Source organism: Pseudoclavibacter sp. RFBA6 (genome assembly GCF_002931575.1).
Classification (GTDB): Bacteria; Actinomycetota; Actinomycetes; order Actinomycetales; family Microbacteriaceae; genus Pseudoclavibacter; species Pseudoclavibacter terrae.
This window is the reverse complement of sequence record NZ_PSUA01000012.1, coordinates 57,672-172,237: the sequence shown is the minus strand read 5'-3', so window position 1 is coordinate 172,237 and position 114,566 is coordinate 57,672. Positions and strand designations below refer to the sequence as shown.

The 114,566-nt window shown below is 67.4% G+C and carries 102 protein-coding genes, 4 tRNA genes and 1 other RNA gene (1 of these 107 only partly in view); 59 read left to right on the top strand and 48 right to left on the bottom strand.

Going from position 1 to position 114,566, the window contains the following annotated elements:
• The 4 genes in view from C5C17_RS10725 to C5C17_RS10710 are tightly spaced (at most 47 nt apart) and all read right to left on the bottom strand, a layout consistent with a single transcriptional unit that may run on beyond the window.
• Nucleotides 1-456, bottom strand: partial view of a zinc-binding dehydrogenase gene (locus C5C17_RS10725; protein WP_104253373.1) — the start only. 522 nt of this gene lie to the left of the window's left edge; only the first 456 of its 978 coding nucleotides appear in the window; the start codon lies at nt 454-456; its stop codon lies beyond the left edge, outside the window.
• Between the two features lie 2 nt (nt 457-458).
• Entirely contained in the window at nt 459-881 is a 423-nt protein-coding gene (locus C5C17_RS10720) for an organic hydroperoxide resistance protein (RefSeq protein ID WP_104253372.1), read from the bottom strand.
• A gap of 2 nt (nt 882-883) precedes the next feature.
• Nucleotides 884-1,342, bottom strand: a complete 459-nt coding sequence (locus C5C17_RS10715) for a MarR family winged helix-turn-helix transcriptional regulator (protein WP_181028553.1) — start codon at nt 1,340-1,342, stop codon at nt 884-886.
• 47 nt (nt 1,343-1,389) lie between these two features.
• Nucleotides 1,390-2,052, bottom strand: coding sequence for a hypothetical protein (locus C5C17_RS10710; RefSeq protein WP_104253371.1), 663 nt, complete (start codon nt 2,050-2,052; stop codon nt 1,390-1,392).
• Nucleotides 2,053-2,167: 115 nt separating this feature from the next.
• Between C5C17_RS10710 and C5C17_RS18370 the strand changes: the two genes are divergently transcribed.
• Nucleotides 2,168-2,617: a hypothetical protein gene (locus tag C5C17_RS18370; RefSeq protein WP_146079141.1), complete on the top strand. Its 450-nt coding sequence runs from the start codon at nt 2,168-2,170 to the stop codon at nt 2,615-2,617.
• A gap of 65 nt (nt 2,618-2,682) precedes the next feature.
• Here C5C17_RS18370 and C5C17_RS10700 read toward each other — a convergent pair whose 3' ends face one another.
• Nucleotides 2,683-3,324: a Pr6Pr family membrane protein gene (locus C5C17_RS10700; protein WP_104253369.1), complete on the bottom strand. Its 642-nt coding sequence runs from the start codon at nt 3,322-3,324 to the stop codon at nt 2,683-2,685.
• Nucleotides 3,325-3,388: 64 nt separating this feature from the next.
• On the opposite strand from C5C17_RS10700, the gene C5C17_RS10695 reads away from it, so the two are divergent.
• Entirely contained in the window at nt 3,389-4,414 is a 1,026-nt protein-coding gene (locus C5C17_RS10695) for a sensor histidine kinase (protein ID WP_104253368.1), read from the top strand.
• Between the two features lie 36 nt (nt 4,415-4,450).
• Here C5C17_RS10695 and C5C17_RS10690 read toward each other — a convergent pair whose 3' ends face one another.
• The 4 genes from C5C17_RS10690 to C5C17_RS10675 form a co-directional block, all read right to left on the bottom strand.
• On the bottom strand, nt 4,451-5,344 hold the full coding sequence (locus C5C17_RS10690) for an SDR family oxidoreductase (protein WP_104253367.1): 894 nt from the start codon (nt 5,342-5,344) through the stop codon (nt 4,451-4,453).
• 72 nt (nt 5,345-5,416) lie between these two features.
• Nucleotides 5,417-6,217 (bottom strand): SDR family NAD(P)-dependent oxidoreductase, encoded by an 801-nt coding sequence (locus C5C17_RS10685; protein ID WP_104253366.1) that lies wholly within the window; start codon nt 6,215-6,217, stop codon nt 5,417-5,419.
• A gap of 63 nt (nt 6,218-6,280) precedes the next feature.
• Nucleotides 6,281-7,171 carry an SMP-30/gluconolactonase/LRE family protein gene (locus C5C17_RS10680; RefSeq protein WP_104253365.1) on the bottom strand — a complete coding sequence of 297 codons (891 nt, stop codon included), beginning with the start codon at nt 7,169-7,171 and terminating at the stop codon, nt 6,281-6,283.
• On the bottom strand, nt 7,161-8,966 hold the full coding sequence (locus C5C17_RS10675) for a glycoside hydrolase family 15 protein (RefSeq protein WP_104253364.1): 1,806 nt from the start codon (nt 8,964-8,966) through the stop codon (nt 7,161-7,163). Before C5C17_RS10675 ends, C5C17_RS10680 begins: the two co-directional genes overlap by 11 nt.
• 208 nt (nt 8,967-9,174) lie before the next feature.
• Here C5C17_RS10675 and C5C17_RS10670 point away from each other — a divergent pair, with 208 nt between their 5' ends.
• From C5C17_RS10670 to C5C17_RS10645, 6 genes are read left to right on the top strand one after another with little or no spacing between them, the layout of a single operon-like run.
• A complete protein-coding gene (locus C5C17_RS10670; RefSeq protein WP_104253363.1) occupies nt 9,175-10,245 on the top strand; it encodes an acyl-CoA/acyl-ACP dehydrogenase in 1,071 nt (356 codons plus the stop codon).
• Nucleotides 10,242-11,756 (top strand): bifunctional PIG-L family deacetylase/class I SAM-dependent methyltransferase, encoded by a 1,515-nt coding sequence (locus tag C5C17_RS10665; protein WP_104253362.1) that lies wholly within the window; start codon nt 10,242-10,244, stop codon nt 11,754-11,756. Before C5C17_RS10670 ends, C5C17_RS10665 begins: the two co-directional genes overlap by 4 nt.
• Nucleotides 11,753-12,583: a glycosyltransferase family 2 protein gene (locus tag C5C17_RS10660; RefSeq protein ID WP_181028552.1), complete on the top strand. Its 831-nt coding sequence runs from the start codon at nt 11,753-11,755 to the stop codon at nt 12,581-12,583. The genes C5C17_RS10665 and C5C17_RS10660 overlap by 4 nt, the downstream gene beginning before the upstream one ends.
• A complete protein-coding gene (locus C5C17_RS10655) occupies nt 12,580-13,104 on the top strand; it encodes a hypothetical protein (RefSeq protein WP_104253360.1) in 525 nt (174 codons plus the stop codon). Before C5C17_RS10660 ends, C5C17_RS10655 begins: the two co-directional genes overlap by 4 nt.
• Nucleotides 13,101-14,528 (top strand): NAD(P)/FAD-dependent oxidoreductase, encoded by a 1,428-nt coding sequence (locus C5C17_RS10650; RefSeq protein ID WP_104253359.1) that lies wholly within the window; start codon nt 13,101-13,103, stop codon nt 14,526-14,528. Before C5C17_RS10655 ends, C5C17_RS10650 begins: the two co-directional genes overlap by 4 nt.
• Nucleotides 14,529-14,557: 29 nt before the next feature.
• On the top strand, nt 14,558-15,484 hold the full coding sequence (locus C5C17_RS10645) for an aldose 1-epimerase family protein (RefSeq protein ID WP_146079140.1): 927 nt from the start codon (nt 14,558-14,560) through the stop codon (nt 15,482-15,484).
• A 51-nt stretch (nt 15,485-15,535) separates the two neighbouring features.
• Here C5C17_RS10645 and C5C17_RS10640 read toward each other — a convergent pair whose 3' ends face one another.
• Nucleotides 15,536-16,582, bottom strand: coding sequence for a LacI family DNA-binding transcriptional regulator (locus tag C5C17_RS10640; protein ID WP_104253357.1), 1,047 nt, complete (start codon nt 16,580-16,582; stop codon nt 15,536-15,538).
• Nucleotides 16,583-16,698: 116 nt separating this feature from the next.
• Here C5C17_RS10640 and C5C17_RS10635 point away from each other — a divergent pair, with 116 nt between their 5' ends.
• From C5C17_RS10635 to C5C17_RS10625, 3 genes are all read left to right on the top strand, one after another.
• On the top strand, nt 16,699-17,523 hold the full coding sequence (locus C5C17_RS10635) for a Nif3-like dinuclear metal center hexameric protein (protein ID WP_104253356.1): 825 nt from the start codon (nt 16,699-16,701) through the stop codon (nt 17,521-17,523).
• 102 nt (nt 17,524-17,625) lie between these two features.
• Nucleotides 17,626-18,360, top strand: coding sequence for a zinc ribbon domain-containing protein (locus C5C17_RS10630; RefSeq protein ID WP_104253355.1), 735 nt, complete (start codon nt 17,626-17,628; stop codon nt 18,358-18,360).
• Nucleotides 18,361-18,509: 149 nt separating this feature from the next.
• A complete protein-coding gene (locus C5C17_RS10625; protein WP_104253354.1) occupies nt 18,510-19,661 on the top strand; it encodes an ABC transporter ATP-binding protein in 1,152 nt (383 codons plus the stop codon).
• Nucleotides 19,662-19,905: 244 nt separating this feature from the next.
• On the opposite strand, the gene C5C17_RS10620 is transcribed toward C5C17_RS10625, so the two are convergent.
• The 3 genes from C5C17_RS10620 to C5C17_RS10610 form a co-directional block, all read right to left on the bottom strand.
• Nucleotides 19,906-20,868, bottom strand: coding sequence for a carbohydrate ABC transporter permease (locus C5C17_RS10620; RefSeq protein WP_104253353.1), 963 nt, complete (start codon nt 20,866-20,868; stop codon nt 19,906-19,908).
• Nucleotides 20,865-21,995 carry a carbohydrate ABC transporter permease gene (locus tag C5C17_RS10615; protein ID WP_104253352.1) on the bottom strand — a complete coding sequence of 377 codons (1,131 nt, stop codon included), beginning with the start codon at nt 21,993-21,995 and terminating at the stop codon, nt 20,865-20,867. Before C5C17_RS10615 ends, C5C17_RS10620 begins: the two co-directional genes overlap by 4 nt.
• Before the next feature lie 107 nt (nt 21,996-22,102).
• Nucleotides 22,103-23,419 carry an ABC transporter substrate-binding protein gene (locus C5C17_RS10610; protein ID WP_104253351.1) on the bottom strand — a complete coding sequence of 439 codons (1,317 nt, stop codon included), beginning with the start codon at nt 23,417-23,419 and terminating at the stop codon, nt 22,103-22,105.
• A gap of 327 nt (nt 23,420-23,746) precedes the next feature.
• Between C5C17_RS10610 and rnpB the strand changes: the two genes are divergently transcribed.
• Nucleotides 23,747-24,135, top strand: an RNA gene (gene rnpB / locus C5C17_RS10605) — RNase P RNA component class A.
• A gap of 65 nt (nt 24,136-24,200) precedes the next feature.
• On the opposite strand, the gene ppgK is transcribed toward rnpB, so the two are convergent.
• Both ppgK and map read right to left on the bottom strand, forming a co-directional pair.
• Nucleotides 24,201-24,983, bottom strand: a complete 783-nt coding sequence (ppgK, locus tag C5C17_RS10600) for a polyphosphate--glucose phosphotransferase (protein WP_104253848.1) — start codon at nt 24,981-24,983, stop codon at nt 24,201-24,203.
• A 52-nt stretch (nt 24,984-25,035) separates the two neighbouring features.
• Nucleotides 25,036-25,908: a type I methionyl aminopeptidase gene (gene map / locus C5C17_RS10595; protein ID WP_104253350.1), complete on the bottom strand. Its 873-nt coding sequence runs from the start codon at nt 25,906-25,908 to the stop codon at nt 25,036-25,038.
• A 12-nt stretch (nt 25,909-25,920) separates the two neighbouring features.
• Here map and C5C17_RS10590 point away from each other — a divergent pair, with 12 nt between their 5' ends.
• The gene (locus C5C17_RS10590) at nt 25,921-26,109 is read left to right on the top strand and encodes a hypothetical protein (protein WP_104253349.1); all 189 of its coding nucleotides are present in this window, start codon (nt 25,921-25,923) and stop codon (nt 26,107-26,109) included.
• Between the two features lie 29 nt (nt 26,110-26,138).
• On the opposite strand, the gene panB is transcribed toward C5C17_RS10590, so the two are convergent.
• Nucleotides 26,139-26,966 (bottom strand): 3-methyl-2-oxobutanoate hydroxymethyltransferase, encoded by an 828-nt coding sequence (gene panB / locus C5C17_RS10585; RefSeq protein ID WP_258066166.1) that lies wholly within the window; start codon nt 26,964-26,966, stop codon nt 26,139-26,141.
• 75 nt (nt 26,967-27,041) lie between these two features.
• Between panB and C5C17_RS10580 the strand changes: the two genes are divergently transcribed.
• Both C5C17_RS10580 and C5C17_RS10575 read left to right on the top strand, forming a co-directional pair.
• A complete protein-coding gene (locus C5C17_RS10580; RefSeq protein ID WP_104253347.1) occupies nt 27,042-28,379 on the top strand; it encodes a glutamine synthetase family protein in 1,338 nt (445 codons plus the stop codon).
• A 3-nt stretch (nt 28,380-28,382) separates the two neighbouring features.
• The gene (locus C5C17_RS10575; protein ID WP_104253346.1) at nt 28,383-31,400 is read left to right on the top strand and encodes a bifunctional [glutamine synthetase] adenylyltransferase/[glutamine synthetase]-adenylyl-L-tyrosine phosphorylase; all 3,018 of its coding nucleotides are present in this window, start codon (nt 28,383-28,385) and stop codon (nt 31,398-31,400) included.
• Nucleotides 31,401-31,450: 50 nt separating this feature from the next.
• Here the strand turns inward: C5C17_RS10575 and C5C17_RS10570 are convergent, their stop codons facing one another.
• Entirely contained in the window at nt 31,451-31,777 is a 327-nt protein-coding gene (locus tag C5C17_RS10570; RefSeq protein WP_104253345.1) for a hypothetical protein, read from the bottom strand.
• A gap of 126 nt (nt 31,778-31,903) precedes the next feature.
• The gene (glnA, locus tag C5C17_RS10565) at nt 31,904-33,328 is read right to left on the bottom strand and encodes a type I glutamate--ammonia ligase (RefSeq protein ID WP_104253344.1); all 1,425 of its coding nucleotides are present in this window, start codon (nt 33,326-33,328) and stop codon (nt 31,904-31,906) included.
• 168 nt (nt 33,329-33,496) lie between these two features.
• Between glnA and C5C17_RS10560 the strand changes: the two genes are divergently transcribed.
• Nucleotides 33,497-33,922, top strand: coding sequence for an RDD family protein (locus C5C17_RS10560; RefSeq protein WP_104253343.1), 426 nt, complete (start codon nt 33,497-33,499; stop codon nt 33,920-33,922).
• Between the two features lie 36 nt (nt 33,923-33,958).
• Here C5C17_RS10560 and C5C17_RS10555 read toward each other — a convergent pair whose 3' ends face one another.
• The gene (locus tag C5C17_RS10555) at nt 33,959-34,678 is read right to left on the bottom strand and encodes a DUF4191 domain-containing protein (RefSeq protein ID WP_104253342.1); all 720 of its coding nucleotides are present in this window, start codon (nt 34,676-34,678) and stop codon (nt 33,959-33,961) included.
• 116 nt (nt 34,679-34,794) lie between these two features.
• Between C5C17_RS10555 and C5C17_RS10550 the strand changes: the two genes are divergently transcribed.
• Entirely contained in the window at nt 34,795-36,468 is a 1,674-nt protein-coding gene (locus C5C17_RS10550; protein WP_104253341.1) for a hypothetical protein, read from the top strand.
• 17 nt (nt 36,469-36,485) lie between these two features.
• Here the strand turns inward: C5C17_RS10550 and sucB are convergent, their stop codons facing one another.
• The 3 genes from sucB to C5C17_RS10535 all read right to left on the bottom strand — a co-directional run bounded on the left by sucB (nt 36,486) and on the right by C5C17_RS10535 (nt 40,952).
• Entirely contained in the window at nt 36,486-37,961 is a 1,476-nt protein-coding gene (gene sucB / locus C5C17_RS10545; RefSeq protein ID WP_104253340.1) for a 2-oxoglutarate dehydrogenase, E2 component, dihydrolipoamide succinyltransferase, read from the bottom strand.
• A 32-nt stretch (nt 37,962-37,993) separates the two neighbouring features.
• Nucleotides 37,994-39,394, bottom strand: a complete 1,401-nt coding sequence (gene lpdA / locus C5C17_RS10540) for a dihydrolipoyl dehydrogenase (RefSeq protein WP_167516528.1) — start codon at nt 39,392-39,394, stop codon at nt 37,994-37,996.
• Between the two features lie 91 nt (nt 39,395-39,485).
• Entirely contained in the window at nt 39,486-40,952 is a 1,467-nt protein-coding gene (locus C5C17_RS10535) for a leucyl aminopeptidase (protein WP_104253338.1), read from the bottom strand.
• Between the two features lie 102 nt (nt 40,953-41,054).
• Here C5C17_RS10535 and C5C17_RS10530 point away from each other — a divergent pair, with 102 nt between their 5' ends.
• From C5C17_RS10530 to C5C17_RS10520, 3 genes are all read left to right on the top strand, one after another.
• Nucleotides 41,055-41,969, top strand: coding sequence for a proteasome assembly chaperone family protein (locus C5C17_RS10530; protein WP_104253337.1), 915 nt, complete (start codon nt 41,055-41,057; stop codon nt 41,967-41,969).
• Between the two features lie 120 nt (nt 41,970-42,089).
• A complete protein-coding gene (locus C5C17_RS10525; RefSeq protein WP_104253336.1) occupies nt 42,090-43,406 on the top strand; it encodes a nitrate/nitrite transporter in 1,317 nt (438 codons plus the stop codon).
• Between the two features lie 131 nt (nt 43,407-43,537).
• Complete coding sequence (locus C5C17_RS10520) at nt 43,538-44,947, top strand: RNA polymerase sigma factor (RefSeq protein WP_104253335.1); 1,410 nt, start codon at nt 43,538-43,540, stop codon at nt 44,945-44,947.
• Between the two features lie 112 nt (nt 44,948-45,059).
• Here the strand turns inward: C5C17_RS10520 and C5C17_RS10515 are convergent, their stop codons facing one another.
• The gene (locus C5C17_RS10515) at nt 45,060-45,299 is read right to left on the bottom strand and encodes a hypothetical protein (protein WP_104253334.1); all 240 of its coding nucleotides are present in this window, start codon (nt 45,297-45,299) and stop codon (nt 45,060-45,062) included.
• Between the two features lie 226 nt (nt 45,300-45,525).
• Here C5C17_RS10515 and C5C17_RS10510 point away from each other — a divergent pair, with 226 nt between their 5' ends.
• Complete coding sequence (locus C5C17_RS10510; RefSeq protein WP_244296105.1) at nt 45,526-46,809, top strand: Mur ligase family protein; 1,284 nt, start codon at nt 45,526-45,528, stop codon at nt 46,807-46,809.
• Nucleotides 46,806-47,564, top strand: coding sequence for a type 1 glutamine amidotransferase (locus C5C17_RS10505; protein ID WP_104253333.1), 759 nt, complete (start codon nt 46,806-46,808; stop codon nt 47,562-47,564). The genes C5C17_RS10510 and C5C17_RS10505 overlap by 4 nt, the downstream gene beginning before the upstream one ends.
• A 48-nt stretch (nt 47,565-47,612) precedes the next feature.
• On the opposite strand, the gene C5C17_RS10500 is transcribed toward C5C17_RS10505, so the two are convergent.
• The gene (locus C5C17_RS10500) at nt 47,613-48,665 is read right to left on the bottom strand and encodes an alanine racemase (RefSeq protein ID WP_104253332.1); all 1,053 of its coding nucleotides are present in this window, start codon (nt 48,663-48,665) and stop codon (nt 47,613-47,615) included.
• Nucleotides 48,662-49,342 carry an alanine racemase C-terminal domain-containing protein gene (locus tag C5C17_RS10495; protein WP_181028551.1) on the bottom strand — a complete coding sequence of 227 codons (681 nt, stop codon included), beginning with the start codon at nt 49,340-49,342 and terminating at the stop codon, nt 48,662-48,664. Before C5C17_RS10495 ends, C5C17_RS10500 begins: the two co-directional genes overlap by 4 nt.
• Before the next feature lie 221 nt (nt 49,343-49,563).
• Between C5C17_RS10495 and C5C17_RS10490 the strand changes: the two genes are divergently transcribed.
• Complete coding sequence (locus C5C17_RS10490) at nt 49,564-51,663, top strand: type IIA DNA topoisomerase subunit B (protein ID WP_104253331.1); 2,100 nt, start codon at nt 49,564-49,566, stop codon at nt 51,661-51,663.
• Nucleotides 51,664-51,740: 77 nt separating this feature from the next.
• Here C5C17_RS10490 and C5C17_RS10485 read toward each other — a convergent pair whose 3' ends face one another.
• Nucleotides 51,741-54,287, bottom strand: coding sequence for a DNA topoisomerase (ATP-hydrolyzing) subunit A (locus tag C5C17_RS10485; RefSeq protein ID WP_104253330.1), 2,547 nt, complete (start codon nt 54,285-54,287; stop codon nt 51,741-51,743).
• A gap of 53 nt (nt 54,288-54,340) precedes the next feature.
• Here C5C17_RS10485 and C5C17_RS10480 point away from each other — a divergent pair, with 53 nt between their 5' ends.
• Nucleotides 54,341-55,489, top strand: a complete 1,149-nt coding sequence (locus C5C17_RS10480; protein ID WP_104253329.1) for an alkaline phosphatase family protein — start codon at nt 54,341-54,343, stop codon at nt 55,487-55,489.
• A gap of 27 nt (nt 55,490-55,516) precedes the next feature.
• On the opposite strand, the gene sepH is transcribed toward C5C17_RS10480, so the two are convergent.
• On the bottom strand, nt 55,517-56,623 hold the full coding sequence (gene sepH / locus C5C17_RS10475; protein WP_181028550.1) for a septation protein SepH: 1,107 nt from the start codon (nt 56,621-56,623) through the stop codon (nt 55,517-55,519).
• 214 nt (nt 56,624-56,837) lie between these two features.
• Between sepH and C5C17_RS10470 the strand changes: the two genes are divergently transcribed.
• Entirely contained in the window at nt 56,838-57,134 is a 297-nt protein-coding gene (locus tag C5C17_RS10470; RefSeq protein ID WP_104253327.1) for a DUF4193 domain-containing protein, read from the top strand.
• Between the two features lie 98 nt (nt 57,135-57,232).
• Here C5C17_RS10470 and C5C17_RS10465 read toward each other — a convergent pair whose 3' ends face one another.
• On the bottom strand, nt 57,233-57,697 hold the full coding sequence (locus C5C17_RS10465; protein WP_104253326.1) for a DUF3093 domain-containing protein: 465 nt from the start codon (nt 57,695-57,697) through the stop codon (nt 57,233-57,235).
• 87 nt (nt 57,698-57,784) lie between these two features.
• Here C5C17_RS10465 and dut point away from each other — a divergent pair, with 87 nt between their 5' ends.
• The 5 genes from dut (at nt 57,785) to C5C17_RS10440 (ending at nt 63,970) form a co-directional block, all read left to right on the top strand.
• The gene (dut, locus tag C5C17_RS10460) at nt 57,785-58,234 is read left to right on the top strand and encodes a dUTP diphosphatase (protein ID WP_104253845.1); all 450 of its coding nucleotides are present in this window, start codon (nt 57,785-57,787) and stop codon (nt 58,232-58,234) included.
• Nucleotides 58,221-58,976 (top strand): DUF3710 domain-containing protein, encoded by a 756-nt coding sequence (locus tag C5C17_RS10455; protein WP_104253325.1) that lies wholly within the window; start codon nt 58,221-58,223, stop codon nt 58,974-58,976. Before dut ends, C5C17_RS10455 begins: the two co-directional genes overlap by 14 nt.
• Nucleotides 58,973-59,722: a DUF3159 domain-containing protein gene (locus C5C17_RS10450; protein ID WP_104253324.1), complete on the top strand. Its 750-nt coding sequence runs from the start codon at nt 58,973-58,975 to the stop codon at nt 59,720-59,722. The genes C5C17_RS10455 and C5C17_RS10450 overlap by 4 nt, the downstream gene beginning before the upstream one ends.
• A gap of 119 nt (nt 59,723-59,841) precedes the next feature.
• Complete coding sequence (acnA, locus tag C5C17_RS10445; protein WP_104253323.1) at nt 59,842-62,658, top strand: aconitate hydratase AcnA; 2,817 nt, start codon at nt 59,842-59,844, stop codon at nt 62,656-62,658.
• Between the two features lie 160 nt (nt 62,659-62,818).
• Nucleotides 62,819-63,970 carry a glycerol dehydrogenase gene (locus C5C17_RS10440; RefSeq protein WP_104253322.1) on the top strand — a complete coding sequence of 384 codons (1,152 nt, stop codon included), beginning with the start codon at nt 62,819-62,821 and terminating at the stop codon, nt 63,968-63,970.
• 69 nt (nt 63,971-64,039) lie between these two features.
• Here the strand turns inward: C5C17_RS10440 and C5C17_RS10435 are convergent, their stop codons facing one another.
• The 4 genes from C5C17_RS10435 to C5C17_RS10420 form a co-directional block, all read right to left on the bottom strand.
• Complete coding sequence (locus C5C17_RS10435; RefSeq protein WP_104253321.1) at nt 64,040-66,181, bottom strand: 3-hydroxyacyl-CoA dehydrogenase NAD-binding domain-containing protein; 2,142 nt, start codon at nt 66,179-66,181, stop codon at nt 64,040-64,042.
• A 5-nt stretch (nt 66,182-66,186) separates the two neighbouring features.
• Nucleotides 66,187-67,413 carry an acetyl-CoA C-acyltransferase gene (locus C5C17_RS10430; protein ID WP_258066163.1) on the bottom strand — a complete coding sequence of 409 codons (1,227 nt, stop codon included), beginning with the start codon at nt 67,411-67,413 and terminating at the stop codon, nt 66,187-66,189.
• Nucleotides 67,414-67,488: 75 nt separating this feature from the next.
• A complete protein-coding gene (locus tag C5C17_RS10425) occupies nt 67,489-68,715 on the bottom strand; it encodes an HRDC domain-containing protein (RefSeq protein ID WP_104253319.1) in 1,227 nt (408 codons plus the stop codon).
• A complete protein-coding gene (locus C5C17_RS10420) occupies nt 68,705-69,310 on the bottom strand; it encodes a DUF3000 domain-containing protein (protein WP_104253318.1) in 606 nt (201 codons plus the stop codon). Before C5C17_RS10420 ends, C5C17_RS10425 begins: the two co-directional genes overlap by 11 nt.
• A 104-nt stretch (nt 69,311-69,414) precedes the next feature.
• Between C5C17_RS10420 and C5C17_RS10415 the strand changes: the two genes are divergently transcribed.
• Nucleotides 69,415-70,596, top strand: a complete 1,182-nt coding sequence (locus tag C5C17_RS10415) for a S9 family peptidase (RefSeq protein WP_146079139.1) — start codon at nt 69,415-69,417, stop codon at nt 70,594-70,596.
• A gap of 15 nt (nt 70,597-70,611) precedes the next feature.
• On the opposite strand, the gene C5C17_RS10410 is transcribed toward C5C17_RS10415, so the two are convergent.
• Complete coding sequence (locus tag C5C17_RS10410) at nt 70,612-71,055, bottom strand: SufE family protein (protein WP_104253316.1); 444 nt, start codon at nt 71,053-71,055, stop codon at nt 70,612-70,614.
• 107 nt (nt 71,056-71,162) lie between these two features.
• On the opposite strand from C5C17_RS10410, the gene zapE reads away from it, so the two are divergent.
• The 4 genes from zapE (at nt 71,163) to C5C17_RS10390 (ending at nt 75,234) form a co-directional block, all read left to right on the top strand.
• Complete coding sequence (zapE, locus tag C5C17_RS10405) at nt 71,163-72,209, top strand: cell division protein ZapE (RefSeq protein WP_374953909.1); 1,047 nt, start codon at nt 71,163-71,165, stop codon at nt 72,207-72,209.
• Nucleotides 72,210-72,400: 191 nt separating this feature from the next.
• The gene (locus C5C17_RS10400) at nt 72,401-73,633 is read left to right on the top strand and encodes an ammonium transporter (protein WP_104253315.1); all 1,233 of its coding nucleotides are present in this window, start codon (nt 72,401-72,403) and stop codon (nt 73,631-73,633) included.
• Nucleotides 73,634-73,742: 109 nt separating this feature from the next.
• Nucleotides 73,743-74,243: a DUF456 domain-containing protein gene (locus C5C17_RS10395; protein ID WP_104253314.1), complete on the top strand. Its 501-nt coding sequence runs from the start codon at nt 73,743-73,745 to the stop codon at nt 74,241-74,243.
• A 112-nt stretch (nt 74,244-74,355) separates the two neighbouring features.
• Complete coding sequence (locus C5C17_RS10390) at nt 74,356-75,234, top strand: hypothetical protein (protein ID WP_104253313.1); 879 nt, start codon at nt 74,356-74,358, stop codon at nt 75,232-75,234.
• Between the two features lie 106 nt (nt 75,235-75,340).
• On the opposite strand, the gene C5C17_RS10385 is transcribed toward C5C17_RS10390, so the two are convergent.
• Complete coding sequence (locus C5C17_RS10385; protein ID WP_181028548.1) at nt 75,341-78,175, bottom strand: ExeM/NucH family extracellular endonuclease; 2,835 nt, start codon at nt 78,173-78,175, stop codon at nt 75,341-75,343.
• Between the two features lie 106 nt (nt 78,176-78,281).
• A complete protein-coding gene (locus tag C5C17_RS10380) occupies nt 78,282-79,325 on the bottom strand; it encodes a Ku protein (protein WP_104253311.1) in 1,044 nt (347 codons plus the stop codon).
• Between the two features lie 93 nt (nt 79,326-79,418).
• Here C5C17_RS10380 and C5C17_RS10375 point away from each other — a divergent pair, with 93 nt between their 5' ends.
• Entirely contained in the window at nt 79,419-81,815 is a 2,397-nt protein-coding gene (locus C5C17_RS10375; RefSeq protein ID WP_104253843.1) for an ATP-dependent DNA ligase, read from the top strand.
• Between the two features lie 81 nt (nt 81,816-81,896).
• Here the strand turns inward: C5C17_RS10375 and C5C17_RS10370 are convergent, their stop codons facing one another.
• Nucleotides 81,897-82,100 carry a hypothetical protein gene (locus C5C17_RS10370; RefSeq protein WP_146079138.1) on the bottom strand — a complete coding sequence of 68 codons (204 nt, stop codon included), beginning with the start codon at nt 82,098-82,100 and terminating at the stop codon, nt 81,897-81,899.
• A 206-nt stretch (nt 82,101-82,306) separates the two neighbouring features.
• Here C5C17_RS10370 and C5C17_RS10365 point away from each other — a divergent pair, with 206 nt between their 5' ends.
• On the top strand, nt 82,307-82,801 hold the full coding sequence (locus C5C17_RS10365) for a hypothetical protein (protein ID WP_104253309.1): 495 nt from the start codon (nt 82,307-82,309) through the stop codon (nt 82,799-82,801).
• A gap of 83 nt (nt 82,802-82,884) precedes the next feature.
• Nucleotides 82,885-83,103, top strand: a complete 219-nt coding sequence (locus C5C17_RS10360) for a DUF3263 domain-containing protein (protein WP_104253308.1) — start codon at nt 82,885-82,887, stop codon at nt 83,101-83,103.
• An 18-nt stretch (nt 83,104-83,121) separates the two neighbouring features.
• Here C5C17_RS10360 and C5C17_RS10355 read toward each other — a convergent pair whose 3' ends face one another.
• From C5C17_RS10355 to C5C17_RS10345, 3 genes are all read right to left on the bottom strand, one after another.
• Nucleotides 83,122-84,012 carry a DUF5996 family protein gene (locus tag C5C17_RS10355; RefSeq protein WP_104253307.1) on the bottom strand — a complete coding sequence of 297 codons (891 nt, stop codon included), beginning with the start codon at nt 84,010-84,012 and terminating at the stop codon, nt 83,122-83,124.
• Between the two features lie 108 nt (nt 84,013-84,120).
• Nucleotides 84,121-84,429 (bottom strand): hypothetical protein, encoded by a 309-nt coding sequence (locus C5C17_RS10350; RefSeq protein ID WP_104253306.1) that lies wholly within the window; start codon nt 84,427-84,429, stop codon nt 84,121-84,123.
• Nucleotides 84,430-84,521: 92 nt separating this feature from the next.
• Nucleotides 84,522-84,857, bottom strand: coding sequence for an ATP-dependent DNA ligase (locus C5C17_RS10345; RefSeq protein WP_146079137.1), 336 nt, complete (start codon nt 84,855-84,857; stop codon nt 84,522-84,524).
• 273 nt (nt 84,858-85,130) lie between these two features.
• Between C5C17_RS10345 and C5C17_RS10340 the strand changes: the two genes are divergently transcribed.
• Nucleotides 85,131-86,597: an amino acid permease gene (locus tag C5C17_RS10340; protein ID WP_104253304.1), complete on the top strand. Its 1,467-nt coding sequence runs from the start codon at nt 85,131-85,133 to the stop codon at nt 86,595-86,597.
• An 82-nt stretch (nt 86,598-86,679) separates the two neighbouring features.
• Nucleotides 86,680-86,955 (top strand): hypothetical protein, encoded by a 276-nt coding sequence (locus tag C5C17_RS10335; protein WP_104253303.1) that lies wholly within the window; start codon nt 86,680-86,682, stop codon nt 86,953-86,955.
• A gap of 20 nt (nt 86,956-86,975) precedes the next feature.
• Here C5C17_RS10335 and C5C17_RS10330 read toward each other — a convergent pair whose 3' ends face one another.
• The 3 genes from C5C17_RS10330 to C5C17_RS10320 form a co-directional block, all read right to left on the bottom strand.
• Nucleotides 86,976-88,379, bottom strand: coding sequence for a hypothetical protein (locus C5C17_RS10330; RefSeq protein ID WP_104253302.1), 1,404 nt, complete (start codon nt 88,377-88,379; stop codon nt 86,976-86,978).
• 46 nt (nt 88,380-88,425) lie between these two features.
• Nucleotides 88,426-88,971 (bottom strand): hypothetical protein, encoded by a 546-nt coding sequence (locus tag C5C17_RS10325; RefSeq protein ID WP_258066161.1) that lies wholly within the window; start codon nt 88,969-88,971, stop codon nt 88,426-88,428.
• 137 nt (nt 88,972-89,108) lie between these two features.
• Nucleotides 89,109-90,335 carry a hypothetical protein gene (locus tag C5C17_RS10320; protein WP_146079136.1) on the bottom strand — a complete coding sequence of 409 codons (1,227 nt, stop codon included), beginning with the start codon at nt 90,333-90,335 and terminating at the stop codon, nt 89,109-89,111.
• A 152-nt stretch (nt 90,336-90,487) separates the two neighbouring features.
• Here C5C17_RS10320 and C5C17_RS10315 point away from each other — a divergent pair, with 152 nt between their 5' ends.
• Together C5C17_RS10315 and C5C17_RS18365 are read left to right on the top strand one after the other, a co-directional pair.
• A complete protein-coding gene (locus C5C17_RS10315) occupies nt 90,488-91,018 on the top strand; it encodes a hypothetical protein (protein ID WP_146079135.1) in 531 nt (176 codons plus the stop codon).
• 1,322 nt (nt 91,019-92,340) lie between these two features.
• Nucleotides 92,341-93,357, top strand: a complete 1,017-nt coding sequence (locus tag C5C17_RS18365; RefSeq protein WP_146079134.1) for an AraC family transcriptional regulator — start codon at nt 92,341-92,343, stop codon at nt 93,355-93,357.
• Between the two features lie 1,596 nt (nt 93,358-94,953).
• Here the strand turns inward: C5C17_RS18365 and C5C17_RS10300 are convergent.
• Nucleotides 94,954-95,026 (bottom strand) — tRNA-Val (locus tag C5C17_RS10300).
• A gap of 330 nt (nt 95,027-95,356) precedes the next feature.
• On the opposite strand from C5C17_RS10300, the gene C5C17_RS10295 reads away from it, so the two are divergent.
• From C5C17_RS10295 to C5C17_RS10280, 4 genes are all read left to right on the top strand, one after another.
• Nucleotides 95,357-95,428: transfer RNA gene (locus C5C17_RS10295), tRNA-Gly, on the top strand.
• A 64-nt stretch (nt 95,429-95,492) separates the two neighbouring features.
• Nucleotides 95,493-95,563 (top strand) — tRNA-Cys (locus tag C5C17_RS10290).
• 6 nt (nt 95,564-95,569) lie between these two features.
• Nucleotides 95,570-95,644, top strand: a tRNA-Val gene (locus C5C17_RS10285).
• Between the two features lie 77 nt (nt 95,645-95,721).
• Nucleotides 95,722-96,627 carry a hypothetical protein gene (locus C5C17_RS10280; protein ID WP_146079133.1) on the top strand — a complete coding sequence of 302 codons (906 nt, stop codon included), beginning with the start codon at nt 95,722-95,724 and terminating at the stop codon, nt 96,625-96,627.
• Nucleotides 96,628-96,640: 13 nt separating this feature from the next.
• Here the strand turns inward: C5C17_RS10280 and C5C17_RS10275 are convergent, their stop codons facing one another.
• The 5 genes from C5C17_RS10275 to C5C17_RS10255 form a co-directional block, all read right to left on the bottom strand.
• The gene (locus C5C17_RS10275) at nt 96,641-97,231 is read right to left on the bottom strand and encodes an SMI1/KNR4 family protein (RefSeq protein WP_219820502.1); all 591 of its coding nucleotides are present in this window, start codon (nt 97,229-97,231) and stop codon (nt 96,641-96,643) included.
• Nucleotides 97,232-97,292: 61 nt separating this feature from the next.
• Entirely contained in the window at nt 97,293-97,922 is a 630-nt protein-coding gene (locus C5C17_RS10270) for an NUDIX hydrolase (RefSeq protein ID WP_146079132.1), read from the bottom strand.
• Entirely contained in the window at nt 97,919-99,400 is a 1,482-nt protein-coding gene (locus C5C17_RS10265; protein ID WP_258066160.1) for a nicotinate phosphoribosyltransferase, read from the bottom strand. Before C5C17_RS10265 ends, C5C17_RS10270 begins: the two co-directional genes overlap by 4 nt.
• Nucleotides 99,401-99,445: 45 nt before the next feature.
• The gene (locus C5C17_RS10260) at nt 99,446-100,288 is read right to left on the bottom strand and encodes a ribose-phosphate pyrophosphokinase (protein WP_104253293.1); all 843 of its coding nucleotides are present in this window, start codon (nt 100,286-100,288) and stop codon (nt 99,446-99,448) included.
• Between the two features lie 121 nt (nt 100,289-100,409).
• Nucleotides 100,410-101,420 carry an acyl-CoA desaturase gene (locus C5C17_RS10255; protein ID WP_258066159.1) on the bottom strand — a complete coding sequence of 337 codons (1,011 nt, stop codon included), beginning with the start codon at nt 101,418-101,420 and terminating at the stop codon, nt 100,410-100,412.
• Nucleotides 101,421-101,806: 386 nt separating this feature from the next.
• Between C5C17_RS10255 and C5C17_RS10250 the strand changes: the two genes are divergently transcribed.
• From C5C17_RS10250 to secF, 13 genes are all read left to right on the top strand, one after another.
• Entirely contained in the window at nt 101,807-102,166 is a 360-nt protein-coding gene (locus C5C17_RS10250) for a hypothetical protein (RefSeq protein ID WP_104253292.1), read from the top strand.
• A 197-nt stretch (nt 102,167-102,363) separates the two neighbouring features.
• A complete protein-coding gene (thrS, locus tag C5C17_RS10245) occupies nt 102,364-104,286 on the top strand; it encodes a threonine--tRNA ligase (protein ID WP_104253840.1) in 1,923 nt (640 codons plus the stop codon).
• Nucleotides 104,283-104,855: an HIT domain-containing protein gene (locus C5C17_RS10240; RefSeq protein WP_104253291.1), complete on the top strand. Its 573-nt coding sequence runs from the start codon at nt 104,283-104,285 to the stop codon at nt 104,853-104,855. The genes thrS and C5C17_RS10240 overlap by 4 nt, the downstream gene beginning before the upstream one ends.
• Before the next feature lie 119 nt (nt 104,856-104,974).
• A complete protein-coding gene (pdxS, locus tag C5C17_RS10235; protein WP_104253290.1) occupies nt 104,975-105,892 on the top strand; it encodes a pyridoxal 5'-phosphate synthase lyase subunit PdxS in 918 nt (305 codons plus the stop codon).
• Between the two features lie 7 nt (nt 105,893-105,899).
• Nucleotides 105,900-106,496: a pyridoxal 5'-phosphate synthase glutaminase subunit PdxT gene (pdxT, locus tag C5C17_RS10230; RefSeq protein ID WP_104253289.1), complete on the top strand. Its 597-nt coding sequence runs from the start codon at nt 105,900-105,902 to the stop codon at nt 106,494-106,496.
• Nucleotides 106,497-106,541: 45 nt separating this feature from the next.
• Complete coding sequence (locus C5C17_RS10225) at nt 106,542-107,846, top strand: M18 family aminopeptidase (protein WP_104253288.1); 1,305 nt, start codon at nt 106,542-106,544, stop codon at nt 107,844-107,846.
• A gap of 168 nt (nt 107,847-108,014) precedes the next feature.
• Nucleotides 108,015-108,779, top strand: coding sequence for a YebC/PmpR family DNA-binding transcriptional regulator (locus C5C17_RS10220; protein ID WP_104253287.1), 765 nt, complete (start codon nt 108,015-108,017; stop codon nt 108,777-108,779).
• Between the two features lie 5 nt (nt 108,780-108,784).
• Nucleotides 108,785-109,414, top strand: a complete 630-nt coding sequence (gene ruvC, locus C5C17_RS10215) for a crossover junction endodeoxyribonuclease RuvC (RefSeq protein WP_104253286.1) — start codon at nt 108,785-108,787, stop codon at nt 109,412-109,414.
• A gap of 4 nt (nt 109,415-109,418) precedes the next feature.
• Nucleotides 109,419-110,042: a Holliday junction branch migration protein RuvA gene (gene ruvA / locus C5C17_RS10210; protein WP_104253285.1), complete on the top strand. Its 624-nt coding sequence runs from the start codon at nt 109,419-109,421 to the stop codon at nt 110,040-110,042.
• Nucleotides 110,039-111,073, top strand: a complete 1,035-nt coding sequence (gene ruvB / locus C5C17_RS10205; RefSeq protein ID WP_104253284.1) for a Holliday junction branch migration DNA helicase RuvB — start codon at nt 110,039-110,041, stop codon at nt 111,071-111,073. Before ruvA ends, ruvB begins: the two co-directional genes overlap by 4 nt.
• 125 nt (nt 111,074-111,198) lie before the next feature.
• Nucleotides 111,199-111,606, top strand: coding sequence for a preprotein translocase subunit YajC (yajC, locus tag C5C17_RS10200; protein ID WP_104253283.1), 408 nt, complete (start codon nt 111,199-111,201; stop codon nt 111,604-111,606).
• A gap of 58 nt (nt 111,607-111,664) precedes the next feature.
• Nucleotides 111,665-113,428, top strand: a complete 1,764-nt coding sequence (secD, locus tag C5C17_RS10195; protein ID WP_258066158.1) for a protein translocase subunit SecD — start codon at nt 111,665-111,667, stop codon at nt 113,426-113,428.
• The gene (gene secF / locus C5C17_RS10190) at nt 113,428-114,498 is read left to right on the top strand and encodes a protein translocase subunit SecF (RefSeq protein ID WP_104253282.1); all 1,071 of its coding nucleotides are present in this window, start codon (nt 113,428-113,430) and stop codon (nt 114,496-114,498) included. The genes secD and secF overlap by 1 nt, the downstream gene beginning before the upstream one ends.
• Nucleotides 114,499-114,566: the final 68 nt, after the last annotated feature.

The window sequence follows — 114,566 nt, the reverse complement described above, 5'->3', positions numbered from 1 at the left end:
GACCGCGCCGTTCGCCGCGTTCTGCACAAGCCAGTCGCCGGATTCGAGGCCAAGGGACTCGAGCAGGCTGATGGCGCTGAACGGCATCGCGACGAGCTGCGCGGCCGATTCGTCCGGCACGCTGTCCGGGACGGGGATGAGGCCAGCGGCGGGGGTGGTCACGTACTCAGCCCAGGCGCCGAAGGATCCGCCGGTCGCGACCCGCTGGCCGACGCTCAGGCCATCGACGCCGGAGCCGAGTGCATCCACGACTCCGACCGCCTCCGTGCCGGCCCGTGCGGGCAGCTCGGGCTTGAAACCGTAGGTGCCGCGCACGGTCCAGAGGTCGTGGTTGTGGATGGGGGAGAGCAGGATGCGCAGGCGCACCTCGCCGGGGCCGGGCTGGGGGAGTTCCTGCTCTTCGACCGTCAGGACGTCCTGCGGCTCGCCGAAGGTGGGGTGGGTTATCGTTCGCATGTTCAGTCCTCCGAGACCGTGATGGTGACGTCGATGTTGCCGCGGGTGGCGTTCGAGTAGGGGCAGACCTGGTGCGCCGCGTCCGCGAGCGCCTGGGCCTCGTCGTGTCCGAGGTTGGGGATGACGACCTCGAGCAGGACGGCGAGCTGGAACCCGCCCTCGCCGTTCGGCCCGATCTGCACGCGACCGCCGACGCTCGAGTCGCCGAGGTCGAGCTTCTTGCCTCGCGCGACGGCGTTCAGGGCGGAGTGGAAGCAGGCGGCGTAGCCGGCGGCGAACAGCTGCTCGGGGTTCGAGCCGGCACCCGACCCGCCCATCTCCTTGGGTACGGCCATCGTGAGGTCGACGGTGCCGTCGCTCGAGACGACGCGACCGTCTCGGCCCTGGCCGGTCGAGAGAGCTTCCGCGGTGTAGAGCACGTCCACAGCTAGTCCTTCTTTCCTTGTGCGTCCGCCTGAGCGGCGGTGGCTTGCATGGTCTCCGTCAGGTGCTGGAGGGTGCGCAGCAGCGCGGCGCCTGATTCCTCGCTCCCGAGACCGGTCCCCGCGGCGATGCGGGATGGGATGTGCGAGAGCTCGGAGCGGAGTGCGACGCCTCGCTCGGTCAGGTCGACGTCGACGACCCGCTCGTCACCCGAGCGGCGCTCGCGCGAGATCAGGCCGGCTTCGGCCATGCGCTTGAGCAGTGGCGACAGCGTGCCCGAGTCGAGCTGGAGCACCTCGCCGAGCGTCTTCACCGACTGCTGGCCGTCATTCCAGAGCACGACGAGCACGAGGTACTGCGGGTACGTGAGGCCGAGCGGCTCCAGGAGCTTGCGGTAGGCCTGCGATGTCGCCCTGCTCGCCGCGTACAGCGAGAAGCAGATCATGTCGTCGGTAACGGGCATGCGTCAAGCATTGCACACAATTCAATTGTGCACAACCAAAGTGTCGATCAGTCATCGCCGTCGAACAGCCCACCGTCGAGCACCCAGTTGTACCGGAGGCGCAGCGCGCGTTCGGTGCTCGCCACCAGGCTCGCGACGACGAGGGAGATGTTGAGCCAAGACGGCAGATGGATCGGCGAGGAGAAGGTGCCGAACCGATCCGAGATCGGCGGGATGCTCGTCAGCTGCTCTGCGATCTGCGGCACGCCGAGCACGAGCGCGACGACGAGGATGCTCACAGACGCGATGCCGATGAAGCGACTCAGCCCGGGCCGGTCCCGCTGCAGTCGCGCTCTGCGCCCCTCCGCGGAGCCAGGGTCGGGCGCGAGCTGCTGCTCGCGTCCCTCCGCCGAGACGAAGTGGCAGCGTTTGAGCCCGTAGCCGCTGGTGACGACCTCGATCGTGCCTCCTGGGGCCTGGAACACGGCGGGGAGCTTCGACTGCGCCACATGGCGCCCATCCCGGTAGAGGCCCGCCACGACCTCGCCGTCGGAGTCTCCCCAGAGCTTCACGTCCACCGACCAGAGGTGCTGCACGCCGTCGCCTTCGACGAGCCGGAGGTGGAACAGGGCACGTGAGAAGGGCTGCCACCACCGATACCGCCTGAGCTCGTGGCCATCGCCGGCCGTCACCCTCCGGGCGGCCCGTTTGCGCTTCCAGTCCGAGAACATCGCGGTCACGGTAGCAACCGGCCCTGCATGGCTCCCGGACACCGTGACCGGAATGTAGCCGTTCGGGCCCTTGCGGCCGGATAGATTGAAGTCTTCCCGACCCGGAGGATCGCCCGTGACTCGCCCGTCGCCCAAGAAGCGCTCCCGCGCCGGAAGAGACAGCGCCAAGCGCGCGCCGACGACTGCTGGTCCAGGCCGGAAGCGGGTCGCGCCCCGTTCGGGTTCCGCGACCTCGAGGCCACGCCCGCCTCGACGTGCGAGCACGCCGCCGGCCAGGGGCGGCCGCACCAGCGCGAGCAGATCGGCGCGGTCAGCCGTCGCGAGGCGAGCGCCCGTCTGGTGGATGCAGGCGAAGCCCGTCACCTCCTCGCTGCGCTACCCGCGGCTCGCCGCGCTCGCATTCCTGCTCGCGGTCACGCTCGTGACGCTCGCTGCGACCTTCGGCATTCTCTGGCTCTTCGTGCCGGACGTCGCTTCGCGCACCGTCGAGCGGGCTGTCGAGCTGGCCTTCGGCCTTGCCGAGGACGTGCGGTCCGCCGTCTTGTGGCTCAGATCGGCGATATAGCGCCGCCGGCGATCGGCCGGACTGCCGCGCCTCGCGCTCGCTCGGGAGGACCGCGGTGCCCGCACTCAGCCGCGCACGTACCCGCGGAAGCGGCTCGCCCACCAGACGAGCACGGCCGCCACAAGAAGAGCACCGAGCAGGCCCGCGACGTGCAGGAACAGGGAAGCCGGCCCGTGCTCCGGCAGCAGGAACCCGTATGGCACCCAGCCGTCCGTCGCCCCTCGGAGCAGCACCACGAGCATCCAGAGCAGCGGGTAGGGGAGCACGACCCAGAGCCGATTCCAGGGGAGTCGAGGACGGTCGCCGACGAGCAGCCAGTCGAGCACGATGTAGGCCGGGAATACGACGTGCAGGATGGCGCTCACCCACGGAGGCGCAGAACCGGTCCCAGGCACGAGCGTGTTGTAGATGACGCCCACGATGATCATGCAGCTCGTTGCGACGCCGCGGAGAACCGCGAGCCATGCGGGAGCGTCGCGCCCGAGCATGGCGAGCACTCCCGCAGCGATGAGGAGTCCGCTCGCGATGAGGCTCGTCTGATTCGTGAAGTAGCCGAAGAAATCAAACGGATTGCTGTCGCCGACACCGATGCGGCCGACGTAGGTGGAGGCGAGCATCGAGATGACGGCGAGACCGACGCCGATCCGCATCACGCCCACGACTCGCCGTGCCGTCGTGGACGCCTGGTGCTCCGCCGTGCCCGTCATCTGCGTCAGCCTAGGGCCGCGAGGCTGGCACGGGACTGCGACCCGCGCTCGTAGGATCTGTTGCGTGACCGACGAATTCCCCCTTCGCGAACGCTCTGCCACCGACGCCGACGTGGCGGAGCCCGACCTCGCCGACGCCATCGACGAGGTCCTCGAGGCCGCGATGACGTTGCTCTCGGAACGCGGCGATGCGGCGGTCGAAGATGGAGACCTCGATCCCGTCTTCCGCGCCCACGTCGTGGAGATCCTCACCGAGGCTTGGACCAGGCTCGCTGGACTCCGCGATTTCGGGTACCTGCAAGCCCCCGCATCGCTGGACCTCGGCCTCATGCAGGCGACGGCCGACGTGCTGCTCGCCCAGGGCCTGCACCCTGCCCAGCCTCTCGTATCAGCGAACGTCCTCTTCGAGGTCGCCCTTCCCGCCTTCGCTTCCCGGATGCCCGTGCCGACGGTGACGGTTGCCCAGGTACTGCACTCGAGCGTGTTCGGCAGGTTCGTCCCGGGTGCGCTCGCCTACGCCGAGACGCTCCGTGGGCAGCTCTCCGGAGTTGAGCGCGTCGCAGAGCTCCGCCTCGCTCGGCAGCTTCGGGAGTCGATCCTGCCCGAGCTGGCCGGTGACCGTCCCGCTCGAGCAGCGGCACTCGTCGACGCGCTGAGCTGGGACCTCGAGCACCCGGTACCGCAGGACTTCCCGGATTCGCTGCTCGAGTACGCGGGCCACGAGCTGCCGGTCCTGGCGCCCGTGCAGGTCACGGAGATCGGCACCAGGGGGCGAGTCGCCGCGCCTGCAGCGGAGGAACTGCATGCCATCGCGGTCGAGGCGATCAGGAACGCGAGGCGTCACGCGGGGGCGAGTCGGATCGACGTCGTGCTGATCTGGCGGCCCTCGACGCTGGTCCTCACGGTCACGGACGACGGGCACGGTGCCCCCGCGCCCTTGGAAGAGCTCGGGGCGCGAACCCACGGCATCGCCTCCATGCGGCGGCGGGCGGCGCTTATCCATACGCGCATCCGCTTCGAGACGGACGAGACGGGCACGACCGTGACGCTCACGTGCCCGACGGATGCAAGCGAGGACGCCCGCGCCTGAGGCGCGGGCGTCCGACGTCGACGAATCAGTCGAGCGCTACGGCGTGGGCATGCCGCCGTTCACGTTCAGCGTCTCTCCGAGCACGTAGCTCGACTCGGGTGATGCCAGGAAGACATACGCGGGCGCGAGCTCTGCTGGCTGCCCCATGCGCCCGAGCGGCGTGTCCTCGCCGAACTGCTCGACCTTCTCCGGCGGCTGGCCGTCCGTGACCTGGAGGGGCGTCCAGATCGGGCCGGGCGCGACCGCGTTGACGCGGATGCCCTTCGGCGCGAGCTGCTGCGCGAGCCCCTTCGTGAACGCGTTGATCGTCGCCTTCGTCGATGCGTAGTCGACGAGGATCGGAGCTGGCGAGTACGCCTGGATCGAAGTGGTGTTGATGATCGTCGACCCCGGCGGCAGGTGCGGGATCGCGGCCTTCGAGATCTCGAACATCGCGTAGACGTTGACCTTGAACGTCTCGTCGAACTGCTCGCTCGTGAGCGTCGTCAGGTCCTCGTTGTAGATCTGCTTGCCAGCGTTGTTGACGAGGATGTCGAGTCCGCCGAGCTTCGCGACGGCAGCATCCGCGAGGCCCTTCACGTACTTCTCGTCGGTCAGGTCACCCGGCAGCTGCACGACGTTGACGCCGGCGTCCTGCGCGATTGCCGTGATGCGGTCCGCATCCTCCTGCTCGTCGGGCAGGTAGGCGAGAGCGACGTCGGCGCCTTCGCGTGCGAATGCGATGACCGTTGCAGCCCCGATGCCGGAGTCGCCACCTGTGACGAGGGCGCGGCGCCCCTTGAGTCGGCCGGACCCCTCGTAGGTGCTCTCACCGAGGTCAGCGGTGTCGCGGAGCTTCGCGTCGAGGCCCGGTTCCGTCTGGTCGTCGCTGTTCGGCTCGATCTCGCTGTAGAGCTTGGTCGGGTCGGTGAAGGTGTACTGATTTGCCATGTTCGACTCCTGTTCGTTCGTTTGATCGTTCGTGCGGTGGGGGAAAGAAGGTCTGCGTGAAGTGGACGACGCTCAGATGGTGGCGACCGAGCCGGCGTCAACCCGGTAGTTCGAGCCGTTCACGAAGGAGGCTCGGTCCGAGCAGAGGAAAGTGATGACGGAGGCGACCTCATGCGCCTCGCCGCGGCGGCCGAGCTCCATGTACGGGCGCTCCTCGTCGAGGAACGACTCGATGGCCTCGTCGAAGCTGGTGCCGAGCTCGTTCGAGCGCTTCTCCATCATCGCGTCGGTCATGGGCGTCGAGATGAAGGCTGGGGAGACGGCGTTCACCAGGAGCCCCTCGGAGGCGTAGCTGCGGGACAGGCCCTTCGAGAGCGCGAGGATGCCCGCCTTGGCCGCGCAGTAGGGCAGCTCGTCGTCGTACGGCTGGACCGCATCCTCGGAAGCGAGGAAGACGATGCGCCCCCAGCCACCCTTGCGGAGCGATGGGAGGAACTGGCGGACGAGGCGGACCGGCCCCAGCAGGTCGATCTCGACGGTCTTGGTCCAGCCCTCGTCGTCGATCTCGTGGAAGAGTCCCTGCGCGCCGGTGATGCCGGCCGACTGGACGAGGATGTCGATGTCTCCGACGTGCTCCTGCACGAAGCCGTGGAGTTCCGCGAGATCGTCGAGCTTGGTGATGTCGGCGGCGTGCGAGTAGAGGCGCCCCTCTGGCGCGTCCAGTTTCGCCGCGGCCTCCGCCAGCGACTCCCCGTCTCGGTCGCTCAGGACGACGGTCGCCCCTTCTTCGAGGAGCTGCTTTGCCGTCTCCCAGCCGATGCCCGAGTCGCCGCCTGTGATGAGTGCCTTCTTGCCGGTGATGCCGAGATCCATGTCTGTCTCTTTCGTGTCGATCGTTCGGTGATGGTGTGCTGGCGGCCAGAGGACTGGCCGGGGTCAGCGAGACTGGCTTGTGGCTCCGAAGGCGTGGGCCGCTCGGCCGCGCCCGGTGTCTTCGAACGCGAAGATCGAACCGCTGAGCGGTGCGTCGGTGAGGCCCTCCTCCGTCAGGTTCTCGCGCGCCGTGCCGACGAAGAGCGTCGACAGGTCTTCGCCGCCGAATGCGACGGAGGTCACGTTCGGGGCGGGAACGCTCAGATCCCCGAGTGGGTGCCCGTCCGAGCTCCAGTGCGCAACGCACCCGGCCCCGTAGATGCCGTTCCAGAACGATCCGTCGACCGCGCGCGCCAGACCATCCGAGTTCCGACCGCGGATGAACGGCTCGAGCTCGCCGAGGTCCTCGGGGCCGGGGCCGTACGCCGCGCGGTAGATGGTCTGCGTGGAGGTGTCGGTCACGTAGACGGTGTCGCCGGAGTCGCTCCACTCGAGGCCGTTGGTCGTGTGGAACCCGCCGAGCAGCATCCGCACCGTGCCGTCGGCATCGAACGTGTAGAGCGCGCCATCCGGGTCCGTCGACGTGGTGTTCATGGAGCCGACGACGAATCGTCCGAACGGGTCGACCTTGCCTTCGTTGAAGCGGATGCCACCGTGCGAGTGCTCGACAGAGGCGAGGGTCTTCGTCAGGCGCCCGTCGGCGTCGAGCTCGACGATGCGGTCTCGGAGCGAGGCGACGAACCCGTCACCCTGTGCTGGCTGGATCGCGCTGACCGGCGCGGGAAGCTCGACGACGCGGTCGTCGCTGCCGTCGCGTGCCCCGTCGAGTCGACCTCGATGGAAGGTCCCTGCGGTGATGTCCACCCAGGCCAGCTCGTCGGTGCGCGCATCCCACCAGATGCTCTCGACGAGCACGGAGCGCAGCTCGCGGAAGATGCTCGGTTCACTGGTCATCGTGGGCCTCCTTCGGTGCCAGGTCCTTGATCATGAGGGCGGCGTTGATGAGCGCCAGGTGGCTGAGCCCCTGGGGGAGGTTGCCCCAGAACGCCCCGTCGCCTGCGGCGACCATCTCGGCGAGGAGACCGACATCGTTGGTCTGCGTCACGAGCGCTCCCATTGCCGCGACCGCCTCGTCGTGCCTGCCGACGCAAGCGAGTGCGGAGACGCGCCAGAATGCGCAGGCCACGAACGTGTGCTCCTCGTCGGCGACACCGGAGTAGCGGTAGAGCAGGTGGCCAGCACCGAGTTCCCTCGTCAGCGCGTCAATCGTCGATGACATGCGCTGGCCACGGTCGAACCCGCTCGGCGCGTGCAGCAGGACGGAGGCGTCCAGGCGGTCCGACCCCGGGTGCATGACGTAGCTCGCGAGGTCCTCGGACCAGCAGTGCGCGTCGGTCCAGTCGTGAATACGGTCGCGTTCCGCTCGCCAGCGAGCGACGTCGCCGTTGATGTGCGCGTCATCCGCCAGCGCGATCGCGTCGGTCAGCGCCTGCCAGCACCCCATCTTCGAGGACGTGTAATGCTGCTCGTCCTCGAGCTCCCACATCCCCGCGTCGCGGCTCCGCCACTCGTCGCACACCTTGTCGGCGACCTTGGCGAGCAGGCGCGCTGTCTCGACGTCCAGCAAGTTGCCGTCGTCGACGTAGGTGCGGCTGATGGCGATGAGGTCGCCGTAGATGCCCAGCTGGAGTTGACCCTGCGCGGGGTTGCCGGTGACGACAGGGCCGATGCCGCGCCAGCCAGGTACGTCGTACTCGACGACACCGGCGCAGGTCGAACCGCCGAGGGAGTACATCACGAGGACGTCCGGCCCCAGTTCGCGGATGGTCCGGAGCAGCCAGGAGATCGCCGCGTGCGTCTCCTCCCGGAGTCCGAACCAGGTCAGGGAGTGAGCCGTGTAGGCGAGGTCGCGGATCCAGGCGAAGCGGTAGTCCCAGTTCTTGCCGCCAGCCGGGTTCTCGGGCAGGGAGGTCGTGGCGGCCGCGGCGATGGCGCCCGTCGGGCTGTGGATGAGGAGCTTCAGGGCGAGAGCGCTGCGCTGGACCTGCTCGGACCACGGACCCTCGTAGGAGAACTCGTCCGACCAGGTCAGCCAGCTGTCGATGGTCCGGTCGATGCCCTCATCGACCTTCGCGGGATCCGGCACACGGAGCGGTTCACCCTCCGTCGCTGTCAGGACGAGGAGGTGCCGTGAGCCCGCGGTGGTGGCGAAATGGCCGTGGAGTTCGGCGGGGTCAGCGCTGGTCGGGTCGGAGGAGGCCGGACCGTGGTCCGAGCCGACGACGGCCATCGACAGCTGACCGCAGCGGATGATGGTGTGCTCGCCGACCCGGTCGAGCCACGGGGATCTGGTCCCGAGCATGGTTCCGGGCGAGATCCGCCAGGTGAACTCGACGGCCCCCTCGAGCCCGTCCACGCGGCGCGCGAACTCGGCCCAGGGGAGGCGTCCGGCGACACCCGTGACCATGGCGTCCGTGACACGTGCGACGCCGCTGGCGGTTGTGAAGGTCGTCTCCAGCACGTTCGTCTTCTCGACGTAGCTGCGTGAGGACTCGTAGGCTTCGCGAGGGACGAGCTCGACGGATCCGCCGGTCTCCTCGTCGAGGATGCGTGCGAAGACGGGGACGGAGTCGAGGTTCGGGAGGGGCAGCCAGTCGACCCGACCGTTCGGGGCGACGAGGGCGACGGTGCGGCCGTCGCCGAGGGCGGCATAGTCGCGGAGGGGGAGTCCGGGGGGAGTCTTCGTCATGAGGCTGACGACGCTACGGGACGTCGCGGCCGACTCCGTGGGAATTTCCTCCGCGTGCCTGGGCGTCTGTCGGTCCTCGTGAGCGCGCGCGGTTAGTGGGTTGCTGGACCGGTGTCAACCCTCCCGGTGACTCACGGTCGACGTGCGTAGCGTGCCACGTTCGGGCCATGTGTCGGCTCCGCGCGATGGACTTCGGGAAGGAGAGCACGTGTCTGAGAGCTTCCAGGGCCTCGATGTCGAACCTGGATTCTGGGGTGGTTCGTCCGCGCTCCTGGCGGTGGCTGGCTCGTGCAATGGGGATGCGGCGCCGCTCATCGACGCCTTGCGCGCTTCGCCCCCGCCGCCCGTTCCCGGCGACGGCAGGACGCGGTCGCTGTTCGGCTTGCTCGCCAGCTTCGGGGCGCTCGATCTGACCGCCGCCCGAGCCATCGAGCCGCATTTCGATGCCGCGGCCATCATGGCCCAGTCCGGTTCTGCCGTCGACCCCGGGACCAGCTGGGGTGTCTTCGCCTCGGCGTCGCCTGTCGAGGTCCATTGGGAACAGGAGTCGGCGGAGAGCGTCGACAGCACGCCGCGTCGCGCGACCCTCTCAGGTACGAAGCGGTGGTGCTCGCTTGCCGCGAGCCTCGACCGCGCGCTCGTGACGGCGTCGGACGAGCATGGCGAGTGGATGTTCGTGCTCGACCTCGACCAGGACGCCGTCATTCCTCATGAAGGGGGCGCGCCCCTCACCGGCCTCAGGGGTGTGCCGAGCGGGGCGGTGGAACTCGATGCCGCGTCGGCGTGGACCATCGGCGGCGGCGCTGGCTGGTACACCTCGCGTCCGGGTTTCGCCTGGGGTGGCATCGGTGTGGCCGCTGTCTGGTTCGGTGCCGCGGTAGCGCTCGGTCGGGCGCTCCAGAGCTCGGCGCGGTCTCGTGAGCCGGACCAGCTTGGGTACGCCTGGCTGGGGGAAGCTGACCGCCTGCTGCACGGCATCCGCGTGCAGCTGGAGGACGCCGCCGACCGCATCGACGATGGGACGGCGGACTGGGGGCTGGCGCAGCGGGTGCGCGGGAACACGGCGAGCGGATGCACACGGCTCCTCGCGCTCTGCGGGGAGGCGCTCGGACCGGCGCCCCTCGCCTTCCACCCCGTCCACGCCAGGCGCGTCGCGGACCTAACCATGTACCTCCGGCAGCACCACGGCGCGCGCGATGACGCGGCCCGCGGGCGGTCTCTCTCCGAACTTCTGTTCGCAGAACGCGACGGGACATCTTCCGGGGGAGGAGCCTCGTGATCGGCGCCGCGCAGCCATCGTTCACGCACCTGCAGTGGGGTACTCCCGAGGCCGCCTGGCTGGAGGCCGGCGTCACCAGTCTGCCGCAGCTCGACGCTGAGCTGTTCCCGCAGGAGGGCGCAGCGGAGACGTTGCTGCTGGTCGGCGCGGCGCATCCCGACGACGAGTCCCTCGGCGCCGCAGGGCTCGTCGTCTCCGCACTCGCCGTGGGCGCCGACGTGAGCGTGCTGTTGTGCACCAGGGGCGAGGCATCCCATCCGGAGTCGCCGAGCGTCTGCAATGAGAGGCTTGGCGAACTCAGACGCGCTGAGTTCGGGGCAGCTCTTCGCGAGCTGCACGAGGGCGCGGCGATGATCGCCCGCCTGGCGGGACGGTCAGTCGGTCGACTCGATCTCGCCGAACTCAGACTGCCCGATGGGCAGCTGTCGGGCGCCGTGGACGAGATCGCAGCGGCCGCAGGATCGACGCTGCGCCACGCCTCGCAGCAACGGCTGATCGTCGCTGCCCCCTACCGGCGCGACGGGCACGCCGACCACGACGCCGTCGGTGAGGCGCTGGCCCGGGCCGCACTGGACGCCGATGCGGTGCTGCTGGAGTTCCCGATCTGGTTCTGGCACTGGGCTGACCCGGAGACGGATGCGGAGTGGCGCCACTGGCGGAGCCTCCCGCTCGCCCCGGAGACCGCTCAGGCGAAAGACCGCGCTATCCTCGCCCACGCGTCACAGGTGCGTCCCCTCTCCGACGCGGCAGGGGACGAGCCGGTGCTGAGTCAAGCGCACCTGCAGCACTTCCGGCGTGACCTCGAGGTCTTCCGGGTGACGGCTCCCGCCACCCGAGACTCCGGTTCCGCGCGCTTGGCCTTCGACGAAGTCCACGTCGATGCCGACGACCCGTGGGAGCTCCGTTCGAGCTGGTACGAGCTGCGCAAGCTCGACCTGCTGCTCGCGATGCTGCCGGCCGATCGCTACGAGCAGGGCCTCGAGATCGGCTGCTCGATCGGGGAGAGCACGGCGAAGCTCGCGGGCCGGTGCTCCCGACTCCTGGCCGCGGATGCGAGCCCTGAGGCGTTGAAGCTCGCCGGGGAGAGACTCACGGGCACCGAACACGTCGATCTGGTCCTCGCGACCCTCCCACGTGACTGGGCCGCGCTCGACGTGGCGGATGGGCAGCTGGACCTCGTGGTGCTCTCCGAGACGGGCTACTACCTCGCCGAGGACGAACTGTGCGAGCTCATCGCGAGATCGCGGCGGGCGCTGGCCCCAGCGGGAGTGCTCGTGCTGTGCCATTGGCGTGGTCCCATCGTCGGCTGGCCGCTCGACGGAGATCGCGTGCACTCGCTGACCGCCCGTCTCGGCATGCGCCGCCTGGCCTCCTACTCGCAGGAGGAGACGCTGATCGACATCTACGAGAACGGGGACGACGCTGGGAATTCCTGCTTCGCCAGCCCGTCCATGACTGCGACGGCGGCTTGGGATGTCGACAGCGACCTACCCCAGGAACAGCAGTCGTGAGCTCCACGTCGCGACCACGAGGCGTCCGCGAGGAAGCCCGCATCCGCGACGTGCGCATCGTCGTCCCGGCACGCGACGAAGAGCGCACACTCGAGACCTGTCTCGCTGCGCTCACCACAGCGATGGACGCCCTCGGCAGGGCTCAGCGAGACTTCCAGGTGCGGGCTCAGGTTGTTCTGGTCCTCGACTCCTGCAGCGACTCGAGTCTCGAAATCGCGAAGCGCGCCGCGAACCGCGATCCCCGCATCCACCTGATCGAACGCGCCCACGGTTCCGTGGGCCGCGCGAGACGCGACGGTGTCCGTACCGCACTCACCCTGTCGACAGCCCACTCGGGAGACACCCCACTCGAACTCCACACTGTCTGGATCGCCTCGACGGATGCGGACTCGGTCGTCCCGAGGGACTGGCTGGTCGGGCAGCTCGAGTTCGCCGACGACGGAGCCGACCTGCTGCTCGGCACGGTGCTCCTCGCGCACAGTGGCGACTCTCGGAACACGGAGCTCGAGACCAGATGGCTCGAGGAGTACGTCCTCGAAGAGGGGCACCCGCACATCCACGCCGCGAACCTCGGCGTCCGAGCCTCCACCTACCTGCAGGCCGGCGAGTACCCCCCACTGCGCGAGCACGAGGACGTCGAGCTCGCCTCGGCGGTCTCGCGCCTCGGCGGCGTCGTCCGCTCGAGCGCCAGGCATCCGGTCGTGACCTCTGCACGCACGACCGGACGCACCCCAGGAGGGTTCGCGGCATTCCTCAGCCGTCTTTGCGGTGAGGAACAGACACCACGAGAGAATCAAGACACGACGATCGTCAGGAGCATCCGATGACATCACCACGAGGATTCGACCACGAGGTCTACGCGGGCTACCTCAACGCGCACCTCCTTGCCTCCGAGGCTGGCCTCAAAGCCTTCAAGTCCGCCACTGCCACCTGGGCGGGCACGCCCCACGAGAAGACCATGCGCGTACTCGTGGCACACATCGCCGCAGACCGGCGCGACCTCAAGACGCTGATCGAAGGGCTCGGCTACCAGGAGTCCTTCCTCAAGCTGTGGCTCACCAACGGCGCACGTCTCGCGGGTACCTTCAACCCCGTGAACCTCCTCCGCCTGCGCCGTCGACCGAGCACCCAGCTCGAACTGGACATGCTCACCGGCATGGTCCGCGCCAAGCTGTCCATGTGGGAGGCGCTCATCGCGATGCAGCCCAGAGACCCGCGACTTGTGCGCTCCGGACTCGAAGAGCTCCTGGCGCGTTCGCAGGCGCAGATCGACCTCCTCCAGAGCATCAGCCAAGACTCCGTGGAGGAGCGCTTCCTCGAGCAGGACAAGGCGGACTCCAGGCCATGAATCGCCGCGCGATCGTCGTCGGCGCGGGTCCGAACGGTCTCACCGCAGCGGCACTGCTCGCCAAGCGCGGTGTCGACGTCACCATCTACGAGCGCGATGCGAGCGTCGGCGGTGCTGCGAGGTCTGCCGAGCTCTTCGGGGAGGGCTACCTCAGCGATCTCGGCGCGGCAGCTCACCCCTTCGGCATCGCGAGCCCCATCTTCCGTGAGCTCGATCTCGAAGGGAACGGCCTCACGTGGGTGCAGCCGGACATCCCCATGGCCCATCCGCTGCCCGGTGGCAGGGCCGCGATGCTGCACCGCGACATCGAGCAGACCGTGCACGAGCTCGGCGTCGACGGGCCTGCCTGGCGACTCCTGCACGAGCACTTCTCGCACCGTCCCTTCGGGACCGTAGAGAACGCCATGGGCCCACTGCTGCGGATCCCCCCGCATCCGGTCGACATGGCCCGCCTCGGACTGCTGGGCGCGCTGCCCGCCGCGACGCTCGCCGGTCTGCTCTTCAAGAGCGGAGCCGCCAAGGCGCTTTTCGCCGGGTCGTCGGCGCATCCGACCCTGCCGCTGACTCGGCCTCTCACGGCGGCGTTCGGAATCGCCTTCGGGGCCCTCGCGCACAGTACCGGCTGGCCCGTCGCGCGCGGCGGATCTGCGAGCATCACGGACGCACTTGCCCGAGTCCTGCTCGCCCACGGCGGCCGCATCGAGACCAGTGCCGAGGTCACGGATCTTCGAGACCTCCCAGAGGCCGACGCGGTGCTGCTCGATCTCACTCCGAAGCAGATCCTGAGCGTGGCCCCCGGACAGCTGGAGGGGCGCTACGCAGCTCATCTCGCCAACTGGAAGTACGGCGTCGGCGTGCACAAGATCGACTACCTCCTCGATGGCGCTGTGCCGTGGGCGGATCCGCGCGTCGCGAGTGCAGGCACCGTCCACGTCGGTGGGCGGATGGAGGAGATCGTCGCTGCCGAGCGGGCGGTCAATCGCGGACGCATGCCCGACCGCCCATTCGTGATGGTGACGCAGCAGTCGAACGCCGATCCGAGCCGAACTCGCGACGGCAAGCAGGTCCTGTGGGCCTACGCCCATGTGCCGAACGGAGGCGCACAAGGCGCGCGGGCCGCCCTCGAGGCGCAGATCGAGCGCTTCGCACCTGGATTCGCCGACGTCATCCTCGAGCGCCGCGAGTGGTCGCCGACCGCCCTCGAGGCGTGGAACCCGAACCTCGTGGGTGGCGATATCGGGGGAGGGACGCTCGCTGGCACGCAGCAGCTCTTCCGGCCGGCGCCGTCCCTGCACCCGTACCGGGCCGGACGCAGAGGACTCTACGTCTGCTCCTCGTCCACCCCGCCTGGGGGAGGAGTGCACGGGATGCCGGGGATGCACGCCGCGCGGGCCGTCCTGCGCGATTGGTCGCGCGGCCGGTGACCGTGGGCTCCGAGCGCTACGGTGGAGGCATGCACCCACCCGTCACCGGCGTTCAGCACCAGCTCGAGAATGCGCGTGTCCGCGTGGCGGTCGGCACCGTCGCGGCAGTGCTTCGCTCCCTCGAAGTCGACGGCGTGCAGCTGGTCGAGGACTTCGCCGACGACGTCCTTCCACCGTTCGGGGCCGGCATCACCCTCTTCCCATGGCCGAACCGGGTCCGCGACGGAAGATGGAGCTTCGGCGGCAAGACTCAGCAGCTCGACATCACCGAGCCGAGCAAGGGCAACGCCTCGCACGGCCTGCTCCGCAACACCGAGTACGCGGTCCTCGACGCGGACGCCTCAAGCATCGAGCTGGGGGCGACCGTCTACCCCCAGCACGGATGGCCGTTCACCCTCCGACACTGCGTCCGCTATCAGGCCACCAAGCACGGGGTCGAGGTCACGCACGAGGTCACCAATCTCGGGGCCCAGGACGCGGTGTTCGCGGTCGGCGCGCATCCGTATTTCCGACTGGGCGAAGAGCCCATCGGCGACCTCGTGGTCACGTCTGACCTGACCGAGCGGGTCCTCCTCGACGATCGCCTGCTTCCCATCGGCACGGAACCCGTCGTCACCGGAGGCGAGTTCGACCTGACGTCGGGTCGCGAGCTCCGAGAACTCGACCTGAACTACGCATTCAAGGTCCGGCGCAACCGCGAGAAGACGCTGGTCACCCTCTCGTCCCGATCGGGCGCCCGCCTCGAGCTGTGGGGCGACGACGACTTCCGGTACGTCCAGCTCTACACGCCGAGCGACTTCCCTCGACCCGAGGGGCACCACGGGGGTACGGGCCTCGCATTCGCTGCAGAGCCAATGACGGCACCGCCGGACGCCCTGAATTCCGGCACCGCCCTCATCGGGATCGAACCGGGCGAGGTCTGGACATCCTCCTGGGGAGTCACGTTCACGCGGTAGCAGGCAGTCCTCCTGGCAGGGTGACCGGTCGCCCGTCAGACGCCAGTGCGTTCAGATGCCGGAGCCTGACGACCGTCGCACGACCAGGCGCGGCTCGATGAGCAACTCATGCGGCAGCGAGTCGTTGCCGGCCTCGGCTTCGATGAGCCAACGGGCAGCCTCTCGTCCGATGACGCCGTTGTGCGGGTCGACCGAGGTCAGCGAGACTCCGGCTATCGACGCGAGGAACGAGTTGTCGTACCCCGTGAGTGCCACGTCCTCCGGGGTCAGCCCCCGCTCATCGAGGGCGCGCTGCACTCCGAGAGCCGCAAGGTCGTTCGCCGCGATGATGGCCGTCGGTCGGTTCTCGCGAGAGAGCAGACTCGTCGCGGCCACGTAGCCGCCGAGCTCCGTGAAGTCGCTGTCCTGCACGTGCACGTGACGTGCGAGCCCGTGCCTGGTCATGGCCTCCTCGTAGGCGTCCGCTCGGCTGCGACCGACGGCCGTCATACCGCCGAGGTGCGCGATGTCACTGTGCCCGAGACTCGTGAGGTGCTCGATGAGGAGGGCGAGCCCCTTCCTGTCGTCGGTTCGCACGCTGCCCGCGCTCGGCAAGCCCTCCGCCAGGCCCGAAGCCACGACGACCGGGCGGTCCTCGGCGAGCGAGCCGAGTGACGTCACGTCCGGAAGGGAGCCGGCGATGAGGACGCTTCGGGGACGCAGATCGCTGAGCGTCGCGATCGTCCCCTCGTTCAGGAGACGAACGGTCCCGGATTGCGGCAGCACGGCGGTTGTCATCAGACCGCGGCGCCCCGCCCGGTCGAACTCCAGGCTCGCGGCGTCGATGATCTCGGCGAAGACCGGATTCACGGGGTCGGCGACGAGGATGCCGATGAAGTCGCTCATATTCGTAGCGAGGGAACGGGCGAGCAGATTTGGGCGGAAGCCGAGCTCCTCGGCGGCGGCGAGGACGCGCCCCTTCCGGGCTTCGCTGACCTTCTCCGGGTCGCTGTAGACGAGTGACACCAGCGACTTCGAGACGCCAGCGACCGCTGCCACATCGCGAATAGTCGGACGCTTCGCGGGATTCGCGACAGCGTCGCGCTGTTGTTCTGACAAGACGTCTCCTGGGGGAAACTCTGAGAGCAGGACTGCCGGGGGAAAGGAGCAATGAACTGCTCACTCTACGCGGAAAGTCCACTGCTTGGCCCTATCACCGCAGCTAGGATCGCCCTATGGTGACCCGACTGCGCGATGTCCTGGAATTTGCCGAGAGAAGCTGGCCGACGGCGGGGGCGGAAGCCTGGGATTCCGTCGGACTGGTGTCCGGTTCACCCGAGGCGACGATCACCCGGATCCTGTTGGCGGTGGATGTGACGCAGATCACCGTCGGCGAGGCGGTCGACACCTCGTCCGACCTCCTCCTCGTGCACCACCCGCTGCTCCTGCGCGGTGTCACGACCGTCGCCGAGACGACGGCGAAGGGGGCACTCCTCGCGACCCTCATCCGAGCCCAGTGCGCCTTGCTTGCGGCTCACACCAATGCGGACGTCGTTGAGACCGGGACCTCCGCAGCGCTCGCCGCGGCGCTTGGCCTCGAAGGTGCAGTACCCATCGTCGTGTCGACCGACCACCCGAGTCGCGGGCTCGGCCGCGTCGGCGTCCTGCCGGAGCCGATGACGCTCGGTGCGCTCGCTCGGAGAGTCGCCAGCATTCTGCCGGCGACCGCTACGGGCATCCGGGCCGCGGGCGCGTTCGACCGAGTCGTCGAGACCGTCGCGCTCTGCGGAGGCGCCGGCGACTCGCTGCTCAGCGAGCCGGCAGTCGTGAGCGCGGATGTCTACATCACCAGCGACCTCCGGCATCACCCCGCCTCAGAGGCTCTCGAAGAGAGCCTGGCGAGGGGGAGCGGCCCGGCGCTCATCGACACCTCGCATTGGGCGAGCGAGTGGCTGTGGCTCGATCACGCGGCGCGAGAGCTCCGGGAGGCGTTCCCCGAGGTGGAGGTCGAGGTCTCGGAGCTGCGGACGGATCCCTGGGACTTCGCCATCCCGCAGTAGTCGACTCCGCGCACGCGAGCGCGCCCTGTGCGGGCAGCGCGCGACTTCACGACAGAATGAGAGCACTATGAACGTCATCCAAGACACGAACACGGGCCGGGCATGAAGGCCAGCGAGGCGGACCAGCGGCGTCTGCTCGAACTCGCCGACGTCGACACCAAGCGTCGACGAGTGCAGCACGTCGCGAAGAACCTGCCAGAGCAGCATCACCTGAACGCCCTCGACGAGGAGCGGACGCAGCATCGCGCCGAGGTCGTTCGGCTGCTCGGCCAGCTCGAGGACTCCCGCAGCGAGCTCAGCAAGATCGAGTCAGATGTGGCGACCGTCGAGGCGCGTCTCAAACGAGACGAGGAGCGACTGCAGGGCGCATCGAGCCGCAAGGACATCGAGGCGCTGCAGCGCGAGATCGAAGTGCTCCAGCGCCGTCGCTCGATCCTCGAAGATGGCGAACTCGAGGTCATGCAGCGCGTCGAGGAGCAGACCGCCGCTCACCAGGCAGCGCTCGAGTCGCAGCGTGGAGTCGAGGAGCGTGCAACCGAGCTCACGGTGCTGCGGGATGCCGCCCGTGACAACCTGAAGGGCGAGTATCGCGTGCTCGCCGAACAGCGGGAGAGCGTGCGTGCCACGCTCCCGACCGATCTCGTCGCCCTCTACGAGAAGCAGCGGGAGCGGTACGGGGTTGGCGCGGCCGAGCTCATCGGCATCATCACGACCGGCACGAACGTCGCGCTCGATCGGCCGGAGCTCGAGAAGATCCGCCGCGCCGCGCCGGATGACGTCGTGATCTGCCCGGATTCCGGCGCGATCCTCGTGCGCACGGAGAAATCCTCGCTCTGATGCGAACACGTCGCGCGCCCGCCGCTGAGTTCTGACATACTCAGTGGTGGAGCGCCGACGGCGTCGCTTGTAGTGAAACGCATCGTTGCTCCTCACCTATTACTACGGATCGTCCGGCACGTACCTGCCGGTAATGAGGGAGTACTCCTATGGCAACTGTGACCTTTGAAAGCGCCTCGCGCATCTACACCGAGGGCGCTCGCCCCGCGGTCGACAGCTTGGACCTCGAGATCGACGACGGAGAGTTCCTCGTCCTCGTCGGCCCGTCCGGCTGCGGCAAGTCCACATCGCTGCGCATGCTGGCAGGCCTCGAGGAGGTGAACCGCGGGCGCATCCTCATCGGCGACCGCGACGTCACGCATCTCCCGCCCAAGGACCGCGACATCGCCATGGTGTTCCAGAGCTACGCGCTCTACCCGCACATGACCGTCGGCGAGAACATGGGCTTCGCCCTCAAGATCGCCGGCATCAACAAGGAAGAGCGTGCGAAGCGCGTTCTCGAGGCCGCCAAGATCCTCGACCTCGAGCCCTACCTCGACCGCAAGCCGAAGGCGCTCTCCGGTGGTCAGCGCCAGCGCGTTGCGATGGGCCGCGCCATCGTCCGCAGCCCCCAGGTCTTCCTCATGGATGAGCCGCTCTCGAACCTCGACGCGAAGCTGCGCGTGCAGACGCGTACGCAGATCGCGAGCCTCACCCGCCGTCTCGGCGTCACGACGGTCTACGTCACGCACGACCAGACCGAGGCGCTCACCATGGGCGACCGTATCGCCGTGCTCAAGGACGGCGTGCTGCAGCAGGTCGGAACGCCGCGTGAGCTCTACGCGAAGCCGAAGAACGTCTTCGTCGCAGGCTTCATCGGCAGCCCGTCGATGAACATCTTCGGTGCCGACCTGACCTCCGAGGGCGTCCGCTTCGGCACCGACGTCATCCCGCTCGAGCGCGCGACGCTGGCGAAGCTCAAGTCGGGCACCGCGACCGTCGGCGTTCGCCCGGACGACATCATCATCTCGCGCGAGGAGAAGCCCGGCCTCAAGGTCGAGGTCGACCTGGTCGAGGAGCTCGGCGCCGAGGGATACCTCTACGGCCACTCGATGATCGACGGGAAGCGCACGGACATCGTCGCTCGTGTGGACGGTCGCAGCCACCCCGAGGTCGGCGAGACGATCTACGTCACGACCGATAACGACCACATCCACATCTTCGACCCGGAGACGGAGCAGCGCATCAGCGGTGCGCTCACGGAGGCCATCCGCCTCCAGGAGGCGAACGACGCTCTCGCGAGCGGCGCGGCAACCAGCTAGTAGCTATCTGCACATGCGGAACGCCCTCCGCAGATCTCGCGATCTGCGGAGGGCGTTCTGCTGTCCGCTCCTCTGTCCGTTCTGTTCGCTAGGCTGTGCGCTCCTCACAGTTGGGAAAGGCCTCCTCACGACGTTGCCGGCAGGCGCCCGCGTAGGCCGCGTGGAACGGGGGCACGAATGAGGGGGAGCCAATTGGCTCCCCCTCATCGGTTGGCTGCTGGCACGTGGTGGTGCCGGCAGGTGACTAGCCCTTCGTGGAACCTGCCAGCAGGCCGCGCACGAAGTACCGCTGCAGCGAGAAGAACACGATGAGCGGGACCAGGATGGAGAGGAACGCGCCAGCTGTGAGCAGCGGCCATTCCTGACCACGTGAGCCCGTGATCTCAGCGAGCAGCTTCGTCATCGGTGCAACAGCACCGTCCGCGAACACGAGCGCGACGAGCAGGTCGTTCCACACCCAGAGGAACTGGAAGATCCCGAACGATGCCACGGCAGGAAGCGTCAGCGGGACGATGATGCGGAAGAAGATCTGGCCGTGGCTCGCGCCGTCGACCCGAGCGGCTTCGATGACCTCGCGCGGGATCTCCGCGATGAAGTTATGCAGCAGGAAGATGGCGAGCGGCATGGCGAAGATCGAGTGCGCGATCCACACCTGTGCGAACCCGGCATCTGCACCGAAGGCTGCGATCACGGGAACACCGAACAGCTCTCCGCGAGCAAACAGTTGCAGGAGCGGCACAAGTGCCATCTGGATCGGCACGACCTGGAGCGCAAAGATCAGGACGAAGAGCCAGTTCTTGCCCTTGAAGTCCATCCATGCGAACGCGTAGGCGGCTAGGAGGGCGATCGCCAGTGGGATGACCGTCGCTGGGAGTGCGATGACGATCGAGTTGAGGAACGCCTGCGCCATCGTGAGCTGGGTGTTGCCTGCGGCAAGCACTTCGACGTAGTTGTCGAAGGTGAAGCCCCAGTTCTCGAAGATCGTCCACCAGCCGGTGCTGACGACCTCTGCCTTGGGGCGGAACGAGGAGACGAAGAGTCCGAACGTCGGGATGGTCCAGATGACGGCGATGGCGATCGCCGCGATGGTCGCCCATCGACTGGTGAGATTCTTCTTGACCTTGCCGCTTGTGCTCTGCTCGCCTCGCGCGAGCTGCTCCGCCGTCTTGGTGTCGACGGGAAGTTCGACTGGAACGATGGCGCTCATCGGATCTCCCTCTGCTTCTTCATCTGGTTCGCGTTGTAGATGATGATCGGCAGCACGAGGATGAACAGCACGACCGCGAAGGCGGCCGATCGTCCGGTTTCGAAGGTCTTGAACTGCGTGTACATCTCGTTGGCGATGACGCTCGTGTCGTTGGCGCCTGCCGTCATCGTGCGAACGATGTCGAAGACTTTCAGCGAGGCGATGGAGATCGTCGTCACGACGACGACAAGGGACGAGCGGATACCGGGAACAGTCACGTTGATGAAGCGCTGCCACGGGTTTGCACCGTCGAGCGACGCGGCCTCGATCTGGTCCATCGGCACGCCCTTGATGGCCGCGGAGAGCACGACCATGGCGAAGCCGGTCTGCACCCAGATGAGCACGATGATGAGGAAGAACGTGTTGAGCGGCGACTCAGCCAGGAAGTCGTAGGGCTGTCCGCCGAACCAGACGATGATCTGGTTGAGGAGACCGATCTGGTCCTGGTCGGCAGGACGCGCCGTGTACATGAACCTGAAGATGATCGACGCGCCGACGAACGAGATGGCCATCGGCATGAAGACGAGCGCCTTGAGGAACTTCTCCCCGCGTGACTTGTCGATGAAGACGGCGTAGGCGAGGCCAGCGACCGTTGAGAGGACCGGGGTGACGACGACCCAGATGATCGTGTTCAGGACCGTCCGGATACCGCTCGGCTGCGTGAAGATCCAGATGAAGTTCTCGAGGCCGACGAAGTCGCCGGACTTGTTGGTGAACGCCTGGCCAGTGGTTTGGATGCTCGGAACGATGAGTCCGATGGTGACGAGCACGAGAGCGGGCGCCAGGAAGCCGATCAGAGCGATGAGGTACCCGGCACCTTCACGTGAGCGAAGGTCGAGCCAGAACAGAAGGGCACCGAGCGCGATGGCGACAATGGCCGCCCATGTGTAGGTGCCGAGAATGAAGACGAGCGCGACCGGGACTGCAATGCAGACCACGAGGCGGAGGACCGTGTACTTGGTACCGGGCCTTGGTGCGAGCTCAACGAAGTAGACGATGAGTGCGACGACCGCGAGGAACGCGATGATGACAATCGGGACTTGTAGGAGTGGTGGCTGTTGAGCCAGCCACGTGAAGAAACTTGCCATTGTGACCTTCCAGGGTGGCAGACAAGCACGTTCGCGGGGGACGACGTCGTCCGTGCGGTGGAGTGAGTGTGGAGCATCCGGTACAGCCGGATGCTCCACACGGGTGCTTAGCTGGAGGGCCAGCCGGATTCGATCTGGGTCGTCACAGTGTTGACGTCCGTGCCGTTGACCCAGTCGATGATGCCCTTCCAGAACGTGCCTGCGCCGACTGCCGAAGGCATGAGGTCAGAGGCGTCGAACCGGAAAGTCGTCTCCGGGTCCTGGAGGATCGCTATGGACTCCTGCAGAATCGGGCTCGATGCGTTCGTGGGGTCCAGACCAGTATTGGCACTGATGACGCCACCGAGCGAGACTCGGCTATTCGCCCACTCTGGGCTGGAGAGGTACTCCTGCACCTTCACGGTGTCTTCGTCCGAGTTGAATGAGCCGACGATCTCGCCACCGCCGGTGACCGCCTGTTCCTTGCCCTCAGCGGGAGGCGTCATGAAGGCCCAGACGTCGCCGTCCTCGCCGACGGTGCCGCCTGCTTCAGTGATGTAGCCGTCGTAGAAGGAAGCCTGGTGGTGGAGCGCGCAGGTTCCGTCAACAATCTTGGGAGCTACGTCGCCGAAGGCCGTCGAGTTGATCGAGCGAACATCCCCGAAACCCGCGTTTACGTAGTCGGGATTGGTGAGGATCTTGCCTGCCTCATTGAACGCCTCCTGGATGCGCGGATCGGTGAAGGGAATCTCGTTGGCAACCCACTGATCGTAGACGTCCGGTCCGTGCAGACGGATGACGAGGTCTTCGACCCAGTCCGTGCCGGGCCAGCCGGTGGCTGCGTCTGAGCCGAAGCCGGCACACCAAGGTGCGCTTCCGGTCTTGGCCTGGATCTCACCGGTCAGCGTGATGAGTTCTTCCCATGTGGCGGGCGCTTCGAATCCGTTGTCCTTGAAGAACTGCGGGGAGTACCAGATGAAGCCCTTGAGGTTAGCCATGAGCGGCGCACCGTACACGGTTCCGTCGTACGAGGAGTAAGTCTTCCAATCCTCAGACCAGTACTCTTCCAAATTGCTGACCACACCTTCGGGTGCTTCGGTCAGCAGTCCGCCGCTTGCAAGGTCGCCCATGAGACCGGGCTGCGGGAAGATGGCGATGTCTGGCGGGGTGCCTCCCTGCGCGCGCACCGAGATCTGTGTCTCGAACTCCTTGGAGCCCTCGTACATGATCTCGATGCCGTTCTCTTCTTCCCAGGCGGCCCAGGACTCTTCGAGCAGGGCGGCCTCGGAATCGACGAGCGTACCGTAGACCGTGACCTTGTTGTCGCTGGGGCCGCCTGCGTTTTCCTGCACACCGGGTCCACCGGAACAGGCTGTCAGCCCGAGACCGGCTACTGCGAGTGCGGCAACCGCTGTTGCGGCGCGCCGCTTCGTGGATGTTGTCATTGAACTCCTCCTTAAGTCCTTGACTGCGAGCGAACCGTCGTTCCGGGCAGTCATTGCCCGGGAGTCGCTGCTGGAGCGCAACGGTTCGAGCACTGCATTCCTGAGATCTGCGTGTGGGAATGCCGTGCGCTTTTGGAGCGTACACGAACATATGAGTTCATCCACGCCGTTCACTAAGTCGTTATCAATCGATGCCCCGTGCGGTGAGAACCCCCTGGGCCTGGGCCGATTTTGTTGTTTTGCAGGACAACCGAGGAGGACCAGGAGTTGGTCCTGCTGTCATCACAAGCAAGAGGTTCTGTGGATCGCGATAGTATTGGCGAAGAGTAGGTCGACCAGGCGGTCGCGTCATGGGAGACCATGCCGAGGAACGTCCGGGCTCCATAGAGCAGGACGGTGGGTAACGCCCACCCGGGGAAACCCGCGAGACAGTGCCACAGAAAGCAGACCGCCCCGCCGCCGCTTCCTTCGAGGAGCGGGACGTCCTCCGGGACGCAGGGGTAAGGGTGAAAGGGTGGGGTAAGAGCCCACCGGGTGCCTGGTGACAGGTGCCGCACGGTAAACCTCGTCCGGAGCAAGGCCATACAGGGGATGACGACGCTGCTCGCCGAGTCCCCGGGTAGGCCGCTAGATTCGCGCGGCAACGTGCGAGCGAGAGAGATGGCCGCCCCCGACGCAAGTCGGGACAGAACCCGGCGTATCGGTCGGCCTGCTCACCTCAGCTTGGAGACGAGAGGCCGGGGCGACGCGTCGCCCCGGCCTCTCGTCGTGGTTGAAAGTCCTACACCCAGTGCTCTGCTGCGAGGCACGCCGAGCCGACGATCCCGGCGTTGTTCATGAATTCGGCCACCACGATCGGCGTCTCCACATCGATGTAGTGGAGGAACTCATCGGCCTGCTTCGAGATGCCCCCGGAGACGATGAACACGTCGGGGGAGAACAGCGCTTCGAGGTGACGGTAGTACGGGGTGAGGCGAGCCCCCCATTCCGCGAATGACAGCTCCTCGCGCTCCCGGACCTTCGACGACGCGTACTTCTCGTAGTCGCTGTGCTCGCCGATGCCGATGTGGCCGAGCTCGGAGTTCGGGAACAGGTGGCCGCCGTAGAACATCGCCGTGCCGATGCCGGTGCCGAGCGTGGTCATGATGACGCTGTCGAGCCGGCCGTGGGCGACGCCGAATCGGACCTCGGCGATGCCGGCCGCGTCCGCATCGTTGGCGAGTGCGACCTCCCGGCCCACAGCTTCCGAGAACGCCGCGCGAGCCGCGAAGTTGATCCACAGCGGCGAGATGTTGGCGGCTGACCGGGTCACGCCGTGCTTGACGATCGCGGGGACGCTGATGCCGACCGGCACGTCGGTGTCGCCGTCGAGGTCCTTGGCCCAGATCTTCCGGACGATCTCCATCGTCGCCTCGATCACCTCGCGGGGGTCCCCGCCGACCGGAGTCGGCACCTTCCGACGCTTGGAGAGGAGCTCTCCTGTCTGCAGGTCGACAAGCGCTCCCTTGATGCCGGTCCCGCCGATGTCGATGCCGATGGCCTTCGTGGCTCTGCTCTTCCCCATGCCTGCGAGCATATCGGGCGCGGGGGGCGATGGCCCTTCGCCATCGGGGGCGTCAGGCTGTCGGAACCGTGAGCAGGCGGGCTCCGTCCGCGGTGACGACGACGGTGTGCTCCCACTGCGCGCAGCGGGACCCGTCGGCGGTGACGACCGTCCATCCGTCCTCCCAGAGACGCCAGTCGGATGTTCCGAGCGTGAGCATGGGCTCGACCGTGAAGACCATGCCCTCTTCGAGGACGGTCGTGTACTGGGGAGCGTCGTAGTGCGGGATGATGAGGCCGGAGTGGAACGCCCCGCCGACCCCGTGACCCGTGTAGTCCCGGACGACCCCGTAGCCGAACCGGCCCGCGTACTTCTCGATGACTCGGCCGATGACGTTGACCTGGCGACCCGGCTTCGCGGCGGCGATACCGCGCATCATGGCCTCGTGGGTTCGCTCGACGAGCAGCCGCGACTCCTCATCCACCTCACCGACGAGGTACATGCGGTTCGTGTCGCCGTGCATCCCCTCGAAGTAGGCGGTGATGTCGACGTTGAGGATGTCGCCCGATTCGAGCCGTGTGTCATCGGGGATCCCGTGGCAGATGACTTCGTTGAGCGAGGTGCAGCTTGCCTTCGGGAACCCGCGGTAGCCGAGTGTCGATGGGTAGGCGCCGCGGGCCGTCACGAACTCGTGGGCGATGCTGTCGAGTTCGTCCGTCGTGATGCCGGGAACGACGTGCTGTTGCAGGTGCTGGAGCGCGTCGGCGGCGATGGCGGAGGCTCGAGCAATGCGTGCGACCTCGTCTGGCGTGTACACGTCACCGCCGGTCCACGTGTCGGGTGCCTGCTTGCCGACGTACGGCGGTCGGGCGATCGAGGACGGGACGGATCTGACTGGTGCGCTTCGGCCGGGTGTGAGGAGTCCGGTTCTCGGGTCTTTCGGCATACGCTTGAGCCTATGACCGATACGCATGCACAGGAATTCTGGTACAACTCGCGCACGGGAGAGGTCGAGGCCGGAAAGCAGTCCCTCGGCTCCGAGCTCGTCGGCCCGTTCGCCTCTGAGGCGGAGGCGAAGCGTGCCCCCGAGAAGCTGCAGGAGCGAGCAAGGGCCTGGGCCGAGGAGGAAGCCGACGAGGACCGCTGACTCGCACCTCCGTCGGCCGTCTGACGCCGCTAGCTGGTCTGGTCTTCGAAGCTCTCGGCGGCTGACGGGAACGCCCCTGACTTGACCTCGTCGCGGTACGCGGATGCCGCGTCGAGGAGCGTCGTGCGAAGGTCCGCGTACTTGCGGACGAATCGCGGCACGCGCCCCGTGCCGAGGCCCATCGCGTCAGTCCAGACGAGGATCTGCCCGTCGCATTCGGCACCGGCGCCGATGCCGATGGTGGGGATGACGAGTTCCCGGGTGATCTCGGCGGCGAGCACCGCCGGCACCATCTCGAGCACGACGCTGAAGGCGCCCGCGTCCTGCACGGCTCGTGCATCCGCGCGCACGCGCTCAGCCGAGTCGCCCCTGCCCTGGACGACGTGCCCACCGAGACCGTGCTCGCTCTGCGGCGTGTAGCCGATATGGGCTATGACGGGGATGCCCGCCTCCACGATGCGCTTGATGGTCGCGTGTGATCGCACGCCGCCCTCGAGCTTCACCGCCTGCACGCCTGCTTCTTTCATGAAGCGGACCGCAGTGTCCAGCGCCTGCTCCGGTCCGCGCTCGTAGCTGCCGAACGGGAGATCCGCGACGACAAGGGCTCGCGACACGCCGCGCGCGACGGAGCGCGCCATGGGAATCAGCTCGTCGACCGTGACGGGCAGCGTGGAGGTCTCGCCGAGCACGGTCGTCGCGGCGGAATCGCCGACGAGGAGCACGTCGATGCCGGCTTCGTCAAACACCGCAGCGGTCATGGCGTCGTAGCTGGTGAGTGCGGTAATGCGCTCACCAGCGGCCTTGGCCGCCTGGAAGTGTCGAATTCGGACTCGCTTCGGTGCACTGGCCTGAGACATGCAGGCCATCATACGGCGGGGCGGCCTCAAGCCCAGTAGCCTATGGGGAGGCGCACAACAAGAATTGGAGCCCGAGTGGACAAGCAGCAGGACTTCGTACTCCGCCAGATCGAGGAGCGCGGGATCAAGTTCATCCGCCTGTGGTTCACGGATGTTCTCGGAACATTGAAGTCCGTGGCTATCGCACCGGCGGAGGTCGAGGGTGCCTTCAACGAGGGCATCGGGCTCGACGGCTCCGCCGTCGAGGGCTTCACGAGGCGCTCCGAGGCGGACATGCTCCTCCACCCGGACCCATCGACCTTCCAGATGCTGCCGTGGCGTGGGGACATCGACCCGACGGCGCGCATGTTCTGCGACATCTCTACGCCGGATGGCCAGCCCTCCGTGACCGACCCGCGTCGGGTGCTCCGCCGCGCGCTCGACGTGGCCTCGGCGCAGGGATTCACGTTCTACGTGCACCCTGAGATCGAGTTCTACCTGCTGAAGTCGGATGAGGCGCTCAACGGCGAACCCGTGCCCGCCGACAACGCCGGCTACTTCGACAACGTCCCCGGCGGCACCGCACACGACTTCCGTCGCCGCGCTGTCCGCATCCTGGAGGACCTCGGTATCTCCGTCGAGTACAGCCACCACGAGGCTGGACCCGGGCAGAACGAGATCGACCTCCGCTTCTCTGACGCGCTCAACACGGCCGACAACGTCATGACGTTCCGCACGGTCGTCAAGGAAGTGGCCATCGAGCAGGGCGTGTACGCGACGTTCATGCCGAAGCCCATGTGGCAGCACCCCGGCAGCGGCATGCACACGCACGTCTCGCTGTTCGAGGGCGACACGAACGTCTTCCACGAGCCGGGGGCCGAGTACCAGCTCTCGAAGATCGGCAGGCACTTCGTCGCAGGTCTCCTCAAGCACGCACCTGAGATCACCGCCGTGACGAACCAGTTCGTCAACTCCTATAAGCGCATCTGGGGTGGCGACGAAGCCCCCAGCTACGCCTGCTGGGGCCACAACAACAGCTCGGCTCTCGTGCGCATCCCGACCTACAAGCCCAACAAGGGCGGCTCGGCGCGTGTCGAGTACCGCGGCATCGACTCAGCCGCGAACCCGTACCTCGCGTACGCCGTCCTGCTCTCCGCTGGGCTCAAGGGCGTCTCGGAGGAGTACGAGCTGCCCGCTGAGATCGAAGGCGACATCTGGGAGATGTCGCCTCGCGAGCGCAGCGTGCTCGGCTTCGACCCGCTGCCCTCGAGCCTCAACGAGGCCATCTCCATCATGGAGAACTCGGAACTCGTGGCAGAGACGCTCGGCGAGCAGGTGTTCGCGTACTTCCTCGCGAACAAGCGCGCCGAGTGGAAGCAGTACCGCGCACAGGTCACCCCGTTCGAGCTGGCCTCGAACCTGCACGCCTTGTAAGCCGTGCGCTCCGACGGACTGCGCACGCGCCTCGCAAGGGCCGGATTTGCCGCGCCAAGCGAGGCAGAGCCGCACCTCGCGGAACTGACCGAGCTCACGGGGGTGCGTGCGGACGACCTGTTCTCGGTCGTCGACGAGCGCGTCGCGGACCCGGACCAGGCGCTGCAGTGGCTCGTGTACCTCGCCAGGCAGCACCCGAGTGCGGTGGACTCGCTGTTCGCCGAACGGCCCAACGCGAAGACGGTGGTGCGCCTGATCGGCGCATCGACCGGCCTCGCCGAGTTCTTCCTGCGGCACCCGCGCACCATGGAGGTCGTCCAGTCGGGTGAGGCGGAGCTGCCGACCCGTGAGGAGCTGCAGCGTCGCATGGCGGCGAGCGTGGGCGTGGATGCCGAGCGCGCTGACGCCGACGGTGGCTTCGGCATGGCGGTTGCCCAGCTGACCGGGTCCGATGCGATTCGCTCGCTCCGCATCCGCTACCGCACCGAGCTCGCGCGAATCACCGCGTTCGACCTCGCTCAGGATGATCAACGCGGGTGCGTCCGAGAGGTGAGCCGTGCGCTCGCCGATCTCGCCGGAGAGACGCTGGATGCGGCCATCATGGTCGCGCGAGCGGAGACGCAGTCGCCACCGAGCGGTTTCGGTCGATTCCCCGCCGAACAGGTCGAGTGCGTTCGCCTCGCGATCATCGGCATGGGCAAGGCGGGCGCGGAGGAGCTCAACTACATCAGCGACGTTGACATCATGTTCGTCGCCGAGTCGTCAGACCCCGAACGAGTCGCGGTGCCGAGGGCGGTCGAGATCGGGACGCGGCTCGCGAGCCTCACGATGCGCGTCATCGATTCCACCGACGTCGAGCCGGCCCTGTGGGAGGTGGACGCGAATCTCCGTCCAGAGGGCAAGGACGGCGCGCTGGTCAGGACCATCGACTCGTACGCCAAGTACTACGAGCGCTGGGCGAAGAACTGGGAGTTCCAGGCCCTCATCAAGTCACGGGCCATGGCGGGCGACCTGCGCCTCGGCTCGGACTTCGAGCGCAGAGTCGAACCGATGATCTGGGCGAGCGCCAGCCGGGCCGACTTCGTCAAGCAGGTGCGCGCCATGCGTGAGCGCGTGACCGACCACATCCCCGCCGAGGAGGTCGACCTGCAGCTCAAGCTCGGCCCGGGCGGTCTGCGAGACATCGAGTTCACGGTGCAGCTGCTCCAGCTCGTGCACGGGCAGCACGATGAGAGCGTCCGAGAGCGCTCGACGCTCGCGGCCCTCGAAGCGCTCAGCGAGGGCGGGTACATCGGGCGGGATGACGCGAACCAGTTCTCGTCGGACTACGAGTTCCTGAGGCTGCTCGAGCACCGCATCCAGCTGCGCGCGCTCCGACGCACGCACCTCATGCCGACCAGCGACATCGAGCGTGCCGTGCTCGCGCGCTCCGCCAGCTTCGCGAACTCCCGAGAGCTCACGGACGAGTGGCAGCGGGTGAAGCTGCGGGTCAGGGGTCTGCACGAGAAGGTCTTCTACCGGCCACTGCTCTCTGCGGTCGCCGCCCTGCCCACGGCTGGCTTCGCGCTCAGCTCGGACCAGGCAGAGGCTCGATTGCGCGCGATCGGCTTCCTCGACCCCAAGGGCGCGCTCGCGCACATCACCGCGCTCGTGAAGGGCGTCTCCCGGCGTGCCATCATGCAGCGCACGCTGCTCCCGGTGCTCATCGACTGGTTCTCGCAGGGGAGCGACCCGGACAGCGGGTTCCTCGCCTTCCGCAAGCTCTCAGAGCGTCTCGGCGACACGGCCTGGTACCTGCGGCTGCTGCGCGACAGCTCGGCCGCCGCGAAGCGCCTGACTCAGCTGCTCTCGGGCTCCAAGTTCGCGGCGGAGTTCTTCGAGCTCTACCCGGAGGCGGTGAAGTGGCTCGATGACGACGCGCAGCTCAAGCCGCGTTCGCTCAGCGCGCTCCTCGACGAGGTTGCGACGACGATCCGTCGTCACGACGACGAGGTGGCCCTCCGACGTGCTCTGCGCACGTTCCGCCGCCGAGAGGTGCTCCGTCTGGCGATCGGCGGGCTGCTGAGCCTCATCGACATCAAGCAGACGGGGGCCGGCCTCTCGGATATCGCGACGGCGACCCTGCAGGGCGCGTACGACGCGGTCCGTCGCATCGACAGGGTCGAGTATCCGCCATTCGCGATCATCGCCATGGGCCGCTACGGCGGCCGCGAGCTCGGTTTCGGCTCGGACCTCGACGTGCTCTACGTGTTCGAGCCCGGTGACTTCTCCAACCCTGACCTCGCGAGCCGGCGGGCCCTCGCGCTCGTGCACCGCATCGTCGAGTTCACGGCGGACCCGCGGATGCCGATCGACCTGGATGCGGGTCTCCGGCCCGAGGGCAAGTCGGGCCCGCTCGTGCGTTCCCTGTCGGCCTACCGCAGCTACTACGCGCGGTGGTCTCTCGGGTGGGAGACGCAGGCGCTGCTCCGCGCCCACGATGTCGTCGGCGACGCGAACGTGCGCGACCGCTTCATGGACCTGGTCGACGACGTGCGCTACGGCAAGGAGCTCTCCGAAGACGGGCTGCGTGAGGTGCGCAGAATCAAGGCGCGCGTGGAGAACGAGCGTCTTCCGCAGGGAGCTGACCCGAAACGCCACCTGAAGCTGGGCCGCGGCTCCCTGAGCGACGTCGAGTGGCTCGCGCAGACCCTGCAGCTGCAGCACGCGATGCACACAGCGGCACTTCGCACGACCTCGACCCTCGAGACCCTCGACGCCGCCCAGGAAGCGGAACTGCTGACGCTTGCCGAGGCCAATCAGCTCAAAGACGCGTGGCTCCTGGCGTCTCGGGTGCGTTCGGCGCTGTACCTGGCCACGAACAAGCAGTCGGACCTCCTCCCGCAGGACGGTCCGACGCTCGACGCCGTCGCGCGGGCCCTGGGCTACGCGCCAGGCTCTGGTCCGCTCCTCGAGGACGACTACCTGGGTGAGACGCGCCGAGCGCGGCGCGTGTTCGAGCGACGCTTCTACGGCGAGTAGCACGGATGCGGGGCAGTCGCACGTTCACCGACCGAGGCTGGGACGGGCGTCTAGGACTCTGCGGCCTGCTGGTCGTGGATCGCCCGTTCGAGGCTGTCGGCGATCAGGACGGCGTCGAGGCCCGACTGCCGGCCGATGCCGACGGCGTGCTGTGCCTCATGCGAGGCGAGGGCCTGCAGCGCCGACTTGGCGGTGGTGAACTCGTGGGCGAGGAGCTCGTCGATGCAGCGATCGACGTCGGCATTGTGCCGCTGCCAGTCCTCGCTCTGCGGCTCGGACGACAGGCGGCGGACGGCCGCCGCGTGGATGCTCGCCGCGATGCGCTTGTGGTGGTCGATGGCGGCCAGGGCTTGCGCGCGAAGCTCTTCGTCGTCCATCCGTCCAGCTTGCCACGTCGTCGAGCGTCAGCCTGAGCGGATGCGGAGACACCGGCGCCGGCGCCTAAAGGCGACCGGCCCGCCTCGCGGGAGCGAGACGGGCCGGTCGCGGAACTGCTCTGACGGCTACACGCCGTAGTAGAGCTCGAACTCGTACGGGTGCGGGCGCTGCGCGAGCGGCTGCACTTCGTTGACCGTCTTGTAGTTGATCCAGTTCTCGATCAGCTCCGGCGTGAAGACGTTGCCCTTCGTGAGGTACTCGTGGTCAGCCTCGAGAGCTGCGAGCGCCTCGGGCAGAGAGGTCGCGAGCTGCGGGATGTTCTTCGCCTCTTCCGGGGGAAGCTCGTAGAGGTCCTTGTCGACGGGCTCGTGCGGCTCGATACGGTTCTGGATGCCGTCGAGGCCAGCCATGAGCTGGGCGGCGAACGCGAGGTACGGGTTGGCCGAGGCGTCCGGCGCGCGGAACTCGATGCGCTTCGCCTTCGGGTTGGAGCCCGTGATCGGGATGCGGATCGCAGCCGAGCGGTTGCCCGCCGAGTAGACGAGGTTGATTGGGGCTTCGAAGCCCTTCACCAGGCGGTGGTAGGAGTTCGTCGTCGGGTTGGTGAATGCGGCGAGCGAGTTGGCGTGCGCGAGCAGTCCGCCGATGTACCAGCGAGCCGTGTCGGACAGCGAACCGTAGCCGGCCTCGTCGTAGAAGAGCGGCTCGCCGTCCTTCCACAGCGACTGGTGCGTGTGCATGCCGGAGCCGTTGTCGTTGTAGAGCGGCTTCGGCATGAACGTGGCCGACTTGCCCCACTGCTCGGCCGTGTTCTTGACGATGTACTTGAACTTCAGGATGTCGTCAGCGGCGCTGACCATCGTGTCGAACCGGTAGTTGATCTCCTGCTGGCCGCCCGTGCCCACCTCGTGGTGCGAGCGCTCGAGGATGAAACCGGCTTCGATGAGCTTGAGGGTGATGTCGTCGCGCAGGTCAGCCGTCTTGTCGACGGGGGAGACGGGGAAGTAGCCGCCCTTGAACGGCGTCTTGTTGCCGAGGTTGCCGCCCTCTTCTTCGCGGCCCGAGTTCCAGGCGCCCTCTTCGGAGTCAACGGAGTAGAAGCTCTGGTTCGACGTCACGGAGTAGCGCACGTCGTCGAAGATGTAGAACTCCGCCTCTGGTGCGAAGAACGCGGTGTCCGCGATTCCCGTCGAGGACAGGTAGTCGACAGCCTTCTTCGCGACCTGGCGGGGGTCGCGGTGGTAGATCTCACCCGTGCGGGGGTTGTAGATGTCGAAGACCATGATCAGGGTCTTCGCCTCGCGGAACGGGTCGAGGTACGCCGTGGTGACGTCGGGGATGAGCTGCATGTCCGACTCGTGGATCGACGCGAAGCCGCGGATCGAGGAGCCATCGAAGAGCTGGCCGACGGAGAAGAACTCCTCATCGACGGTCGACGCGGGGATGTTGAAGTGCTGCTGCACACCGGGGAGGTCGGTGAAGCGGATGTCGAGGAACTTGACATCGTTGTCGGTGATATAGGCGAGGACTTCAGACGGTTCTTTGAACATGGCTTCTCCGGGTCGTGTCGAAGGTGTTGGCGGACGGGGTCCTGTCACAAGCTAACCACTCGCTGTTGCCCAGTGGTCACTGTTATGTTTCGCGCACGTTACGCAGAGCGTGATAGTGCGGCCGTCAGGGGCCCGCCCTCCGCCTCTGTCCGACGGTAAGCTTTTCGGATGCCCGCACAGTCAAGCAGCCCGGAGTTCGCTCGACCGGAGAACAACCGCTACCCGGGCTACCGCCTGGGCTACCCGGAAGAGGGTCGTGGCAGCATGGCGCCGATGCGCCGCCGCGTGCCGGCGCTCATCATCGACTACGCGGTTGCGGCGGGACTTGCCTTCGTCTTCTTCGAGTACGACTCGATCGCCATTCTGCTGCTCTTCTTCGCGATGACGACCGTCGGGATCATGCTGTTCGGCGGCTCCATCGGGCACCTGGTGTTCCGGATGCGAGTCACGAGGCTCGATGGCTCAGCGCCTGGCTACCTTCGACCCCTGCTCCGCCAGCTGCTGGTGACGCTCGTGCTTCCCATGCTCGTGTGGGACAGCGACCAGCGCGGCGGTCACGACATCATGACGAAACTCGCCCTGCGGCTCGTGTAGAGCGGCAGGGCGAGTCTGTGGCGGGGATGCTGCAGGTCAGCGCATCTGCGAACGCGAGGAGCGCATCCGCATCGGGTCGATCCCCTTGGGGATGGGGAGGGCGTTGCTGCCGAGCGCCTTCAGGCGGCTCGTCACGGCGACGATCTCCGGCTTCGTGAGCTTCTTCGGGAGCTTGTTGAGCGTCTTCCGGATCTGCACGAGCTTCACGTCGTCAGCTCCCGTGCCAACGTGGAAGTGGTGGATCGGGACGTTCGGCAGGATGCGCGCGGTCTTGCGGCGCTCATCGTCGAGCAAGCGCTTCGTGCCGGCCTTGCTGCCCTCGCTGAGGATCACGACGCCGGGCTTGCCGACCGCGCGGTACACGGCATCCTGCGTCTTGGCGTTGAACGCGACGGGCATCTCGCTCGTCTGCCACGTTCCGCGCAGGGCGCTCGTGAGCACCTGGCCTGCAGCACCCGCGCGGCCTTCGAGCTGCCCGAACGCAACCCGTTCGGCGCGCCAGTTCAGCGTGAACATGAAGAGGAGCAGACCGACCATGAGGCCGAGGATCATCGTGAGGATCCAGATGAGCGCGTTCGACCCGGGGAGGAAGATGCTCACGAGCGCTGCGATGATCAGGGGGACGAGCACGGCAGCGGCCATGATCCAAGGTGCGGTCTTGTCGTACTTGACCGTCATCTTGAGGACTTGCCAGATCTGCTTGAAGCGACCCGGCTCTTTTTCCGCTGCTGCGCTGGCTTGTGGAGAGTTCGCCATAGTGCATCCAGAATACCGGCACTTCACCCCGTATTCACATTCGGACTCGTGACGACTTCTCCACAGACGATGAAGCTTGTCCGCTCCTGGCGCGAACTGGGCGTCAGAATCTCCGTGTGCAAGCCAGAGACCAGCGCAGAACCACCCGCAGCCAGGCTCCCGCCTACCTCGATATCGCGGGTTGGCGGGTCGTCGACGTGCTCTCGGACGACGGGCCCTGGCACCGCTACCTCGCCGTGGCGCGCGAACGGGCTGCGTTGGCTGACGACGACTGGCTGGCCGGCCCATCTCTCTCGCACCCGAGAGTCGTCGCTCCTGCGCCCACGGAGGCCGTCGAGCTCGTCGTAGAGGCGTCGCCAGGCCCGGGACTCACGCTCTCCGAGGTCTGCGTGCTGCTCGAGGAGATCGACGCCCCGAGTGCTCCTGCAGTCCGCGATATCGGTCAGACCGAGCACCGGGACGCGGTGGTCGTCCTCGAGGCCACGGAGGGGTCGAGCGTGGAGGAGCTCCTCGACCGGCCTCACCCCCTCACGGCGGGGGAGATCGTGACGATCCTCGCCTCCATCGCGGAGACTCTCGTGGAGCTGCACGAGCACGGCGTGGCGGTAGGCCCGTTCGGATGCGACGACGTCCGCCTCACCCTGGCCGGGCGACCGGTTCTCAAGAGCTGGCAGACGGTGACTCGTCTCGAGCAGAAGGGCCGCCCGAACGCTGGTGTGCTCCGAGACTGGCGGTCCTTCGAGTCCCTCGCAGATCTGGTGCTGGCGCATCTGCCTCCGGAGACCGAGCTTCCTGCCGCTCTGGAGCGCGAATTCGACCGCTGCCTGTCGGGGGAGATTGACGAGGGGCTCGGTGCGCGACTGATTGACGCCCTGTTCACCTGGCAGGACGCCGCGGAGATCCACGACCCGGCGGTGGGTGAGCCCAGGCCCTGGCGCGCCGTGCTGGCGGAACAGGTGCCTGGGGCTGTGTCGGGGAGCCCAGTGATCGACCCGTCAGCGGATGGCCCCGCAGGTCGAGGTGCTGGTCCGACGCTCCTCGACGATGACAACCGGGGTCAGGACCCGTCGGGGCGTCTCGCCCATGTCGGGGACGTCGATGGGCCCCGTCATCCGCTCGGTGCCAGGCGCGGCGACGTCCACGCGACGCGCGAGGTCGCCAGCGGGCGTGAGCGACGGACGCGGCGACATCGCGGTTCGAGGGCGCCGCAGCCGTCTGCCATCCGGATGCCTTACCGCATCGCGGCGGTGGCCGCGCTGGTGATGTGCATGTGCGCGGTCGTCATCGGGGTGGCGAGCAGTCGCAGCGGGGGAGACGGCGCTGATGGCCCGAGCGACAGCGGCGCCACTCCAACGGCGAGCCAGCAGACGCAACAACCTCAGGAAGCGACCGCTCCAGAAGTGCAGACACCAGCACAACCTGAACAATCGGCACCAACGGAGACAGTGCATGACTGGCGAACCGCGGCGGCGACCGATGATCCTGCCGCGGCTGCTGCGGCGCTCGTGGCAAGACGGGCCGAGTGCCTCGCCACGGCCGCCGCCGGCTGCCTCGAGGAGGTCTACCAGAGCGACGCGCCGGGACTCCATGCCGACCTCAACCGACCAGAAGGAGCCCAGGACGAACTGGCCAGCCTCCCCGCGGCGACGCTCCGGGACCGCTACGGGGATTTCGCCGTGGTGGAGCTGTGGCCACAAGGCGCGGCGCAGACGGCAGAGACGCCACCGGCCTCCCTCACGATCGCTCGTGGGGAGGCCGGATGGCGTCTACGCGATGTTCGAGTGGCGTGAGCCGCTCGAGGACGCTGCTAGATTCCGAGGTTGCCCTCGAACGCGCCCTCTTCGAGGCGGTTCTTGATCTGCGAGAGGAAGCGAGCCGCGTCCGCACCGTCGATGATGCGGTGGTCGTAGCTCAGGGCGAGGAAGACGAGCGAGCGAATCGCGATCGACTCCTGCCCATCGGCCGTCTTGACGACCGCGGGACGCTTCGCGACGATCCCGGTACCGAGGATCGCGCTCTGCGGGAGGAAGACGACTGGCGTGTCGAACAGCGCACCACGCGAACCCGTGTTCGTGACGGTGAACGTGCCACCGGCAAGCTCATCGGGGAGCAGCTTGTTGTCGCGCGTGCGCTCCGCGAGGTCAGCGATCTGACCGGCGAGACCCGCGATGTCGAGCTCCGACGCCTTCTTGATGACCGGCGTGAGCAGTCCGCGCTCCGTGTCGACCGCCATGGCGATGTTCTCGGACTCCGGGTAGAGGATGGAGTCACCGTCGACCGTGGAGTTGATGATCGGGAAGCTCTGCAGAGCCTCGGCCGCCGCCAGCGTGAAGAACGGCAGGAACGAGAGCTTGTTGCCCGTCTTCGAGTGGAAGTCGCCCTTGACGCGATCACGGAGCTGCGCGATTCGAGTCACGTCGACCTCGACGACCGTCGTGAGCTGAGCCGTCGAGTTCATCGACGCCACCGCACGCTCGGCGACGACCTTGCGGAGACGCGACATCTTCGCCGTCGTGCCACGCAGCTCGGAGACCTCGAACGGAGTCGGCTCGCCCGGCGTGCCAGTCGAAGCGGCCTGCGCGGGAGCTGCGCTCTTGCTCGACTCGGCGAACGCGACGACGTCCTCCTTGCGGATGCGTCCACCGACGCCCGTGCCCTGGACCTTCGAGAGGTCGACGCCTGCGTCGGCAGCCAGCTTGCGGACAAGCGGCGTTACGTAACGCGGGTCGGAGCTGGACGCGGCCTGGGCCGAGTCACCGCTCTGCTTCGGCTGCGAGGGCTGCTTGGGCTGTGCCGGCGGCTTCGGAGCTGATGCGGACTGCTGCGCGGTCTGCGCTGCGGGCGTCGCCGCCTCCTTGGCGGGAGCGTCGGACGTCGTCTCCTTCTCGGGAGCAGGCTCGGCGTAGCCCTCGTCTTCCTTCTCGGCGGGTGCCTCTTCGGTCTCAGGAGCCGCGGCGGGCTGCGAGGTGGCTTCCGCCGCCTCCTCGACCTCTGGCTCGGCCTCGGCCTCGGCCGGGGCGCTGTCGTCGGAAGAGGCCGCACCTGAGCCGTCACCGAGGCGTGCGAGGACGGCGCCGACCTCGACGGTCTCGTCTTCTCCGACGAGGATCTCCTCGAGGACGCCGGCGATCGGCGACGGGATCTCGGTGTCGACCTTGTCAGTCGAGACCTCGAGCAGCGGCTCGTCGACCTCGACGGTGTCGCCGACGCTCTTCAGCCAACGGGTGACGGTTCCTTCTGTGACACTCTCGCCGAGTGCCGGGAGCGTTACGTCTTCGCTCATGATGTTGGTTCTCCTTGAGTGGTTCTGGCGGGTCAGAGGGCGTGCAGCGGGACACCGGCGAGCAGACGGGCTGCTTCGCCGATCGTCTCACCCTGCGTCGGGTGGGCGTGGATGAGGTGTGCGACGTCCTCTGGGTAGGCCTCCCAGTTGACGATGAGCTGAGCTTCGCTGACGAGCTCGCCGACGCGGCCACCGATCATGTGGACGCCGACGATCGGGCCGTCGTTGACGCGGACCAGCTTGACCGTTCCGCTCGTGCCGAGGATCGAGCTCTTCGCGTTGCCCGCGAGGTTGTACTCGGCGGTGGAGATCGCGTCGTCGCCGAACTTCTCCTTGGCCTTGACCTCGGAGTAGCCGACGGAGGCGATCTCAGGGTCGGAGTACGTGATCTTGGGGATGTTGATGTCCTCGACCTGAACGGGGTTGAGGCCGGCGATCTGCTCGGCGACGAAGATGCCGTGCTGGTAGCTGCGGTGTGCGAGCTGGAGACCGGGAACGATGTCGCCGATGGCGTAGACACCGGGAACGTTGGTCTGGAGCGTCTCATCCACCGGGACGAAGCCGCGGTCGGTCGTGACGCCGACCTCCTCGAGGCCGATGCCCGCAGTGACGGGGCCGCGGCCGACCGCGACGAGGAGCAGGTCCGCGTCGAGCACGTCGCCGGACTCGAGCTCGACGTGCACGCCGTAGTCGTCCTGCGTGACGCCCTTGAAGCGGACGCCGAGCTTGAAGTCGATGCCGCGCTTCTTGTACGCACGCTCGAGCTGCTTGGAGACGGACTCCTCTTCGGCGGGCGCGAGGTGCTTGAGGCCCTCGACGATCGTCACCTCGACACCGAAGGAGCGCCAGACGCTGGCGAACTCGAGGCCGATGACGCCGCCGCCGAGGATGACGACGCGGTTCGGGAGCCAGGTGAGCTCGAGCGCCTGCTCGCTCGTGATGACGTTGCCCGAGATCTCGAGGCCAGGGAGCGAGCGCGAGAAGGAGCCGGTCGCGAGGACCACGTTCTTGCCCGTGAGGGTGTCGTCGCCGACCTGGACGCTCGTGGGAGAGACGAGCTTTCCCTCGCCCTGGAAGACGGTGACGCCCTTGGCCTTCAGGAGACCCTGCAGGCCCTTGAACTTGCTGGCGACGATGCCCTCGCGGAAGGCGTTGACCTTCTCGATGTCGACGCCCTGGAATTCGGTCAGCACGCCGACTGATGCGGCTTCGTGTGCGTTGTCTGCAAGCTCTGCAGCGTGGAGCATGGCCTTGGTAGGCACGCAGCCACGGTGGAGGCAGGTGCCTCCGAGCTTGTCCTTCTCAACGAGAGCGACGGTTGAGCCCAGCTGAACGGCGCGGATAGCTGCGGCGTATCCCGCACTTCCTCCGCCAAGGACGACGAGGTCGAAATTGTGTTCTGACACCCGGAAAACTCCCTCAATGGAATTCATAGAGAAGCGGCGGCCGGTCTGTGGTCGCCACGCGCGGCGAAATTACCCCTCAGGGAAGCCTACACGCGTCGAACTGGCAGGAATAACCAGCTCAGGCACGTGACTCGAGCAACGCGATGAGCGTGCGCAGCATGACCCCGGTCGCGCCCTTGGGCACGTAGCCGTAGGCCGCCGACTCGTTGTTGGACGGGCCGGCGATGTCGAGGTGCACCCAGGGGAGGGCTCCGCATCCGTCGGCACGGTCGCCGACGAATCGCTCGAGGAACGCCGCCGCGACGAGCATGCCCGCCGAGCGGTTGCCGGAGCGCATGTTCGCGAGGTCCGCGACGGGCGACTTCAAGGTGTCGCCGACTTCCTCGGGGATCGGCATCGCCCACGAGGGTTCGCCGACGGAACGCGAGGCGTCGACGACACTGCGGATCCACGCGTCGTCGTTGCCCATGACAGCGGTCGTGCGGTCGCCGAGTGCGACGACCTGTGCTCCCGTGAGCGTCGCGATGTCGATGATGAGGTCGGGGTGCTCCTCGCTCGCGGCCGCGATGCCGTCCGCCATCACGATGCGTCCTTCGGCATCGGTGTTGGTGATCTCGACGGTCTTGCCCCCGTAGATGGTCACGACGTCGTCTGGACGCGTGGCCGTGCTCGACGGCATGTTCTCAGCGATGCACAGCCACCCGGTGACAGCGACCTGGATGCCGAGCTCGGCGGCTGCCTGGAGGACTCCGATGATGGTCGCGGCGCCGGCCATGTCGAACTTCATCCCGACCATGGAGGCCGCGGGCTTGAGCGACAGGCCACCCGTGTCGAAGGTGATGCCCTTCCCCACGAGCGCGATGTGCAGCTCAGCTCCTTCTGGGCGGTACGCGAGGCGGACCAGGCGGGGGCCGCGTGAGGACCCCTGGCCGACGGCCGTCAGACCGCCGTACCCGCCGTCACGCAGCTGCTGTTCGTCCCAGACGCGGGACTCGAAGCCGTTCTCGTGGGCGACTCGCAGTGCGATGTCGGCCAGCGCGGCCGGCGGGAGGTCGTTCGGCGGCGTGTTGACGGCGTCTTGGACGAGAGCGACGGCGTTCGCGAGCGTCGTGGCACGCGCGTTCTCCGCTGCGGCGCGGTCTCGGTCACTCGTGACGACCGTGATGGTCGTGAGCGCGTCGTCGTCCAGTTCCGACTTATAGGCGGTGAAGCGATAGCTGGCGAGCAGCGCACCGAGCAGGACCGCCTGGCGGATGGCCGGCTCGAGCGCATCCGCGTCGATCGCGACCGCAGACGTTCCCGCGGCGCGAGCGAGCGCCCCTCCAGCGCGTCGCGCCTGCTCCTCGTCGCTGCCGTCGCCGAGCCCGAGCGCTATGGCGGCACGCACCCCACCCTCGTGCGGGACCGCGATCTTCTGCGTCTCGCCGATCTTCCCGCAGAACCCGGTCGCCTCGAGCGACGGCCCCAGGTCTGGGAGCCCAGGGGGAGCCGAGATCGTCAGAGCGTCATCGAGTCGGAGTACTGGGAGCACCAGCAGCTGTGCGTCGGGGGCGGATTCGGCGAGTTCGAGGATGGCGTGCGTCATGCACGCAAGCCTATTGCGGGCCCGAGGGGCGAGGCTGGCGGGCGCGTGCGCCAAGCGCGAACGCCCGCGCAGGGGTCAGCGTTCCGACCTAGCATTGTGCGTATGAGCGAGACTGAGCGCATCTTCCGAGTGGCTGCCGCATGGCATGACGTGCCTGCTGGTCTGCCCCTCATCGTGGCGCTGCGTGGCGGTCACGACGCGGGTGCCGTGGCCGCGCAGGTCTCAGACGAGATCGTCGGGCTGGACGAGGACGCGCGGATCGTCGCGGAGTTCGATGTCGACGAGCTGTACGACTACCGGGCGCGCCGCCCGATCGTGTCCGTGTCGAACGGGCGCGTGAAGTCTGTGACGGAGCCGAGGCTCGATCTGCGTCTCGTCACGGACGAGCTCGGCCAGGAGTTCCTGTTCCTGTCCGGCTTCGAACCCGACTACCGCTGGCGCCTCTTCAGTGAGGCGCTCGTGAGCGCGGTCGACGCGCTCGAGGTCTCGTCGACGACGTGGGTCCATGCCGTGCCGATGCCGGTGCCGCACACGCGTCCGATCCGCATCGCGGCGACAGGCAACCGAGAGGAGCTCGTCGATTCCCTGTCGGTATGGAATCCGACCACCGAGGCCCCGGCGCACGTGATGCAGTACTTCCAGGTTCGTGCGGAGGAGCTGGGGCATCCCGTGCTCAGCCTCGCGATGCTCATCCCGCACTACGTCGCCGACTCGTCGGTACCGGCGGGGGCCGTCGCCGCGCTCTCCGCGCTCGGCAGCGCGACGGGCCGCATGATCGCGACCGAGGCGCTGCGTGAGCGCGACCGCACCTTCCGTGCCGGGGTGGATGCTGAGCTCGAGTCGAATCCCGACGGGCAGAAGCTCATCCACGCCCTTGAGACTCAGCATGATGCGTACCTGCAGAATCTCGCCGTGAGCAACGACTTCGAGGATGCGGCAGGGGAGCTGCCTTCCGCTGACCAGCTCGCCGCCGAGATCGAGCGCTACCTGGCACTCGGTAGAGACGACGACGCCTGAGCAGAACGAGGGACGAGGCCTCGCCGCCGAGCCGGACGTTCTCTGCGTCTGATCGGCTGAGGAACCTGCCGATCGGCAGAGCGTGATCGGCCGGCTCGCCGACGCGAGAGAATAGGCGAGATGAACCCTCGTCTTGCTCCCGCGATGTTCGCCATCACGGCGACTGCATACTTGGTCGCCGTGACGCAGCGCTCGTCGCTCGGGGTCGCCGGCGTGCTCGCGAGTGAGCGCTTCGACGTCGGCGCGACCGCACTCTCCACGTTGGCCGTCGCTCAGCTTGCGGTCTACGCGGCGCTGCAGATCCCCGTCGGCATGCTGCTCGACAGGTTCGGGCCGTCGCGATTGATCCTGGTCGGAGCCCTGCTCATGTCGGGTGGCCAGCTGATCGTGGCGCTGGCCCCGGAGCTCGGCGTCGCGGTCCTGGGCCGGATGCTCGTCGGTGCCGGGGACGCGACGACGTTCGTCTCCGGGCTCCGTATCATCGCCGCGTGGTTCCCGCCGCGCCGGGTGCCGATCTTCGTGCAGTGGTACGGCAACCTGGGTCAGCTCGGTCAGGTGCTCTCCGCGGTGCCATTCGGGTTCCTGCTCCGCACCACGTCATGGACGCCTGCCTTCCTCTCGGTTGCGAGCCTCGCGGTCGTCACGGCTGTGGCCGTGGCCGTCTTCCTCCGTGACAGCCCCGAACTGCGTCGTGCGGGTGAGGCGATCAGTGTTCGCGGCGTCCTCGGCAAAGTCGGCCAGGCCGCCAAGCGCCCTGGCACGAGGCTCGGGTTCTGGGCGCACTTCACGACCCAGTTCCCTGGCACGGTCTTCGGCCTGCTCTGGGGGTACCCGCTCATGACCCAAGGCCTCGGCCTCGAGCCTGCTGTCGCGTCGTCGCTCCTGCCGGTCATCGTGCTCGCCGGCATGGTGCTCGGTCCCTTCCTCGGCGTCCTGACGGGGCGCTACCCGCTGAGACGCTCGAACCTCGTGCTCATCTGCGCGCTCCTCATCCTCGTCGTCTGGGTCGCGATGCTGCTCTGGCCGGGTCTGCCTCCCCTCTGGCTCCTGATCGTGCTGCTCGTCGTCATGGGAATCGGCGGCTCGGGATCGGCGATCGGCTTCGACTACGCGCGCACGTTCAACCCAGCCTCGAGCCTCGGCTCTGCCTCCGGCATCGTGAACGTCGGCGGCTTCGTCGCGAGCTTCACGACGATGTTCCTCATCGGCATCTCCCTCGATGCGCTGGGGATCGGAGTCGCTGGCGCCGTCGACTGGCAGCAGTACAAGCTCGCCTTCTGGGTGATCCCCGGCATCATGCTCGTCGGCCTCTGCGGTCTTCTGCTCAGTCGTCGCCGCACCCGCGGCCGCATGGCGCGCGACGAGGGAATAATCATCGACCCGATCTGGGTTGCTATAGGCAGGAAATGGTTCGGTTCCGGACGGCGCGGATTGTGAATGCACGGCCGCAATCCAGGGTTTCGTCCGAAACCGTGCCATAATCAACGGATGGACCCTGCGGGTCTGCCTTCGAGCAGACTTGACAAGGGCCTTCCTTATGCCCGCACCGTGACGAGAGGGGTCTGAACATGGCGACACGCACGGGAGCTACCACGGCTACTGCAGAAGCAACCGAGGAAGTCATCAAGAAGGCGCCGGCGCGCAAGCGCGCGACGCCGGTCAAGGACGCGAGCGCCGACGCAAGCGCCGCAGCCGAGACCGAGAGCACCACTGACGACGCCGCGACGGCGAAGAAGCCCGCCGCCAAGCGCGCGCCCGCGAAGCGCAAGGCTGCCGCTGCGGCCGATGGCGCACCCGCGAAGGCGGCGCCTCGCAAGCGAGCAGCTGCGAAGAAGAAGGTCGACGGCGACGAGCCAGAAGACGGCGTCGACGAGGCTGAGATCGAAGAAGTCGACCAGGAGGCGGATGTCGCCGACAGCCCGGAGTCCGATGACGACTCGGTGAAGCCGGCCGATCCGAAGGACGCCAAGGCTGACGCCGAGAAGGCACGCGTCCAGGGTGCGATCGTCCTCACGCCGAGCGACGATGAGGAAGAGACTCCGGTCTATTCCGCTGCCATCACGGGTGCGACCGCCGACCCGGTCAAGGACTACCTCAAGCAGATCGGAAAGGTCGCGCTGCTGAACGCGGCTGAAGAGGTCGACCTCGCTATGCGCATCGAGGCCGGACTGTTCGCCGCGGAGAAGCTCAAGGAGCAAGAGGGCGAGCTCGACAAGCAGCTTGTTCGCGAGCTGAAGTGGGTTGCCCGTGACGGCGACCGGGCGAAGAGCCACCTCCTCGGAGCGAACCTCCGTCTCGTCGTCAGCCTCGCGAAGCGCTACACGGGGCGCGGGATGCAGTTCCTGGACCTCATCCAGGAGGGGAACATGGGCCTCATCCGTGCTGTCGAGAAGTTCGACTACACGAAGGGCTTCAAGTTCTCGACCTACGCCACCTGGTGGATCCGTCAGGCGATCACGCGAGCCATGGCAGACCAGGCGCGCACGATCCGCATCCCGGTGCACATGGTCGAGGTCATCAACAAGCTCGCCCGAGTCCAGCGTCAGATGCTGCAGGACCTCGGCCGCGAGCCAACGCCAGAAGAGCTCGCCAAGGAGCTCGACATGACGCCCGAGAAGGTCGTCGAGGTGCAGAAGTACGGCCGCGAGCCGATCTCGTTGCACACGCCACTCGGTGAGGACGGTGACAGCGAGTTCGGAGACCTCATCGAGGACACCGAGGCCGTCGTCCCTGCGGACGCCGTGAGCTTCACCATGCTCCAGCGTCAGCTCGAATCGCTCCTCGACTCGCTCGCGGAGCGTGAGGCTGGAGTGATCCGCATGCGCTTCGGCCTCGGCGACGGCATGCCGAAGACGCTCGACCAGATCGGAGACACGTTCGGCGTGACTCGCGAGCGCATCCGCCAGATCGAGTCGAAGACCATGGCCAAGCTGCGCCACCCGTCGCGTTCGCAGTCGCTGCGCGACTACCTCGAGTAGCGAGCACTGCCGCGCTGGCGTCGTGCCAGCACCGAGAAAGGCCCGGATGCATCTGCATCCGGGCCTTCTCCGTGTGCGGCGCTGGCCGCGCCAGCGCGTCGTGTGTCGTTGCCTACTCCGCAGTCTGTCCCGCGGCGGCCTTCTCGCCGTGCAGGCGAGCGGTCTCGTCGTGCCAGGCCACTGCCTGCTGGCGGAGCTTTTCTTCGTGGCGCGTCGCGTGGTGTGCGCAGAAGAGGAGTTCTCCGGCGCTCAGCTGGACTCGGACGTACGCCTGGGCTCCGCACGCGTCGCAACGGTCTGTTGCGGCGATGGGCGCCGAGTCGGTGCGCAGGGCCGTTGTGCTCTCCGTCATGATGCCTCCAAAGCTCGGTGATCTTGCGATCACGACAATTAGAGCACGCGAGCCGAAGTTCCGCGTGATTCGAGGGGCCAGGTTCGCCCTGCGCGTAGCCGCCTCCGGCCCGGGTGACGTCAGTCGCCGCGTGGCGTGCCCATGAGATACTTGCGGCGGTCGGCGAGACGGGGGATTCTCGTCGCCTCGACGACAGCGCAGGCAGTGCGCGGAAACGGGAGTGTGCATGGGTGGCAAGCTGCGGCGGATGATCGCCGTCGGTCTCGGACGGAGCGCGCGCGGAGCGATGCGGCTCCGCGGGGGTGGCTCCGCGGTCCCAGGCAGGGTGGCACTCGCCATCTCCCCGGACTTCCTCGAGACGGCAGTCGCGAAGCTTCCGCTCGGCGTCATCTTCGTCTCCGGCTCGAACGGGAAGTCCACGACGACGCACTTCCTGACCAGGATGCTGCGCCGCCACGGGCTCCGCGTCTTCACGAACTCCTCGGGTGGAAACCTGCCGCAGGGCATCGCGTCGTCGATGCTTCCCGACGTCGACGTCAACGGGAATCTGCGCGCTGACATCGCGGTCCTCGAGGTCGATGAGGCCTACGGGCCGAGGCTGCTCGCACACCTGCATCCGCGCGGCGTGCTGCTGCTCAACGTGCAGGTCGACCAGCTGAACCGCTTCTACGACCCATCGCGAGTGACGGAGTTCCTCCGCACCATCGCGGCGGCGTGCGGTGACTTCAGCGTGCTCAACGCCGACGATGCGTCGCTGAGGAGCCTGCCGCCATCGCTGGATGCGCCCGTGACCTGGTTCGGCGTGGCCCCTGAACTGATCGAGCAGTCCCCGAACGGTCTTTCCAACTTCGATGACATCTCCGCCGCGAGCGTGGAGGTCGCCGCCGGCGAGCGCGCTGTGCAGGTCGTCGCGCTGAGAGGGCGAGATGCGACGCTTCGCATCGGGGACGACGAACTCGCCATCAAGCTGCCCGCGCGCGGCCTCCACTACGCGCTCGACGCGGCCGGCGCGGCTGCGACCGCGCAGCGCATCCTCGGAGACTCCTTCGTGCCTGCCCTCGTCGCCGAGGCACTCGGCGAATCGCAGACCGTCTACGGGCGCGGCGAGGTCATGAGTGTTCGCGGTGAGGACATCGAGATCATCATGATGAAGAACCCGCCGAGCCTCCAGATGAACCTGGATGCGCTCGAGGAGGCACCTGAACAGGTCTTCGTCTCCGTCGACGAGGGCACACCAGACCCCTCATGGATCTTCGGCGCCGACCTGAGCAGGCTCGACCACGTCGACGTGGTCTCCGGTACCAAGGCCTGGCAGATCGCGACGCGTCTCGGCTACGGGGACATCCCGGTGGGACACGTCGAGCCGAACCTGGGTGAAGCCCTCGACAGGTTCCTCGCATTGCCGAAGCCGAGCCGGGGCATGAAGACGATGATCGTGAACTACGAGCAGATGATGTCGATCCGGCGCCGCCTCGGACAGTCCGGCATCGAGGGGAAGGTCAACTCATGAAGCTGCGGATCGCGCACCTCTACCCGGTCGAGCTCGGGATCAACGGGGATGTCGGCAATGTGACGGTGCTCGCCAAGCGTGCGCGTGCGCGGGGGCTCGACGTCGAGATCGTCAATGTCGGACGCGGCACACCGGCGCTGCCCGAGGCCGTCGACCTCATCCACGTCGGCTCCGGCCCGCTCGCGGCCGTGCAGACCGTGCAGGCGGACGCGCTGCGGCATGCGGAGCAGCTGCGCGAACTCGCGGCGGCAGGGGCACCGCTGCTGGCGATCGGCGGCGGCTGGGAGCTGCTCGGCTCCCGCACCACGCATGATGACGGCGAGCTCGAAGGCCTCGGCGTCTTCGCCTCGAGGGCGGTTCGCGAGCCGTCCCAGAGCGTCGCGGAAACCGTCGTGCGCACCGGGGACGGGCTCATCGCGGGATTCGCGAACCACAACGCGCTGACAACGCTCGATGCGGGTGCTGAAGCGCTCGGAGAGATCGTGCGGGGCTTCGGCAACGGCGGTTCGGCGGCCGAGAACTCGGGGCTCGAGGGCATCAGGCACGAAGCCGCGATCGGAACGCATCTGCACGGGCCGATTCTCGCGCTGAATCCGGCGCTGGCCGATCACCTGCTCGAGCGGGCGCTGCAGCGCCGCGACCCCGACAGGAGCCTCGGAGACGGGGGAGACGAACTCGCTCGCCTCGATTCGTGGTCCGAGAACGCCCGCCTCGCGCTCATGCGGCGCATCGGAGTGACGACGCCGACTTCCTGACCTTCGCCGGGGCGTGCTCGGGCACGCCCCGGCATGGGCCGGGCTTCGTCAGGAACCGGGGAACTGGCGTCGAACGCGCCCGGTGAGCCCGGTCACGATCTCATCGCCGACCGTTCCGCCCCAGCTGGCCCACTGCTCGGCCGTCGCCTCGCCACGGGAACCGTCCCCGAACACGATGCACTCGCTGCCGGCCGCGACTGCTCCCGCTGCCGGCGGCAACGCGACGACCGTCTCGTCGACGCCCACTTCGATGACGGGCGCCGCATGTCCATCCACGACGACGAAGGCCGCTGCGTCAGGGTCGGACTGGATGCCGTCTCCGAACCCGACGGCGATGCTGGCCAGCCCGTGTCGTGCGTCGAGCACCGGCGCCCGCAGCTGCATGGCAGGACGCAAGCCGAGGTCCGCGGCGCTGCGGTCGTCGAACGGTGAGATGCCGTAGGCGGCGATGCCCACGCGCACCAGGTCGAAGTGCGCCTCAGGGAGATCGATCACGGCAGCGCTCGCGCCGAGGTGCAGCAGCTCGAACTCGGCGCCGAGCGACCGGGCCTCGTCGACCGCCGCGCTGAACAGCTGCGTCGACGCGAGATCGGCGCTGTGCGATGTGTCGGAAAGGTGGCTCCAGGCGGCGACGACTTCGAGCTTCCCGAGCGCCTGCAGGCGAAGCGCCTCGGTCACGAACTCGGCCCAGCGCGGGCGGTCCGCGCCGCCACGGTGCAGGCCGGTGTCGATCTTCAGGTGCACGCGCGGGCGGACGCTGGACCCGGAGGCCGCGATCGCCTCGAGCTGCCAGAACGTCTGCACACCCAGGTCGACCCGCGCTTCGGACGCGGCGGCGAAATCGGTGCCATGGCCGTGCATCCAGGCGAAGACCGGCACCTCGACCCCGGACGCGCGCAGGGCGATCCCCGCGGTCGTCTCGAGGACGCCGAACGAGGAAACGCCCGCATCGAGGCCAGTGCGGACCACCTCGTGCAGACCGTGGCCGTACGCATTCGATTTCACCGCGAGCATGAACTGCGACCGCGGCGCGAGGGCGCCGAGCGTGCGGATGTTCTGGCTGATCGCGTCGAGGTCGACGTGCGCGACGGCACCGCTCATGTGTAGCTCCGTTCGAATCGCGGGCTCATCCGACTGGCGATCGCAGCGGCTCTGAGACCCGTCGCGTGCTGCCAGTCCAAGATGCTCGGCTCGCCACTCGCCGGATCGCCGAAGAGGATCGCAAGATCCCCAGGCGAGACCTCGGCACCATGCAGGTCGACCGAGAACTGGTCCATGGAGATGGCCCCGACGATGGTGCGAGTCGCTCCGCCGATGAGCACGGGCGCCGTGTTCGACGCGCGTCGGACGACGCCGTGCGCGTACCCGACGCCGACCAATGCGAGCTGCGTCTGCTCGGTGGTGACGTAGCTGTACCCGTAGGACACGCCTTCACCCGCCTGGACGTCCTTGACAGCAAGGACCTCGGCGCTGACCCGCATCGCGGGTCGATACGCGCGATCCGAGAGCCCGAAGAGCGAACCGCCCGTGATCCTGTCCGAGTTGACGGCATCCGCGTCGAGCAGCGGGGTGCTCAGATGAGACAGGGCCGCACGGTCGAGCTCGGGGGAGACGACGAAGCCCTCGTACCCCTCGGCGTCGAGGGCCTCGGCGACGCGGACCGCTCCGTGTCCGTACGCGTCCGCGCGGAGGTCTGCATAGCTGGCGGTCTCGGACCCGAGGAGGCGGGTCGAGTTGTCGCGGATCGCGCGAAGATCGATGTGGATGCGTCTGCGCACCGGCTCGGGAGTCTGCACGTTGTGCCCTCTCTGGTCGTCGCTGGGCGTGGTCAGGCTAGCACCGGCGGTTCCGGCCCCGGCTGAGGCGCGCGTAGGCCCGACGTGGAGTGGGAGGCGCACGAAACCCCGCATCCGGTCTACGCTCGAAGGTGGCCTGCCGCTGCTCTGCGGTCCGGCCGGGATCGAACGCATGACGACGCAGAAGAAGGACGTGGACCTCGGTGGCGAATTCCGGAGACGCATACTCAGCCAGACACCTGTCGGTGCTCGATGGGCTCGATGCGGTGCGGAAGAGGCCGGGCATGTACATCGGGTCGACCGATTCCCGGGGTCTCATGCACTGCCTGTGGGAGATCATCGACAACTCCGTCGACGAGGCCCTGGCGGGCCACGGCTCCCGCATCCGCGTCCAGCTGCACAGCGACGGGTCGGTCAGCGTCGACGATGACGGACGTGGGGTGCCCGTCGACATCGAGCCGAAGACCGGTCTCAGCGGTGTCGAGGTGGTCTTCACGAAGCTGCACGCCGGTGGCAAATTCGGCGCGAGCAACTACGGATCCGCCGGTGGCCTCCACGGCGTGGGCGCATCCGTCGTGAACGCGCTGTCCGCTCGCCTCGACGTCGAGGTGGACCGCGGTGGCAAGACCTACGCCATGAGCTTCCGCCGGGGTGAGCCCGGAGTCTTCGAGGACGGGCCAGACGGGCCGAGCCCGACGTCGAACTTTATCCCGTTCACCAGCACCAGCGAGCTCCGGGTCGTCGGAAAGGCGAAGCGAGGCGTCACGGGAACGAGAGTGCGGTACTGGGCCGACCCGCAGGTCTTCATCCGCGAGGCGAGCTTCCAGACGAACGACCTCGCCGAGCGCGCAAGGCAGACCGCCTTCCTGGTGCCCGGACTCGAGATGGTGATCGAGGACGCGCGCGACGAGTCGGCGGAGCCGACGACGCAGCGGTTCCGGTTCGACGGCGGCATCACCGAGTTCGCCGACTTCCTCGCCCCTGACGCCCCCACGACGGACACGTGGCGCATCGAAGGAAGCGGGGAGTTCACCGAGACCATCCCCGTGCTCGACGACGAGGGCCTCCAGCTCGTGACGAAAGAGGTGGCGAGGACGATGCACGTCGACCTCGCGCTCCGCTGGGGAACCGGGTACGAGACCAACGTGAAGAGCTTCGTCAACATCATCTCGACTCCGAAGGGCGGATCTCACCTCGCGGGCTTCGAGCAGGGCATGCTCCGATTCTTCCGCGCAGAGGTCGAGAAGAACGCCAGGCGCCTGAAAGTCGGCACCGACAAGCTCGACAAGGATGACGTCCTCGCCGGACTCACCGCCGTCGTGACGGTCCGCATCCCTGAGCCGCAGTTCGAGGGGCAGACCAAGGAGGTGCTCGGCACACCCGCGGCGCGGGCCATCGTGCAGAAGGCCGTGACGGCCGGCCTGACGGAGAAGTTCGCCTCCACGAAGCGCCAGGACAAGGCTGAGACGAACCTCCTGCTCGACAAGGTCGTGCAGGAGATGAAGTCCCGCCTCTCCGCGCGTGCCCACAAGGAGACGCAGCGTCGCAAGAACGCGCTCGAGAGCTCCTCGCTACCGACGAAGCTCGTCGACTGCCGGTCGAACGACGTGGCTCAGAGCGAGCTGTTCATCGTGGAGGGAGACTCCGCGCTCGGCACGGCGAAGCCGGCGCGCAACTCGGAGTTCCAGGCTCTGCTGCCCATCCGCGGCAAGATCCTCAACGTGCAGAAGGCCTCGATCTCGGACATGCTCTCGAACTCCGAGTGCGCATCGATCATCCAGGTCGTCGGCGCGGGGTCCGGTCGCAGCTTCGACATCGGCCAGGCCCGCTACGGCAAGGTCATCCTGATGAGCGACGCCGACGTCGATGGCGCGCACATCCGCACGCTGCTGCTCACGCTCTTCTTCCGCTACATGCGCCCCATGCTCGATGCGGGCCGCGTCTTCGCAGCCGTCCCGCCCCTCCATCGTGTGGTGATCATGCACGCCGGCCGCAAGCCGAACGAGACGGTCTACACCTACTCCGAGAAGGAGCTGCAGACGCTGCTCGCGAAGCTCGAGAAGCAGGGCAAGCGCTACCAGGATCCCATTCAGCGGTACAAGGGCCTCGGCGAGATGGATGAGGACCAGCTCTGGAACACGACCATGGACCCGAGCGCGCGCCTCCTGAGACGAGTCACGAACGCTGACGCTCACAACGCGGAGCGCGTTTTCGACCTGCTCATGGGCAGCGATGTGGCGCCGCGCAAGGAGTTCATCATCGAGGGATCCGAGCAGGTCGCGCGAGCGGACATCGACGTCTAGCGGCCTCCGATTCGCAGCACAGAAGAAGGCAGGCTCCCGTGGGAGCCTGCCTTCTTCGCCCTCGCGGGATCTGTCGATCAGTCGGTCACGGACGCGGCCGTGGTGTCCTCGGAATCGGGCGCGGCACCCTCAGCCTCGGCACCGGGCAACGGCGTCGGATCGCCGATGCCACGGCCGATGAAGTCCACGACCTGCTCAAGCGGGGTTCCGGACGCGTCGCGCTTCGCGCCACCGGTCGGCAGCGCGCGTACGGCGCCGTCACGGGCGTTTCCGAAGGGGGTGCCCGGCCCGACCCACGCTGCGCTGAGGCGGCGCTCGCCGCGGAGGAGGCGCTGGGCCCTGACCCCACCCGTCGCCCGGCCCTTCGCGGGGAACTCGCTGAGGCTCGAGACCTTCGCCGTCCCCGAATCTGTTCCCTCGAGCGCGTCCTCGTTGCGCGCGACGCTCGCGACCTCCGCGAGGTCGATGTTCGCCGCTGCCACGACGGCGAACGAGAGCACGACGGCCCCGTCCGACAGCTTCATGCCTGCCATTCCCGCGGCCGAGCGGCCCTGCGGCCTGACGAGCTTGCCGGAGAAGCGCAGCAGCTGAGCGTCGTCAGAGACGAAGACGAGCTCATCGTCGTCGGCGGCGAGCGCTGCACCGACGACTTCGTCGCCCGCTTTCAACGTCATGATCTCGAGTTCGCGGTTCTTCCCGAAGTCGATGCCCGTGACCCGCTTGACGACGCCGAGCCTCGTCCCCAAGGCGATCGGCGTCTCCTGGTCGATGGGCACCAGGGCGACGACCTGCTCCTTGGCGTTCGTCAGGCCCACGAAGTCGTGTGCCTTCACCCCGGCCGAGAGCAGCACGGACCCCTGCGGGCTGGAGGGGAGCGCCACCACGGGGACGCGGAGGAGCCGTCCGAGGTTGGTGACCGCCCCGAGCTCACCCTGCACGGTGGTGGTCACGTGCGACCGAACGGCGTCATGCTTGCTGCGCCTCGGCGGCTGCTGCAGTCGTGCATCCGCCTCGACCGTGTCGATGCGGAGCAGGCGGCCCGTCGTGGAGAGCAGCACCTGCGTCGGGGAGTCTGCGAGCTGCAGCTGCGTGGTCTCGATCGCCTTCCCGCGCTTCGGGGGAGTGCCGACTCCCTCGGTAAGCAGCGTCCGGCGTGGCGTCGCGAACCGGTCGCTGGTCTCCCGGAGCTCCGCGCCGACACGAGCACGGAGCAGGATCTCGTCGCCGAGGAGCCGCTCGAGCTCGGCGATCTCCTGCCGCAGCTGGTCGCGTTCCGCCTCGAGCTCGATGCGCGAGAACTTCGTGAGGCGGCGGAGCCGGAGCTCGAGGATGTACTCCGACTGGAGCTCTGAGAGGTCGAAGACGATGCGCAGGCGCTCGCCGGCGGCCGATGCGTCGTCGCTCGAGCGAATGATCTGGATGACCTCGTCGATGTCGAGGATCGCGACGAGGAGGCCCTCGACGAGATGGAGCCGTTCGAGCTTGCGCGCAAGACGGAAGGCGCTTCGCCTGCGCACCACCTGAATACGGTGGTCGAGGTACACGCGGAGCAGCTCGATGAGGCCGAGCGTCTGCGGCCCGCCGTTGACGAGCGCCACGTTGTTGATGTGGAACATGTCCTCGAGCGGGGTGTGCCGGTACAGCTGCTCGAGCACGGCTTCTGGATCGAACCCCGTCTTGATCTCGATGACGAGCCGGAGTCCGTGCTTGCGGTCCGTGAGGTCGGCGACGTCGCTGATGCCAGCCAGCTTCTTGGCCTGCACCCCGTCCTTGATCTTCTCGATGACCTTCTCGGGGCCGACCATGTAGGGGAGCTCGGTGACGACGATGCCGGATTTGCGCGCCGTGACGCGCTCGACGCTGGCCGTCGCACGTGTCCGGAACGAGCCCCGCCCGCCCGCGTACGCATCCCGAATGCCGTCGAGGCCCGTGATGCGAGCGCCCGAGGGCAGGTCCGGCCCGGGGATGAACTGCATGATCTCTTCGAGCGTCGCGCCCGGGTTCTCCAGCAGATGCAGGGCTCCAGCGATTACCTCGCCGAGATTGTGCGGCGCCATGTTGGTCGCCATGCCAACGGCGATGCCGCTCGCACCGTTCACGAGCAGGTGCGGCCAGGCAGCCGGGAGCACTTCGGGCTGCGTCGTCGAGTTGTCGTAGTTGGGAACGAAGTCGACGACGTCCTCGTCGAGCTCAGCCGTGAGCGCCAGTGCGGCTGCGTCGAGCCTCGCCTCCGTGTAACGGGGGGCCGCGGGACCGTCGTCGAGCGACCCGAAGTTGCCGTGGCCGTCGATCGTCGGCACCCGCTGCACGAACCCCTGAGCCATGCGGACGAGCGCGTCGTAGATGGCGGTGTCGCCGTGCGGGTGCAGGCGCCCCATCACCTCGCCGACGACACGAGCCGACTTCACGTGCCCACGATCCGGCCGGAGCCCCATCTCCGCCATCTGGTAAAGGATGCGTCTCTGCACGGGCTTGAGCCCGTCGCGCGCGTCAGGGAGAGCCCTGGCGTAGATGACCGAGTAGGCGTACTCGAGGAAGGAGGACTGCATCTCGGTGGAGACGTCGATGTCCTCGATGCGCTGCTCGCTCATCGCTGAGGAGTCGTCGTTGCGTGTTGTGCTCATGTCACCTGTCGGAAGGGAGGTTGCCGCGGCGCCCCTGTGGGAGACTGGGACGGATGTCGTCCATGCTATTCAGCGCGGCGAGCGGTCGCCCGACGCTCTCCGACGTGTTGCCGAATTCGCTTGCCTCTCTGCGTGGTGAACGGGGTGCGCTCGGTCTCCCCGAGGCCCGATCCACGGTCGTCATGCTCGTCGACGGGCTCGGTGCGGCGATGCTCCGTTCCCGAGCCGGCCACGCGCGGCGGCTGAGCGCCGGTTGGCGCAAGAAGGACACCGCGTTCTCGTTCCCCTCGACGACCGTCGCGGGCATCACTTCCCTCACGACGGCCACCCGCGCGGGCGAGCATGGGCTGCTCGGCTACTCGCTCTACGACCGCGACTCCGGGGTCATCCGCAACCAGCTGTCCGGCTGGGGCGACGGCATGGACCCGGCCACCTGGCAGCTGCAGCGCACGATCTTCGAGCAGCTGCGCGACGCCTCGTCCGAGGTGCAGAGCATCGTGGTCGGCATGCCGCAGTACCGGGATTCCGGGCTCACGCACGCGTCGCTCCGAGGTGCCCTCTACCTCGAAGGCGAGTCCATGCAGGAGAGGGTCGAGGTGACCCTCGCCGCGCTCGACACGAACCCCCGTGCGCTCATCTACCTCTACAACGCCGAACTCGATCAGGCTGGTCACGCGCACGGCTGGGAGTCTGACGCCTGGCTGGCGCGGCTCGAGGAGCTCGACGCGGCATTCGACTCGCTGGCTCGCGGGGTGGATGCGGGAACCGGCATCCTCGTGACCGCAGATCACGGCATGGTCGACATTCCGCGACACCGGCAGATCGACATCGACGACGACGACCCGCTCTTCGACGGGGTCATCGCGATGGCGGGTGAGCCCAGGCTCCGGCACCTGTACCTGGCACCGGACGCGGATGCTTCGGAGGCCCAGGAGCTTCGGAACCGGTGGCACGAGTCGCAGAGCTCTCGCGCCACCGTCCTCACCCGCGCGGCGGCGATCTCCGAGGGCTGGTACGGACCCGTCGTCTCCCCAGAGGCGGCAGCACGCATCGGGGATGTCATCGTCGCGGCGACCAAGGGCGTGACCTATTACCCCTCGTCGGTGCAGTCGGGTGCGAGGCTCGTCGTCGGACAGCACGGATCGATCACCCCCGAGGAGACCATCGTTCCCCTCATCCGTGCCGGCGCCTACGCGCACTGACCTCCAGCGCACGCCGAACGTCGGGTCCTACTCGTCGCTGCGAGTGCCGAAGACGATCTCGTCCCAGCTCGGCATCGCCGCTCGCCCTGAGCGCTTCGGCGAGTGCTTGGACTGGGACGGCTCCCCGGCATCACGTGCGGGCTCGTCCAGCCCGTCGAGTGGCACATCGACGGCTCGCACGCCTCCTGCACCGAGATCGCTCGGCTCGATGGTCTCCGTCTCGAAACGATCCTCGTCGCGGCCGCGAGGAGCGAAGAGCTTCACCGGAGTCCGCTCTGGCGAGGGCGATCCGGTCTCGTCGAGGGGGCCCTCGGCGTTCGACTCGACCTCATCCGCACCGTCTTCGTCGTCGTCGAACGACTGGGTGACTCGCTCACCACGGCGCCTGCGGAGCGCCTCCAGCAGATCGGCCGTCTCGTGGTGCTGCTGCTCGGTGGCACGCTCGAGGCGAGATGCCGCGGCGCCGATCCAGGAGACCGGCTCCTTCGCGGAGGGCTCGGCACTCACTGCCGGTGCCACCTCGCGCTGGGGTGCCTCGACGACCGCCCGCAACCGGGGGCTGCCGAGCGCAGGTGCCTCTCCCTGCTGCGAGAGCATCGTCGCCGTCGGATTGAGCGGGGTCAGGGCCTGCGTCTTTGGCTCGAAGCCCCAGAGTGCCTCTCGAGATATCTCGTCGACGGCGAACGAGAGACCGACCCGCCAGCCCTCCTCGTCATCCTTCCAGGCGTCCCAGACGACGGCAGTTGCGACCGACGCCTCGAGGCGGTCATCGATGACCTCGCCGAAGCTCGTTCCGTCTTGTCCGAGCGGGTCTGCGTCGGTCTTCAAGCGCACCGTCACCGCGCGCGCCTGTCGAACGAGGTAATCGCGCTCGGCCCGCACGGGACCCTCGAAGCGCACCACGTCCTCGCGGGCTGCTCCGGTGAGCTCGATCACCTCGTCGATCGTCTTCCCGGCGCGGATGAGCCGCTGGATGGCCCGTGGCGGCACCTTCGGCGCATCGACGCGCGTCGAGATGCGCGGCCGCAGGGCATCGCGGAGCGCTTCGTCGATCACGACTCGGAAGCGCTGGCCGTCATCTCCGGACACGACGAGGGCACCTTCATCCAGGTCGATGAATCTGAGCTCTTGCATGCTCGTACTCCTTGGCGTTGCCGATTCCTGGGGCACAGCATCACACGCCGGGGCGGTGCAGGCGAGGAGCCGAGGGGCGCGCCGTCCAAGTCGGGAGGACATTTGATCTCGCTCCGCGCGAACACTGCTGACCTGGGTTTGAGTTTCACCCCTGAGTCGTGCACAATTGCCGCGCCTGGGGGAGTTCCCCTCGTTTGAAGAGATTTGGATAGGTATGGCGACCGACTACGACGCACCTCGCAAGACCGACGATGACGCAGAGTCCATCGAGGCGCTGAAGGAGCGAGTGCCGGATCGTCTCTCCGGCAGCGTTGACGCCGAGGACGCTGACAACCCCGGCAGCTTCGACCTCTCGGCTGCAGACCTCGCAGACGTCGAGCTCGAGACCGTGGTGATCCCGCCGCAGGCCGACGAGTTCACCTGCGTCGAGTGCTTCCTCGTCAAGCACCGTTCTCAGCTCGAGAAGAACTCGGCACTCGGACCCGTGTGCCACGACTGCGCGACGGCCTGACCGCCCGCACGACTCACGACCGAAGCCGCATCCCACCGGATGCGGCTTCGGTCTTTCTGGTTGCAGTCTTTCTGGTTGCAGAGAGGGCAGTTGGTGGTTCAGTCAGCTTGTCGTGGCGCCCGCGAGCGAGCTTCCGTGATCGCCGAGGCGAGCTCAGTCGGCCTGCGCGTCGACACCAGCCAATACGGGACCGGGTCCGCCTCATCCGTGATCTCGATCGTGAGCGAGGTCGGAATCCATCCTCTGATGCACAGCCACGCGCGCAGATCGAGCTCCGGACCTGCCGCCAGACGGGCCTTCTCCCTGGTCGTGTGGGGGATGCACTGCCCGGTGAAGTTCAGCGGGACGTGCGCGCCGGCGACGCGAACCTGAGTCGCAGTGACCTCGATGATGGGGGAGTACGCCAGGATCAGCGTCAGGAAGGCCGCGTACAGCGTCACTGCGATGGCGGCGCCGATCAAAAAGTTGATGGGCGTGAAGACGAGGATGACGGCAGGCACCATGAGGAAGCCGACGGCGTAGACCCAGGCGGCGGGCCACAGGCGCTCGTGGAAAACTGGCATGTCGATATTGGATCACGCTTTGCCGGGCATCGCTGTCAGATCACGATCCGGTCACGCCTCAGCTAGGCTCGTACGGTGAGCTTTGTCATAGATGTGCCCGTCTCGGGCGTCCTCCCCGCGTTCGCCCAGCCTGGCGACGCCGGTGCCGACCTGACCGCCACCGAGCCGGTCACCCTGGCCCCTGGCCAGCGAGCTGTCGTCGGCACGGGCGTTCGGCTCGCGCTCCCTGACGGGACCGTCGGCTTCGTCATGCCGCGGTCGGGGCTCGCAGCCAAGCACGGCATCACCCTCGTGAACGCCCCTGGCACGATCGACTCCGGGTACCGCGGAGAGATCAAGGTCATCATCCTCAACACCGACGCGACCGAGACGTACGCCATCGCCGCGGGCGACCGCATCGCCCAGCTCGTGGTGATGCAGCTGGCACCGGTGAACTTCATCCAGACCGAGCAGCTCTCCACGTCACAGCGCGGCGAGGGCGGTTTCGGCTCCACCGGCTACGCATCTGACCAGGAGGCTCATCATGGGACTGTTTGATTTCCTCAAGAAGGAAGAAGAGAAGCCGGAGAAGGCCGACAAGCTGACCGTCGACGACGAACTGCTCGACGATGCGGAGCTCGAGGGCGAGCTCGACGACGACGACCAGGACGACGATGAGGCGAAGTCCGCTCCCATCGATCGCGAGACTCGGGGGCCGTTCGACATCAGCGAGGCCAGCCCGGCGAAGCGATACGTCGACCTGGGTGCGCTGCGGATCCCCGCCCGCGAGGGGCTCGGTCTCCGTCTCGAGGTCGAGGAGAAGACCAAGCGACTCGTCGCGGTCGCCCTCGACTACAAGGAATCGACGATGCAGATCCAGGCGTTCGCGGCTCCGCGATCGACGGGTCTGTGGCATTCGATCATGGCTCAGCTCGCCGAGCAGGTGCGCAAGCAGGGCGGTACTGCAGAAGAGGTCGAGGGCATCCTGGGCCCGGTGCTCGACACGAAGATCCCCGTCGTCGTGAAGGGCGCGGCATCGTCTCAGACGCGCTCTGCGCGCTTCTTCGGCGTGGATGGGCCTCGCTGGTTCCTCCGTGGCGTGCTCACGGGGAAGGCGCTCCGTGATGAGGCCACGCGAGTCGAGCTGGTCGAGCTCTTCCGGAGCGTCGTCGTCGTGCGTGGAGACGCCCCGCTGCCACCGCGAGAGCTCCTGACGCTCGTCGTGCCGAAGGCTATGGCCGACCCCACATCGAAGACGGCCACGGAAGATGCCGCATCCGGAGCGGCCGAGAAGGCATGACGCACCCAGACGGTGATGGGGCGGGTGCCGCGCAGTCGCCCGCTGATGCGCCGAACATGCGCAAGCTCGAGGAGGTGGCAAAGTCGTCCTCGCTCGGGCGGCTCACCGAAGGCGGTATCAGCGGCGCGTCCCTGCTCGCTGCCATGGGCGGTGTCCGGGGACTCATCGAGACCCTGCTGCCTGGCATCGTGTTCCTCGTCCTCTTCACGCTCGGAACCGAGCTGTGGGTGGCGGTCCTCGCGCCTGCGGCACTCGGTCTGCTGTTCATCCTCGTCCGGGCCCTGCAGAAGGAGCCGGTCGTCCCGGCCATCTCGGGCCTCGTCGCGCTGCTGATCTCGGGCGTCCTCGCCATGACCACCGGTCGGGGTGAGAACTTCTACCTCGTGGGCTTCTACACCAACGCCGCGTACGGGGCTGCCCTGCTGGTCTCGGTTCTCGTCCGCTGGCCGGTGATCGGCCTCGTCACCGGCCTCATCACCGGTCAGGGCTCGAGCTGGCGTCAGGACCGTTCGATGCTGCGGTGGATGTCCATCATCACGCTCGTCTGGGTCGGGTTCTTCGCGCTGCGCCTCGTCGTACAGCTGCCGCTCTACTTCGCTGGCAACGTCGAGGCGCTCGGGCTCGCGCGGCTGCTCATGGGAACCCCCATGTACGCGGTGGTCCTCGTCGTCACGGTGCTCTTCGTGCGCGCCCTGCTGAGCGCGTCGCGGTCTCGTGCGCAGAGTGAAGCAGGTAAAGTATCTTGATGTCAAGATAAAAGCGTCTCGATCAACTCAGGATCACCTTCGAGGCAAGCCACGGCGAGACGCGAGATGATTGCTGGGCGCGGGCCGCGCACCCAGAGTTGCAAAGAAGGAGCCGAGACGTGACCGCAGTCAACAGCTTCGGGGCCAAGGACACGCTCAGTGTCGACGGCACCGAGTACGAGATCTTCCGCATCGACAAGGTTGAGGGCTTCGAGAAGCTCCCCTTCAGCCTCAAGGTTCTCCTCGAGAACCTCCTCCGCACCGAAGACGGTGCGAACGTGACCGCAGAGCAGATCCAGAAGCTCGGTTCGTGGGTGCCGACGGCAGACCCAGACACCGAGATCCAGTTCTCGCCTGCCCGAGTCGTCCTCCAGGACTTCACCGGCGTTCCCTGCATCGTCGACCTCGCCACGATGCGCGAGGCCGTCACCCAGCTCGGCGGCGACCCCGAGAAGGTCAACCCGCTGGCTCCCGCTGAACTCGTCATCGACCACTCGGTCATCGCCGACCTCTTCGGCCAGGCGGATGCGCTCGAGCGTAACGTCGAGATCGAGTACCAGCGCAACGGCGAGCGCTACCAGTTCCTCCGCTGGGGCCAGACGGCCTTCGAGGACTTCAAGGTCGTTCCCCCGGGAACCGGCATCGTCCACCAGGTCAACATCGAGTACCTGGCGCGCGTCACCTTCGTCCGCGAGGTCGGCGGCGTCCTGCAGGCCTACCCGGACACGCTGGTCGGCACCGACTCGCACACGACGATGGTCAACGGCCTCGGCGTGCTCGGCTGGGGAGTCGGCGGCATCGAGGCAGAGGCGGCCATGCTCGGCCAGCCCGTGTCGATGCTCATCCCCAAGGTCGTCGGCTTCAAGCTCAAGGGCCAGATCCCCATGGGCGTCACGGCGACAGACGTCGTCCTCACGATCACCGACCTGCTGCGCAGGCACGGCGTCGTCGGCAAGTTCGTCGAGTTCTACGGCGAGGGTGTCGGGGCAGTGCCGCTCGCCAACCGCGCCACCATCGGCAACATGAGCCCCGAGTTCGGTTCGACGGCCGCGATGTTCCCGATCGACGACGAGACCCTCAACTACCTGCGGCTCACGGGCCGCAGCGAGGAGCAGGTCAAGCTCGTCGAGGCGTACGCGAAGGAGCAGCACCTCTGGCACGACCCGAGCAAGGAGCTCTCCTACTCGGAGTACCTGGAGCTCGACCTCTCGACGGTCGTTCCATCGATCGCGGGCCCGCGTCGCCCGCAGGACCGCATCGAGCTCTCGAAGGCCAAGGGCCAGTTCGGTGCCGACCTGACCGACTACACCGCCGAGGACTTCGGTCTCGTCGATGTCGCCGGCGAGGACAGCTTCCCGGCATCCGACCCTGCCAAGCTCACGCCGGGCTCCGACGACTCGGATGTCCGCGAGCGGCACACCGCCCCGACCTTCTCGCACGAGCGCAAGCCCGTGCAGGTGCAGGGCTCAGACGGCCAGAACTACACGATCGACCACGGCTCCGTGGCCATCGCCGCCATCACGAGCTGCACGAACACCTCGAACCCCTCGGTCATGCTCGCAGCCGGTCTCCTCGCGAAGAAGGCGAGCGAACGCGGACTCAAGGCGAAGCCATGGGTCAAGACCACGCTCGCTCCCGGCTCCAAGGTCGTGACGAACTACTACGAGAAGGCCGGTCTGACCGACTCGCTCGAGGCGCTCGGCTTCTACACCGTCGGCTACGGCTGCACGACCTGCATCGGCAACTCGGGACCGCTGAACGAGGAGATCTCCGAAGCGATCAACGACAACGATCTCGCCGTCACGGCGGTCCTCTCCGGAAACCGCAACTTCGAGGGGCGCATCAACCCCGACGTGAAGATGAACTACCTGGCCTCCCCGCCGCTCGTCATCGCGTACGCGCTGGCAGGAACCATGGACTTCGACTTCGAGACCCAGCCACTCGGCACGGACTCCGACGGCAAGGACGTCTTCCTCAGCGAGATCTGGCCGTCCGCTGACGAGGTGCAGTCGACGATCGACACGTCGATCGACACGGACATGTTCACGCGCGAGTACGGTGCCGTGTTCGATGGCGACGAGCGCTGGCGCTCGCTGCCGACGCCGACCGGCGCCACGTTCGAATGGGACGACCAGTCGACGTACGTGCGCAAGCCCCCGTACTTCGACGGCATGGTCATGGAGCTGACGCCAGTCACCGACATCAAGGGTGCCCGCGTGCTCGCGAAGCTCGGCGACTCGGTCACGACCGACCACATCAGCCCAGCTGGCTCGATCAAGGCGGACAGCCCCGCTGGCCGCTACCTCTCCGAGCACGGCGTCGACCGCAAGGACTTCAACTCCTACGGCTCGCGTCGCGGCAACCACGAGATCATGATCCGCGGCACGTTCGCGAACATTCGCCTCAAGAACCAGCTCCTCGACGGCGTCGAGGGCGGGTACACCCGCGACTTCACCCAGGCAGACGGACCGCAGTCGTTCATCTACGACGCAGCCCAGAACTACGCCGAAGCCGGCACACCGCTGGTAGTCCTCGGAGGCAAGGAGTACGGCTCCGGCTCGTCTCGCGACTGGGCCGCCAAGGGCACGAGCCTCCTCGGCGTCCGCGCCGTGATCGTCGAGAGCTTCGAGCGCATCCACCGCTCGAACCTCATCGGCATGGGAGTCGTTCCGCTGCAGTTCCCCGCTGGCGAGACCTGGGCATCGCTCGGTCTCGACGGCACGGAGTCGATCTCCATCCAGGGCATCGAGCAGCTCAACGAGGGCTTCACGCCCAAGACGGTGCACGTCATCGCCGAGCCCACGTCCGACTCGCCTGAGGGCAAGCAGACGATCGAGTTCGACGCCGTCGTCCGCATCGACACCCCTGGTGAGGCCGACTACTACCGCAACGGTGGAATCCTGCAGTACGTGCTCCGCCAGCTCGCCGCGGCGTAGCCAGCAGCAGCACTGGAGGACCGAAGGGCGGAGCCGCGAGGCTCCGCCCTTCGGCGTACGCCTACACGCTCTCGGTTCTCCGTCGCTGAGAACAGCTGTGGTCTGCACCCATCTGCGCTGGTTAGCGTTGGGACGATTTCCGATCACGAAGGAGTTCCCCATGACGAGTGAGACCCCCATCCGCACAGTCCTCAGCCCCGGCCGATACGTGCAGGGCAAGGGCGCGCTGGCGCGCCTCGGCGAGTTCGTCGAGCAGATCGGCCAGACACCGCTGCTCCTGACCGACGACTTCGTCTGGGACCTGCTCGGCGAGCGCCTGACGACCTCCTTCACCGGTGGGGGCGCCGAGGTGCCGCGCGAACGGTTCAACGGCGTCGCCTCGTCCGGTGAGATCGACCGGATCGTTGACGTGATCACGCAGAGCGGCAGCGACGTCATCGTCGCCGTCGGTGGCGGCAGCACGATCGACGCGGCGAAGGCGGCGGGCTTCCTGGCGGGAATCCGCTGGGTGAGCGTGCCGACCGTCGCGTCCACCGACGCGCCGACCTCCGCGCTCGCCGTGGTCTACACCGAGTCAGGCGAGTTCGAGGAGTACCGCTTCTTCCCTCGCAATCCCGACCTCGTGCTGATCGACTCGCAGCTCGTCGCTGACGCTCCCGCCCGGTTCCTCGTCGCGGGCTTCGGCGATGCCCTCGCCACCTGGCTCGAAGCGCGCGCCACGAGCCGCTCGAACTCCAAGACGATGGCAGGCGGACTCCCGACACAGACGGGCACGGCGCTGGCGAAGCTCAGCTGGGACGTGCTCTGGGAGAACGCACCGACCGCGCTCGACGCGGTGGAGGACGGCGTCGTGACACCAGCGCTCGACCGTGCCATCGAGGCGAACACCCTGCTCTCGGGGCTCGGCTTCGAGTCAGGCGGCCTCGCCGCCGCGCACGCGATCCACAACGGCCTGACGGCGGCCCCGCAGACACACGGCCTCCAGCACGGGGAGAAGGTCAACATCGGGTCCATCGCACAGCTCATCCTCGAGGGCGCGCCGGAGGAGGAGATCCGCGACTTCATCGTCTTCACCACGAAGCTCGGGCTGCCCACGACCCTTACCGAGATCGGGCTCTCGACCGACGACAAGCACGAGCTCAGGCTCATCGCCGAGGCCGCGACGGTGCCGGGGGAGACCATCCACAACATGCCGTTCGCCGTGACCGCCGACGACGTGATCGCGGCCCTGACCTCGCTCGAGCGGCTCTCGCGGCGCATCCGTGCCGAGGCCGGCCTGCCGGAACCGGTCAAGTACCACGCCGCGCACTAGCCTCGATCGACGAAGGCGCCTCCCCACCCGTGTCGGGCAAGGAGGCGCCTTCGGTGTTCGCTCCTCAGGTCAGCGCGAGGCAGCCCCGCGGATGGGTGGCGTGTGGAAGGTGCCGCCGAACGCCTTCTCTGAGGCTCCGATCCGGTCGAGGTACGGTGTGATGCCGCCGGCCTGGAATGGGTAGCCTGCGCCCAGGATGAGGCACAGATCGATGTCCTCGGGTGCCGCGACGACCCGCTCGTCGAGCATTCGCTTGATCTCGTCGGCGAGGCCGACCTCGACCCGCTCCGCGAACGACTCCGCGGTCATCGGAGTCCTGCCGCCCGCGACGATCTGCACGGCCTTCTTGTCGAAGCCCTTCTTCTTGCCCTTCCCATCGCGGTCGTAGAGCTTGCCGTAATCCGCGAGCCTGTGCAGGTTCTCCGACTCGAAGAATCGGTCGGGGAACGCGGCGTGGTGCGTGTCGAGGACGTGTGCTCCCACCTTCAGGCCGACGAGCTCGAGGAGCTCGAACGGCGTCATGGGCAGGCCGATGCGGTCGAGCGCATGGTCGACCGTTTCGAATGAGGTTCCGGTATCGACGGCGTTCATGGCCTCGCCGAGCACCTTCGCGAGGACGCGGTTCACGACGAAGCCGGGCGCGTCCCTCGTGATGACGGCGGTCTTCTTGAGGTTCTTGGCCGTCGCCATCGCCGTGGCGAGTGTCGCATCGTCGGTGCTCTGCGTCCTCACCACCTCGATGAGGGGCATCTGCGCAACCGGGTTGAAGAAGTGGAAGCCGACCAGGCGCTCCGGATGCTCGAGCTGGGCGCCGATCTGCGCGACCGACAGCGACGAGGTGTTCGTGGCCAGGATGGCCTCGGGGCCGACGATCTTCTCGAAGTCCGAGAAGACCTGCTGCTTCACGCCGAGCTCCTCGAAGACCGCCTCGATGACCCAGTCGCAGTCCGCGAACTGGCTCCTGTCGGTGGTCCCGTGCACGAGCCCGGTGAGGCGTCCGTACTCGTCGCCGTCGATCCGGCCCTTCTCGTGCAGCTTCTCGAGTTCGCGACGCACGGCGGCGACGCCCGAGTCGACCCGCGCCTGGTCGAGGTCGGTGATGACCACCGGCACCTTCAATCGTCGGACGAAGAGCGTCGCGAACTGCGTGGCCATGAGTCCGGCGCCGATGACGCCGACCTTGTTGACCGGGCGTGCCAGTGCCTTGTCCGGCGCCCCTGCTGGACGCTTGCCGCGCCTCTGGACGAGGTTGAACGCGTAGATCGATGCCACGAACTGGTCGCCGGAGATGAGGTCGGCAAGCGCCTCGTCTTCAGCCGCGAATCCCTTTGCGCGGTCATCGCCCTTCGCCAGCTTGAGGAGGTCGAGGGCCCGGTAGGGTGCGAGCGCGACCGTGCCGAGCTTCTCCTCCAGTGTCCTCCGAGCGACCCCGAGTGCGAGGTCCCACTTCGCGAGTCGCTCGAGACGCCCCGGGGCGTGCGGGCGCTTCACCTCGATATCCCCGCCGATGACCTTGTCCGCCCAGACGAGGGAGTCCTCGAGGAAGTTGAGGCTGGGGAAGATCGCGTCCGCGATGCCGAGCTCGGCGACCTGTGGGCCTTTGAGCATCCGGTTCTGCTTGAGGGGGTTCTCGATGATGACCTTGATCGCGTTCTCGATGCCGATGAGATTCGGCAGGATGCTGGCACCTCCCCACCCGGGGACGAGGCCGAGGAACGTCTCCGGCAGGGCGAACGCGGGAACGGTGGCATCGACGGTGCGGTAGTCGGAGTTCAGACCGATCTCCACACCCCCGCCGAGCGCCAGTCCGTTGTAGAAGGTGAAGCTGGGCACGCCGAGCCTGCCGAGCGAGCCGAGCACCTCGTGGCCGAGTTGCGCGAGCTGCAGTGCGACGTCGCGGCTGGGGATCGAGCCGACGTTGGAGAGGTCCGCGCCGGCCGCGAAGTTGAAGCGCTTGCCGGTGATGGCGACCGCGTCGATGTCATGGGACGACGCTCGGGCGCGCAGGCGCGAGAGCACCTCGCCGAGCTCGGCGAGGGTCTCCGGGCCGAGCGTATTCGGCCGTGTGTAGTCGTGGCCGTTGTCGAGCGTGATGAGCGCCAGTGTCCGACCGCTCGGCAGAGTGACGTCGCGGACAAGCGAGTGCGTCACGACCTCGTCGGTGCTCATGGCGAGCAGGGGAGCGTAGCGTGCTCGGAGATCGGTTGCCATGGTGATCAGCGTCCCTTCTTGCCGAAGCCTCGGCGTGCGTGCGACTTGCCGTTCCAGCTCGGGTTCTCCCAGATGACGGTGCCGCCCTGTCCGAGGCCGACGCACATGGCAGTCAGGCCGAAGCGAACCTCGGGGTGCTCCTCGAACTGCTTCGCGAGCTGGGTCATCAGGCGGACGCCGGATGAGGCCAGCGGGTGGCCGATCGCGATGGCACCGCCGTACGGGTTCACGGACGGGTCGTCGTCGTCGATTCCGTAGTGGTCGAGGAAGGACAGCACCTGGACGGCGAATGCCTCGTTCAACTCGAAGAGGCCGATGTCGTCGATGGTCATGCCGGCCCGTGCGAGGGCCTTCTCGGTCGAGGGCACGGGGCCGAGGCCCATGACCTCGGGCTGGACGCCGGCGAACGCGAATGTGACCATGCGCATCTTGGGCTGCAGGCCGAACTCCTTGGCGGCGGCACTCGAGGCGATGATCGCGGCAGTCGCGCCGTCGTTCAGCCCGCTGGCGTTCCCTGCGGTCACTCGACCGTGCGGGCGGAAGGGCGTCTTCAGCGTGGAGAGCGTCTCCATGTTCGTCTCGGGCCGCAGCGTCTCGTCTCGCGTCGCGAGTCCCCAGCCAGCTTCTGACTCGATGGCGACGGGGATGAGGTCGGGCTGCAGCTGGCCGTTGTCGTACGCGGCGGCGGCCTTCTGCTGGCTGCGCATGGCGTAGCGGTCGCTGCGCTCGCGCGTGAGCTGCGGGAAGCGGTCGTGCAGGCGCTCGGCGGTCTTGCCCATGTTGAGGGCGTCACCGCTCACGAGCTGCTCGGCGACGAACCTCGGGTTCGGGTCTGCGCCGATGCCGAGCGGGTGCCGACCCATGTGCTCGACTCCGCCAGCGATTGTGACGTCGTACGCGCCGAACCCGACGCCGGAGCCCATGGTCGTGACCGCCGTCATCGCGCCGGCGCACATCCGGTCGATCGCGAGACCCGGGACCGTGTTCGGGAGACCGGCGAGGATGGCAGTCGAGCGGCCGAGGGTCAGGCCCTGGTCACCCTGCTGCGTGGTCGCGGCGATGGCGACGTCGTCGTAGCGGTCGTGCGGGATCTGCGGGTTCCGGTCGAGGAGACCCTTGATCGCCTTGACAGCGAGGTCGTCCGCACGGGTCTTCCAGTACATGCCCTTCTCGCCAGCACGTCCGAAGGGGGTCCGAACGCCGTCGATGAACAACACTTCTCGATTGGCCACACTGCCTCCAAGCATCTATTGACTCGGTCATCCTATGGATGCCCGCCTGATGGGAAGCCAATGCCTCGTGCGAAGCTACGAAGCCTCTCCGTCCGGAGTGGAAGTCAATTGGTCAGCTTCTACAAAAGCGGCGGCGATTCCCTGTGCAACCTCGCTGGTCTGCCACGGTCGAGCGCCGAGGTCACGCAGGTGCTCGGCAACCGTCTCTGCCGAGACCGGCTGGTGCGGGCTCCACGCCGCGCGCCTGAGCAGCTCGGGTGTCAGCAGGTTCTCGACCGGCATGTGGAGCTCCTCGGCATGGGCCACGAGGAACTCGCGAGCGAGCTTCAGGCGGCGGTCTGCTTCAGGAGCCCGCTGCTCCCACTGGCGGTGGTGCGGCATGCGGTCGGGGTCACGCGGCGCCTGCGGCGGCAGCTCGTCCGTCGTCAGCCCGCGCTCCACGGCACCCCACCAGCGATCGAGTTGGGTTCTGGATGCCCGCCCAGTGAACTCCTTCAGCCGCGCCAGCTCGCCACGCGTCCGAGGCATCGCCGTCGCAACTGCCGCAAGTGCGCGATCCGGGAAGAGGCGCCCAGGCGCGGTGTCTGAGCTTCTCGCCATCTCATCGCGCGAGAGCCAGAGCTCTTTGGCGACGGCAAGCGCCCGAGGACTGCGGAGCCTGCTGATGCCGCCGATCCGACGCCAGGCGTCTGGCTTCTTGACCCCCAGCTCACGCGTCAGGATGTCGGCGAACTCTTCTCGAGCAGCTTCCAGCTTCCCGGCCTCCACCAGTTCCTGGTGCAGCTGGTCGCGGACATCGATGAGCAGTTCCACGTCGAGGGCCGCGTAGGCGAGCCACGACTCCGGGAGCGGTCTCGTCGACCAGTCTGCCGCGGAGTGCGCCTTCTCGAGCGAGATGCCGAGCAGGCGCTCGATGACGGCGCCGAGGCCCACCCGCTCGTACCCGAGCAGCCGCGCGGCGAGCTCGGTATCGAAGATGAGGGTCGGGTCCAGCTCGAGTTCGCGCAGGCAGGGCAGGTCCTGGGTGGCCGCGTGGAAGATCCACTCCTCCTCGCCGATGATCTCCTGCAGCCGAGCAAGCGACCCCGTCGCGATGGGATCGATCAGCAGCGTGCCGCTTCCGCGACGGAACAGCTGAACGAGGTAGGCGCGCTCCGAGTACCGATAGCCGGATGCGCGTTCGGCGTCCACGGCGACGGGCCCAGTTCCAGCGGCGAGCCTGTCCAGCCCCGCCCTCAGCTGGTCTTCTGTCTCGATAACGTCGAGTCCGCCTTCCTTCAGGCGGTCTGCGTCAAGCCCCATCTTTCGCCTTTCGGAGGTGCCGCAGCACCTGGACGCCGTCGTCTGCCTCAGCTTCGGGCGGCATGCCTGCCAGGAGGCACAGCAGCTCACCCCAGGCCTCTGCGTGAGCAGCGAGGTCGGTCTCGCGAGGCGTCCAGGATGCGCGCAGCTCGATCTGCGCACCCTCTCCCTGCTCTTCGAGCTCACCGAAACCACGACCGTTGATGGTCGTCGCCGTTCCGGAGGGATGCTCGAAGGCGGCCCCCCTGGACTCGAGTGCATCCATGAGCCAGGACCATGCGACGGGCGCGAGGAAGGGATCGACGCCGATCTCGGGCTCAAGGGGAGCTTGCGCGAAGCAGACGACGCGGAACGCTCCGCGCCACGCCTCCGGCTCGCTCTCGTCATGGAGCAAGATGAACCTGCCGGTGCCGAGCTCTGAGTCGCTGGCGTGGGCAGTTGGTCGCACGTCTCCGGAGAGCGCGAGCGATTCGGGGGCCAGGTTCGCTGGGGGACGGATCTCGCTCACCGTGAGGGCAGAGCGGAACTCGGCCGCACGGACCGCCTCTACGGCGGCCTCGAACTCCGGGGCAGATCGATGCAACGGGACAACCACGCGACGAGACTAGGCCTGGCCTTCTGCAACGCAGATCAGGCGCGCCGTAAGCGGCGCGCCAGCCTACGGCGTGTTCACGGGCAGTGTGCGCGATCATCGTCGTGATGTGTGCCGCCAAACGTGTCTCGGCTGAGTCGACCAGGCCTGCTGCGAAGCTCGCCACGGCGACCCTCGGCGCAGTCGTCGTCGGCCTCGTCGCCATCTCCGGCACGGCGGCCACCATGGTCGCGCGCGCCGTCGTCACGCCTCCACGGCGCCGCAAGGACCCGGTGCGCCTGCTCCGGGTTGACAGGCAGGCGGGCACGGTCACCCTCGCCCGCACCCCTGAGACGGCGGCACCCGGCCACTACAGTCTGGTCTTCGCGGCGGAGACGGGCAGGGCCAACGTCGGAGCCGTCGTCGACGAGTCGGAGCGCACGGTGACCAGGCGCTACTGGGGCGAGCAGGGCGCGCAGCTCGAGCGCGTCCGATCCGTTCGCCTTGCATCGGCTCCACAGCTCTGGGTGCGGGACCTCGATCTGCCGTGGCGCTGGGTCGACGTGCAGACCCCGCTCGGGGCGATGCCCGCCTGGCTGATCCCGGCGGCCCATGCCAGCGATTCGTGGGCGATCCACGTGCACGGTCGGGGCGCCGTCATGACCGAGCCCTTGCGCGCAGTCCCGCTGTTTCGAGGTCGAGGCTGGAACTCGCTGGTGGTGAGCTACCGGAATGACGCGCTCGCACCTCCATCGCCCGACGGGAAGTTCGGTCTCGGTGCGACGGAGTGGCGCGACGTGGAATCCGCGATGGACTGGGCCGCGGAGCGCGGCGCCAAGCGGATCATCCTCGTCGGATGGTCCATGGGGGGAGGAACCGTTGTGCAGGCGTCGCTCAATGCGCGGCACCGCGAGCTCGTCGCCGGCATCTTCCTGGAGTCGCCTGCCCTGAGCTGGCGTTCGATACTCCGATACCAGGGTCGAGCCATGCGGCTTCCCCGCGCGGTGACGGCGCTCGGCGTCTGGCTCATCGGGAGTCCCCTCGCGCGCCCTCTGCTCGGCCTCGAGGCGCCGATTCCGCTCGCTGAGCTCGAGATCCCGAACCGGCTCCGGGAGCTTCGCGTGCCCATCCTCCTCTTCCACTCCAGCGCGGACACCGTCGTGCCTGTCGACGCGAGTCGAGAGGTGGCACGCCGCCGGCCCGATCTCGTCACGTACCGCGAATTCGAGCGCGCACTGCACACGCGCCTCTGGAACGTCGACAGCGGGCGCTGGGAGCGGTCGCTGGACGAATGGCTCGCGACGTTCTGAGACGCGAGGCGGTCCCTACGCGCGCCCCTCGGCGGCGATGCGCTCGAGCAGCTGCCTCTTCGCGCGCGCCTGCAGAGCCACCATTCCGCTGCGGCGGAGCGGTGAGACGAGGTCGCCCAGGCCGAGGACGCTCGGCAGGTCCTCAGGAAGTCCGAGGAGCGCAGCTGGCTCATGACCGTCGACGCCCTGTACGAGAGCCGCCGCGAAGCCGCGCGTCATGGGCGCGCCCGGCGGGACCGAGATGCGCAGCCGGACGCGTGCGTCGCGGCCCAGCGAGACGTCGAGGTACACCGGTGACTGGCATTCGATGACGCGCTCGAACGTCTCGGCCTCGGCGGGTTCGACTGCTGGAAGCTCGGCGCCGATCTCGGCGAGGAGCTCGAGGCGATCGCGGGGTGACACATCGAGCAGCTCCTCGCGGAGCAGCTCGAGCGGTTCTGGCAGCGTGACGTCGTGCATGTGACCACGGTACCGGCCCATCGATTTGGGACGACCGGGGGAGCGGCTGACGGTAGGATTTAGTGGGCCCGCACCGGGCATCTGTCACTGGAAAGTACGAGGACTCCGTGGGCGAAGGCCGCTTGCTGCACCTGACCGAACTCTCACCGACCGTCACGGCGGCAGAGATGGTGAAGGACCTCGTGCCTCCCCGGCAGTTCGACGGTGCTCAGTTCTCCACATATCGACCGGATCCCGAGTACCCCTCGCAGGCAGCCGCCGTCGAGGCAGGCGAGCGTTTCGCCGGGGTCAAGGCGGCCGCGAACTCCGGGAGCAAGGGGCTCTTCGGGTTCCTCAAGAAGGCACCGCCGGTCAAGCCGGGCATCTACCTCGACGGCGGGTTCGGTGTCGGCAAGACGCACCTCCTCGCCTCCATCTGGCACGCCCACCCCGGGCGCAAGTACTTCGGCACGTTCATCGAGTACACGGCGCTCGTCGGAGCCCTCGGCTACGCAGAAGCCGTCCGCTCGCTCAAGGGCACGAGCCTCATCGCCATCGACGAGTTCGAGCTCGACGACCCGGGCGACACGATGGTCATGTCCCGGCTCCTCGGGGAGCTCGTGGACTCCGGCACGAGCGTCGCCGCGACGAGCAACACCCCGCCGAACGCGCTCGGCGAGGGACGCTTCGCGGCATCGGACTTCCTGCGCGAGATCACGAAGCTCGCCGGCGTGTTCGACACGCTGCGCATCGATGGCACCGACTACCGACGGCGCGACATGTCGGGCCACGCGGCCGTCACTCCAGCCGAACGGCTGGACGTGCTCGTCGATGAAGCGGTCGCCGACGGGAAGAGCGTCGCCTACGACAGCTTCGACGAGCTCGTCCAGCACCTTGCGACCGTCCACCCCTCGAAGTACGTGCGGCTCGTCGAGAACGTCGACCTCCTCGCCCTCCGAGACGTACACGAGCTCACCGATCAGGCCGAGGCGCTGCGCTTCGTCGCCTTCATCGACCGCGTCTACGACGCCCAGATCCCGATCGCCGCTTCCGGTCTCGCGCTCGACCAGATCTTCGGGGGTGGAATGCTCGACGGCGGCTACCGAAAGAAGTACCTGCGCTGCGTCTCGCGCCTCATCGCCTCGACGGCTCAGGAGCAGACCGCCTCCGTCTGAGTCCCGGTCGCACCGATCCGATTCCGTTCCCGACACAGACTCGTAACATGCAGGGTCGCTCGGAAACATGATCGAAACGACACCGCCCCACCAGCGACACGAGCCCCCAGCAGACTCGAAGCATCTCCCCACACCGTGTCACGACGACGCGTCCTCCAGGCCGCAGCACGGGTGGCGAAAGCGAGGATGCAATGGATACCGGTGGAACCGCGTGGCTGATGATCAGCGCAGCGCTTGTGCTCTTCATGACACCAGGACTCGCCCTCTTCTACGGCGGCATGGTCAAGGAAAAGAGCGTCGTCAGCATGATGATGCTCTCGTTCGGGGCGCTCGGCCTCGTCGCCGTGCTGTGGATCCTGTACGGCTACAACATGTCGTCCGTGTCCGGCGACTCCTTCTTCCAGTTCGCTGGGGACCCCTTCTCTGACTTCGCGCTGACCAACCTCATCCAGGACAGCAATGCGACCGCTGGTGCCGCGTACGGTGGCACGTTCGCCATCATCACGACCGCGCTGATCTCCGGGGCCATCGCGGACCGCGCGAAGTTCGGTTCCTGGATGCTCTTCGCCGGCATCTTCGCCACGTTCGTCTACTTCCCAGTCGCCGCTTGGGTCTGGGGCGGCGGCTGGATCATGCAGCTCGGCACCCAGCTCGGCTTCGAGGGCATCGAGGTCATCGACTACGCAGGTGGAACGGCCGTGCACATCAACGCAGGCGCGGCAGCACTCGCACTCGCGCTGGTCCTCGGCAAGCGCGTCGGCTTCGCGAAGGGCATCACGCAGCCCCACAACGTGCCTCTCGTGCTCCTGGGTACCGCGATCCTCTGGTTCGGATGGTTCGGCTTCAACGTCGGTGCCGCATGGGGCGACCTCGGCGGCTCGGAGTTCCCCGGCCCCGGACTGCTCTTCATCAACACCATCGCCGCTCCTGCTGCGGGCATCCTCGGCTGGATCATGGTCGAGAAGCTGCGCAACGGCAAGGCGACGTCGATCGGCGCCGCATCCGGTGCGATCGCGGGTCTCGTCGCCATCACGCCGGCGTGCGCCGTGCTGACGCCGGGCTGGGCGCTCCTCCTCGGCCTCGTCTCGGGCGGCCTCTGCGCGTTCGCCATCGAGCTGAAGTTCAAGCTCGGCTTCGATGACTCGCTCGACGTCGTCGGCCTGCATCTCGTCGGCGGCCTGGTCGGGTCCATCTGGCCTGGACTCTTCGCCTTCGACACCGGCCTCTTCACCGGTGGCGGAGTCGAGCAGCTCATCGTCCAGCTCATCGCATCGCTCGGCGTCCTCCTGTACTCCTTCGGAGTGAGCTTCCTCGTGGCCTGGGCCATCCAGAAGACCATCGGCTTCCGGGTGCGTCACGAGGATGAAGTGGCCGGGGTCGACGTGGTCGTGCACGGCGAGACCGGTTACGCGCTGTCCCGCTGATCACGCGGACGGCCTTCGGGGGCCGTGCATCCACGTTCTTGTGGATGCACGGCCCCGTTCTCGTCTGCATCCACCCAGGGGTGCGTTCGGGAACCGATACGGTTGAGTCATGAATGCCCCCGTGATCGCAGCCATCGTCGCCGTGGTCCTCGCGATCGTCGGCGTCATCGGCATCATCGTGCCCGTGCTGCCCGGCAGCATCACCATCGTCATCGGCTTCCTCGTGTGGGCGATCTTCGCGGGCAGCTGGCCCGTCTGGGTGGCGTTCGGGGTCGGAGCCGCGCTGCTCATCACGGGCATGATCATCGGCTGGGTGCTCACGGGGCGCGGGCTCAAGAAGAAGCAGGTCCCGAACCGATCAGTGCTCATCGGCCTCGCAGCCGGCATCGTCGGCCTGTTCGTGCTCCCGGCGTTCGGACTTCCGATCGGCTTCGCGGCCGGTCTCGTGGCCTCTGAGTACGCGCGAGTGCGTGAATTCCGCGCGGCCCTCGACTCGAGCTGGACTGCGGTCAAGGCGCTCGGTCTCGGCATGCTCATCGAGCTCATGTGCGCGCTGGTCGCCACCACCATCCTCGCGCTGTCGATCTTCCTCCACTTCATCTGGCTCTGAGTTTCCTGAGCGACCCGGGCAGTTCTGACTTCGACTTTCGGGGCGATCGTCTTACTCTTAGGGAAGCTGTGCGCGGAATGCGCGCCGCTGGAGAACGTCTTAGAGGAGCCGGATGTCGAACGGGGAGACCTCGAACGCCATATTGGCGTTCGTCAAGAAGCGCCCGGGTGAGCTCGCGGCCGCGACGATGAGCGTCATCGCGGTCGGCGCGGTCATTGCTGCCCTGACCGTCACCAACGGCCAGGGAGGCGATGTCGCAGCGCCGGTCGACACCGTGGCCGTACCCGCGACGACGAGTGCCGCCGTGGCGAGCGCCAGCTCCAGTGATGTCGTCAACCTGCACATGCTCGCTCAGCCGCTCGCCAGCCTCCCGTCGGAGCGGGTCGGGACGGCCGAGAAGGTCGCCCTCGAAGACGCCCTCGGTCAGGTCAAGGATGCGCTGAGTTCGACGTCGTCGGAATCGAACGCGCTGCAGACCTCGTACATCGCACTGCAGAACGCCGTCGGTGGCATGGCGACCAGCACGCTCGCCCTGGGACGAGAGCACCGGCTGCAGGTCACGCTCGCTTCCGCGGACATCCTGACCGCGTACGACGCAGCGCTCATCGAGCTCGCGGACGCAGCGGATGATCGCGCGCGCACGACCGGGATCTCGTCGGTCGTGCGCCAGGCGACGGCAGCGCAGAGCTCGCACAGCGCGGCGGTCGACACGCAACAGGGTGAGGACACGAGCGTCCCGGAGGAGCCCATCGACGACTCGGGGGTCGACGCCCCCACGCAGGCGCCCGCGCCCTCCGAGCCGACCACGCCGACCTTGACGTCGCAGCCGGTTCCGGACGGATCCGGAGGCGGCACGACGCCACCCGCGCCGGTCGAGACGCCGGAGCCGACTCAGCCGCCGGCCCCTGATCCCACCGATGAGCCTGTCGATCCGCAGCCGACCGGTGAGCCCACGCCCTCTGAGCAGTCGGGGAGCGACTCGGGACCGTGATCCCGCGCTGCGCGTTCTGACTCCTGACGACAGGCCGTGAAGCGAGTGCGCTCCACGGCCTGTCGTCTCCCTCGAGGCGAGTCAGCACTCACCCCAGGCCATCAGGTCAGGCGCGGTCCACGCGGCGCCTCAGCAGGAATGCAAGTGCGCCCGCGAGCAGCGTGGCGCCGGCCGTGATGGGCAGGATGGTGCCGAGCTCGACGCCGGTGGTGGCCAGCTGCTGTCCGTCCGACTCTGGGTTCCCTGGAGTAGTCGGCTGGCTGGGCGTCGGCCCGCCAGCCGCCGGCGGGATCGCGCTTGCCGAGGGCGAGACTCCTGGCACGGTCCCGTCGGTCTGCGTGGGCTCAGGAGTCACCGTCTCGGTGGGTGCCGGGCCTGCCGTCTCGGTCGGCGTCGGCGCGACGGAGAAGTCGAGGCCGATCAGGAACGGGTTGTGGTCGGACGACCGGTAGACGTCATCCGAGTAGAGTTGGGTGACGTTGGAGTTGAAGCGGCTGTACTCGGTGCCGACCTGCTCGTACGCGTTGATCGTCCACACGTCTGCTCCCGTCACTGCTCCGGCCGCTGCGTCGCTCGCCAGGATGTGATCGAGTGAGCCGACGGTGCCGCCGAAGCTGTACGAGTACTCGGTGCCCGTCGAACCGGGCTCGCCAGCGGTCCGGTTGCGCAGGTCTCCGAGGTTCTCGTAGCCGGCGTCTTCGAGCACTCGCATGGGGTCCTCCTGCGAGTAGCTGTTGAAGTCACCGGTGAGGAACAGGAGGTCCGTGCCGTGCTGGGCGCGTTGCGCCTCCGTGAAGCCGGCGAGCGCCTGAGCCTGCCGCGTCCGGTCGCCGTCCCACCCGCCGACGGCTCCGGCGGGCCCGACGATGTCGTCCTCGTTCGCGTTGTCGCCCTCGCCGGAGCCACCCTTCGACTTGAAGTGGTTGGCGACGACGATGAAGTCGGTGTCCGTCGCGGGATCCGAGAACGTCTGTGCGAGCGGAGCGCGTCCGTTGACGAACGCCGGGTCGTCGAGGATGCTCGAGGACCCGCTCAGCTCGACCGTCGCGGGCTGGTAGATGAAGGCGGTTCGGATGACGTCGTCACCCGTCGCAGGAATGTCCGCGGGGGAGGGCACGTGCGCCCACCGGTCGGCACCGGCCGCGGCGTTGAGGGCGGCCACGAGATCCAGGAGCGCCGCATCGCGATCCTTGCCGAAGTCCGAGGAGTCCTCGATCTCCTCGAGCGCGACGATGTCGGCGTCGAGCTGGTTGATCGCGGCGACGATCTTCGACTCCTGCCGCTCCAGGTTCTCGGCGTCCCAGGCACCGCGCGGAAGGCATCCGTTGGCGCTGATGGGGTTGCCCTCACGGTCGGTGTAGCTCTGGCTCGGGTCGCAGGAGTCGACACCGAGGCTCGTGAAGTAGTTGAGCACGTTGAACGTGCCGAGCTGCAGGCTGCCGCCGACCGAATCGGGGCCGACCTCTCGCGCGTCGGAGAAGGTGACGGGTGCATCCTCGGTGCCCGTCAGCGTCGTCGTCGGCTGGAAGCGGTAGCTGTCGAAAGAATAATGAACGACGACGGGCTGGCTGAAGGTCGCCGTCGCACCAACGGTGACGGGGGTCTCGATACTCAGGTAGGGAAGCGGGATCTCCGCGTTGATCATGCTGCCGCTCTCCCGTCTGAGGAAGTCCGTCGAGGCACCGTCGTCGAGGATGACGCTGTGCGCGGCGTTGTACTCGGCCTGCGCGACTGCCTCGGCGCTGCCGGGAGCCCCGACCTCGGTCGGCGTCACGAGCAGCCGCTCCCCGACGGAGAGTCCCACCTCGCCGTACTGGTTCAGCGCATAGTTCTCCGAGACCCGGAAGGTGCCAGACGGTGCGAGCAGCATCCCCTCGTAGCGTTCCCGCTCCTCATCGGTCTCCGGCCACTCGATCGCGACGGGCTCGACGACGTCCTCCTGGCGGACTTCGAGCTGCTCGACGCCGCTCGCACTGATCTGGGTTGACTCGAACCGCTCACCGACTCGTCCGGTGACCGCGACTCGATCGCCGATGCTGACCGTGGCGGCAGCGGCTGGGCCGTACACGAAGACCCCGGTCGAGGCGATGTGGGTCGTCGAGTCTGAGGCACCTGGCGTCTGGATATTGAAGCCGCCGAGCCCACCTTCGGCGTAGACCGCCGTCACGACGCCCTCGGTGGTAACCGTCTGGTCGACGAACGGTGAGGCGGCAGCGGTGCCCTGGATCTCCGCGATCGACACAAGCTCCGCCTCCGGCGGGACGGTCGGAACCGCAGTCGACGTCGGCGCTGGGGTCGTCGTCGAGCCGCCCGCGGAATTCTCCGGCGTCGGTGCCGCCGCGACGAAGTCGGCCGAGTTCTCGTCGGTGTCGACTCCCGTAGCTGAGCGCTGGGCACTGAGCGCGTTGCCGAGTTCCGGCGCCGGGGCGGCCCCCTCGAAGGCACTCGCGCTGCCGTAGCCGACGAGGTCGACGACTCCGAGAGCATCCGCGCCCGTCCCCGCGGGGAGCGTGAGCGCGTCGGTCGTGTCTGCGAGGGCGACGATGCCTCCGCGCGCGCCCATGGCGATCTCCCCGCTCGCATCCGGCGCCGGGAGCTCGCCGGTCTGCGAGGTGCCGGCCGACAGCGCGACGAGATAGTGGGAGGCCGGTGCGACGGTGCCGGAGAGCTCCGCAACACCGCCGAGGTTCCCGCCCGCGGAGAAATACTGGACCGACCACCCGTCGACGCTGACCGCCGCGGGGCCCGGGTTGTAGAGCTCCACGAAGTCGTTCGAGTACAGCGAACCGGAATTGCCACCGCCCCCGTAGGCCTCGTTGATGACGAGCTCTGTTCCACCGGGCGCTGCGAAGGTCGGGGGAGCGGCTGCGACGAGCAGGCCGCCTCCGGTGAGCGTCGTCGCGGCTCCCACCGCGAGGAGCTTCTGCCAAGGTCGTGTCACGTGGGTCCTCCTGGGGCGTTCGACTGACGAGATCGCCGTCACCGTACCCGCCCCATGTCGCATGGGGACTTCTCGTGCGTGAACGCCCGGTGAACTGGAGGACGTCTCAGGCGCTCTTCCGCTCCTTCGCAGGCGTTGCCTTGCGGGGCGTTGCCTTCTTGCCTGCGGCCTTCTTCGCGGCCGACTTCGCCGTGCTGCTCGCCGCCTTCCGGGGAGCGCTCTTCGTCGCCTCGCGCTTCTTCGACGTGCTCTTCTTCGACGTGCTCTTCTTCGACGCAGTCTTCTTCGTGGAGGTCTTGCTTGCGCCCGCCTTCGCGTCCTTCGTGTCGCCCTCCTTCTCTCCGGCCCGGTCGGATGGCGTCCTCCGCCCCTTGTCGATGCTCCGTCGAAGCGCGTCCATGAGGTCGATGACCTCCCCACCCGACTCGCCGTCATCCTCGGTCTCGCCGAAGGTGGCAGCGGTGTCGAGGGCGTCGCCCTCCGCGAGCTTCGCGTCGATGAGCTGCTGCAGCTGCTCCTGGTAGTCGTCGGTGAACCGGTCGGGTGCGAAGTCGGCCGCGAAGGAGTCGACGAGCGATGCGGACATCTTCAGCTCCTTCGCCGAGATCCTCACCCGTTCGTCGAGCGACGCGAAGTTCGCCTCCCGGACCTCGTCATCCCAGAGGAGCGACTGCAGCATGAGCACGTCGCCGCGCGTCCGGAGCGCGCCGAGCCGGGACTTCTGCCGGAGCGAGAAGTGCACGATCGCGGTTCTGTCCGTCTTCTCGAGAGTCTTCCGCAGCAGCACGTAGGCCTTCGCCGACTTCGAGTCTGGCTCCAGGAAGTAGCTGCGATCGAACATGATCGGGTCGAGCTGGTCGCTCGGAACGAACTCGACGACGTCGATCTCGCGGCTTCGCTCTTCTGGCAGGGAGCTGAGGTCGTCTTCCGTGAGCACCACCGTCCGGTCCTCGTCGGCGTACGCCTTGTCGATGTGCTCGTAGTCGACCACCTTCCCGCAGATCTCGCAGCGTCGCTGATAGCGGATGCGCCCACCGTCCTTGTCGTGCACCTGGTGCAGGTGCACGTCATGGTCCTCCGTCGCGCTGTACAGCTTCACTGGGACATTGACGAGGCCGAATGCGATGGAGCCTTTCCAGATGGATCTCATGCTCCAAGTACAGCGGACGCGGTGGTTCCGGAGCCGAGCCGACGCTGAGTGTTCACCGGTGATCGCCTCAGGCTCGGGGTGCATCCTGGGCCGATGGCGACTCCGAAGCAGACGGTGACGGTCGACGGCCACCGTGTGACGCTCACGAATCTCGACAAGGTGCTCTACCCGGAGACCGGCACCACGAAAGCCGAGGTCCTCGCCTACTATGCGGAGATCGCGCCGTTCCTGCTGCCGCACGTCCGGGAGCGTCCCGTGACTCGCAAGCGCTGGGTCGACGGTGTCGGGACCGCCGAGCACCCCGGCAAGGTGTTCTTCCAGAAGAACCTCGAGGCGAGCGCCCCTGCGTGGGTGCCAAGGGAGGGGATCGAGCACCGGAACCACCGGAACGAGTACCCCATCGTGCGGGATGTCGCGACGCTCACCTGGCTCGCGCAGGTCGCCGCCCTCGAGCTGCACGTGCCTCAGTGGCGTTTCGGTCCGGGCGGAACGCCGCTGAACCCCGACCGCCTGGTCCTGGACCTCGACCCGGGCGAGGGCGCCGGCCTCCCCGAATGCGCCGAGGTGGCGAGACTTGCTCGTCGGATCCTGCAGGGCATGGGCCTCGACCCCGTCCCCGTGACCAGCGGCAGCAAAGGTATCCACCTGTACGCCGCCCTCGACGGAGCCCACACCTCGGATGAGGTCTCGCAGGTTGCCCACGAGCTCGCGAGGTCGCTCGAGGCCGACCATCCGGACCTGATCGTGAGCGACATGAAGAAGACCTTGCGGGCCGGCAAGGTGCTCGTGGACTGGAGTCAGAACAACGCATCGAAGACGACCATCGCCCCATACTCCCTCCGCGGACGCGCGCGGCCGACCGTGGCCGTCCCACGTACCTGGCGCGAGCTGGCGTCCGCGAAGCTGCGCCACCTCGAGTTCGGCGAGGTGCTGGCACGGATGCGCACCAGGTCCGACCCGCTCGCTCCCGTCGCCGAGGCCGCCAGGGAGGACCGGCTGGAGCGCTACCGGTCGATGCGGGACGCGTCGAAGACGAACGAACCGGTGCCGGCGGATGCCCCGCCTTCCTCATCCGGGCGGAGCTTCGTCATCCAGGAGCACCACGCGAGACGGCTTCACTACGACTTCCGGCTCGAGCACGACGGTGTGCTGGTCTCCTGGGCTGTGCCGAAGGGCATTCCAACCGACACGAAGAAGAACCACCTGGCGGTGCAGACCGAAGACCACCCCCTGGAGTACGGCACCTTCGAGGGCACGATCCCGAAGGGCGAGTACGGGGCTGGCGAGGTCTACATCTGGGACTCGGGGACCTACGAGCTCGAGAAATGGCGCGGGGGTGAGGAGGTCATCGTCACGTTGCACGGGGAGGCAGCGGGCGGGCTCGGGGAGCCGACGCGGGTTGCGCTCATCCACACGCGGGGGAGCGGTGATGACAAGAGCAGCTGGCTGCTGCACCGGATGTCAGCCGAGAAGTCGCCGAGGACGGGTGCCACTGCGTCACACCGCGCCACGACCCGGACCGAGCGCTCCAAGCCCTCGATCCCGCCCATGCTCGCGACCTCGCGTGACACGAGCGTCTTCGACGACGAAGGTGACTGGGCGTTCGAGATGAAATGGGACGGCATCCGCATCGTCGCATCCGTCGAGCCCGACGGGCCACGGCTGCTGACGAGGAACGGCAATGACGTGACGGCTGCGTACCCGGAGGTCGCCGATGCACTGCGCGCGACCCTGAGCGGGCGGGTGGCGGTTCTGGACGGCGAGGTCGTGGCGTTGGACCGCCGGGGACGCCCTGACTTCGGCCGACTCCAGTCGAGGATGGGCTTGCGCGCACCGCGCGACGTCGAGCGGGCGGCCGCGGAGGTGCCGGTGCACTACTTCGTCTTCGACCTGCTCGAGGCTGACGGCGAGAGCCTGATCGATCGACCGTACGAGGAGCGGCGGGACCTGCTCGTCGAGGACGTGCGCGAGCATCGCGGGCTGCGTGTTCCTCCGGTCGTCGAAGGCGACGCAAAGCTGGCGTTGACGAGCAGCGCTGAGCTCGGGCTGGAGGGCATCGTGGCGAAGCGGCGAGACAGCCCCTACCGTCCGGGCCGGAGGTCCGAGAGCTGGGTCAAGGTCAAGCACCACAGGTCCCAGGAAGTTGTCGTCGGGGGATGGCGTCCCGGACGGGGACGACGTGCCGACAGCGTCGGCTCGCTGCTGCTCGGCGTCCCCGGTCCGGACGGACTCCGCTACGTGGGCCGTGTCGGCACAGGATTCACCGACCGACAGCTCGAACGGACCGCCCAGGAGCTGGCGTCCCGCGAGCGTGACACCCCGCCGTTCATCGACATCCCGGCGGCGGATGCGCGGGGTGCGGTCTGGGCGGAACCGGAACTGGTCGGGGAGGTCGAGTTCGCAGAATGGACCGCCGGTGGCCGCCTCAGGCAGCCGAGCTGGCGCGGATGGCGCCCCGACAAGTCTCCAGCGGAGGTCGGCCTCGATTGAGCCCGAGGGGCTCGCGTCCCAGGCCTGCCGAGCGCGGTGGAGGCCGGGTCACCAGCGCGACCCGGCCTCCGGAACTGCGGTTCAGCCGTTGACACCTGCGGGCGGGACGGTGTCGTCACGGTGCTGCGCCGCGTCATCGCGGACCTGCGTGGGCGGCTGGTCCGGCCGTTCCCGGTTGGGCTCACCCGTGCCGAGGCCCTGGATCGATTCTGCTTGGAGCCGCTCGTTGGTCTCGTCGAGGGTGGCGTCGTCTTCGTGGTCGGGGGTCGCGTGCTGTTCTGTCATGCTCCGACCGTACGCACGCCAGCCGAGACGAAGGTGAGTGCCGGCCGCTTCCACGCTCACGTGCACGCATCCGTTCACACGCAGCGCATAAGGTGCTGTTGCAGAATCTGACGCGTCCGACCACGAGGAGACCTCTGCCGATGACGAGCACCCGGCCCGCGCCGCCAGCCCACGCCCGATCGGCATCTCCACGCCGACGGCGGTCGGTGGGGAACGTGGTCCTCGGGGTGCTCGGGACGACACTCGTCCTCGCCGGAGCTGTGATCCTGGCGATGTCGCTCTTGGTGCCGACGACCCTGGAACGCGGGTACGGGCAGGTGAAAGCCGCAGTGAACGACGTCGCCGCGGAGGTGCAGCTGCCCGCGGTTCGGCTCGGGGTCGAGGGCGGTCAGGAGGAACTCGACGTGTGCGACGGATCGTTCATCGAGATGACCAGCTATCGCAACACCGTCGGAGTTCCGGCCGTGTACGCGGCGCACAACAACTGCGGGGGCGACATCGTCCTGAACTGGGTGGTCGGGACGCAGTTCGAAGTCGAGGGCCAGCCGGGCACGTTCGAGGTCGTCGACGTTCGGCACACGGCGAAGCACTGGGAGACGACGGAATCACTGATCGGCCTGCAGGGGGATTTCGCACTGCAGTCGTGCTTCTACGGCGAGGATCGCATGCAGTTCGTAGGCATCAGACCGGTGGCCGGTTGACGTCGCCCGCCTGGGTCCTACAGAGGTGATGGCTGAAAAGCAAGAGCGGGTCATCTCGTTATGTCCTGACCTACTCTTCAGGCATGATCACCGCACGAGCAAGGGCGCTCCTGGAGTTCGAGGCAGCTCACCCTGGCCGCGACCGTCCGAAGCTCGACAAGATCCGGCAGCTCGGCCTCACTCCGGAGGGGTATGAGGCCAGGCTCGAGGTGCTCGTCGCCGACGTCGACGTCATGGCCGAATACCCCGAGCTCGTCTATCGATACTGGAACCAGCGCCGCGATCGCGCGTCCCGGCCTTGATGTCAGGTCTCGGATGCGCTAGGCGCTCGTGGTGACGCTCGCCCAGTCTGCGAGGTCGGCCTCTGCTCGATAGGTCGCTGTCAGGAAGTCCTGGACCAGCCCGTCCGGGTCGGCTGCCTCCCGAACCACCTCGTACGGCAGGAGGTACTCTCCGAGAGCCTCGTCCCAGTAGGCGCCCTCCGGCACTCGCGCATCCGCGAATCCGACAGGAGCGGGGTAGGCATACGAGTAGTAGGCTCCCTCGCGCCCGCCACCAGGCCAGAAGCCGGCGCTCGAGATCTCATGCGAGTACCCCTCGATCATGACCTCGTTGGGGCAGTTCGGGGCCCCGCCCGGGTGACGGGGCGCTTCGCGGCCGGAGAAGCGGGTCACGGCGAGATCCATGGCTCCCCAGAAGAAGTGCACGGGGCTCACCTTGCCGGTGAATGCTACGCGGAACCGTGCGAGCGCCCGGTCCGCGTCGACGAGCTGTCGCCAGAACGCGTGAGCCGCGTCGCGGTCGTAGCTGGCGTGCCGTGTGTCCTCGGCGAAGGGAATCGCCAGCTCCACCTCGTTCGGGGCGCCGTGGATGCGCGGGTGGAGGTTGAGCTCACTGAGCAGAGCGAACAGGCGCGAAGAGAAGTCGGCGACGGACATCGGCTCGAGATGCAGCACTCGCTCCCTGGCGTCGCTGTGGCGGATGACAAGGCGGTGCTCCACGAAGTCGAACTCGATGTCGAAGATCGCGTCGCCGTGTGATTGCGTGCCGGTCGCGAGTCCGCGAGGGGTGACGTGCAGCGTCACGTTCCACCAGTGGTTGACGTGCGGCGTGCTGACCATGCGGATCTTGCCCACGATCTGCAGCCAGCGGTGCAGGGTGTCGCGGGTGTCGGTCCAGCTGTCCACGGCGAGGATCGGTCGAGTCGTCACATCCCGACGATAGCGGAACGGACGTCGAGGGTCACGGATCGGCGGGCAGCTCGTCGCGTTCGACTCTAGGCGAGCCGCAGCGCGATCCGAGGGGTCAATCCCCGACGTCTAGAGAACTGGCCCCACGGGGTCATCCACCGCGTCGTCTCCCCAGGCGATGCAGCTGTCCGGCTCGAATTGCGGCAGCGTCGCCGGGTCGAGCGCGCGCGAGGCTGCGTCGCCCTCATCCACGGCGAGGGCGCTCGTCAGGACCTGTGAGAACGGCGTCACCAGCACATGCGCGAGTCCTCTGTCGGTACGGAGATCCACGAAGGCGCCACCCGTGCGGACCGCCGCCAGGATGCGCTCCTGGACGGCGGCGATATCGGAGTCCTGGACAAGAAAGGCGTCTCCGGCGATGACGAGCTCGTACGTCATGGGGCACCATCCTTCGCGAGGCTGGTCTCAACGCTAGCTGTCACGATTCCCAGGCACACGTGGGTTGACGTCACGGTGAAGGCGGGGGAGAGCTACCCCTTGGGCAGCTGCGGCGACATCTGCTCGCCGAGGACGACCTCGCCGCCCGCATCCCTGACGACGAGTCCCGCGGCGCTGTCAGCGGACCGTTGGAGCGCGGTGAGCCACTCCGGGTCGAGCTTGTGCGCGGGCTTCTCGATGTGGAAGTGCGCGGGAAACGACGGCGTCATCCAGACCGTGCTCCGGCCATCCCCGCTGGTGTCCGTGTTCCGCCACGAGACGATGAACGACTCCTGGTTCCTGAACTTCTTCAGCACGATGACCTGAAGGTGGGCCAGTGTGCGGTCGTCGAAGCGGACCTGAATGCCGTCGTACGTCATGATGCCCATGCAGAAGGCCCTTCCCTGCTTCTCGCGCGTGACCGATCGATGATCGACACCATCCATGCGGCGAAGCGATGCTCGTCAGACGATGATGCCACGGCCTGCGTTCCGGAGTCTGGCGCGGAAGCCCGCGAATGCTCGAGCCAGAAGTCCTCAGCGAGCTTGACGAGTACTCGTCAGCACCGCCCACTCGTCCGAAGCCGTCCGACGCCGCATACTGAGCGTGCGGAATGGATCTTCACAGAGCTGTGGAGATCGCGCACTGAACGAGGAGCACCGATGAGCACACGAGGTTCGTCCCAGTCGATCATGCGGCGGAAGCCGATCGAGGAGATGGAAGAGGACAACAAGAGCAGCGGCCTCTTCAAGTCGCTCGGGCTCTGGCAGCTCACGGCGATCGGCGTGGGCGGCATCATCGGTGTCGGCATCTTCTCGCTCGCCGGACTCGTCGCCGCGGGCAGCGAGGGGACGCCGGGAGCGGGGCCAGCTGTCCTCATCTCGTTCCTCATCGCGGGCCTCGCCTCGGCGGCCGCCGCGCTCTCCTACGCGGAGTTCGCCGGCATGATCCCGAGGGCAGGCTCGGCCTACACGTACGGGTATGTCGCCCTCGGGGAGGTCATCGGCTGGTTCATCGGCTGGGACCTCCTGCTGGAGTACATCGCCATCGTGGCCGTCGTCGCCATCGGCATCTCCGGCTACTTCGACGCCTTCCTGTCGGGCCTGGGCATTCACATGCCGGTCTGGATGACCTCCACCGTCGACGAGGGCAAGGGCGGGATCGTCAACATCCCGGCCATCGCAGTCTGCCTCGTCGTGACCTGGATCCTGTCTCGCGGCACGAAGGCCTTCGGGCGGTTCGAGCTCGTCGCGGTCGCCATCAAGGTGATCCTGATCCTGTTCATCATCGGCCTCGGCGTCTTCTACATCGACGCGAACAACTACAACCCGTTCATGCCGAGCGGCTTCGGCCCGGTGCTCGCCGGCTCAGCCACCGTGTTCTTCGCCGTCTTCGGCTACGACGCCATGAGCACCGCGGCTGAGGAAGCCAAGGACGGGAAGAAGCACATGCCGAAGGCCATCATCCTGTCGCTCATCATCGCGATGCTGCTCTACGTGGCGGCGACGCTCGTGCTGACGGGGATGCAGAACTGGGAGGAGATCGACCCGACGGCCGGCTTCGCCTCCGCGTTCAACAGCGTCGGCCTGCCCGTGATCGCGACGATCATCTCCGTCTTCGCCGTGCTGTCCATCCTCACCGTGATGCTGACGTTCCTGCTCGGCGTCACCCGTGTCTGGTTCTCGATGAGCCGCGATGGGCTGCTGCCGGGCTGGTTCGCGAAGACGGACCACAATGGGACCCCGCAGCGCGTCACCTGGATCGCTGGCGTCGCGTCGGCGCTCCTCGCGGGAGTGTTCCCGATCAAGGCCGTCGCGGACCTCACGAACATCGGCATCCTCGCCGCGTTCGTCGTGGTCTGCCTCTCGGTCATCATCTTCCGGTACAAGCGCCCGGATGCTCCCCGCACGTTCCGCCTCCCGCTCATGCCCCTGGTGCCCGCGTTCGGCATGCTCGCCTCAGGCTTCCTGATGCTTCAGCTGCACTGGGAGACCTGGCTGCGGTTCGGTGGGTGGCTCGTCATCGGCCTGATCATCTACTTCGCGTACGGTCGCAGGCACTCGCTCATGAACCCGAACAGCCCGCGGCACAGGGCGCTGAGCGACGGCATGGGAAACCAGCGCGACTAGGCCGGTGCCGAGGCGGGCAGGCGTCATGCGGCCCGGCCTCGGTCCCGCCGCGGGTGTTCCGGCGTTCGGGTAGCGTCGGGAGATGGATCTCGAACAGGACGGACCGCGAGCCGCCTCTGAGCCACCGGAGCCGCCTCGAGCGGGACCGGGCCTCGCGCTCAACGGGCGGCGGAGCGGACCGTACGTCGGCGCCGCGCTCGCGACGGTCCTCGGGTGCATCTTCCTCCTGCCGCTGGTCGAGGGATGGTGGCTCAAGGTCGCGGTGTTCTGCGTGTGCATCCTGCCGATCGTGTTCGCTGTCTGGATCACCCGGAGAGCTCTCCGCCGCGAGGCGAGCAGGCGGGCCGGGGAGCGCTGATCGGCGACCGTGCGTGGTCGTCAGCGTCGAGGGAGACGGAGGGCGGGGATCTCGAGCGCTGCCGTCCCGAGGTCGCGTGCCTCCCACTCCTCGGCCGTGTAGCTCGCCCCGTCCGGGAACACCTGCGGATCCCGCCACGCGGTGTAGGAGAGCAACCGCGGACTCCCGACGCTGTACCCGTCGCGAAGAGCGGCGACCGACATCTCGGCAAGCGCACGCCTGACCGGACGGGCGTCGTGGCGGCGGGCGGTTGCCGACCAGTTCGGCTGGCTCGGGCCCGGCGGCGTCCAGCCCGCGCCCCGGAGGACGCGCTCGTCGGCATCGGCGACGATACTGCGCCCGGGCGCCTCCGCCTCCAGCACGTCGGAGTCTCCCGCGAACTGCACGTACCTGCGCGCGTCACCGGCCGCGGACACGATGACGACGACCCGGTCGGTGACCTGTTCGAGTGCCGCGGCGAACGCTTCCGCGAAGTCGCTCCACGTCGTGGGCACTCCCGTCGGCGTGCGCTCTCTCCCATGACGCAGCCACGGCGGGGCCGATGGAGCCCGCGTCGTCGTCACCTGCAGCTCGGGGTCATCGAGCGCGACCGAGTGCACATACTCCTGGATCTCGGGGCGCTCGAAGCCGAACTGCACAAATCCGCGGCCCACCGAACGTCGGTCGCGAGTCGAGAGCTGCACGGCGTGCGCGGACGTCGGCCTGACTTGGACCGACAGCTCACGGTACGTCCCGGGGTGCAGGATCGTGACGTATGCAAGCTGGTCCTCCGGGGTGATCGTTCGGAGATGCTCTCCCCGCTGCGGAACGAAACCGGGCCGCGGCTCCTCGGATCGCAGGGCCCACTCAGCGCCCCGCGGCACAACCGGGTACTCGAGGCCATCAAGCATCGCGTACAGCCCCGGGGCCTGGAGCTGCCGAGAAGGCGCCCCATCTCCCCGCTGGAGCTGAGAGGCGCGCGCACCCGTTCGCGCAGGCTCTCGGGGTGGGAGGACCTCCTCGGGGTGTCCTTCCCACGGGATCGGCTTGCGAACCCTGGTGCTCGTGACCGTTAGCTCGGGGTCGCCGTTGGTGACGGTCTTCCGCCAGTCGTGGCCGCCGCGACGCAACGGCTCGGCCGTGAACCCCAGGTCCGCCGACGAGCGGTCGGTCGAGACGAGGAGCAGTTCGGCACCGCCGGGACGCGGCGCGACGTGCACCGGCAGCCCCCGGTAGACGCCGACGTGCTCGAACCCGAAGCACTCGACCTCATCGTCGATGGCGATTGGGCGGATGTAGACCTCGTCAGCGACGACGAAGTCACGCACGGGGCTTGTCGAGCGGAACGCCCACCTGCCGTCGTGCACCCGCAGCGGGTACAGCACGCCGTCGTGAGTGGCGTAGAGCCCAGGCCCCGGAACCAGGTTCGATGCGGTGTGGTCCATGATGTTCCTCTTCCTGCTTGTCAGTCCCCGCTGAGCGTGCCGAGCGTCAATGATCCCGGAGGCGACGCGCCTCGCGGTCGTACGCTTCGGCGTCGAAGTACGAGTCGGGTCCGAGCATGACCGGTTCCTGGTCGATCCAGATGGCGTTCCCCTCGACCCGGAGGATCGCGATGACCATGACGTGGTCGCGCTCCGACGACCAGATCGTCAGCAGGCGGTCGTCACCGTTCGTGTGCTGCGCTGACGCAAGTGCCTCGACCGCCGGCTGGCGACGAGTGCTTCCCTGCTCCAGGGCACCGACGACGTCGTCGAGGGGGAAGCCGGGCCGCACCCCAAGGATGACTGCGTTCTGGAGGACACCACCGCCGCGTACTCGCCACCGGCGGGCGACGAGGAACGTCAGGACGATGCAGGCGACGAAGGCCAGCGGGGGGAGGACAAACGCACCAGCAACCGCCTGACCGCTCCGCACTCGCCCGCCCAGCAATTCGACGGTGGCTGTCGGGTTGAGGGAGACGAGCAGCGCGACGAGGCCGGCGGCGACAGCTGAGGCCAGCCAGAACACCGTCTTGCGCGGCGATCTCTCAGACACGAACAGCTCCGGTCGCGTCGCGAACCAGACCGATAAGTCGCGTGACCTCGAGCGAAGCGGTTGGAACCCCATGACCCCACCCTACGGAACGGCGAGCACATGCCTCCGAGTGCTGATGCCCGCAGCGGGCACCGACGTCAGCCGACGGGCGCGTTCATGCCTGCCGCCCAGTCGCGGATCGCCTGGCGCTCACTGTCGCCGCAGATGTAGCCATAGCCAGCCTCCGTGACGCCGTCGCTCAGCGTCCACTCGTTGAGATACGTCAAGGCGTAGCAGTCGGCCATGACCTCTTCGCTGCCCTGGAACAGCCCCTGCGCGAGGAGGGCCTGGTAGCCGCCGTCATCGTCCGGGTATCTCACGTCGTCTGCGCGTTGGTACACGTGCGCGAGCTCGTGGACGGTGGTCAATTTGGCGTGCCACTCGCTGCGCTCGGTGTCCGGCAGCAGGTGCACAACCAGGGGACTGCCGCCTTTGACGCACCCTGTGACCGTGTACCCCTCGCGGGTCTTGCAGGTGGTCGCCGCGTCGTATTGGACGTCGATGAACCCGTTCCCGGCGGCGTCGATGAGGCCTTCGCTCACGGACCCGCTCGCGTTCGCGCGGCGCGTCTCGGCGTCGGTGATGCTCTGTTCGAGGTCCGCGCGGAAGGTGCTCATCTGGTCGGCGACGAGTTCCGCCGCGTACGCGGTGAGGTTCGGGTCCTCCATCTTGACGTCCTGGTCCTCCATCCAGTCGAAGAGCGCCACGAGGGGCTTGACGGGGTTTGCCTCGAGCGCTGTCGAGAGCTCATCGATTCTCGTCCGCTCCTGCTCGTACAGCGCAATGTGATCGGCGAGGTCCGCGGCGCCGGTGTCGACCGGGGCTGCTTCGACAGAGGGGCTCGGGGTCGTTGCCGCGTCGCTCAGGCCGAGGATCGCGCCAAGGCCGGCGAACGCGAACAGGCCCATGAACGCGACCACGACCAGGCAGCCGCAACCGGCGAACCAGTACCCCGCCTTGCCTTTCCTGCGCGGCGCGTATGGGCTTGGACCGGGGGCGTACGGGGCGGCGGCCAGGCCTGCACGCGGCGGGTACGCGCCTTGACCGGGGGCGTAGGGGGCAGCGGCGAGCCCCGGATGCGTTGGGCGAGGCCCGTACCCGGGACGCGTTTGAGTACGCGTCGACTGCGGTTGCGGCTGCGGCTTGCCTGGCCCGCTGACCCCGTTCATCCATCGGATCAGCTCGGGCGTGGCGCCCGGGTTCGCGGCGATGTCCGCGCGGAGATCGGGGCGGCGCATGGCGATGCTGGTCAGGACGTGCGGTGGCGTTCCCGCGGCTCTCGCCGCTGCCCGGTCCCGGTCCCGGTCCCATCCCACGTTCGCCATTGCTCTCCTCGTCGTCGGCCCTGATGCCGAGTTTAGAGCCGACCGGAGCCGACGAACCCGCAGTGGACCCGTCGATCGCTCGCCTCACAGCGACTGTCGCCCGTCCCACCGGCCCGACCGCGCCCGAGACCACTGCCGCTTAGCATGTGAGCGTGACGTATCCCAACCACTTCCCTCATGCGACCTTCTCGGGTGCACTCGGAGTCAGCGGCGGGGGAGGATATGTGCCCGCGACTGCCGAGATCAGCGACGGCTGGATGACGTTGTGGGCCCTCGCGCCAGAAGGGTGGACCGTCGTCGTCCGCGCACCTGCATCCCAGGTCACGGTGACGTCGAGGGCGCAGAGCATCCACCTCGCCGTCGGGGGAGCGAAGTACCCGCTGCTCGCCGACCCAGGGGCTGTCAACCGCGCGCTGGGGTATACCGCTGCCGGCACGGTCGCATCGGTCCTCGACCGTCCGATGGCCGGCGCCGCAGCGGATGTCGGTGCCCTCCGGAATCAGATCTCGGCCGCCTCCTCCTGGAGTGCGGGCGGTGGACCGCAGTTCCTCGACGCGGCACGCCGATCCGGCGCACGCGTTTCCCGCCTCGGCTACGGCGCCATCGCCGCCATCGGCTGCGGCTCCGGTATCGCCGTCGTGATCATCGTCACGGTACTCACCGTCCTCGTGGTCAACCTCTGAGGGCGGTTGGGCAACAACGGGGTGCGGTGCGAGGCAGAGCACGGCCGCATGGGCGAAGATATCCGCGCCTCCAGTCGCGGTTCTATTCGGGACGACACTCGCAGTTGTTGGCTCTCGAACGGGTAACCGACGAGGCTCCGGCACACCCACGCAGGCGAACACCCCGGCCATGGGGACTGGATGTCTCCCTCGCAGGGGTGAGCCCGCCCCTCGCGCCGGCGTCGAGTCCGCTGTGCACCGTCTGCAGTCGCACGCTCGTCCCGTTTGCCCTGGCCGACGATCCGCCCTGCTCGTGCCGTGAGTAGCTTCTGGCCGGCGTGTCGGTGACGAGGAAGTCGTAGTTGGGGGACGTTTGAGGGCCCGTGACGTTGATGGTCGCAGGCCTGCCAGCTCTCGTGCAGATGAGCATTCGGCGCTTCAGAATCGAGCTGACCGCTTCACCTTGGGTTGTCCGAGAACACCCGAAGGCCGTTGGGAAGAGATGTGTGCCCTCACATTCCCCAATGCAAGGGCACACGCAACCAACTACCCCTCATTGCCCCCCGGCAATTCCGGCAGCAGCGGTTGGTCTAGGAAAGGGCCGCGGTGTTGTTCCAACATCCACGCTCGGGCGCTTGATCGATCCCGATCAACGTTCGTCTGCGCGCCGAGAATTTGTTCATACCACTTGACATCTCACTGCGGCATGACCAGTTTCCGTCTACGGTCAGGTTTCACTTGTTAAAGCTCATTGCGGCCTCGGGTCTGGGCAAACCCAGACTTGCAAGTTTGGAAGAGGCTAGGGCTGCTGCCAGCTGGTGATTGACCCGCAGCGAGCGGGGACAGGTGGGGTTTCGAAGTTCGGGACCCGAGCGGGATTTCTCACGGCGTTTCTTTCCAGCGGGGCTCGGGAAGCCCCATCGGAGCCCGCGGACAGTGCTGCAGATGACGTCGCAGGGCTGGGAGCCAATACTGGAATGGTCCACGCGGCTCCGGTGGAAATCGTGCGTCGCGTGTCGTGAGGGTGGTTCGGGGCGTCGCTCATGTTGGGTCCGCTTCCGCTCGGTCAGCACGAGCTCAAGGTGATGCGTTTCAGGTGTCGGTGACATTGTGAACACTTGCTCTGGCTGTGGACCAAACTCGTGGGAAGTTTTGGTTCGAACGTGGCAGTTATTGCACCGGCCCCCGGAACTGTTCCGTCACATGCCCTCCTGCTGGTCTCAAGCCAGCCTGACCTCCGGACCTGTGGTCTCGAGGGAGGTTCGCAAGGGACCGCTACATGATGCATAGTTGTGGTCCAGCTTGAGCCCCCAGGCTCAACAAGGCATGGAGAGGATCCCGCAATGGCGCAGAATCCGGACGAATTCAATCGGGTCGACGGGTATCGAACAGGTCTCGCGTTGTCGGGCGATGAAACGATGTACTTCATGGCATCGCACGGCTGGACGATCGCGAGGTGTGAGGGTGTTCCGCAGATCCTGTCGGATCATACGTGCGTAGATGGTTTCCTGGTCGCTCGCATCTGGCACACTCCAATGCGGCTCGTCGCGCACAAGCGTCAGCCGTTCAAAACGCCCGTCATGGCTTCGCTCGCAATCCTGGGGTCTCACCGTATCGAAACGAAGCAAGGCGAAACGCTTCTGAACGCGGGAGACCTGATAGTCAGTCGCTCGAGCGACCTCATAGCCCTCGAGACGAATGAACCCACCGCGAGATTGATCCTCGGAACCGCCGAGAATCGTTTGTCTTACTACGGCGACTCTGAGTCGCTCTATGGCAGAGCAATGCATCCCCCGGAGGGAGTGCTCGGAGTGCTGAGGGCAGCCATTACTGCGTCACTAAACGCCCCGACGGACCCGAGCTCCCCGGCCTATGGGCCTTGGCGACGCGGACTTGAGCACTTACTTGCTGCCAGCATCAGCGCGACGCGGGATGTGCCTCGAGGCCTGCCTCAGGGGAGTCACCTTGACCCTGGCTCTCTCCTCGGCCGTGCAGTGAGGGTGATCCTGGATCGCGCGCACGATCCCGATTTTTCGGCGGGCTCGCTCACGCGAGTGCTCGCTGTGTCGACTTCCAATGTTCATCGAGTTTTTCGAGAGGTGGGATTGACTCCGGCCGGATATCTTCGCGGGGCCCGTCTTTCTCTCGCGCTCATGAACCTCAATGGATACGGCGGGCGAAAGGTTGACTTCGCGCAGGTTGCCGGAGTCAGTGGGTACAGGAACGTGCGCACATTGTTGAGGGCATTGAGTGGGAGCGAAGAAGGACGCTCCTATTTGACGGACCAGGATTCGCGACTCCAGATGGAAAGTCGAATCCAGGGAACCGGAGAGGCGGAAAGGCTGGCAGAAGCACAGTAGGAGGTGATCCCCTGCCCCGGACGGCTGCCCCGGGAGGAGCAACGTGTGCATGAGAGATCGAAGGCGCCTTCGGTGCAAGGGTTGCAGCGCCAGATTGGGCGATGGGGCGGCCGTCACGTTCCTTTCGCCATTGATTCGGCACGCAAACTAGGAGCTAAACTAGCTACTCTCACGATGGGCATCGCTATTGACCCGAGTGAGGCCGTAGGTTTTGTTGTGGGTGTGCGGTCCACGTGCCCTATCAGACGTGTGTCACCGCATGTCTGATGCCAGATTGTGAAACCAGCTTCAGGCCGGTCGACCAGGAGATGGATGAGACACACCGTGCCTCATTGGGTGGAGGCAGGGTGCCGACGTTCTGTGTTGGAGCCCAGCCGACGCAGCCCTCTTCACAGCGATGTGGAGCAAACTTCAGCGGTTGGACTCGATCCGCGGCTCCAACTGCAGCACGCTGCCTGGCTCCCGCTGATACCGACGCCCAGGCGCACAAAACATGCGTCAACCACGCCCTTTCCAGGTGGCGGATCTCACTGTGCAGACTGTGGCATACGGGCGCCCCGAATCAGTCCTGAGGCATTCAGTACTGTTCTCAGGCCTCATACGTGGGGCTCGAAATGGAGATATTTGTGGGACGCGGAAGGTCCGCAAATATGTTGCTCGGTGTTCGACCAGGCGCGCAAGCTCTCCATCCCGTCGCTCGACCGTCCGACGCGGGGCACCCTTCACCGAGATATACCAAGTGCCTGCTGACTCTTCACCACAGGCCCGTGCCAGAGCTCGGGGTGAGACATCGCGGCACCAGAAGACAAGTACGGAGATCCTGTATTCAGCCTGGGCGTGGTGGCGGTCTTGTTCTGCGGGCTTTACCTGGTGCAGGTGGCGAACGATGGCGTGATTCGCCAGTCGTCGCCATTTCCAGCCGTTGTCGCTGTGTTCGTGAACCGCATGCGCAGCCTGATGTTTCCCGTGCTCGTGCCGGTGTCGGAGACGGTAATGTTCCGTGATTGGCCAGCCACGCCGTTCGCTCCGAATTGGGGGTTGCGGACGCCGTTTGTCGCGCAGCTCACGGTGAAGACACCAGTACTCCAGGACCGGTTTGCGTGTGGGCTTGAGCGAGGTTCGTCGTAACCGCCCCTGCAATCACGTCGAAGGTCACAGATGAGTTGACAGTGCCGCAGATCCCCTCGGACGTGTAGCCCTTGCCAGCCTGGACGCTGAAGTTGAAGTTGTACGTGCGCCCCGCAACAACCGGGATTGTCACGGACGTCGTCACGATGTTCACCGTGGTCGTGCTGTTCGCATTCGTGCTCATGGTGAACGTGCCGCCGGACCACGTCGACAGGGCTGTCGATCGGGGTGTTCCGATGACTGCTGTCCAGAGTCATTATCGCCATGACCACAAGCGCGCAGCCGACGCGAGAGCCTGAACGAGGGAGCGTCGCCGAATCGAACGCATGCCGAGCGCCTCCGACCGAGTGCGGAACGAGCTCGCTTCATAGTCCCGAAAGCAGTTTGTCCCATATTCGTCCCACGGGCACCACACAAGCGAAAAGGCCCGGTTCCAGCTTTACGGCTGAGACCGGGCCTTTATTGCGGTGGGTGATGCGGGACTCGAACCCACGACCTCTTCCGTGTGAAGGAAGCGCGCTACCAACTGCGCCAATCACCCGCGACGAGGACTAATCATGCCACAGAATCCGGCGGGGGATGAGCACGCGGTGTTGAAGTGCCGAACCGTGTCGCCGTGTCGTCCAGGTGCACGAGTCAGTCCAGCACGTCCCGGCACTGCGGACGTGCCTGCATCGCTTCGAACGGCGCCTCCGGCGACTGTTCGCAGCAGCCCCTCGTGCAGGACACCTCTGACGCCCACCGCGGCTTGCCGTTCTGACCAGGACTTTCGGCGAATTACACCGGTGGATTTTGTATCGCGGCTCGAGTTCCTATAGAGTCATTCTCGCGCTGGTCAAGCCGGAACGGAAGTTCCCGAGACAAGCGCGATGCGGATGTGGCGCAGTGGTAGCGCATCACCTTGCCAAGGTGAGGGTCGCGAGTTCGAATCTCGTCATCCGCTCGAGTGTGACTCAGTCTGGTGGTAAACATCAAACGGAGTTTGCACGGGTTTCAACCCACAACACGGTGACGTGGCCGAGAGGCGAGGCAGCGGCCTGCAAAGCCGTCCACACGGGTTCGAATCCCGTCGTCACCTCGCAATGGGCGATTGGCGCAGCGGTAGCGCGCTTCCCTGACACGGAAGAGGTCACTGGTTCGATCCCAGTATCGCCCACCATTGAGAAGAAGGCCCCTGAATTTCAGGGGCCTTCTTCGTGTCCGCAGTCACTGCCGAACAAGCGGAGGATCCTCACCATGACATCCGCGAGGGATACGACAGGCTCCGCAGCCGCAGGCAGTCAGCGCTCAAGACTCGAGGAACGCTACTTCCGGCGCATGGCGGCCGCCGTCGACGAGAAGACCGAGCTCACCGACTGGCTTCGCGGTGGACGCGTCCTCGACATCGGCGCGGGCGGGGGAGAGCTGGCGGCCAGGATCGCAGCACTTCCTGACGTCGACGACGTCATCGCGCTCGACGACTCCGTCGACGCGGTCACCCACCTGCGCGACATTCCCGGCATCACCGTGCGGTCAGGGAGGGCAGACCAGCTCGCAGAGCTCGGATTGCGCAACCTGAACGGCATCGTCATGAGCTCGGTGCTGCACGAGATCGCCTCGTACAACCCGCGGGGACCAGAGCAGGGTCGACAGGCCGCGCTGGCGAACCTCGCCGTCATCGGGAGGGCGCTCGCCCCCGACGGGGTGCTGATCGTCCGCGACTTCGTCATGCCGAGCATCCCGGACCGGATGCTGACGCTCGTCACCCCGGGACGGGATGGGGACGCTCTGCTCGGCGCATACCGAGAGCGTGTTCCGTTGCCGGAGCTCGCAGACTTCATCGCGAGCGGGCCGCACACGTTCACGTCGACCGCCCGGGCGGTCACGGAGGCGCTCCTCACGATCAGCTGGGGCGAGGGATCGCTGCCGAGAGAGGCCCAGGAGCAGTACTGCCAGTTCGAGCTCGACGAACTTCCATGCGCGGCTCTGGCGATGGACCCGGAGCTGTCGCTCCTGCACAGGGAGGCGTGGATCCAGCCCGGGTATCGACAGCACCTCGCGGGGTGGACTGTCCTCGAAGAGGACGGGACACCATGGTTCCCGGACACGAAGGCCATCTGGGTCTTCGAGCGGAGTCAGGCGAGCAGCCACGACGGCGACTGAGATCGACCAGCGCTCACGCCGTGATGTCTCGTCCGAGTCGGAGGACGCCGAGTTCGCCATCGACGGTGAAATCCCCGTCGTCGAGGCGGCGGGCCAGACTCGTCAACCAGGCCCCGTAGGAGGCGGCGATCGGAGCAGGAGTCGGGCCGTCGATCGGCAGCCAGATGACCTGCCCACGTCGACCTGCGGGGAGCGGATCCAGATCCACGGCGTGACCGGTCCCGTCAGAATCCGTGAAGCGGAGCCAGCCGCTGCTGTTCGGAATCGTTCGCACCCGATCCGGAGCCATCCACGAGTACTCTGTCGAGCCCACATCGTCGCCGAGCGCGTCGCGACGAACACGATGATCTTCGAGCATCGCTTCGGCGCTCAGGAACGTCAGGTAGTCGAAGAGATCGAGGAGCTGCGTTGGGTTGTCCTGCCCGTCGTGGATGCGGAGGCTCGCCACCAGCTCGTCTGGCAGGTCACCGACTGCACCTGCAAGCCGGTCAAGCGAAGCGTCGTCTGCACCGGGGCGCAACGTGTCCGCCACGGCAGGGACGTGACGGCGCAGGACGCGCTCGATCGTCTCCCACGCCTCTGTGATGTGCGGCATCTCGACCATGGAGTCCCATCCTCTCTTTGAGCGCGAACCTGTAACGTGCGCGGACCTTCCGGGGAATGACTCAGTCGCTCCACTCCCACACGGTCGTGCGCCCCCTGAGTCTGACGCCCGCCGTGTCGGTGGTGACCCGCACGACACCGGTTCCCTCAAGCCAGCGTCGGAAGTTCGGACGATCGTAGGGCTCCGACTCCAGGGCGGCGCCGAGCGCCAGGGCCGTGCCAGAGGTGAACTTCTCGCCGAGCAGCGCTCGCGTGACCTCCCAGTCCCGCCAGACGATCTCACCGAGCCGCACACGCGCCGCCTCTACGATCACAGTGTGGTCGAAGGGCATGGGCGGCACGTCGGCGAGCGGATGCCAGACCAGTTCGCCGGCCCGGGCACCCGCTTCGAGGAACACGAGACTCGCGAGGGAGATCGTCGCGCTGCGCGGGTCGCGCATGGTGCCGTCGAACCAGCCGAGCTGGCGGGTGAACCGCACCTCCGACTCGGGGATACCCGCCTTCGTGCGCATGGCACGCAGCACTGGGCCCGGCCCGTGCTCGCCCGCGAGGAGGAGCACCCCCGGAAGAGCCTCGACCCCCGCATGCGGGTCGTACTGTCGCACTGCCAGGCCGAACTCCAGCCGCTCGTCGCGGTAGCGCACGGGAAGTGCATCCATCGCGACAAGCGGCTGATCGTATGCTCTGCTCAACGCAGCACCGTCTGCTCGGCGAGCACCGCGCGGACTTCGGGGAACGTCTGGCGGCGAACGAACGCCCCGTCCTCCCACACGGTCTGCAGGAGGGACTCAGCCTCCTCCGCGGGTGTGGCGCGCTCGATGAGGCGCATCCGAGCTTCTGCGTCTCGGACGACGGCGAGTCTTCCCGTCGCGCTCTTCTTCGTCCCGCTGTCGGTCACTGGGTCCTTCCGGATGTCGACGCCTCGGCCATCGACTCGAATCCATGTCGCCTTGATCGCGGACATGAACGTGTCCCTGGTCTGGTACTGGTACCCGAAGCTTCCCATGCCGAACACGACGCTGCCAGACGCGAAGCCCTTCGCCGCGAGTCGCTCCGTGATGCGCACAGCCCGCTCACGGGTGATGGAATCGCCGTAGATCGCGCCGATGTGCGGGTCGAGCTCCCGGAAGCCCGCGGCGTTCACGGTGCCGCCGAACGTGTCCCAGAGGAGCTCGATGACCCCCTTCCGCTCGGCCGCGCTGACATCCCGGCCCTCGTCCTCGATACCGCAGAGGATGTCGACTGGATCGCCAGAATCCGGCCGGATGACAAGCTTCCCGTCACGCGCGAGCACATCCTGCTTGAGGGCGGGCAGGTACTCGGTGAGGACGCGCCAGAGGTCGAAGGTGTCGGAGACCACGGAGACGATGCCGCTCGGGTACAGGTGGAGGAGCCGCTCGAACAGCTCCCGCTCGCCGACCGTGGCGATGCCGGCGCACATCACGGAGTGCTCGGTCGCCGGGACGCTCCCGGCGACGAACTCGCCGCCGTAGTGCCGCTCGATCCAATCGATGGACACGAGAGAGTCGGTTCCCGTGAAGCTCAGCAGGTGCGCTGCACCGCTCATCGCCGCAGTCTCGTTGGAGGACATCCCGCGGTAGGAGAAGTCGTGTCCCTGCCAGTCGACGGCCGCGGCCGGCGTGCCCGTCCTGGTCGCCGCGACCTCGAGCGTCTCGCGCATCGCCTTGGCGAGGGTCGCGGTCGTGGAGGCCTGCCAGATCTCCGCACTCAGCACCGTCTCGACGTAGTTGGTCAGCCAGAAGAAGTCGGGGTGCGTGTTCTCGATGGTGAAGCTCGGGATGCGCAGCGGCACCGCCGTGCCCTCTGGGACCGCGCAGAAGCGCAGGGGCAGGAAGCCGAGACGGTGCAGTTCGCGGATATGCGCGCTCCCGATCGTGTTCGGGCCGAGGATGCGCGCGAGTCGCGCCTCGTAGGCCGCGCAGACCTCGTCCTCGTCGGCGTCGAAGAACACCCGGAAGGAGTCCGTGTAGCGCTCGAGGAACGCCTGGAGCCCGAAGTGCACGACGGCCCCGATGTCCGCGATGCGAGATCCGCGGTTCGTGTAGTTGGAGTAGACGCCCGTGACGTTCCCCGCGAGTCCGTACTGCTGCAGGTGGCCGAGCTTGTACGCGTCCGTCTGGAAGAGGGGAGCGATTGCCGTGAAGTTCATGGTCATGCCTTTCTGATGGCGAGGTCCAGGTCCTCGTTGCGCGGTTCAGCGCTCGACGAAGGGGGCGAGGATGTTGCGGATGGAGAGCACCTTGGTGGCAACGCCCTCGCGGGAGGCGCCCGGGTGCGAGTCAGTCGTGATGATCTCCACGAAGTGCTCGCGGAGCGCTGGCGCGTCGCCGGAGAAGACGCCGTGGCTCACGAACAGGGCGAGGCGCTCTCGCGTCAGGCCAGTGGCCTCCGCGAGGCCCCTGAAGGTGCCGCCTCCGTCGCAGATGTCGTCGACGACCAGCAAGCGCCCTTCTGCCGGCAGCTCCTCGCAGCTGAATCCGGAGAGGCGGCCTGTCGCGAAGTCGCGGTGCTTCTCGGCGCGGTACAGCGGGAGGTGCAGGGCAGTCGCCGCAGCCTGTGCGCGGCGGACCGCGCCCGCATCCGGGGCGACGACGCCGACGAAGTCGTGGGTGCCGCCGACACGACCGATCGTGGCGCGACGGACGTACGGTGCCGAGCCGATGACCTTGACGTTGTCGATCATCGCGGGCGCGACCTGGGAGTGCGGGTCGAAGACGATCACCTGGTCGAGTCGGAAGCTGTTGATGAGCTCGGCGTAGACCTTCGCGCCGAACGGCACGCCGCGGTCGGCCCGCGCCGCGGGCAGGTAGGGGAGGAGGGCGACGGCGCGGTGCCCGAGACCGTGGGCGTAGTCGGCCCACATTCCGAGGGCAACGAGATCGGCCGGATCTGCACCTGTGACGGTGGCGTAGGCGGGCACCTCGTCGAGGGTGTGCGGGACGACGAGGGAGACCTCGCCACCCGGGAAGCGCATGGTGCGGATGGCGCTCGTGGCCTTCCAGCCGGAAGGCATCTGTGCTTGGAAGTGGATGCTCATGACTCGAGCATACGCCTCTATTCGTAGATTTACGAATAGGCCTCAGGTGCTGAACAGGAGAAGCGACGAAGAAGGCCCACCCGGATTACCCGGGTGGGCCTTCGACGTGCGTGTGCTCAGGTCAGACGCGACGGAACTGGTTGACGAGCGGGCAGTCGAACGGGTCGCGTGCCTGCAGTCCGACGCGGTTCAAGTACTCGATGACGATGCCGTACGACTTGACGAGCGTCGTCTCGGTGTACGGAACGTCGAGGTTCTGGCAGTGCTCGCGGATGATCTCGCGAGCTCGAGCAAGGTGAGGACGCGGCATGCTCGGGAAGAGATGGTGCTCGACCTGGTAGTTGAGGCCACCCATGAGTGCGCTCGCCCACCAGCCGCCGCTGACGTTGCGGGACGTGAGCACCTGCTTGCTGAAGAAGTCCATCTTGACATCGGCCGGGATGATCGGCATGCCCTTGTGATTGGGCGCGAACGAGGCGCCCATGTACACACCGAAGACGGCCATCTGCACGGCCACGAACGCGAAGGCCATACCGAGGGGGAGGAGCCAGAAGATGGCACCGAAGTAGATCGCGAAGCGCACGGCGATCATGGTGAACTCGACCCAGCGACCCTTGATCGGCTGGCGCGTGAACAGCGACTTGATCGAGCGGAAGTGCAGGTTGTAGCCCTCGAACGTGAGCAGCGGGAAGAAGAGGTAGCCCTGCTTGCGCGTGATGAGCGCGAGAAGCCCGGTCTGCTTCCTGGCGTCTTCCTCCGTGAAGGAGATCGTGTCGAAGTCGATGTCAGGGTCTTTGCCCATCTTGTTCGGGTTCACGTGGTGCTTCGTGTGCTTCGTCATCCACCAGCTGTAGCTCATACCGACGACGCCAGCCGCGAGGAAGCGACCGAGGCGGTCATTGCCAGGGCCGGACTCGAGCACCTGTCGATGCGAGGCCTCGTGGGCGATGAACGCGAACTGCGTGAAGATGATGCCGAGAGCCGCGGCGATAAGCAACTGGAACCAGCTGTCGCCGAGCAGGATGAAGCCGGTGATCGCGCCACCCAGAGCGACGAGGAGGCCGGCGGCCAGCATTCCGTAGAACCAGCGAGTGCGCTTGAGGAGGCCCATCTCACGGATGACCTTCGACACTGCGCTGTAGCTCTGCGTGACGGACTTCGCTCCCGGTGTGCGGGGCTTCGTGGTTCGGACGCGGCCGAGACCCTGAAGCGGGCCTGAGGCCTGGGGGAGCGCGGAAGATGAAGTCGTAATGTGAGGGTCCCCTCGATCAGCAACCTTTGGTTGTCCGTTCGCCAAAGGCAGTCCGCCGATCGCTGACTTCAGGCTAGCCGGATGTGCCGCCCTCTTGGCTGTGTATCTGCACGCGTCGCGTCACCCAGCGTCTTCACACGCGATGTATCTCGATCCGGCGTATCTTGTTCCCATCACGGATCGCGCCGACTGGCGCACTTGGAGGAAGCATGTCTTCGACGGGCAACAGCGCAGGTGCGAACGCAGGGGCACCGAAAGGAGGCCGGGTGCGCGATTCCGCGAACTCTGGGGCGCGCGTGCAAGCCGTGCACACGGGACTCAAGAAGGTCGTCACCGGTCGCGAGAGCATCATCAAGGAGCAGGCGGTGAAGCTGGCCGAGAAGCTCGACGTGAAGACGGACGGGCGACACCATCAGAAGATCCGACTCGCGCTCCTCGCACTGAACAGCCTCGTTGACACGCTCGGCAGGGACGGCACGGCCGCCTCAGAGAAGAAGAGCTCCGCTCGTGCCGAGGGCACGGACCCTGCCGGGAACTCGGGGCGGCCCACGACGGCATCAGCGAGTTCGGACGAGCCCGAGGACATCGGCACCTTCACCGCCAAGGGAAACCGTCCCGCGAAGTAGGGAACTCGTTCGTCGCGCGTCGACCGGTGCTCGGCGTGAGCCGGTGCCGCGATAAAGTGGTCGCTTGTTCATGCCTAACGACAAGGAGCATCGTGACCAGCGATCCCGTTGACCTCGAGACCGAACCCCGCCAGAGCGATGCCGGCGGCGCGACGACCACCGGATTCGAGCTCTTCACCGACCGCTCCGTCGTCGCGATGAAGCTGGACGGGGAACTCGTAGACCTCGCCCGCGAGGTACCGGACGGCGCAGTCGCAGAGCCGGTCACGATCGACAGCGAAGAGGGGCTGAGCATCCTCCGCCACTCCGCCGCACACGTCATCGCGCAGGCCGTGCAGAAGATCAACCCGGACGCCAGGCTCGGTATCGGTCCGCCCATCACCGATGGCTTCTACTACGACTTCGACGTCGAGACCCCGTTCACCCCTGAGGACCTCAAGGCCATCGAGAAGGAGGCCCAGCGCATCCAGCGTCAGGGCCAGCGCTTCGTGCGTCGCGTCGTCACCGACGACGAGGCTCGAGCGGAACTCGCGAACGAGCCGTACAAGCTCGAGCTCATCAACATCAAGGGCAGCGGCGCAAACGCGGACAACGAGTCCGTCGAGGTCGGGGCGGGCGAGCTGACGATCTACGACAACGTCGACCCGAAGACCGGCGAGGTCTACTGGAAGGACCTCTGCCGAGGCCCGCACGTGCCGTCGACCCGCATGCTCAGCAACGGCTTCGCCATCCTCCGCTCCGCCGCGGCCTACTGGCGCGGATCAGAGAAGAACCCTCAACTGCAGCGCATCTACGGCACCGCCTGGCCGACGAAAGACGAGCTGCGCGCCTACAAGGAGCGCATCGAGGAGGCCATGAAGCGCGACCACCGTCGCCTCGGCCGCGAGCTCGACCTGTTCAGCTTCCCGGACGAGCTCGGCTCCGGGCTTCCGGTGTTCCACCCCAAGGGCGGCATCATCAAGCTCGAGATGGAGGAGCACTCCCGCAAGCGCCACGTGCAGGAGGGGTACAGCTTCGTGTCGACCCCGCACATCACGAAGGGGCGACTCTACGAGATCTCGGGCCACCTCGACTGGTATCGCGACGGAATGTACCCGCCGATGCGCATCGACGAGGAAGTCGACGAGGTGGGCAACGTCACGAAGCAGGGCCAGGACTACTACCTGAAGCCCATGAACTGCCCCATGCACAACCTGATCTACAACCAGGGCGCGCACTCGTACCGCGAGCTGCCGTTGCGCATGTTCGAGTTCGGCACCGTCTACCGCATGGAGAAGTCCGGGGTCGTGCACGGGTTGACTCGTGCGCGCGGCTTCACGCAGGACGATGCGCACATCTACTGCACCCGTGAGCAGATGCGCGACGAGCTGTCGAGGACCCTCAAATTCGTGCTCTCGCTCCTCAAGGACTACGGTCTCGACGACTTCTACCTCGAGCTGTCGACGAAGAACCCGGAGAAGTTCGTCGGAGACGACGCCACCTGGGAGGAAGCGACTCGCACGCTCGAGGAGGTCGCGACCGCATCAGGACTCGACCTGGTGCCGGATCCGGGTGGAGCAGCGTTCTACGGGCCCAAGATCTCCGTGCAGGCGCGCGACGCCATCGGTCGCACGTGGCAGATGTCGACCATCCAGCTCGACTTCAATCTGCCCGAGCTCTTCGACATGGAGTACGCGGCCCCAGACGGCACCCGTCAGCGGCCCGTCATGATCCACCGTGCGCTCTTCGGGTCGATCGAGCGCTTCTTCGGCGTGCTCGTCGAGCACTACGCCGGTGCGTTCCCGGTCTGGCTCTCGCCGGTCCAGCTCGTTGCCATCCCGGTCGCCGAGCAGTACGGGGACTACCTGCAGGGCATCGTCGACGAGCTGCGTTCACACGGCGTCCGCGCGGAGCTCGACGCCTCAGATGACCGCATGCCCAAGAAGATCCGCAACCACACCAAGGCGAAGGTGCCGTTCCAGCTCATCGCCGGCGAGGACGATCGCGCCGCCAAGACGGTCTCGTTCCGGTTCCGCGACGGCACGCAGCGCAACGGCGTCCCGATCGAGGACGCGATCCGTCTCGTCCGCGGGGCCGTCGACGAGCACCTGCTCGTGAACACGGCAGAAGACCTGGCATGAGCGCCCTCGGGTTCCCGGACGGCGAGCTGGACGGTCTCGAGATCGAGCGCTCCACCGACTTCGCTGGGGTGCCCGACTCGTTCCAGCGGCTCTGGACGCCGCACCGGATGGCGTACATCCAGGACGGGCAGGACCCGGCCGCGGACGCCTGCCCGTTCTGCGTCGGGCCCACGATGGAGGACGAGAAGTCGCTCATCGTGGCCAGGGGCGAGCACGCGTTCGTGGTCATGAACCTGTACCCGTACAACTCCGGACACCTGCTCGTCTGCCCCTACCGCCACGTCGCGATGTACGACGAGGCCACGGAGGACGAGGTGCTCGAGATCGCACACCTCACGCAGACCGCGATGCGCGTGCTGCGTGAGGTCTCGAACGTGGACGGCTTCAACATCGGCATGAACCAGGGCCGACTGGCCGGGGCTGGGATCGCTGGCCACCTGCACCAGCACATCGTGCCGCGGTGGCAGTTCGACGCCAACTTCTTCCCGATCATCGCCAAGACGAAGGCGTTCCCATCGCTCCTCGGAGAGACCAGGCAGGCTCTCGCGGACGCTTGGCCGCGGGCCTGACATCCAGCGTTCTCATTGGGCACTCGCCCAACCATGCGGGGGCTGCGCCGCGTCTACACTTGAGCACACTTCACACCCGAACCGCCTCGCACTGACTGCACGCGGAGACTAAGGACATCATGAGCGAACGCACTGCCACCCCTGCCGGGGCCGACGGAACCGTCGGCTCGAACCGCGTCAAGCGCGGACTCGCCGAGATGCTCAAGGGCGGCGTGATCATGGACGTCGTCACGGCCGAGCAGGCTCGCATCGCCGAGGACGCTGGTGCCGTCGCCGTCATGGCCCTCGAGCGCGTTCCCGCCGACATCCGCGCGCAGGGCGGCGTCGCGCGCATGAGCGACCCGGACCTCATCGAGAGCATCATCGCCGAGGTCTCCATCCCGGTCATGGCGAAGGCCCGCATCGGGCACTTCGTCGAGGCTCAGGTGCTGCAGGCCCTCGACGTCGACTACATCGACGAGTCCGAGGTGCTGAGCCCTGCCGACTACGTGAACCACATCGACAAGTGGCAGTTCACGACGCCATTCGTCTGCGGCGCCACGAACCTCGGTGAGGCCCTCCGTCGCATCAACGAAGGTGCCGCGATGATCCGCTCCAAGGGCGAGGCCGGTACGGGCGACGTCTCCGAGGCGACCAAGCACATCCGAAAGATCCGCGGCGAGGTCGCGGCCCTGACCTCCATGACCCGCGACGAGCTCTACGTCGCCGCGAAGGAGCTGCAGGCGCCGTACGAGCTGGTGCGCGAGATCGCGGAGACCGGCAAGCTGCCCGTCGTCCTCTTCACCGCCGGAGGCGTCGCGACGCCCGCCGACGCGGCCATGATGATGCAGCTCGGCGCCGACGGCGTCTTCGTCGGCTCCGGCATCTTCAAGTCCGGCAACCCAGCCCAGCGTGCCGCGGCGATCGTGAAGGCGACCACCGCGTTCGACGCCCCGGCCGTCATCGCGGCCGCCTCGCGCGGGCTCGGCGAGGCCATGGTCGGCATCAACGTGTCCGACCTGGCCGCCCCACACCGCCTCGCAGAGCGCGGCTGGTAGCAGGTCGTTGGCAGCTCCCACGGTCGGCGTCCTGGCGCTGCAAGGCGACGTCCGTGAGCACCAGCAGGTGCTCACGGACCTCGGCGCCGAGGTCGTGCTCGTCCGCACTCCGGCGCAGCTCGAAGCCGTCGCCGGACTCGTCATCCCCGGCGGGGAATCGAGCGTCATCGACAAGCTCTCGCGGATCTTCGACATCGCCGAGCCCATCAAGAAGCGCATCGCGTCCGGGATGCCGGTGCTCGGCACCTGCGCCGGGCTCATCATGCTCGCAGACACCGTGCTGGACGCGATCGACGGGCAGCGGAGCTTCGGCGGGCTCGACGTCACCGTCCGCAGGAACGCCTTCGGATCGCAGAACCAGTCGTTCGAGACCGAGCTCGACGTTCCCGAGCTGGGCGAGCCAGCGGTGCACGCCACCTTCATCCGCGGCCCGGTCGTGGACGCGGTCGGCGACCGAGCACGGGTGATGGCCGCCCTGCCTGACGGCCGCGTGGTGGCGGTGTCGCAGGGGAACCTGCTCGGCACCTCATTCCACCCGGAGATGAACGGCGAAACACGGTTCCACAGGTACTTCCTGGATCGCGTCACCGATCACGCCGCCTGACCACACCTATCCACGCATCGACTCGAGAGAAGCCAGGAGACGAACATGGCGAGACGCCGACCGAGCAGAGCCGCGCGAAGCAAGCAGGTCAGCGATTCGCTCGCCGCCTTCATCCGTGACGCACCGTCGTCCTTCCATGCGGCGGCTGAGGTGGCCAGGCGGCTCGAGGACGCGGGCTTCACCTCCCTCGACGAGCGTGAGGAATGGTCGCAGGACGCAGGTGGGTACGTCGTCGTTCGTGACGGCGCCGTCATCGCCTGGCGCGTCCCAGAATCCACCACTCCGACGACACCGTTCGCGATCGTGGGAGCGCACACTGACTCGCCGGGGTTCAAGGTCAAGCCGACCCCCGAGTCGTTGGCGCACGGCTGGCAGCGCCTCGAGGTCGAGGTCTACGGCGGCCCGCTGCTGAACTCCTGGCTCGACCGCGAGCTGCGCGTCGCGGGACGTCTCGCGCTTGCCGACGGCAGGACGGTGCTCGCCGCCTCTGGTCCCATCGCGCGCATCCCGCAGCTCGCCATCCACCTCGACAGGGGAGTGAACGAGCGAGGTCTTGCCCTCGACCCGCAGCGCCACACGCATCCCGTGCTCGGGCTCCAGGCCGCAGGCGGCGTCGTCACCGCTCTCGCGGAAAGTGCAGGCGCGGATCCGGAGACGATCGCGGGGTACGACCTCTTCCTCGCCGACGCGCAGGACGCTCAGCTGTTCGGTCACGGCGACGCACTCTTCGCCGGCGCACGCCTCGACAACCTCGTCAGCGTCCACGCGGCCACGACCGCACTCGTCGAGACGGTCCCGAACGGGGTCATCCCCGTCATCGCGGCGTTCGACCACGAAGAAGTCGGGTCCGCGAGCCGGTCCGGAGCTGCAGGTCCCTTCCTCGGCGACGTCCTCGCACGCATCCAGGAGGGACTCGGTGCGGGTCCCGCGCAGCAGCGGCGCGCGCTCGCAGCCTCGTGGCTCGTCTCCAGCGATCTCGGCCACAGCGTGCACCCGAACTACCCGGAGAAGCACGACGACGAATCCCGACCCATCGCGGGACGGGGCACGCTCCTCAAGCTGAACGCCAACCAGCGGTACGCGACCGATGCCAGGGGGAGCGCGCTCTGGCACGGCGTCTGCCAGAACGCGGGCGTCGCCGTGCAGCCGTTCGTCTCGAACAACGCGCTGCCGTGCGGCTCGACCATCGGCCCGATCTCAGCCACCAGGCTGGGCATCTCGACCGTCGATGTCGGCATCCCCATCCTCTCCATGCACTCGGCACGCGAGCTGGCGGCCATCGCCGACATCGAAGCCCTCGAACGCGCACTCGCCGTCTTCCTGGCCGGTGCCTGGCCAGAGCACGCCTAAGCCGGCGGCCTCGAGCAGGCGCAGCCCAGGAGCACGAGTAAACTGGGGACAGACCGCGCGCCGACGACGACCGGTTGTGTCCCGATTCCTGGGCAACGGTGTCGGCGTGCACACGATCAGAAGCAGGCGCCCGCCTTCGGCGAGACGCGCGAGAACAACGGAGAACACATGTCCGGACACTCCAAGTGGGCGACGACGAAGCACAAGAAGGCCATCATCGACTCGCGCCGCGCGAAGTCGTTCGCCAAGCTCATCAAGAACATCGAGGTCGCCGCCAAGATCGGCGGCGCTGACGTCGCAGGAAACCCAACGCTGGCCGACGCGATCCAGAAGGCCAAGAAGACCAGCGTCCCGATCGACAACATCAACCGCGCCGTCAAGCGTGGGGCGGGCCTCACCGGCGAATCGATCGACTACACGACCATCATGTACGAGGGCTACGGTCCCGGAGGCATCGCGCTCCTCATCGAGTGTCTGACCGACAACAAGAACCGGGCAGCCGCCGAGGTGCGTACCGCCATGAGCCGCAACGGCGGGAACATGGCAGACCCGGGCTCCGTCGCCTTCAACTTCGAGCGCAAGGGCGTCATCGTCGTCCCGCACGAGGAGACGCCCACCGAGGACGACATTCTCGAGGTCGTCCTCGACGCTGGCGCCGAAGAGGTCATCGACCACGGACACGTGTTCGAGATCCGGACCGAGGCGAGCGAGATGGTCGGCGCCCGCGCGGCACTGCAGGCCGCCGGCATAGACTACGACTCCGCGGACGCCGAGTTCGTCCCGAACGTCAAGGTCGAAGCCGACGCCGATACCGCACGCAAGGTCTTCCGCCTCGTCGACGCCCTCGAGGACAGCGACGACGTGCAGAACATCTTCACCAACATCGACGTGTCGCCAGAGGTGCAGCAGCAGCTCTCGGAAGACGACGAGTAGTCCGAGTGCCGCGGCGCATCCTGGGCATCGATCCGGGTCTCACCCGCTGCGGCCTCGGCATCGTCGACGTGCACGGGCGACAGCGGGTCGAGTTCGTGCACGTCTCTGTGGTCACGTCATCACCTGCTGACGAGCTGCCACGGCGCCTCCGGCTCCTCGCCGACGGCATCGAAGCGATCCTCGACGAGTACACGCCAGATGCCATCGCGCTCGAGCGCGTCTTCGCCCAGCAGAACCTCCCGAGCGTCATGGGTGTCGCCCAGATCTCCGGGGTCGTGCTCGTCTCCGCCGAGCGCCGGGGCATCACAGCCGCCCTGCACACTCCCTCGGAGGTGAAGGCCGCCGTCACCGGCTACGGATCCGCCGAGAAGAAGCAGGTCGGCACGATGGTGCAGCGCATCCTGCGCCTGGACGAGATCCCCAAGCCCGCAGACGCGGCCGACGCCCTGGCCCTCGCCATCTGCTCGGCCTGGAAGACCCCACTGGGAACCGCCGCGGGCAGCGCCGCCGAGGCGGCCCCGCTCCGGCGAGCCCCAGCGGCTGCCGGGCGCACGCCCGAGGCGCCGACGGCGGCGCAGAGCGCGTGGCTCGCCGCCGAGCGTGCCGCGAAAACTCGCGGCCGCCGCGTACGGTAGACCGGTGATTGCTTCCCTCCGCGGCCAGGTGCTGTACCGAACCGCCACCACGGTCACGATCGAGGCCGCCGGTGTCGGCTACCAGGTCTTCGTGACTCCGGCCCACGCACTCCAGCTGCGCCTGGACGCCGAGGTGCTGGTGCGCACGCACCTCGTCGTGCGCGAGGACGCGTGGACCCTGTACGGCTTCCAGCGACCCGAGGAGCTCGAGATCTTCGAGCACCTCATCACGGTGACCGGCGTCGGACCGAAGTCGGCGCTCGGTGTGCTCGCGCACCTCGAGCCGGAGCAGGTCGCACGCGCCGTCGCCGAGGAGGACGTCAAGGCCTTCACCGCGGTGAGCGGCATCGGCCCCAAGACGGCCAAGCTCATCATCCTCTCCCTCGCCGGCAAGATCGCTCTCGCCTTGTCCCCGAGTCCTGCGGCTGGCGAGCCAGTCGGCCAGAGCGGTTCCGCGGCACTGCGCCGCGATGTCGTCGAGGCGCTGCTCGGCCTCGGCTACGCGGAACGCCAGGCGGCTCCCGCGGTCGAAGACGCCGCGAAGGCGCTCGACGGCGAGGACCCTGACGTCGCAGCGCTGCTGCGCGCGACTCTGAAGCTCCTCGGACCCGCGGGGAGCCGCTCGTGACCGACGTCTCGCGCATCCCCGAGTCACCGGAATCGGAGGCGGAGATCGCCTTCGAGGGGGCGCTTCGCCCCGCGAACCTCGCCGAGTTCGTCGGCCAGGCGAAGGTTCGCGTGCAGCTCGAGCTCCTGCTCAAGGCAGCGGCCATGCAGAGCCGGACACCCGACCACATCCTGCTGGCCGGGCCTCCGGGACTCGGAAAGACGACGCTCGCCCTCATCGTCGCGGAGGAGACCGGGCAGCCCATCCGCCTCACGAGCGGCCCTGCCCTCCAGCACGCCGGCGACCTCGCGGCCGTGCTCTCGAGCCTCGTGCCCGGCGAGCTGCTCTTCATCGACGAGATCCATCGGATGGCGCGCACCGCCGAGGAGATGCTGTACCTCGCGATGGAGGACTTCCGGATCGACATCATGGTCGGCAAGGGGGCCGGGGCGACCAGCGTGCCCCTCGAGCTCGCCCCCTTCACCGTCATCGGCGCCACCACCCGCGCCGGACTCCTGCCGAACCCGCTCCGAGACCGCTTCGGCTTCACCGCCCACCTCGAGTTCTACGAGGACGGGGAGCTCGAGCGTGTCCTCGCGCGCGCGGCTCGCCTCCTCGATCTCCGGGTCGACGATGCGGCGCTCGCCGAGATCGCGACCCGCAGTCGGGGAACGCCCCGAATCGCGAACCGGCTCCTGCGGCGAGTCCGCGACTACGCGCTGGTCCACGAGACCGATGCAGACGAGCAGGCCGTGCAGCACGCGCTCCTCGTCTACGACGTGGATGCGCTCGGCCTCGACAGGCTCGACCGGGCCGTCCTGCAGGCGCTCATCGATCGTTTCGCCGGGGGACCGGTCGGCGTCAGGTCCCTCGCCGTCTCCGTCGGCGAGGAGGCGGAGACCGTCGAGAGCGTCGTCGAGCCGTTCCTCGTCCGCACGGGACTCGTCACTCGAACGCAGCGGGGCCGCGTCGCCACGCAGCAGGCCTACGCGCACCTCGGCCGGACCCTGCCGGGCGGCGCCGTGCCGCAGGGGCCCCGCCTCGATATCTAGCCCTCCCGCCAACCTTCGATCACTGGCTGAGCGACATCCGCACGACCGCGACGTACACTAGATGCGTTTGCCGTCGTTCCGGGCGTGCATAGTCGTAGTACGGACTGCCAGAAAGGCACCCACATATGGATCTCACGCTCCTCCTTCCCCTCGTCCTCCTCGGCGTCATGATCTTCTTCATGTGGCGCAGCAACAAGAAGAGGACCCAGCAGCAGCAGGAGATGCGCAGCAGCGCCGTCATCGGTGCGGACGTCATGACGCAGAGCGGCGTGTACGGCACCATCGTCGACATCGACGAGGACAACAACATCACGACGATCGAGTCCGAGCCCGGCACGCGGCTCCGCGTGCACTCGATGACGATCGCGAACATCCTCACCCCGTCCGTCCCGGACGACGCATCCGCGCTCTCCGTCGAGGAGACCGTAGAGGAGTTCCCCACCACTGAGCCCGAGCACCGCGACGCCGCGGACGCAGACCGCCGCGACGGCGACAACGGCTCCGAGTCCGGACCGAACACCAACAAGGCGTAGGCGACTCCCTCACCTCTCACGCACGGGCCTCGTCTTGAGGTCAGAAGGCAGAACTCTCTTGGCGAAGTCGACAACGTCATCGGCGCGTCGTGGTCGGGGTGCTGGCATCGTCCAGCGCGCCTGGCGCACGCTCACGTGGCTCCTGATCCTCATCCTTGCCCTCGTGGGCCTCAACTGGCTGGCCGTCGCCACACAGGGCGGCCAGTGGACCCCGCGCCTCGCGCTCGACCTCGAGGGTGGCACCCAGGTCGTGCTCGCCGCCCAGCTTCCAGAGGGGCAGGCCGACCCGTCATCTGAGCAGATGCAGCAGGCGGTCTCCATCATCCGCCAGCGCATCGACGCCTCGGGTGTCTCCGAGGCCGAGATCACCACGCAGGGCGGACGCAACATCGTCGTCTCCGTGCCCGGTGAGATGGACCAGCTCACCCGCGACCGCATCGAGAACTCGGCCAAGCTCGAGTTCCGCGCCGTGCTCGTCGCCGACCAGGCCGCGAACACCCAGGCCATCCCGGCAGACCAGCTGCCTGAAGAGCTGTCGACCACGCCCACCGCCGAGCCGACCGACGCAAGTGACCTCAACTGGGTCACCGAGCAGATGTACGTCGACTTCCTGCAGTTCAACTGCGCCGACCTCGCTCCGGCCGCCGACATCGACCCGACCCAGCCGCTCATCACGTGCGACGACACGGGCACGGAGAAGTACGTCCTCGGCCCCGTGGAGGTCACCGGAGAGCGGATCGCCGACGCCACGAGCGGTCTCACGACGACGAGCACGGGCGCGACCACGAACCAGTGGGCAGTCAACATCGAGTTCGACGCGCAGGGCACCCAGGAGTTCGCCGCGGTGACCGAGCGACTCGTAGGCCTCACGGAGAACCAGAACAGGTTCGCCGTGACGCTCGACAACCAGGTCATCGTCGCACCGACCACCAACGCCGCGATCACCGACGGCAAGCCGCAGATCTCCGGCAACTTCAACGAGGAGAGCGCGAAGGCCCTCGCCGACCAGCTGAAGTTCGGCGCGCTGCCGTTCAACTTCGTCGCGCAGTCCACCTCCACCATCTCGGCCACGCTGGGAAGCTCGCAGCTCGTGAACGGCCTCATCGCGGGCCTCATCGGACTCGCCGCCGTCGTGGTCTACTCGCTCTTCCAGTACCGGACGCTCGGGCTCGTCACCGTCGCATCGCTGGTCATCGCCGCGGCCTTGACCTACATCGTGGTCACCTACCTCTCCAACCAGGAGGGGTACCGGCTGTCACTCGCGGGTGTCGCGGGCCTCATCGTCGCCATCGGCATCACGGCGGACTCGTTCATCGTGTACTTCGAGCGAATCAAGGATGAGCTGAGAGACGGCAAGGGACTCGTCTCCGCCGTCGAAGGCGGATGGACGCGCGCGATCCGCACGATCCTCGCATCCGACGCCGTCAACTTCCTCGTCGCGATCGTCCTGCTGTTCGTCGCCGTCGGCAACGTGCGCGGCTTCGCGCTGACCCTCGGCATCACGACCATCATCGACATCATCGTCGTGACCCTCTTCACGCACCCGCTCATGCGACTCCTCGCACGGACCTCGTTCTTCGCAGACGGCCACCCGGCCTCCGGCCTCGACCCGCGCTCGCTCGGCGCCGTCTACCGCGGCCGCGGAACGTTCCGCACCCCCGAGCAGAAGAAGCGCGGCGCGTCTCGTGAGGCGACGAAGCGCCAGACCCTCGCCGAGCGCAAGGCGGAAGCCGCCAAGAAGGGCGGAGCCGACGACCTCGTGAGCGCAGGGACGCCTGCGGCGGAGCAGACGTCGACGACAAGCAAGGGGGAGAAGGCCTGATGAGCAAGTTCCAGACGCTCGGCAACGACCTGTACACCGGTGAGCGCTCGATCGACTTCGTCGGCAGGCGGAAGATCTGGTTCTCCATCGCGGGAATCGCCGTCCTCATCTCCATCCTCGTCCCGATCCTCCGGGGTGGCCTCGAGCTCGGCATCGAGTTCACCGGCGGTTCGGAGTTCCTCGTCTCGCAGCCGGCGACCGACGAGCAGGAGCCCGCCATCGCCGCGGCGGCCGAGTTCACGCCCACGCCCGCCAAGGTCGCCGTCCTCGGCGACGGCGGCATCCGAGTCCAGACCGACTCCCTGTCCGAAGAGGCCAACACCGAGCTGCGCGCGCAGCTCGCTGAGGCCTACTCCGTTCCCGTCGAGGACGTCAACCTGTCGACGATCGGGCCATCTTGGGGCCAGGACATCACCAGGCAGATGGTGATCGGCCTCGCGGTCTTCGTCGCGATCGCCGCCATCCTCATGTCGCTGTACTTCCGCACCTGGAAGATGTCCGTAGCGGCGCTCGTCGCCCTCGCCCACGACCTCGTCGTCACGGCGGGCGTCTACGCCATCACCGGCGTCGAAGTCACCCCGGCGGCCGTGATCGGCTTCCTCACCATCCTCGGCTACTCGCTGTACGACACCGTCGTGGTGTTCGACAAGATCCGCGAGAACGCCGAGGACTACAACGCGGAGTCCTCCCGGACCTTCGGCGAACTCGTCAACCTCGCGATCAACCAGACGCTGGTGCGCTCGATCAACACGTCGGTCGTCGCGCTCCTCCCGGTCGGCGGGATCCTCTTCATCGGCGCCTTCCTCATGGGAGCCGGCACGCTCCGCGACATCGCGCTCGCACTGTTCATCGGCATCTTCGTCGGGGCCCTCTCGACGATCTTCGTCGCCGGCCCGCTCTACGCGGCGCTCCGGTCGCGAGAGCCGGAGATCGCACGCACCGACAAGCGCATCCTGGCAGCGCGTGCTCGCACGCAGAAGGATGGCGGCGACGTGGAAGGCGACGCTCTCGACGACGACGCGGAGACCCCGGAGGCATCCGAGTCGGCGTCGAAGGCATCGGCGTCCTGACGACCGTCCGCACGGTGATAACTTGTCATCACCCTGGTCCGCGTATTCACGCAGGCCAGGGTGATGAT

Bases quoted from the DNA above. Each gene is read 5' to 3' on its own strand.
- C5C17_RS10485 (WP_104253330.1), bottom strand. From the start codon at position 54,287: ATGAGCACAACACGCAACGACGACTCCTCAGCGATGAGCGAGCAGCGC.
- C5C17_RS10440 (WP_104253322.1), top strand. From the start codon at position 62,819: ATGACGAGTGAGACCCCCATCCGCACAGTCCTCAGCCCCGGCCGATAC.
- C5C17_RS10345 (WP_146079137.1), bottom strand. From the start codon at position 84,857: ATGGGCATCATGACGTACGACGGCATTCAGGTCCGCTTCGACGACCGC.
- C5C17_RS10700 (WP_104253369.1), bottom strand. From the start codon at position 3,324: ATGACGGGCACGGCGGAGCACCAGGCGTCCACGACGGCACGGCGAGTC.
- C5C17_RS10450 (WP_104253324.1), top strand. From the start codon at position 58,973: ATGACGCACCCAGACGGTGATGGGGCGGGTGCCGCGCAGTCGCCCGCT.
- C5C17_RS10455 (WP_104253325.1), top strand. From the start codon at position 58,221: ATGGGACTGTTTGATTTCCTCAAGAAGGAAGAAGAGAAGCCGGAGAAG.
- C5C17_RS10470 (WP_104253327.1), top strand. From the start codon at position 56,838: ATGGCGACCGACTACGACGCACCTCGCAAGACCGACGATGACGCAGAG.
- secF (WP_104253282.1), top strand. From the start codon at position 113,428: ATGAGCAAGTTCCAGACGCTCGGCAACGACCTGTACACCGGTGAGCGC.
- C5C17_RS10340 (WP_104253304.1), top strand. From the start codon at position 85,131: ATGAGCACACGAGGTTCGTCCCAGTCGATCATGCGGCGGAAGCCGATC.
- C5C17_RS10645 (WP_146079140.1), top strand. From the start codon at position 14,558: ATGCACCCACCCGTCACCGGCGTTCAGCACCAGCTCGAGAATGCGCGT.
- C5C17_RS10275 (WP_219820502.1), bottom strand. From the start codon at position 97,231: ATGGTCGAGATGCCGCACATCACAGAGGCGTGGGAGACGATCGAGCGC.
- C5C17_RS10610 (WP_104253351.1), bottom strand. From the start codon at position 23,419: ATGACAACATCCACGAAGCGGCGCGCCGCAACAGCGGTTGCCGCACTC.
- C5C17_RS10685 (WP_104253366.1), bottom strand. From the start codon at position 6,217: ATGGATCTCGGCATCACCGGCAAGAAGGCACTCATCACAGGCGGCGAC.
- C5C17_RS10335 (WP_104253303.1), top strand. From the start codon at position 86,680: ATGGATCTCGAACAGGACGGACCGCGAGCCGCCTCTGAGCCACCGGAG.
- C5C17_RS10225 (WP_104253288.1), top strand. From the start codon at position 106,542: ATGGCGAGACGCCGACCGAGCAGAGCCGCGCGAAGCAAGCAGGTCAGC.
- C5C17_RS10560 (WP_104253343.1), top strand. From the start codon at position 33,497: ATGCCCGCACAGTCAAGCAGCCCGGAGTTCGCTCGACCGGAGAACAAC.
- ppgK (WP_104253848.1), bottom strand. From the start codon at position 24,983: ATGGGGAAGAGCAGAGCCACGAAGGCCATCGGCATCGACATCGGCGGG.
- C5C17_RS10415 (WP_146079139.1), top strand. From the start codon at position 69,415: ATGTGTGCCGCCAAACGTGTCTCGGCTGAGTCGACCAGGCCTGCTGCG.
- C5C17_RS10530 (WP_104253337.1), top strand. From the start codon at position 41,055: ATGAGCGAGACTGAGCGCATCTTCCGAGTGGCTGCCGCATGGCATGAC.
- pdxS (WP_104253290.1), top strand. From the start codon at position 104,975: ATGAGCGAACGCACTGCCACCCCTGCCGGGGCCGACGGAACCGTCGGC.
- C5C17_RS10510 (WP_244296105.1), top strand. From the start codon at position 45,526: ATGGGTGGCAAGCTGCGGCGGATGATCGCCGTCGGTCTCGGACGGAGC.
- C5C17_RS18365 (WP_146079134.1), top strand. From the start codon at position 92,341: ATGGCGCAGAATCCGGACGAATTCAATCGGGTCGACGGGTATCGAACA.
- C5C17_RS10630 (WP_104253355.1), top strand. From the start codon at position 17,626: ATGAAGGCCAGCGAGGCGGACCAGCGGCGTCTGCTCGAACTCGCCGAC.
- C5C17_RS10240 (WP_104253291.1), top strand. From the start codon at position 104,283: ATGAGCGCCCTCGGGTTCCCGGACGGCGAGCTGGACGGTCTCGAGATC.
- C5C17_RS10410 (WP_104253316.1), bottom strand. From the start codon at position 71,055: ATGCACGACGTCACGCTGCCAGAACCGCTCGAGCTGCTCCGCGAGGAG.
- C5C17_RS10395 (WP_104253314.1), top strand. From the start codon at position 73,743: ATGAATGCCCCCGTGATCGCAGCCATCGTCGCCGTGGTCCTCGCGATC.
- C5C17_RS10650 (WP_104253359.1), top strand. From the start codon at position 13,101: ATGAATCGCCGCGCGATCGTCGTCGGCGCGGGTCCGAACGGTCTCACC.
- C5C17_RS10220 (WP_104253287.1), top strand. From the start codon at position 108,015: ATGTCCGGACACTCCAAGTGGGCGACGACGAAGCACAAGAAGGCCATC.
- C5C17_RS10390 (WP_104253313.1), top strand. From the start codon at position 74,356: ATGTCGAACGGGGAGACCTCGAACGCCATATTGGCGTTCGTCAAGAAG.
- C5C17_RS10425 (WP_104253319.1), bottom strand. From the start codon at position 68,715: ATGGGGCTTGACGCAGACCGCCTGAAGGAAGGCGGACTCGACGTTATC.
- C5C17_RS10625 (WP_104253354.1), top strand. From the start codon at position 18,510: ATGGCAACTGTGACCTTTGAAAGCGCCTCGCGCATCTACACCGAGGGC.
- C5C17_RS10715 (WP_181028553.1), bottom strand. From the start codon at position 1,342: ATGCCCGTTACCGACGACATGATCTGCTTCTCGCTGTACGCGGCGAGC.
- map (WP_104253350.1), bottom strand. From the start codon at position 25,908: ATGCCGAAAGACCCGAGAACCGGACTCCTCACACCCGGCCGAAGCGCA.
- C5C17_RS10620 (WP_104253353.1), bottom strand. From the start codon at position 20,868: ATGAGCGCCATCGTTCCAGTCGAACTTCCCGTCGACACCAAGACGGCG.
- C5C17_RS10525 (WP_104253336.1), top strand. From the start codon at position 42,090: ATGAACCCTCGTCTTGCTCCCGCGATGTTCGCCATCACGGCGACTGCA.
- C5C17_RS10635 (WP_104253356.1), top strand. From the start codon at position 16,699: ATGGTGACCCGACTGCGCGATGTCCTGGAATTTGCCGAGAGAAGCTGG.
- C5C17_RS10615 (WP_104253352.1), bottom strand. From the start codon at position 21,995: ATGGCAAGTTTCTTCACGTGGCTGGCTCAACAGCCACCACTCCTACAA.
- thrS (WP_104253840.1), top strand. From the start codon at position 102,364: ATGAAGCTGGACGGGGAACTCGTAGACCTCGCCCGCGAGGTACCGGAC.
- C5C17_RS10400 (WP_104253315.1), top strand. From the start codon at position 72,401: ATGGATACCGGTGGAACCGCGTGGCTGATGATCAGCGCAGCGCTTGTG.
- C5C17_RS10480 (WP_104253329.1), top strand. From the start codon at position 54,341: ATGTCGTCCATGCTATTCAGCGCGGCGAGCGGTCGCCCGACGCTCTCC.
- C5C17_RS10505 (WP_104253333.1), top strand. From the start codon at position 46,806: ATGAAGCTGCGGATCGCGCACCTCTACCCGGTCGAGCTCGGGATCAAC.
- C5C17_RS10675 (WP_104253364.1), bottom strand. From the start codon at position 8,966: ATGACGAAGACTCCCCCCGGACTCCCCCTCCGCGACTATGCCGCCCTC.
- C5C17_RS10350 (WP_104253306.1), bottom strand. From the start codon at position 84,429: ATGACGTACGAGCTCGTCATCGCCGGAGACGCCTTTCTTGTCCAGGAC.
- panB (WP_258066166.1), bottom strand. From the start codon at position 26,966: ATGTCTCAGGCCAGTGCACCGAAGCGAGTCCGAATTCGACACTTCCAG.
- sepH (WP_181028550.1), bottom strand. From the start codon at position 56,623: ATGCAAGAGCTCAGATTCATCGACCTGGATGAAGGTGCCCTCGTCGTG.
- C5C17_RS10680 (WP_104253365.1), bottom strand. From the start codon at position 7,171: ATGACCAGTGAACCGAGCATCTTCCGCGAGCTGCGCTCCGTGCTCGTC.
- C5C17_RS10375 (WP_104253843.1), top strand. From the start codon at position 79,419: ATGGCGACTCCGAAGCAGACGGTGACGGTCGACGGCCACCGTGTGACG.
- C5C17_RS10520 (WP_104253335.1), top strand. From the start codon at position 43,538: ATGGCGACACGCACGGGAGCTACCACGGCTACTGCAGAAGCAACCGAG.
- C5C17_RS10320 (WP_146079136.1), bottom strand. From the start codon at position 90,335: ATGGCGAACGTGGGATGGGACCGGGACCGGGACCGGGCAGCGGCGAGA.
- C5C17_RS10265 (WP_258066160.1), bottom strand. From the start codon at position 99,400: ATGAACTTCACGGCAATCGCTCCCCTCTTCCAGACGGACGCGTACAAG.
- C5C17_RS10590 (WP_104253349.1), top strand. From the start codon at position 25,921: ATGACCGATACGCATGCACAGGAATTCTGGTACAACTCGCGCACGGGA.
- yajC (WP_104253283.1), top strand. From the start codon at position 111,199: ATGGATCTCACGCTCCTCCTTCCCCTCGTCCTCCTCGGCGTCATGATC.
- C5C17_RS10280 (WP_146079133.1), top strand. From the start codon at position 95,722: ATGACATCCGCGAGGGATACGACAGGCTCCGCAGCCGCAGGCAGTCAG.
- C5C17_RS10380 (WP_104253311.1), bottom strand. From the start codon at position 79,325: ATGAGATCCATCTGGAAAGGCTCCATCGCATTCGGCCTCGTCAATGTC.
- C5C17_RS10570 (WP_104253345.1), bottom strand. From the start codon at position 31,777: ATGGACGACGAAGAGCTTCGCGCGCAAGCCCTGGCCGCCATCGACCAC.
- C5C17_RS10500 (WP_104253332.1), bottom strand. From the start codon at position 48,665: ATGAGCGGTGCCGTCGCGCACGTCGACCTCGACGCGATCAGCCAGAAC.
- sucB (WP_104253340.1), bottom strand. From the start codon at position 37,961: ATGAGCGAAGACGTAACGCTCCCGGCACTCGGCGAGAGTGTCACAGAA.
- C5C17_RS10535 (WP_104253338.1), bottom strand. From the start codon at position 40,952: ATGACGCACGCCATCCTCGAACTCGCCGAATCCGCCCCCGACGCACAG.
- C5C17_RS10370 (WP_146079138.1), bottom strand. From the start codon at position 82,100: ATGACAGAACAGCACGCGACCCCCGACCACGAAGACGACGCCACCCTC.
- glnA (WP_104253344.1), bottom strand. From the start codon at position 33,328: ATGTTCAAAGAACCGTCTGAAGTCCTCGCCTATATCACCGACAACGAT.
- C5C17_RS10555 (WP_104253342.1), bottom strand. From the start codon at position 34,678: ATGGCGAACTCTCCACAAGCCAGCGCAGCAGCGGAAAAAGAGCCGGGT.
- C5C17_RS10515 (WP_104253334.1), bottom strand. From the start codon at position 45,299: ATGACGGAGAGCACAACGGCCCTGCGCACCGACTCGGCGCCCATCGCC.
- C5C17_RS10465 (WP_104253326.1), bottom strand. From the start codon at position 57,697: ATGCCAGTTTTCCACGAGCGCCTGTGGCCCGCCGCCTGGGTCTACGCC.
- C5C17_RS10655 (WP_104253360.1), top strand. From the start codon at position 12,580: ATGACATCACCACGAGGATTCGACCACGAGGTCTACGCGGGCTACCTC.
- C5C17_RS10360 (WP_104253308.1), top strand. From the start codon at position 82,885: ATGATCACCGCACGAGCAAGGGCGCTCCTGGAGTTCGAGGCAGCTCAC.
- C5C17_RS10690 (WP_104253367.1), bottom strand. From the start codon at position 5,344: ATGGCAAATCAGTACACCTTCACCGACCCGACCAAGCTCTACAGCGAG.
- C5C17_RS10330 (WP_104253302.1), bottom strand. From the start codon at position 88,379: ATGGACCACACCGCATCGAACCTGGTTCCGGGGCCTGGGCTCTACGCC.
- C5C17_RS10710 (WP_104253371.1), bottom strand. From the start codon at position 2,052: ATGTTCTCGGACTGGAAGCGCAAACGGGCCGCCCGGAGGGTGACGGCC.
- C5C17_RS10260 (WP_104253293.1), bottom strand. From the start codon at position 100,288: ATGAGCATCCACTTCCAAGCACAGATGCCTTCCGGCTGGAAGGCCACG.
- lpdA (WP_167516528.1), bottom strand. From the start codon at position 39,394: ATGAATTCCATTGAGGGAGTTTTCCGGGTGTCAGAACACAATTTCGAC.
- C5C17_RS10435 (WP_104253321.1), bottom strand. From the start codon at position 66,181: ATGGCAACCGATCTCCGAGCACGCTACGCTCCCCTGCTCGCCATGAGC.